Genomic DNA, 112536 nt, shown 5'->3' with positions numbered 1-112536 from the left:
TGCCCCACACCGCGCTGCACCTGCGGCCGATCCGCGAGGCGGACACCGCGCTCGACTACCCGGCTGTGATGGGCTCCCAGAAGCGGTTGTGGGAGATCTTCGGTCCGGCCTGGGCATGGCCGAACGAGACGATGACCTATGAAGAGGACCGCATCGACCTGTTGCGCCACGAGAAGGAGATAGCCGCGCACCAGTCCTTCAACTACGCGCTGCTGGACGAGGAAGAGACAGCGGTCCTCGGCTGCGTCTACATCGATCCGCCCGAGCGCACCGGCTCCGACGGCGAGATCTCCTGGTGGGTGGTGGACGACCTCGTCGGCAGCGAGGCGGAGCGCGCGCTCGACGCGCTCGTGCCCGAGTGGATCGCCGCCGACTGGCCCTTCCGGAAGCCCCGCTGTCTGGGCCGGGACATCACCTGGCAGGAGTGGCTGTCGCTGCCGCCCGCCACTTGACCAACCGATGCTTCAACGCGGCCCGGACCGGCCGGGAAACGCCTCCAGGGAGGCCGGTCCGGGAACCGGACAGCGGCGCACGGGGGCGCGTCACTGCCCGGCCCCGGCCCCGCCCCTGACGCTGGCCCTGACGCCGACCAGGCGGGTGGGAGAGCGGGTGTGGGTGGTCAGGAGTTGGACGACTGTTGTGCCAGGCGTCGATGCAACTCCTTGATGGCGGGCACGAGTTCGTCGACGGGGCCCTCCACCTCGACCGAGGGAGCGACCTCCTGGATGGTCAGGCTGCGCACGGGTGCCTGGGGGCGGCCCCATTCGGCGAGCCACCCGGACAACTGGACCGAAGACGCCACGTACACGATGCGGCCGAGACCGACCCAGGCGTGCGCGGCCGAGCACATCGGACAGTGCTCACCCGAGGTGTAGACGGTGGCGGCGGCGCGCTCCTGAGGCGAGAGGTTCCCGGCTGCCCAGCGGGCGAGTTCGAACTCGGGGTGGCGGGTGGCGTCGCCGTCCGCCACCCGGTTGCGGTCCTCGGCGCGGACGGTTCCGTCACCGTCCACGAGCACCGAGCCGAAAGGCTCGTCCCCGGCCTCCAGTGCCTCGGCGGCCAGCTCGACGCACCGGCGCAAATGGTCCAGCTCACGTGTGTCCATCAAAGCCCTCCCGGCGCTCGACGCTGATATGCGCACGCCATGCTCACACAGCCCCCGGGGCGAGGCCCGCACCCATGTTGCACTCGGCGGGTCTGCGGCTGAGCGACGGGCCACCGGGCGGCAGTTGCGGCACGATCGTCGGCACGACAGCGCCGCTGGGCCCAGAAGTCGGTCAGGGCGGGGTCGTTGCAGGAGATGACCTGGTTGAGCTGTGTGCGGGTCGAGTACTGAACGGGACGGGGCGGATGTCAGGCACTGTGGTGGCAGGGTCTGACTTCCCGTCATTAACCGGCAGTATGAACGTTATTGAGTGCGGACATCAGGTGGAAAAGGCCCCGGCGGTGGCCTCCGACTCGTCCACGGTCGTGGCGGCACGAGCTGGGGTCCTCGGGCCGCGGGCGAGGATGTAGACGAACAGGGCACCCATGGCAGCGTCACTGCCCACATGGCCCGCTGCCAGCCGTCGACGGCCCGTGCGGGCCCCGGGTGTCAGGCGGTGATGGTGGTGCCGCCCTGTGCTGCGGCGAGGGCCGCGTCGGTGTCAGCGGTGGCCAGGTGGGCGTTGATGTGGGCGCCGGCCAGGGCGCCTGCCGCGGCGGAAGCGCCGACCTTGGCGGTCAGGTCGGTGGCGTTGCCGGCCACCCACACGCCCGGCACCTCGGTGGTGCCGGCCTCGCCGGAGGCGAAGCGGCGGCCCATGTTGTCGGGCATGTCCTCCATCGGCAGCTTCAGCCCGTCCAGGCCCTCGGTACGGGCCTGCATCCTGGTGACGACCGCGAGGATGCGGCGGGCCGCGAACGTGCCGTCGGTCAGACGCACTCCGGCGATGCCGCCGTCCTCGCTCTTCACGGCCTCCCGCACCGGGATGTCGACGATGCGGACGGCGCGGGCGGCGAAGCGCGCGCGGGTGTCCTCGTCCAGCTCGGTTCCGCGGGTGAAGTAGACCAGGTCGTCGGTCAGTTGGCGGAACAGCGCCGCTTGGTGCACCGAGGCGGGACCGGTGGCAAGGACACCGATGGGCTCGTCGCGCACCTCCCAGCCGTGGCAGTACGGGCAGTGCACCACGCTGCGCCCCCAGTGCTCGGCGAGGCCGGGCACGTCGGGCAGCACGTCCCGCAACCCGGTGGACACCAGTACGCGACGCGCCGTCAGGGTGCGGCCGTCGGCCAGGGTGATCGTGAAACGCGGATCGACCCCGCCGCCGGGTGCGGCAGGCTCGGCGGAGACCACCTCGCCGAAGACGACCCGCCCGCCGTAGCGGCGCACCTGTTCCCGGCCTCGCTCGAGCAGCTCGGCGGGCGGGGTGCCGTCCAGCACGATGAAGCCGTGCATGGCCTCTGCGGGCGCGTTGCGGGGTGTGCCGCTGTCGACCACGACGACCGAGCGGCGGGAGCGGGCGAGTATCAGCGCACCGTTCAGCCCCGCGGCACCGCCGCCGATGACCACGGCGTCCACAGTCGTCCGGGGCAGTGCGTCGGTCGCGTATGCAGATGCCGTCACAGTCATGTCCTCGCACCCTTTCGCTCAGGCGTGACCCCACCTTTCCGGGTCACCACATGGGCGAACGTAATCCTTGCTTGCATCACAGGCATACGATGTTGCCTATGACGCAAAATGATGGCGAGCTGGACAGCCTCGTACGCAAACGCATCCGCGCCCTGCGCGTGGCACAGGGCTGGTCCCTGGAGGAACTGGCCACCCGTGCCAACGTCAGCCAGTCCACGCTCTCCCGCATCGAGAACGGCCAGCGCCGCCTCGCTCTGGACCAGCTGGTCACTCTCGCCCGCGTGCTCGACACGTCTTTGGACCAGCTCGTGGAGACCGCGTCCGACGACGTCATCATCAGCCCGAGGATCGACGCCGCCCACGGCCTGATGCGTTGGCCCGTCAAAGGCGACCCGGGAATAAGCGTCATGCGTCAGCGGATGACCGAACCGCCCCCGGACAACCCCTCACGCATGCGCGCACACCCAGGCCGGGAATGGCTCGTCGTGCTGTCCGGCACCGCGACCCTCATGCTGGGCCATCGCCGCTTCCGGATCGAGACCAACCAGGCCGCGGAGTTCCCCACCATGCTCCCGCACGCCATCGGCGCGGAAGGCGGCCCCTGCGAGATCCTGGGCATCTTCGACCGTGACGCCCGCCGCGGTCACCAGCGCGACGGCGACAGCGACGGCAGCAGCGACAGGGGCGGTGGCAGCGGCGGCAAAGGCGTGGGCGGCGACTGCGGACCTGGTGGCCCCTACCCCTGACCTCGCGCCGCGGCAGGAGATTCGCTGCACCTTCATCAGCGACGTGGGCGACTCCGGCAGTCAGACGGACCCCCACGACCTGGACGCGGAAGTCCCCATCGGTCCCCTGCCGTGAGGGTGTGCCAGTCATGGCGGCCGGAGCATCCGGTGGATGTGCAGAAGGCCGCGCCACCAGTGCATTTGCGGGCCCGTGAGGCGCCGGGCCCGGGTTCGGAACCGAGACCGGTGGCTTCTCAAGATGACGTGTGGCGGATCCGGAGTAGCGTTTATGAGAGAGCCGCAACCCGGAGCGCGCCACATTGGCGAAGTCTTCTCGCGGTGGGCAGCGCGACTGCTGCTGCGGGGCTCGCGTGTGGAGCCGGACACGGTCGGCACGGCCGATGGATGGCCGAGGCGCGTTTCTCAATTTCCAAAGCGGTGTCATATGGACCGCGCGCCCTGTGCGTCTGGCGTGCGCGGCCATCCACCTCGCGCTCGGGTGCGCGAGGCATGGAAGGGAGAAGGTCTCATGCGGGCACTTCGCGTGAAGCGTATCTTCGCCGTGACTGCCACTAGCGTTCTGATGGCCGGTGGCGCCGCGATCGGCGCGGCCGGGACGGCGTCAGCGAACACGGGCAGCCACTCGAACCACGGCTCCGGCTACAGCGATTGCTACAACCGCGGCTGGGGCTGGGGCTGGCACAACGACGGCTGCCGCTACAACGGCCACCACCGACACGGTGGCTACAACCGCGGCTACTACAACTACAACGACTACGGTCGCGGCTACGGCGGCTACGGCGGCTACGGCGGCTACGGCGGCTACGGCGGCTACGGCGGCTACGGCGGCTACGGCGACTACGGCTACGGCGGCTACGGCGGCTACGGCGACGGCGGCTACGGCGGCTACGGCTACTAAGGCGGACGGTGACTGTCTGCCTGCCTGAGAGCGCAGTGTGCGGGCCCGGCCAGCGCCGGGGCCGCACACTGCGTTACTCCCAAATTCGCCCACGCAGCGTGGGTGAGGCATCCGCGCGCGAGGCTAGCGTGCCGCCTTCTCCCACGGTCTGACCCCGAGCTTTCCGGTGGTTCCGAGGTCGAGGTGCGGGGTCACGGTCACGGGGTCGGCACCGGCCTTCGCCCTGACCCGCACATGGGGAACGTTCACTGCCGTACCGGCCTCGGTCGTGTTGCGCCATACGAGGCCGGCGGTCGCCGACTCGCCGGGCTTGAGTGTGACGGGCCGTGGCGGCTCGTCGGGCCCGGCGCCGGTGGTGATGTCACCGCTGCCGTCGAGGATCTCGATGCCGTCCACGGGGTCGAGGTCGTCGTCAAGAAGTTCCAGTAGCGGATAGCCGTCGACGGTGTAGTCGCGTTTGCCGCAGTTGTCGAGATGCAGGCCCACGACGCGCAGTCCCATGGCCGCGTCGCCCTTGTCGGCGCTGACCCGGATGCCGGAAGCGGGGCACGAGCCCGGCTCGGCCGGCGCCTCACCTGCGGGGACCGTGGTCACTTCGAGGACCTTGGCCTGCGTCACCCGCGGGGCGGCGGGCGGCAGTTCTCCGGCCCGGACCGTGCCCCGCACGGTCTTCCCCGGGCGGACGTCGCGCACCGTCGTGGTCTGGTTGGTCACGGCTCCGCCGTCACTGCTCGTGAAGGTGAACACGACTGAGTAAGTCAGGCTCTTGGTGCCGTTGTTGGTGACCTCGTAGGTTGCGAGTACCCCCGAGTCCGCGGCGAGGCTGTCGGCGGAGACGGACGTGCTGCGCGTGGGCGAGGGGGAGACTGACGGGAGCGTCAGCGACGTGATGCGTACGCCGTTCTTGCCCGGGTCGTCGACCTGCGTGCGGGGCGGCGGATCGGCCGCGCCGGCGCCGGTGTCACCGGGGCCGGCGCGCTCCGTCCCGCAGGCCGTGAGGAGCAGGGCGGTGGCGGCCACAACAGGCAGAAGGGAAGCGGGTCTTCGCATCTGATCACCTCAGCAGGGCGTGGGCCATGCGCGTGTGACGGAGGCCATAATTCCGGTCACGAAAGTGCTACAACGGCGCTCCTGCATAAGCATCGTTCTATGGCGTTGCGTGCCGCCGTTCAGCCGGTGACGGGGCGGTGCGCCCGCCGCGGGATGCAGAAGAGCGCCAGGGCAGCGGCCGTCAGGTACCCGGCAGCGCCCACGGCCATGCTGGTCCGCAGCCCGGTGGTGAAGTTGCCTGCGGCCGCCAGCAGGGAGCCTCCCAGCGCGACGCCTGCGGCACTGCCGATCTGACGGGTGGTGTTGAACAGGGCGGAGGCGGTGCCGGAGTACTCGTCCGGGGCAGCTGCCATCACGGTGGTGGTCGCCCCGGTGAGGGCGAAGGACGTGCCGAAGCCCGCCGCCATCATCGGCGCCACGAGCAACGCGTAGTCCGGGTCCGAGCCGGCCGCGGCCCAGCCGGCCAGCCCCGCCGCACCAACGAGCAAGCCGGTGACCACGAGTGGGCGGTGCCCGGTGCGGCGTGCGAGTCGCCCGGACAGGACAGAGGCGAACATCGTCATGGCCACCGCGGGGAAGAGGGCGAACCCGGTGCGCAGTGCGGTCAGGCCGCGCTGATGCTGGAAGTACAGGCTGGCGGTGAAGATCATGCCGTAGAAGGCGAAGTTGAACAGCAGGCCGATGGCCGCTCCGCCGCTCATCGGGCGGGAGCGCAGCAGTCGCAAGGGGAGCACGGGGGTGCGGGCCAGGTGCTCGCGCAGGACGAACGCGGCGGCTGTCAGCAGACACAGGCCGGCCCCGGCCAGAATCAGCGGGTCCGACCAGCCACGTCGTCCGGCCTCGTTCAGCACGGCGGTCAGCAGGGCCACCGTCGCGATGATCGCGCACTGGGCCGGCCAGTCGACGGGGCGGCCCGTGCCCCGGGCCGAAGCGGGCACGCGCCGCAGCGTGAGCAGCAGGCAGACGCATCCGACGGGCAGGTTGATGAAGAACACCCAGCGCCAGCCCACGGTCGTGACCAGGAGGCCGCCCAGGAGGGGGCCGGCAGAGGCGGCGATACCTGCCATGGAACCCCACAGACCGAAGGCCCGGGAGCGCTCGGCGGGTGAGGGGTACGCCTGTTGGAGGAGAGCGAGGGAGGCGGGCACGATCAGTGCCGCGCCGAGTCCTTCCACCAGCCGGGCGGCGATCAGGGTCCCGCTGCTCCGGGCCAGTCCGCAGCCGACCGACGCGGCGGTGAACACCACCACACCGGTGCAGAAGATCCGGCGGTTGCCCAGTCGGTCTCCCAGCGCGCCGCCGGTAAGCAGCAGGCCGGCGAAGATCAGGGTGTAGCTGTTGGTGATCCACTGGATCCCGGTCAGCGAGGCCGACAGTTCCCGCCCCATCACCGGGACGGCGACGTTGATGACGGTCACGTCCAGGATGACCATGAAGTAGCCCGCACAGACCGCGAGCAGCGGGGCCAGGGACCGGCCCGAAGCCGCAGACCTGTCCGCACCACAGGCCTTGGGACCACCGGCACGCACCATGGCAACACGTTAGTTCAGGAACACGCCTCCCTCGGGAGCCCGTCGCCGTGTCAAGCTCTCATACTGAACCGCGCCCCGCATCGGACCACGACCGCACCCGTCGCGGCGCACGGATGGACCGCCGGCCGAGTGGCGATCACCAACGGCGACCTCGACGCAGCCGCCACCGCGGCTCGCCATCACGTACGCGCTTCCCGGGGGCGGACGCTCAGCGGGTTCTTTGACTGAGGACCGCGGTGTACGTCTTTTGGCGGTTTGTCGGCGTCGGCACACTGCTTGAGAGTGAACGTTAACGTTACCAATGGCTAGGCGTATCCCCGCGTCGCAGGCCCGGGCCGCGGATCGCTGCAGCGTGCTTCCTTGCAGCTGAACTCTTGCGGACGACCTGGTTAAGGTCGTTCGATCTTGGCTCTGACAGACGAATTCTGACTAGTCTCCTTCTCGTGGCTGCGGCCGTGGGCGCGCTCCATGCCTGTGCGCCCGGGCACGGCAAGTCGCTGGCCGCCGGGTATCTCGTGGGTGGCCGGGGCCGGCCCCGCGACGCGATGTGGCTCGGTGGGGTCGTCGCTGTGATGCACACGTTCTCGGTGGCGGTCCTGGCGGTCCTGGCGGTCCTGGCGGTCGGCTGGTGGCTGATGGCGAAACGCACACCGGACGTCGCGGCGCTCACGGGATGGCTGCAACTGGTCGCGGCGCTGGTGGTGATGGGAGTCGGTGTGCGTCTGCTGTACACGCATCGACGCCACCGCAGGCAGGTCGATGCGCATGCACAGGCGCATCACCAAGGCGGGCACAGCGGCGGCCGTGATCACGGGCACGGGCACGGCGGTGGCCATGAGCACGGGCACAGTCGTCACCACATCCCCGACGCACCGTCCCTGCTCACGTGGCGGGGGATCGTCCTGCTCGGCGCGGCCGGCGGTCTACTGCCCTCTGCCTCCGCGTTCCTCGTCCTGCTGGCAGGGCTTCTCACCGGCAAGGTGGCTGTCGCCCTTGCGATGGTGACCGCGTTCGGCGTCGGTATGGCCGTGACGCTCACCGGCGTCGGAGTGCTTGTGCTGCGCAGTCGTGACGCCCTGCTCGACCGCCTCCTCCGCTCACGGGCCCTGCGCACCTGGACCCTGACGGTTCCGGTGTTCGCGGCATCGGCAGTGGTGGTCGGCGGCACGGTGGCGTCCGCACTGGCAGCGGGCCAACTCCTGTTCCCCTGAGTCACGTTCATAGTGCCCCGTCCGGCTTGCACCGGGCGGGGCGCCCTCTTGCACGGCGGTTCCGCCGAGGATTCGCAGCCTGGCTGTCGCCGCGAGGATCGCCGACTTCTCTGGCGCAGGAGCACGGGGGGAGGGTGCTGCCGGTTCGGGCACCGCGCCGGGGGCGGTGGACAGGCACTGCTCGGGGTCGTCAGTGGCGGCGGGTCATCGCGGACCTTCCTCGGGTTTCCATCCCCAGGCGGTGAGCATGCCGGCTGACAGAGCGGCGCATTGGTCGGAGTCCAGGTACCGCACTGCCGCGTCGACGGCCGCGTCATCGACCAGGCCGGTGCCGAGCATCGCCGCCCTGCTGCGTACCCAAGTGTCCGCCCAGAAGCGGCTGATGGGGCTGCCCGGCAGCAGCGGCGGAACATGGATCTCGGCGGCTACGGACCCGAACCCCGCCCCGCGCAGCAGCTGCGGGTACGCCGGAACCCGCGATACATCGGTCCCGATGGTCGCCCGCAGTCCCTGCCACATCGCCCGCATCAGCGTGGTGTACGGCGTGTCGGGCGTCCGGTCACTCGTCAGATCGACGGCGTCGCTGAGCACCAGCACACCGCCGGGCTCGACGAGTTCGGCCAATGCCGTGATCAAACGGTCGTGCTCGGGTAGGTGCATCAACACGAAGCGCGCGTGGACGAGCCGGAACCGGCCGGGGGCGAAGTCCGGGGCGGTGATGTCGGCTTCCAGCAAGTCGAGCCCGGGCACGGGCCGTGCGCTGAGAAAACGTACGTCGCGGTCCACGGCAAGCACACTTGCCACCCCGGCCTCGTCCAGCAGCCGGCGGGATACCGTGCCCGTGCCTGCACCCACGTCGAGGCAGCGCCACCCCGGGCCGACCCCGAGTGCCCGCAGGCGCGCCATGGTGATGTCGTCGTAGGCGAGGGCGCCGAAGTCGATGCGCTCGCCCTCGCCCGCCTGTTCGGGACGGAAGACGGCCTCGCCGTAGCGACTGCCGCCCGGCACGCCTTCGCGCGGAGTGGCGCTCACGTCGCGGTCTTGGGTGAGATGCCGAGGGTGCGGTCTTTGATACGTTCCAGTGCCCGGTCGGCGAGGGACTGGAACGGCGGGTCGTCGAACAGTTTCATGGCCGGGCCTCTTCGTCGATGGGGCGGCAGTGCCGGGCGACCCTTCCCGAGGTCGCCGCCCCACCGATCCTCCACCGACGGCCCCCACGGCGGCCGAGGCGCGCCGGACTGCCTGAGCCAACCGGTCCAAGGGACGCTGAACAGAGTCCATCGTGATGCGGCCCTGTGCGAGAAGTTCCGTGCCGTGGTCGACGACATGGGTGGAGATCATCTCCATGTCCAGACCCGCATCGAGAGCGATACGTGCCGCGTCCGCGCCGTCCTCCGCGCAGCCGTGGGCGATGAGTTCCGTGACCCCGGTGTAGTCGCTGACCACGAAGCCGTCGAAGCCCCACTCGGTCTTCAGGACGTCGTTCATGGTGTGGAAAGTGATGTCGTACTCTGCCAAGTCTGCGGCGCAGTGGAGGCGTTGAGGTCGGCGGCCTTCTTGTGGTAGATCGCCCCCGCCTCGTTGTTCGCGAGCTTGTCCACACCGTACGAGTCGAGGATCTGCATCTCGCAACGCTCCTGGAGACAGACCCCGCTGTTGCCCCGGTCCTGCCCGGTCACGTCGTCGGGCAGCTTCGGCACCTGGAACTCGACAGGCAGCTTGAAGTCCTGGGAGTCCTGGAAGTCTGGAAGTGCAGCTTCACGAGCAGGTCGGGCCGGCGCCTGTCGAGCGCGTCGAGATTCGCATGACCGGTGTCAGCCTGCGCGGGCGCTCACCTGCGAGGGTGGGCCCGGCCCCAGTGCGCTCCTCAAGGTGGTGAAGACCTTGCGGCGCGCCAGGGCAGGTGGGGCGTTCGGGGCTGCCTGATCCGGAGCTACACGCCGGTGGTGCCGTCGATGCGTTCCCGAAGCAGGTCGGCGTGGCCGTTGTGGCGGGCGTACTCCTCGATCATGTGGACATAGATCCAGCGGAGGCTGACGGGCTGCTCCATGAAGCAGCCGGTGTCGGTCAGAGCACGCTCGGCGCAGAGCTCGCGGGATCGGGCCGTCTCCGTGTGCCAGGTGGCGAGGGCGTCCCCCAGGGTTGCGCCCTCAGCCAGCGCGAAGCCCCCGTCGGGGGCAGACGGGTCGGCCTTCGGATCGTAGATGGGCGGGGCCTGTTCCCCGGCGAACACTCGGCGGAACCAGTTCCGCTCCACCTCCGCCATGTGCTGGACCAGGCCGATCAAGGTGAAGCCGGACGGTGGCACCGGCGCGACAGCGGCCTGCTCATCGTCCAGGCCCTCACACTTCATCGCCAGCGTGGTGCGGTGAAAGTCGAGCCAGCTCTCGAGCGTGATGCGCTCGTCGGCGTTCAGGGGCGGCATGGGGCGTTCGATGGCGCTCATCGGTCGATTATCGCCCGCAGTTGGTACTGGTGGCCCACCACCCTCGTCCGCTACGGCACCCCGGGGGAGTCGTGACGTCCACTCCGGCGACGTCGCCGCGGATGCCTCCCGCTGCCCGAGGATCGGCCTCGAAGGCTGGACGGCATGCGGAGGGTCTCGTAGGACGCGTTCCGGATCGCTGCCCCGGCAGACCCGGCTGTCAGCCGACACCCTGGCAACGACCAGGAGTGGTCGTGCAGTTGGACCCCGGGCTGGGGCTCACGGGCTCGGGGACGCCCATGCGACGGCAGCCGGCACATCATCCGCCGTCGTGTGCTCTCCGAGTGACGCAACGGTGACGGACCACAGCCCACACCCCTTCGAGGTGGGGCGCGTCACCATTACTGTCGCCGATCGGCCGGACGTAGCTTCCCTGTAACTCCTGGGACACGTAACGCTGTCCGGTGCCGGGCGGCCAGGGCCGGGGGTTGTCCGTCTCCCCATCCCTCGCGATCACCTGGTGGCACGATGCATCCTGCTTCCCCCCACTCCTCGCGGCGCCCCTTCCGACGCGTGCCGCGGCCTGCCGACCGCGGACGGCGGTCGCGCTCCGGTTCTGCGGTCGCGCTGGTGCTGTCCGTGGTCGCCCTGATCCTCGGGCTGCTGTCCCCGGCGCCGGCGCAAGCCGCGTCCCTGCAGGAGGTGACGGGCTTCGGCTCCAACCCCGGCAGTCTGCAGATGTTCCGCTATGTCCCCGACGGGCTGCCGTCCGGGCGCCCGCTGGTGGTCGCCATGCACGGCTGCACCCAGTCGGCCTCGGCGTTCGACGGCGAGACCGGCTGGACCAAGTGGGCCGATACCTGGGGCTTCGCGCTGGTGCTGCCCCAGCAGAAGAGCGCCAACAACGCCAACTCGTGCTTCAACTGGTTCCAGTCGTCCGACTTCTCGCGCGGCCAGGGCGAGGCCTTGTCCATCAAGCAGATGGTCGACAAGATGGCGGCCGACTACGGCACCGATCCCTCACGTGTCTACGTCACCGGCCTGTCCGCGGGCGGGGCGATGACCGCGGTCATGGCGGCCTCCTACCCGGACGTCTTCTCTGGCGCGGCGGTGGCCGCCGGCCTGCCCTTCGACTGCGCCCGCTCCGTCACCGAGGGCCTGAGCTGCATGAACCCCGGCAGTAACCTCACCCCGCAGCAGTGGGGCGACAAGGTACGCGCGGCCGATCCCGGCTACAGCGGCCCCTACCCGACCGTGGCGGTGTGGCAGGGCTCCCAGGACACCACTGTCGCGCCGATGAACATGACCGAGCTCGTGGAGCAGTGGACCAACGTCCACGGCACCGACGCCACGGCCGACGTCAGCGACACCGTGCAGGGCTACCCGCACAAGGTCTACCAGGACACCGCGGGCCGCGCCGTCGTCGAGTCGTACAGCATCACGGGCATGTCCCACGGCCAGGCCGTCGATCCCGGCACCGGGGCCACCCAGTGCGGCACGGCGAGCCAGTACCTGCCGGACATGAACATCTGTGCCTCGTACTGGATCGGACACTCCTGGGGACTCGACGCCACCGACGGCGGCGGCTCCCTGCCCGCCCCGGCCGGGCTCACCGTCACCGCCACCACCGACACCTCGGCGTCTTTGTCCTGGACCGCCGTCGACGGTGCGGCCTCCTACCGCGTCTACCGCGGCGGCACCCAGGTCGGCTCGCCTTCCTCGACCTCGTTCACCGACACCGGGCTCGCCCCCGGCACGACGTACAGCTACACCGTGGCCGCCGTGGACGGCTCCGGGGCCGTAGGCGCGTCCTCCACCGGGGCGCAGGCGACCACGACCGGTGCCACCCACCAGTGCTACACCGACAACAACTACAACCAGGTTGCCGCCGGACGCGCCCACCAGAGCCTCGGCTACGTCTATGCCAACGGCTCCAACCAGAACATGGGCCTGTACAACCTCTACGTCACCCACACCCTGGAGGAAACCTCGCCCGGCAGCTTCGTGATCGCCGACTCCGGCTGCCCGTCCTGACGGACCCACGGCGCGGCGGCGGCTTCGCCTTCACCCGGTGAAGCCGCCGCCGCACGTCAAGGCCTGCTCCGTGATGGGGGCGAACTCGGGTGTGCACAGCAAGTGCAGGGCTCCTGCCGCCTGCTCGCGGCCGAGTCGGCCGGTCTCGACTCCAGCGTCACCAGCCCCGCGTTCAGTTGAACGGGTATGTCCCGGACATCCGGTCCTGGGCGTCTCGTCCAGGGTGTCTGAAGAGCTTCGGTGTGTGACGTGACAAGAGTCGCACCGATGTGGGCGAGGAGTGAAGGGCCGATGCCCGAAAGGCCGTTGAACCAGGGCTTTACCGTCCAGTAACCCGCCTGTGGGCGAGTTTCGCGCCCCATGGACAGAGATCCACTGCGTGCTAGCGTCCCGGTCGCCGGGGGGCCGACACACGACAGTGAGAGGAAACCCGTGGGTCACATGCACCACATGGCCGGAGGCTGGGCGACGCCGGTCCTGTCGTATGCCATGGCCGTCGTCGGGTCCGCGCTGGGACTGCGCTGCACCGTGCGCGCCCTGACAGCCAGGGGACGGTCCAAAAGGAACTGGCTGGTCAGCGCTTCGATCGCGATCGGTGCCGGAATCTGGACCATGCACTTCATCGCGATGCTCGGCTACACCGTCGACGGCACCGCGATCCGCTACGACATCCCGCTCACCCTGCTGAGCCTCCTCGTCGCCATCGCCGTAGTCGGCGCCGGAGTCTTCATCGCCGGATACGGCAAGTCCCGCGTGCGCTCCATCCTGTTCGGTGGCGTCGGCACCGGACTCGGGGTGGCCGCGATGCACTACATCGGCATGGCAGCCGTAGAGCTCAACGGCACGATCTCGTACGACCCGGCTGTCGTCACGGCCTCCGTCGTCATCGCGATCGCGGCGGCGTCCGCGGCGCTGTGGGCCGCGCTCTCCGTGCGGGGACCAGCCGTCGCCGCCCTCGCCGCCCTCGTGATGGGGCTCGCGGTGAGCAGCATGCACTACACCGGTATGGCCGCGGTCACCGTGGACGTGCATGCCGGCGATGCACCGCTGCCGGGCGCGAGCGCCACCGCGTTCATCCTGCCGCTCGCCGTGGTCCTCGGTTCCTTCCTCTTCCTCACCTGCGCCTTCGTGGCTCTGTCCCCGACGGCGCGGGAGCGCGCCGAGGGCGAGGCCGCGGCCCGACCGCTGCACGAGGTCGAGCTTCCGGTCGCCTGATCCGGACTCCCTGAGCGGCCTCCGCCATCTCCGCGGCACCTTTCCCGCCACGCGCGTACCCCGCCGCCGTTTCCCGGGCCGAACGCCACTTCGCGCGCCCTCAACACTCCTGCACCGCCAAGGAGATCCCTGGTCATGTCCGCACGCTTTCCGCTGCCCGAACGGTGGCGCCCCAAGTCGATCCGAGCGAAGGTCGTCACCCTTCTGACGGTGCCGGTCCTCTCGCTGATGGCCCTGTGGGGGCACGCTGCAGTCACCACCGCGTCACAGGTCTCGTCCACCGAGCAGTTGCGGCAGGTCAACTCGGCCCTGGTGCAGCCGGTCACGGACTTCACCACCACGGTTCAGGACGAGCGTGCCGCCGCCCTGAAGTACCGGGCCGATCCCGGCGCGTCCGCCCGCCGCGACTTCGACGCCGCCCAGTCCCGCACGGACAAGGCCGTCACGGCCCTGCGCGCGGGCATCCGCTCCAGCAGCACCGATCTCGCGGCCCTCGACGCCCGGCTGCCCGACCGGATCACTGCGCTGCTCAAGAGCGCGGGGTCCCTCCCCAAGCAGCGCGAGACACCTCACGACTCCGCCGCCGTGTTGTTCTCCGGCTACGGCACCGCCGTCGACCGGGCCTTTGCGGTGCGCGCCGCACTGGCGGGCGCCGACCGCCCCGACCGCGCCTCCGACACCCGCACCGTCCTCGAACTGGCCCGTGCCCGCGAGGCGTTGAGCCGCCAGGACGCCGTGCTCGGTGCCGCGCAGGCGAGCGGCACGATGTCCGCCGCCCAGTACCGGGCGTTCATCGGCGACGTCGCCCAGCAGCGCGGGCTCACCAAGGCCGCGGTGCCCGACCTGCGGGCCGAGGGTGCCGCCCGGTACCGCACCGTTCTCGCGTCCCGCAACGCCACCGAACTCGCCACCGCTCAGGACGCCGTCCTCGACGCCGGTGAGGAAGGGGCCGTGTCCGCCGTGCCGGCAGGGGACTGGCACTCCGTCGCGGGACACACCCTGGCCGGACTTGCCGCGGCAGAGCGGGGCGCCGTCGACACGGGCGCCGACGCGCAGCCGTACTCCCTTGCGACCCTGGGAAGCTCGGGCCTCGCTGTGGTCCTCGGTCTGCTCGGTGTGGTCCTCTCGCTGCTGCTTTCCGTACGCATCGGGCGCGGCCTGGTCGACGATCTCACCGGACTGCGGAACTCCGCTCTGGAGCTCGCCGCCACCAGGCTGCCGGCCGCGATCCGCCGCATCCACAGCGGCGACGACCTCGACCTCGACGCCGAGGCCCCGCTGGCCCGAACCCCCATCCGGGACGAGATCGGCCAGGTCGGCGCCGCGCTGACCACCGTGCAGCGGGCCGCCCTGCGCGCCGTCGCGGGCCGCGCCGCCGTCCTCACCGGAGTCTCCGGCGTCTACGTCAGCCTCGCCCGCCGCAGCCAGGTGCTGCTCCACCGCCAACTGGAGCTCCTCGACGCGATGGAACGCCGTACCGAGAACCCCTCGGACCTGGAGGACCTGTTCCGTCTGGACCACTTGACGACCAGGATGCGCCGCCACGCCGAGTCCCTGCTCATCCTGTCCGGCTCCGCGCCCGGCCGTGCCTGGCGCAACCCGGTCCCGCTGATCGACGCCGTACGCGCAGGCATCGCGGAGACCGCCGACATCGACCGCGTCCAGCTGCACGACATCCCCGATCTGAGTCTGGCCGGCACCGCCGTCGCCGACCTGATCCACCTGATCGCCGAACTCGCGGAGAACGCCGCGGCCTTCTCGCCGCCGCACACCCCCGTGGTGGTGCGCGGGGAGGAGGTCGGGGCGGGTGCCGTCCTGGAGATCGAGGACCGCGGTCTCGGCATGGGCGACGAGGCGCTCGCCGCGGCCAACGAGAAGATCCGGGCCACGGACATCGACCTCCTCGACTCGCGTCGGCTCGGCCTGTTCGTGGTCAACCGCCTCGCCGAGCGCCAGCAGGTGGACGTCACCCTGCGCCGCTCGGTCTACGGCGGCGTCACCGCCGTCGTCTTCCTTCCGCAACAGCTCCTGGAGGCACCGCACCCGGGCCTGCGGCCCCTGCCCCCGCCGGAGCCGCGAGCATTGGCGGCCGCTCACGCACCGGCCCCGCCTCCGGTCACCGTTCCCAGACCAGCACAGCAGCGCCCCGAACAGGACGCGATCCCCCTGCCGGAGCGTGAAACCGAGCCGCCGCTCGCTCACCCTGAGCCCCGCCAAGTCCCCACTCATGCCCGCCACGCGGCCCGCCGGCCGACGCCGTCCTCGCCCGCCCCCACCGCGGAAGCCACCTCGAGCCACGACTCCGAGTCCGAAGACGGTCTGCCACGCCGGGTGCGCCAGGCCAGCCTCGCCCCCGAACTGCGCGGTGACGAGGACGCGAGCACTGCTTCACCGCCGGCCCAGGACCCGGCCGTCCGATCCCCGGAGGCAGCGCGCGCCACGATGGCGTCCCTGCGCTCCGGCCGGCGCCGCGCGTCCGCGGCTCACGGCGAGCCGGGCACACCGTCCGGCCCCGGAAGCCCGTCCGGCGCCCCGCATGCCGCGCCCCACCCTCACACCGCGACCGAAGAAGGACTCCGAAACCGATGACCCCGACCTTCACCGTCACGAACCTGGGTGACAACCCCGACGACCACGGCACGGGCGGCGCGGGCGGTATCGACTGGCTCCTCGACGACCTGGTCGACCGTGTCGCGGAAGTCCGGTACGTGGTCATGCTTTCCACCGACGGCCTGTGCGTCGGCGCCTCCCGCGGCCTGGGGCGTGACGAGTCCGAGCGCTTCGCCGCCATCTCCTCCGGGTTCCACTCCCTCGCCAAGGGCGCGGGCCGCCACTTCGACGCGGGCGGCGTCGTCCAGACGATGGTCGAGCTGCACGGCGGGTTTCTCTTCGTGGTCGCCGCAGGTGACGGGTCCTGCATCGCAGTGTTCACCGACGGGCACGCCGATATCGGCCTCGTGGCGTACGAGATGGCCCTGCTGGTCGAGCGCGTGCGTGAGCACCTCGCGGTACCCGTGAGGACGGACGGCGCCCCGACGCCGGACGGCGGCACGTCGTGACCGACCAACCACCCGGCCCCCGGCCGCGGACCGACGCCCCGGACCGCCGGGACCCCGACCCCTGGGCCGACCGCTACGACGAGGAGGCCGGCCCTCTGGTCCGCCTCTACGCCATGACCGCCGGCCGCGCGCGTACGGACAACGGCGCGGAACGCGTCGATCTGATGGCGATCGTCCGCTCCACGGACGCCACCCCGCGCGGCCCGATCCCGCCCGAGCAGCGCAGCCTGCTGGCGCAATGCGCCCAAGGGCCGTGCCCGGTGGCGGACTTGGCGTCGGACTCGGGCCTGCCGCTCGGTGTCGTACGCGTCCTGCTCGGCGACCTCACCGCCCAGGGGCTGATCCGCATCACCCCGCCCGAGTACACCGCCGCCAGGAAAGAACCTCCCTCCCCCCACCTCCTGCGAGAAGTGATCAATGGCCTCCGTGCACTCTGACCGCGCCGCGCACTCGGCGCCCGCCGACTTCACCGCTCTCAAGCTCCTGATCGCCGGCGGCTTCGGCGTGGGGAAGACCACGCTGGTGGAGTCGGTCAGTGAGATCCGCCCGCTGCGCACCGAGGAACCCCTCACCGAGGCCTCACGCCCGGTGGACAGCCTGGAGGGCGTGGCCACGAAGTCCACGACGACGGTCGCCATGGACTTCGGCCGCATCACCCTGCGCGACACCCTGGCCCTCTACCTCTTCGGCACCCCCGGCCAGGACCGCTTCTGGTTCGTCTGGGACGAGTTGGCCACGGGCTGCCTCGGCGCGGTCGTCCTCGCCGACACCCGGCGCCTCGCGGACTGCTTCCCCGCCATCGACTACTTCGAGAGCCGCGACATTCCCTTCATCGTCGCCGTGAACTGCTTCGACGGCATACGCACGCACAGCCAAGGAGCGGTGGCGCGCGCCCTCGACCTGACCGCCGACACCCCGGTGATGCTGTGCGACGTACGCGACCGGGAGTCCGGCAAGGACGTCCTGATCTCCCTGGTCGAGCACGTCCTGGCCCTGGAGGAGACCACCAACTGACCACCCGCACAAGGTACTTGTCCACGTGCGCCGCATATCCCGAGGAGCGACTGCCGCACGGCTAGGCGTGGCCGAGGCCCGCGAGAGCATCGTCCTGGTTCTTCCAGCTCAGCACATTCCACTCTTCCGGCGACGCCGACGGGACTGACTGCGTCGGCCCTGGTCGTCGACACGTCGGCGGGTTCTGGATCACGGCAGCGACCGACCTTTCGGGTACCGGACGAAGAGGACGCCCTGGACCTCGCCGTCCGGTGCGCTGTAGAAGTGCGGGCCGTCGGCCGGCCAGTGGGCGTGGCCGCCGGGCCCGGCTGTCTGCGGCGCGTCCGGCAGGCCGACTACCGCCGTTCCGGAGAGCACCATCAGGCTCTCCGTGGTGTGCGGGACATGCGCGGCCGACTCCTGGGTCGCGCCCTCGGCGATGGTGACGCGGAAGACGTCGGTGGCCGCGGCCTCGTCCTCGTACCGCTCCAGGAGAACCGCGGTGACGGCGCTGCCGGAGACTCCGCCCGCGCCCGCCGCGACGCCGGGGGCCGGATCGTCGAGGACGGCACTGAGCGGGCGGCCGAGCGCGGTGGTCAGGGCGTAGAGCGTTTCCAGGGTGGGGTTGCGCTGGCCCGTCTCGAGTTCCGAGAGCGTGCCCTTGCCGACGCCCGAGCGGCGCGAGAGCTCCGACAGGGACAGACCGTCGTCCTGCCGCAGCCGTTTAAGCCTGCGCCCCACCTCGTAGTTCAGACCCATCCGCCCGGTTCCGTCCGTTTCTGCGCCGGCAGGCGCTTTGACGTGCTGCCACCTGCGTCCTTAGTGTTCCATAAACAGAACGCTCTGTTCGCGGACGCTTGGAATTGCCCCGCCCCCTCCGGAAGTGATGCCCCCATGTCCCCGCTCGCCCGCATACGCGCCATCGCTCCGCCCTCGGCCGTGGCGGCTGGGCTCATCGCGGTCACCGTCGGCGTGACCAGTGCCGCCGCCATCGTGTTCACCGCGGCGCGGGCCGCGGGGGCGGACGCGCGGGAGGTCTCTTCATGGATGCTTGCACTCGGCGTGGGGATCGCCGTGACCTGCGCGGGTCTGTCGCTGCGGTACAAGGCCCCGATCGTCACCTCCTGGTCGACGCCCGGAGCCGCGCTCCTCGCCACGAGCCTGAGCGGGGTGTCCATGGAGAAGGCCGTGGGTGCGTTCGTGTTCAGCGCCGTGCTGATCATGGTGAGCGGTCTGACGGGGTGGTTCGCACGGATCATGGACCGGATCCCGGTGCCGATGGCGTCGGCGCTGCTCGGCGGTGTGCTGCTCGAGTTCGGGACGGGGCTCTTTTCCCAGATGGGCGGCAGTTTCACCATCGCGTTCCCAATGTTCGTGCTGTATCTCTTCGCGAGTCGGCTGCTGCCCCGCTACGCGGTCCTCATCGCGCTCGGCGGCGGAGTCGTCGCCTCCGTCCTCACCGGGGGCTGGCATGTTGAACGCGTCCGACTGTCGCTCGCGCAGCCGGTGTTCACGGCTCCCGAGTTCGACTGGAAGGTGCTGGTCAGCGTCGGCGTGCCGCTGTTCGTCGTCACCATGGCCTCGCAGAATCTGCCGGGCGTCGCCGTGCTGCGCGGGTCCGGCTACGAAGTGCCTGTTTCGCCCGTCCTGACGTGGACGGGCGCCGTGCAGGCGGTGCTCGCGCCGTTCGGAGCGTTCGGCATGAACCTGGCGGCGATGACCGCCGCGATCTGCACCGGCGACGGGGCCCACCCCGACCGGCAGCGGCGCTATCTCGCGGCTGTGTGGGCGGGCGTCTTCTATCTCTGCGTCGGCCTGCTCGGCGCGACCGTCGCCTCGCTGCTCACCGCGATGCCGCACGCGTTCGTCCTGGCCGTCGCCGGGGTCGGCATGCTCGCCACGATCGAGGCGGCCCTGGCCAGTGCCCTGTCGGACCCCAAGTCCAGGGAGGCGGCCGTCGTCACCTTCCTCGCCACGGCCTCCGGTGTGACGCTGCTCGGTATCGGGTCCGCGTTCTGGGGGCTGCTCGCGGGCGTACTCACCAGCGTCATCACGTCGTTGGGACGGCGGCGCCGGGCCCCCGCACCCGAGCCCGCCCCGCGGCCGGTCACGGCAGCCTCGCGCACACCTGAGCGAACCTCCGTGTGAACACCGACCACGCCGAGACCGCCGCGCCCTCGTCGGCCACGGCCTCGGCGTGCAGCCGGTCCCTGTCGAAACCCTGCTGGGCCAGCCGCTCCCGGTCCCAACCGGCGATGCGCCCGGCCTCCGCCTCCGGGTGAAACTGCACACCCCAGGCACGTGCCCCGACCCGGAACGCTTGGTGGGGACAGGCCGCGCTGGACGCCAACCAGGAAGCACCCGGCGGGAGTTCGGTGATCGCGTCGACGTGCCGCTCGATCGCGGGAACCGTCGCGCCGAGCCCGTAGAACAGCGGATCGTCGGAGGCTTCGGGGCGAAGCCGGATCTGAGTGCTGCCGAACTCGGGCTGCCCGTGACGCGCCCGTACCCTGCCGCCCGCGACCTGAGTGATCAACTGGCCGCCGAGGCAGATACCGAGGACGGGAGTGCCGTCGTCCAGCGCCTGCGTGACGAGGCGGCGGGTGGCCGGGAGCCAGGGCGCGCGCTCGTCGTCGTCCGGCAGGAAGCCGCCGCCGAGCACGAGGAGAGGCCTTCCGTCGAGTTTCTGGGGCAGGGCCTCACCCTCGTAGGGGCGCAGCACTTCGAGGCCGATTCCCGCCTCGCGCAGCCACGCCCCGACCCGGCCGGGACCGCCGCTCCTGGTGTTCTGAATGACCACGGCGGCCGGCGGGCCCGGTGCGTGCGTGGGCGTCATCGCCTCAGCTCCCTGCTCGGCCTTTGCGTTCGCTGCAGTGGTGGTCTCCACGCTGATCCACGCAGCAGATCATTCTCCGGGAAGGTCGCACAAGACGGCATTCCCGCCAAGGCGTCCGACAGCCCGGACCGGCGGATCACGACCGACGGCTTCTCCTGCCGCACACAGGTACGCGACCTCGCCGGCCTCGACAGCCGCCACCTGGTGCAGATCCTCGCGGAGGCCCTCCGGCGGTGATGGTGCCGACCGGTCTGCTCGCACCGGGCGTTGGCAGGGGCACATGAGTGAGCTCGGGAGCGGCGTCCGCGCTGACGGTGCCGGAAGTCGGGCATGAGCGTCTGTGATGGGCGCATGTGTCACTACTGCGGTTGCCGTGAGATCCCGCTGATCAAGGAGTTCATTGCCGAGCATGAGAAGGTCACCGACGCCGCGGGGGATGCGGTGCGGGCTCTGGAACGTGGTGACACGGCGGCCGCGCGGGAGCTGACCGAGGTGATGTCACGGGAGCTGGCCACGCACTGACAGGGCGAGGAGAACGGCCTGTTCGCGGTGATGCGGGACGATCCGGAGTACACGGACTACATTGACGCGCTGGTCGCCGAGCACCGTGAGCTCGCCGCCCTGCTGCCCGCCCTCGATCTCACGGACCCCACCGACGCAGGCCGGTTCAAGGCGGCGGCCGACGAACTGCACCACCACATCGCCAAGGAGGAGGACGGCCTCTTCCCGGCGTCGCTGACCGCGCTGTCCGGCGACGAGTGGGACGTGTCGATGGCGGCATGGCGCGCCGCGCATCCGCAGGAGAGCGAGTCGTAGACGCAGCGCTTGGAGGCCGATCGGTACGTGGCCCACTCCCGGCCGTCCGATGCCAGGACGTGGCTCATGCGTTGGCGGCCCCGAACCGCGCGGGGCGACGCAACGACGCCTATGGCTTCCTGCCCATCTCACCCCACGCGGTCGAAGGTTCCTCTGGTGGGGCTGGCGGACGGCGAATTGGGTTGCACGCGCGGCGTCGCGCGACGCGACTCGCAGTATCGGCTCTTGACGCTCCCCTCCCTGAAGGGTGGGGATTCTTACGGCTCGCGCCGTGAGATTTCCTGTTTCATCGCCGACTGCCCGCCCGGAGAGCTCCGTTGAGGTCTTACACCAGCTCCGCAGGCTGTAACCGCCCGCCCGGCGGCCAGAAGGTTCTTCGCTGCGTTCACGTCCCGGTCATGGGTCATGCCGCACTCACACGTCCACGCGCGGACGCTGAGCGGCATCTCGTCAGCCAAGGTGCCGCAGGAGGAGCACAGTTTCGAGGAGGGGAACCACCGGTCGACGGCGATCACCTCACGCCCGTACCAGGCGGCCTTGTACTCCAGCATGCTCCGGAACTGAGACCACGCCGCATCCGAGATGGCGCGGGCCAGTTTCCGGTTCTTGACCATGTTGCGCACGGTCAGGTCCTCGATCACGAGCGTTTGGTTTTCACGCACGAGCCGAGTGGTGATCTTGTGCAGGGTGTCGCGTCGGCGGTCCGCGATCCGGGCATGGATCTTGGCCACTTTATGCCGGGCCTTGGTCCGGTTCGCCGAGTCTTTGGCCTTCTTCGCCAGCCTGCGCTGAGCTTTCGCAAGTGCGACCCGGTCGCGGCGCTCGTGCCTCGGGTTGGCGATCTTCTCGCCCGTCGAGAAGGTCAGGAGGTGGTCGAGACCGGCATCGATGCCGATGGCGGCATCCGTGGTGGGCAAATGCTTGATGCTGGGGTCGTCGCACAACAGGGAGACAAACCAGCGTCCGGCCGCGTCCTGCGACACGGTCACCGTGGAAGGACTCGCACCGTCCGGCAGCGGTCTCGACCACACGATGCGCAGGGACTCGCTCATCTTCGCCAGTCTCAGCTCACCGTCCCTGAAACGGAACGCCGAGGCGGTGTACTCGGCGGACTTCCGCGACTTCTTCCGGCTCTTGAAGCGCGGGTATCTGGCCCGCTTGCCGAAGAAGTTCGTGAACGCCACTTGCAGGTGCCGCAAGGCCTGCTGGAGCGGGACCGACGACACCTCGTTCAGATACGCCAGTTCCTCGGTCTGCTTCCACGCCGTCAGCATCGCGGAGCTCTGGTTGTAGTTGACCCGCTCCTGCCTCGCCCACGCTTCGGTTCGAGCGGCAAGCGCCAAGTTGTAGACCTTCCGCACACATCCGAACGTGCGCGACAGCTCCGCTGCCTGCGCATCCGTCGGATAGAAGCGGTACTTGAACGCCCGCCTCACCTGGCTCGTGGTCACGCTCACAAATTAGCGTCGCCACACGTGACGTTCAAACCCGTGGGTCAGAGCACTGCGATCCGCCCTGGCAGCGCATCACAGCCCACTGCCCTGCCCCGCAGGAGTCCGAATCCTCTCCACCCTGAAGGGCGGAGTATCCACGGAGGTATCCGATGACCGCAATCAACGCCTCCCTGCCGCCGGCTCCCTCCGCTCGACGCGGGCGAGTTCAGCAGCAGCCCAACCGATCGCGGAGGCCGATTCTCCTGCGGTCGTGAGCGCCGCGCTGGTCGCGGGACTCCTTGCCGGTTATGGCATCGCCATGCCGGTGGGAGCTGTCGCGACATATCTGGTGGCCCTCACAGCGCGGACGGCATTGAAGATCGGCGCTTGTGCCGCACTCGGGGTTGCCACCGCAGACGGCCTGTACGCCCTGATCGCCGAGGTCCGGGGGTTCGGCACTTGCACGCACAATCCAGCCGGTGCTGGTGCCCTTGCGCTGGGTATCGGCCTTGGTGCTCGTCGCGCTGGCGGCCCGAAGCGGTGTCGCGGCTGCGAGGAAGTACCGCAGACGTCACGCGCCCTCCTCGGCGGACGAGGGGGTACCAGTCAGCGCAGCCCGCGCCTATCTGGGGCTCTGCGGGATCACGATGATGAACCCACTGACGGTGATCTACTTCGTGGCGCTGGTACTGGGCGGCCAAGCCGCATCGGCGCCGACCCGCCTGGAGCAGGCCGCCTTCGTCCTTGCCGCCTTCGCCGCGTCCGCCAGCTGGCAACTGCTCCTCGCCGGTGGGGGTGCACTGCTCGGCCGAGCCCTGACGGGCGCTCGCGGGCAGCTTGTCACCGCCCTGGCGTCAAGCCTCCTGACTACGGTTCTCGCATTCCGCCTCTTGGCCTCATCGACCTGATACAGAGTCAAGAGCCAGCCTGACCATGGTGTTCACGAGGCCGACGGGACGGGCCCCGCGGATCGTCCGGGCCGGGAATCCGCAGTTGCCAAGAACGGCGGCAGGCAGCTGGTCCGGCGGCTCGGCTTCCTTCCAGCGGCCGGCCATGGACCGCCCCGACGGCGGCGGCTGCGGGGGATCGAGGCACCCTGGCGGTGGCGCAGGGAAGAACGTGACGATCGAGATGCTGGCGGTCGCCTGAAGCGCGACGATGCCGATCACCCCAGGGGCGCCGCAGAGGCTGACGTCCGTCCCGCAGGCCGCTGGGAGATCCGCTGGGGCCAACGGCGCGCTCCGCCGTACGCGGTGCGCCGCCGGTTCGCGGGAAGCTTGTCAGTCCCGGCGCACGGCAGGGGGCAAAGACAAAGGCAAGGAGAGTTCTCTCCTTGCCACTCTCAACTTATAGCGCGTTGGGGGGCTTGCCGCAAGGCCCGGGTCATGGCGCACAATCGTCGGCCGACGCCACAACCTGCGGAGATGGGGCACGACGTGCGTGTGTTGGTGTCGACGTACGGGGGCGCGGTGACGTCGAACCAGTGGCGGGACCGGCAGTGCGGTTGCGCGTGCCCGGCGCGGAGGTGCGGGGGTGCGTGCTGCCCGACTGGGTGGAAAGGCCCGGCCGACTCGTCGGAGGAAACGCAAGCGGGGATGAGGACGTGCGCGACAAGAAGTTCGACAGAGTGGGAGGTGCCGGTGATTCGACCGGCCACCGCAGTGCAACGCAGCACGGCTGCCTCGGAGGTAACGCAGTGATTGAGCAGTACGTGTTGGATCTTCAAGACATTGACGAGACGCAGGTCGCGGTCGTCGGCGGCAAGGGCGCTCACCTGGGCGGGCTGTCGCGGATCGAAGGCATCCGCGTGCCGGGTGGCTTCTGCGTGACGACGGAGGCCTTCCGGCGGGTCATCGAGGAAGCACCGTCGATCGACGATCAGCTCGACCGGTTGTCGCGCCTGAACCCCGACGACCGGGAGGCGATCCGCACGCTCAGCGCCCAGATTCGCCGGACCATCGAAGGGATCGCCATCCTGGGCGATCTCGCGGCGGCGATCACGCACGCGCTCGCCCGGCTCGGCGAGCAGACCGCCTACGCCGTCCGATCCAGCGCGACGGCAGAGGACCTGCCGACGGCCTCCTTCGCCGGCCAGCAGGACACGTACCTGAACGTCGTGGGGCCGACGGCGATCCTCCAGCACGTCAGCCGGTGCTGGGCCTCGCTGTTCACCGAGCGGGCCGTGACCTACCGCCAGCGCAACGGCATCGACCACCGTACGGTCCACATGGCCGTGGTCGTGCAGCAGATGGTCATCCCGCATGCGTCCGGCATCCTGTTCACGGCCGACCCCGTCACGGGCAACCGGAAGGTCGCCACCGTGGACTCCGGCTTCGGCCTCGGCGAGGCCCTGGTCTCCGGCCTGGTGAACCCGGACGTCTTCAAGGTGCGGGACGGCGAAGTCGTGAACAAGACGATCGCCGCCAAACAGCGTGCCATTCACGCCCTGCCGGCCGGCGGGACGCAGGAAGTGGCCATCGCACCGCAGCTGCAGGGGCAGCCGGCGCTGACGGATGCGCAGGCCGTACGGCTCGTGCAGCTCGGGCGGCGGATCGAAGCGCACTTCGGCCGTCCGCAGGACATCGAATGGTGCCTGGTCGATGGTGGATTCCAGATCGTGCAGAGCCGGCCGATCACGACGCTGTTCCCCATCCCCGAGAGCGGAGACCAGGAGAACCACGTCTACGTCTCCGTCGGACACGGGCAGATGATGACCGACCCCATGAAGCCCCTGGGGTTCTCCATGTGGCAGCTGACGGCGATGGTGCCGATGCACGAGGCCGGCGGGAGGCTGTTCGTCGACGTCACCCGGCGCCTGGCCTCACCCGCGAGCCGCGCCGGCCTCCTGGAGGCCATGGGGAAGGGTGATCCGCTGATCAGGCACGCTCTGGAGACCGTCCTCGACCGCGACGGTTTCGTCCCGTCCCTCCCGGACGCGGGCCCCGGCGGGCCGCCGGCCGGCGGTGCGTCCGCCCCGATCGACACCGATCCGGCCGTCGTCGCCGAGCTCATCGAGCGCAGCCGGGCGTCCATCGCCGGCCTGGAGCGCGACATCCGGACGAAGACCGGACCAGCACTCTTCGACTTCCTGCTGGAGGCCTTCGAGGAGCACAAGCGAGTGCTCAGCGATCCGCTGAGCATCAAGGCGATCAAGGCGGGGATGGAGGCCACCTGGTGGCTCAACGACAAGTTGCAGGAGTGGCTCGGCGAGAAGAACGTCGCTGACACGCTGACGCTGTCCGCCCCCGACAACATCACGTCGGAGATGGGACTTGCGCTGCTCGACGTCGCGGACGTGATCCGCCCGAAGTCGGAGGTGGTGGCGTTCCTGCAGGGCGTCGACGGCGATGACTTCCTGGACGAACTGGCGAAGCTCGCGGGCGGGACCGAGGCGCGCGACGCGATCGAGGCCTACCTCGACCGGTACGGCATGCGCTGCGTCGGCGAGATCGACATCACGAGGCCACGTTGGCGCGAGCGCCCCAGCACACTGGTGCCCGTGATCCTCGACAACGTCAGGAACTTCGAGCCGGGCGCCGCCGAGCGGCGCTTCGAGCAAGGGCGGCAGAAGGCGCAGAAGAAGGAACAGGACGTGCTGACGTGCCTGCGGGCCCTGCCGGACGGGGACCGGAAAGCCGACGAGGTCAAGGGGATGATCGACCGGGTCAGAACCTTCATCGGGTACCGGGAGTACCCCAAATACGGCATCATCAGCCGCTACTTCGTCTACAAGCAGGCCCTGCTGGCGGAGGCCGAGCGACTGGTGCAGGCCGACGTGCTTCCTGAGAAGGAGGACGCCTTCTACCTCACCTTCCAGGAACTCCACGACGCCGCGCGCTCACACCAGATGGACGACCAGCTCATCCAGCGGCGCAAGGAGGCGTTCAGGTCGTACCACGCGCTCACACCGCCCCGGGTGCTCACCTCGGACGGCGAGGCACTCACCGGGGCGTACCGGCGTGACGACGTGCCGGCCGGCGCCCTGATCGGCGTTCCGGTTTCCGCCGGGACCATCGAGGGGCGCGCCCGCGTCATCCTCGACATGGCGGAGGCCGATCTCGAAGCGGGCGACATCCTGGTCACGGCCTTCACGGACCCCAGCTGGTCGCCGCTGTTCGTCGGCATCGCGGGCCTGGTGACGGAGGTGGGCGGCCTGATGACCCATGGCGCGGTGATCGCCCGGGAGTACGGCCTGCCGGCCGTCGTGGGCGTGGAGCACGCCACCCGGCTCATCCGGGACGGGCAGCGGATCCGCGTGCACGGAACCGACGGGTACGTCGAGATCCTGTCCTGACGGGCGATCACTTACCGGACAGCGCCCCTGGTGAAAGCCCGAGGCTGAACCGCGCCGGAGCCTCGGCCGCTTCAGGTGGTCGAGGAGGTCAGCCGCCCCGCTTGAGGCGTACGACGACGGGGGCGCCGAAGGGGTCACCGGATTGGTTGACCTGGACGTGTCCGGCACCGAGCCATTCGCCGGTGCCGGGCACCCGATGGATCTCCTCGAGCCACAGGGACTGGTTCGATCCTTTGCGGGCGCCGGTCGACAGGGGGAGGCGGTGGCGCTCGATCTTCACGCATGCGCCGTCGTCGGTGAGGTACCAATTGCCGTCCAGGAAAAGGCCCTTGTCGTCCTGAGCGACCGGCGTGCGCAGAGCGCAACCGCCCGGCGCGGGCTCCTGCTCGACCCACGTGGAGCCGTCCCAGCGCAGCCGGAGGAACTGGTCCGCGGGTTCGTTGTCGACCTCGCCGTGGTTGAAGCTGTTGATGCCGTACGCGCGGATCTCACCACTGTCGAGGGCGAAGACCTGGCTGAGGACAGCACTGGGTTCCGGCGGGACGGGGTCCTTGAAGTGGGCCTGTGGGGTGTCCACCGGTTTCCAGGACGTACCGTCCCAGTGCATCGAGGCGGGCTGGCTGTAGCCCTCGCCGGTGCCCAGTTCGGTGCCTGGCCCCGTTGAGCGGCTGCCGACCGCCCAGACATCGGCCGGTCCAACGATCGCCAGGTCGGAGGTTCCGTAAGGCAGTCGGGTCGTGGTCCAGCGGGTGCCGTTCCAGTGCTGGGCGGTCTGCTTGGCGGCGTCGAGGGTCCAGATGTCGTCCGGGCCTGTGGCCTCGAAGTCACCGGCACTGCCTGGCGGGGGGTTCGGCACCGGCGACCAGCGGCTGCCGTCCCACTGTGCCCAGCGGTTCACGGCAGAGGCATCTTCAGCGGTCTGCGGCCGCAGCCACAATGTCTTCTCACCGACCTCTTCGAGGGCGGGCGGGTAGAGGCTGGTGCCGAGGGCTTCGGGCAGGGACTCGCGCTTCCAGTGCGTACCGTCGTAGTGCAGCAGGTGGGCATTGGACTCACCGTTGTTCTCGGTCGCGACCGCCCACACGTCGTCCTTGGCCAGGGCGGCAACATCGGTGATCTTTCCGCTGAAGTCCGCGATGTGCTCGAACTCCCAGGTGAGAGAGCCTGCTGAGGCCTTCGGCGGGACGTCTTTGCCACTGGAGTCGGCCGTGCCGCCGGAGCCCGTGGCGCATCCCCCAGCCGTAAGGAGAACGGTCAGCACGGCGACGGTCACCCTGCCCGTGCCCCTGCCCTCGCCTCCGCGCCTGACGCCTGGCGCTCCGCGCATATCGCACCCCTCCTCGCTGCTCCCCGGAGCGGCTCTTCAGCAGGGGTCCTCCGACGCCGCGCTCGCATCTCCTCGCCGAGCCAGGACTTCTCGTGGCCGGCCCGCCACCGGATGACGCGGGAGTCCGCTTCTCCCTCGTCCGTCACGTGGGCGAGACCCACTTCTCATGCGGCCAGAGTAATGCCCCATTCCGCGTGGCCGCGTCTGTCGGAGGCGGCTACGGTTCTGCGCGTGAGTGTGGGAACTGCAGAGACCCGGCTGGTAGTGGTGCGAGGGAACTCGGCGTCCGGCAAGTCGTCGGTGGCGGCCGGGATCCGGAACCGCTTCGGGCGGGGCCTGGCCCTGGTGGGGCAGGACAACCTACGTCGGATCGTGCTGCGCGAGCGGGACGTGCCCGGCGGCGCCAACATCGGCCTGATCGACACGGTCGCCCGCTACGCGCTCGATGCCGGTTACCACGTGGTGGTCGAGGGAATCCTGTACGCCGACCGCTACGGCGACATGGTCGCCGGCCTGGTCGGTGCCCATCGTGGTGTCTCCCGCTGTTACTACCTCGATGTCTCTCTCGAGGAGACGCTGGTTCGGCACCGGTCGAAAGCCGATCGCGAGTACCTGGCCCAGGTCACTGAGCGGCACCTGCGCGACTGGTACCGGGAGCGGGACTTGCTCCCCGGCGGCTTGGAGTCGGTGATCGGTACCGACAGCCAGCTCGATGCCACGGTCGAGCGCATCATGAACGAGACCGGCCTCGCGCACCTGTCTGCCTTGGACAGATAGCAGATAGCTGCGCCTACGGCTTGCCGTACCTGTGGTGCCGCCCTCTGTAACGCCTGCACCAGCACTATGATCGTCGCGGATCAGCCCCCATCTGCAGGAGGCCATGATGTCCCACCCCTCCGTCCTCGCCGCGCTGACGTCCGCGTTGCGCAGTGGTTCGATCGAGGTCGTCGACCTCACGGCGCCGTTGTCGTCCTCCACGCCGGTGCTCCAACTGCCCGCCCAGTTCGGTCAGACCGCGGTCTTCGAACTGGAGGAGATCAGCCGCTACGACGACCGGGGACCTGCCTGGTACTGGAACAACTTCCGCAGCGGCGAGCACACCGGCACGCACTTCGACGCACCCAATCACTGGATCACCGGGCGGGGACTCGCCGACGTGGCATCCGTGCCCGCGCATCAACTGATCGCCCCGGCAGCCGTGTTGGACTTCTCCGCCGAGGCGGCCGCGAACCCCGATTTCCTGGTCGAGGTCGACCACGTGAAGGCATGGGAAGCGCAGTACGGGCCACTGCCCGACGGGGGCTGGCTACTGCTGCGCACAGGATGGGACGACCGCTCGCACGCTCAGCAGGAGTTCCTCAACGCCGATGAGAAGGGCCCGCACACTCCTGGGCTTTCGGCGGAGTGTGCCCGCTGGGTTGCCGAGGACTCGCCCGTGATCGGCCTCGGGGTCGAGACGGTGGGCACCGACGCCGGTCAGGCTCCGGGCTTCGATCCGGCCTTCCCGTGCCATTCCTTCCTGATGGGCAGCGGCAAGTACGGCCTGACGCAGCTTCAGAACCTCGCCGCGCTGCCGCCGACCGGCGCCGTCGTCCTGGCCGGACCGCTGCCCATCGTCACCGGATCCGGCGCCCCCGCCCGCGTGCTCGCGCTGGTGGAGGGTGCATGAAGGTCGCAGAAGCGGTCGGCCGGGCCCTTGCGGCGGCCGGCGTCGATCACGTCTTCGGTGTGGTCGGTTCGGGGAACTTCCATCTGACCAACGCCTTGGTCGCGGCCGGCGCCCGGTTTGTCGCGGCCCGCCATGAAGGCGGGGCGGCGACGATGGCCGATGCCTATGCCCGCATGAGCGGCAAGGTGGCGGCGCTGTCGGTGCACCAGGGGTGCGGGCTGACCAATGCGCTGACCGGTATCGGCGAGGCGGCCAAGAGCCGCACCCCGCTGCTCGTCCTCGCGGCGGAGACCACTGAGACCACCTCGAACTTCTACGTCGACCAGGACGCGCTGGCGCACTCGGTGGGCGCGGTCAGCACGCGCGTGACCTCGGCCGAGGACGCGGTCGAGCAGGCATGCGGCGCCGTGCGCCGGGCCTTGCACGAGCGCCGTACGGTGCTGCTCAATCTCCCGCTGGAGATCCAGGCCCTGGACGCCCCCGAAGGCACACCCGTCTCCCCGCCGCCCGAACGGCCCCCGGTCGAGCCCGAGTCGGACGCCGTCGCCGAACTGGTGCAGACCCTGGAACGTGCGGAGCGCCCCGTCTTCGTTGCCGGCCGGGGCGCGCGCACGCCCCACGGGCGCGACGCCCTGACAGCGCTGGCCGAGCGGCACGGCGCGCTCCTGGCCACCTCTGCCGTCGCCCGCGGGCTGTTCCACGACAACCCGTGGTCGATCGACGTGTCCGGCGGCTTCTCCTCGCCCCTGACCGCGGAACTGGTACGGGGCGCGGATGTGATCGTGGGCTGGGGCTGCGCCCTGAACATGTGGACGATGCGGCAGGGCCGGCTGATCGGCCCGGAGACCACCGTCGTCCAGGTCGACGACGACCCCGCCGCCCTCGGCAGGCACCGCACCGTCCACCTCGGCGTCACCGGAGATGTCGAACGCACCGCACGGCGCGCCCTCGAGTCGAGCGGAGGGCAGCGACCTGGCTACCGCAGCCCCACCATCAGAGAGGCCATCGCCGCACGCGTGCGCTGGCGGGACGTGTCCTACGTGGACGAGAGCAGCCAGGAGCGCATCGACCCACGCACCCTGAGCATCGCGCTGGACGACCTGCTGCCCGCCGAGCGCGTGATCGGAGTGGACTCCGGGAACTTCATGGGCTACCCCTCCATGTTCCTGTCCGTGCCCGACCACAACAGCCTGTGCTTCACTCAGGCCTTCCAATCCATCGGCCTGGGCCTTTCGACGGCCATCGGAGCGGCGCTGGCCCGGCCCGACCGGCTGCCCGTCGCCGCCCTCGGGGACGGCGGCGCGCTGATGAGCGCCGTAGAACTGGACACAGTCCGCCGCCTGGGCCTGCCGATGGTGGTCGTCGTCTACAACGACGACGCCTATGGGGCCGAGGTCCACCACTTCCGCCCCGGCGAATTCCCCCTGGACACGGTCGTGTTCCCGCCCACAGACATCGCCGCCATCGCCCGGGGCTACGGCTTCGAAGCGGTCACCGTCCGCACCCTCGCCGACCTCGAACCCGTCCGGGACTGGGCCGCCGGGCCCCGCTCCGCACCCCTGCTCATCGATGCCAAGGTCACCGCCGAGCACGGGTCCTGGTGGCTGGAGGAGGCCTTCAAGGGCCACTGACAGACGGCGAGAATCCCCGTCGCTCGGCGCCTACCGGCAGTCGACCGGTCATCGAAAGGCCCGTCTCCGTCTTCGCCTACGTCTCCTGATGAAGCGCGCCTCCATGCGCTCGGCCGGAGCGACCGCTGCCGCACGCATCGCCGACGACCGTGCCGTCGAGACCGGCCACCGAGTCCTGGGCACCCTGCTTGCCGAGGGCGAGGCCGGGAGCCCTTTCCCTGGAAGTCCCTATCCCCGCAAGTGGATTCCGAAGTGGTGACTGTCTGCCCCTGATGCCGGGCCACGACACCAGCGCCACTCCCTTCCGTCACAACGGTGAGGAGTTCGGCATCGTGCTCTCGGGGGTGAAGGACGTGTATCTCGACGGCGTCCGTCACCGGCTCGAGGCGGGCGACTCCATCACCTACTCCTGCAGCACACCTCACTGGTACGTCAACCCCGGTGACGAGCCCGCCACTTCGATCTGGGTGATCACTCCGCCCAGCTGGTAGGCACGGGCCTCGCCCGGCCCCGTCCCCTCCCCAACGCCCGGCCGCAGGACCGGGTGCCGGTACCGCACGGCCTCGATCCGTGCGCCTTCCCCATGAGGTGCCCCGCTATGGCATCACTCATCGGCAGAACCCCTGTCGCCGCCGGAAACCCCTCCCTCTCCCACCGTCGCGCTCTGCTGGCTCTCGGCGGCGGCAACGCCGTCGAGTGGTACGACTGGATGGTCTACGGGTTCCTTGTCGGTGACGCGCAGACCACCCACATCCAGGGTGGCCATCCGGTGCAGTGCCTGGAGTTCCTGGTTGTCGAGGGAGGACAGCACGCTTCGGGCCTCTGTGCCGCCGGCCGGAGGGGGAGCGGCAGACGCGGAGGGAGCCGGAGCGACGAGGGTGGCGAGCGTGGTGACCACGGACGGCGCGAAAAGGCGTCTGGGGCGGGGGACTTGAGTCATCTTCCTTGCTCCAATCCGGGCCGTGAGGGCAGCCGCCGCGGCTTCCGGGGGCGAGCTGTGAACACCGCACGAGCATGGGTGAACGGCGGAGCGACGAGAAAGGGAACCCGGTGGCGAGATCACGACGTGGCGACAACACGACACCCGCCGTTGACCCGCCGGCGCCGGCGCCGGCGCGGGCGCGGGCGAGTGCGCCGAGACGTGTCGGCGCCGGCGCGGCCGCATCCGCGTCGGCGCCGGATCCTTCGTATCGGGCGTGGGCAGCGGCACCAGAGACCATCAGTGAAAGCCGGTGCTGACCGGCCACTTGTGAAGGGCTCGGAACCGCACAGTTCCGGGCCCCCACAAGTGGCCGGTCAGCCCGGTTCCTCGTTCACTCCCCGTCGGCGAGCCAGGCGCGGGCGGCGCCCAGCAGGGCCCGTACGCCCAGTTCGATCGTCGGGTCCTGCAGCGGCGCGTACAGCGGCGAGTGGTTCATGGGGAGCTTCGCCGGGAGGCCGCGCGTGGCGAGGACCTCGGGGTCGAGGCCCTCGAACGCGGCCGGGTCGGCGCCGCCGAAGTGCCAGAACACCGACGGTGCGCCCAGCTCGGTGCCGAACAGGCCAAAGTCCTCGCTGCCGTTGATCGGCTGCGGCAGCGTCAGCACGGCATGCTCGCCGAGCACGTCACGCAGCCCTTCGATCGTGGTCGCGGTGGCGTCCGCGGTGTTCACGGTGAGCGGGAAGGCGTTCAGCGGGGTGATCTCCGGCTCCTTGGGCGCACCCGACGCCGCGGCCTCGGCCTGCACGATCCGGCACACCGCGGCGAGGACCTTCTCGCGGACGACGGGGTCCACGGAGCGGATGTTGAGCTTCAGCTCCGCCTCGTCCGGGATGATGTTCTCCTTCGTGCCGGCGTGGATCGAGCCCACCGTCACGACGGCCGTCTGCGAGGCGCCGACCTCGCGCGAGACGACCGTCTGAAGGCGCAGCACCACCGCCGCGGCCATCACCACCGGGTCCACCGTCGACTCGGGCGACGAGCCGTGCCCGCCGCGGCCGAACAGGCGCACCCGGTAGCTGTCGGACGCCGCCATGAGCGGCCCGGGGCGAGTCACCGCGACCCCCGTCGGGAACGGGCCCACGTGCTGGCCGAGACAGATGTCGGGCTTCGGGAAGCGCTCCGCGAAGCCGTCGTCGAGCATGTTCCGCGCGCCTTCGGCAGTTTCCTCGGCGGGCTGGAACACGGCGAGGACGGTGCCGCGCCAGGCGCCTCGGTGCTGCGCGAGCAGCGCGGTCACCCCGAGCAGGCAGGTGACGTGCATGTCGTGGCCGCAGGCGTGCATCGTCGGTACATCGTTGCCGTCGCGGTCGATGGCGCGGTCCACGGACGCGTACGGCAGGCCCGTCGCCTCCAGGACCGGCAGGCCGTCCATGTCGGCACGCAGCAGCACGGTCGGCCCGTCGCCGTTGCGCAGCACGCCGACGACACCGGTGCCTCCGACGCCCTCGGTGACCTCCCAGCCGGGCTGCGCGCGCAGCCGGGCGGCGGCGACGGCGGCCGTGCGGGTCTCCTGGAGCGAGAGCTCGGGGTGGGTGTGCAGGTCGCGATACAGCTCACGCAGGCCGGGCAGCAGCGCGTCGAGACCGTCGGTGAGGGCGGTGGGGGCAGGGGTGGTCATGCCTTCTCGCTTTCTACGGGGCGGGGGGTGGGGACGGCGTCGGCGGGCTCGGGCAGCCGCAGCGAACGGCGGAAGGAGTCGGTGTCCTGAGGGGTGACGACGGCGACGACGCCGGCCAGGACGGCGCCGAGCACCAGGAAGCCGAAGGCGGCGCCGAAGCCCATCCGGTCCGCGAGCAGGCCCATCGCGGTGGGCGCGATCACGCCGGCGAACTGGCCGCCGAAGGTGATCAACCCGGCACCGGCGCCGGTGAGTTCGGGAGGCAGGCTGCGCAGCGGCACCGCGTAGACCGGCATGTACGACAGGGACGCGGAGGCGGTGGCCACGGTCATCCACAGGATGAAGGCGACCGTGCTCGACGCCGTCGCCATCAGGATCAGGGCGACGGCAGCCACACTCATCGACGGCACCACGATCTTGCGCTGGTGCCCCTGGAGCCGGTCCGCGAGCCGCCCGCCGACGATCATGGCTCCGGCCGCCGCGGCCGCCGGGATGACGGCGAGCGCTCCGGCCGAGGTCAACGAGATGCCCCGCTCCTGGCTCAGGTACGACGGCACCCATGTGTTCAGGCCCCACACGATGATGTCGTAGCCGAAGAACATCGCGGCGAAGCCCCACATGGCGGGGGAGCGCAGCACGATGCGGGCGCCGCCGGCCACGGCCGGGGCGGAGCGCTCGGCGTCCCGTGCGAGCGGCTCGGGCAGCCACAGCCGGACCGCCGCGTACACGAACACCCCGACACCGGCGACCGTGAAGAACGCCGAGCGCCAGCCGAAGTGCGTGATCAGCGGGGCGGCGATCAGCGGCGCCGCGACCGCGCCGATCGCGTTCGCGGACTGCACGACGCCGTTGGCGCCCATTCGCTGCCCCGGGGTGGTCCGCTCGGTGATCGCCTTCATCGAGGCGCCGGGGAAGATCCCCTCCGCTGCCCCGAACAGGAACCGCACCACCAGCAGGATCGCGAACGACCCGGCGAACCCGGTCAGCGCCGTGAACGCCGACCAGATCAGCAGCGCCCAGCAGGTCACCCGCCGGGCGCCGAACCGGTCGGCGAGCATCCCGCCGGGAATCTGGCAGGCCGCGTACGCGAGGAAGAACGCCGAGACGGCGAGGCCCTGCTCCGCGCGGCTGAGGTCGAACTCCTCGCCGATCGAGGGGAGCGCGAGATTGATGACGAGCCGGTCGACGTAGTCGATCAGCCAGGCGCAGAAGAGCAGCGCGACGGTGATCCGCGCGCCTCGATCGAGGCGCTCCCTGCTGCGGGCCGGGGACGGTGGAGCCACGGGCACTCCTTCTAGAGTGGGCGTGTGATGGTGGTGGTGCGGCTCGGAAGTGGGGACAGATTCCGGCCGCCGTACGGAATGGGGGCCGAATTGCAGGAAAACGGCAGAGGGCAGGTTCTGGATCCGGATTCCGCCGAGCCCCTGGATGTGATCGAGACTGTCGGGGGCCTTGGGGAGATCCAGACCTTCGAGGAGACCGACCTCGCGCTCGTCGACGCCCTGCAGACAGATCCGCGCGCCCCTTGGTCCCGGATCGGCCCGGCCGTAGGCGTCGACGCCACCACCGCGGCCCGCCGCTGGGCACGCCTGGAGCGTGCGGGCCTGGCCTGGGTGACGGCATACGCCGGGCCCGCCACCGCGACCGTCGGCTACGTGGAGGTCACCTGCCGGCCGCGGCGCCTCGCCGAGCTGAGCGAGCGGCTCACCGCCCTGCCGTGGGTGGCCAGCGTCGAACACGTCGTCGGCGACTTCGACCTGTTCCTGACTGTCGTCGCCCCTGACCTGTCCGCGCTCGGCCGCCGCATCGGCACCGACCTCGGGCCGCTGCCGGGCGTGCGCGCCACCCGCACCCGGCTCGGCGTGCGGATCTACCAGGAGGGCAGTGGCTGGAAGGTGCGGGCCCTGGAACCGGCGGGTCGCGCCCGGCTCGCCGCGCCGCGCCCGGCCGGCAGGCCCGGCGGTGGCCCGTTCGCGCACGTGCCACGCGGAGACGTCGACCGCCGCCTCCTGGAGGCTCTCGGTGCCGACGGCCGCGTCGGCTGGGCCGAACTCGCCGCGCGCACCGGCCTGAGCGAGTCCACGGTGCGCCGCCGGATCAGCCGAGAGCTGCGCGACCGCGACATCCTGGTGCGCTGCGACCTCGCCCAGCAGACGGCCGGATGGCCGGGCATCGCCACGTACCGGGCGGTCGTGCCCCACGGTGAGCTCGACGCCACCGGCGGCGCGTTGGCGCGGCTGCCGCAGATCCGGCTGTGCGCCTCCGTGACCGGCTCGTGCAACCTGCTCTTCTCGGTGTGGCTCCGCGACCTCGACGGGATCACGGCCCTGGAGTCACTGCTCGACGAGCGGTTCCCCCGTCTGACCGTCCAGGACCGCACTGTCACACTGCGCACCGCCAAGCGCATGGGCCGCCTCTTGGGCGAGGATGGGCGCGCTGTGGGGCACGTGGCACTGGGGTTCTAGGGCACCACCCGTACGCACCAGTTCCGGCCTCACCGAAGCAGCCTGAAGGTTCGGTGGCGACTTGGCGACGTGGCGAGAAGCTGCCACCAGTTATTGCTGCGCCGGGCCCGTCCGGCTCGGTAGACCCGCGGAACACATACACCCCGGAAGGACACCTGCATGTCCCGTCACTCGCGGTGGGCGCGTCCGTCAGCAAGGACACCTGGTGGGCCGAATACGGCTCGCGGGTGACGGCACGTCAGCCCCTGTTCCCGTTCTCGGCGCGCGGTCCGCGCGAGGACGGCGGCATGAAGCCGGAGGTCGTCGCCCCGGGTGCCGCAGTGTCGTCCATACCGACCTGGATGCCGGGCGAGGGCGTACCGGAGGCGGGCTACGAACTGCCCCCCCGGGTACGGCATGTTCAACGGTACGTCGATGACGTCGCCACAGGCCACGGGCGTCGTTGCGCTGCTCCTGTCGGCCGCGTCCGCCACCGGCACGAAGGTGACGCCCGCCGCACTGCGTACCGCCCTGATGAGCTCGGCGACGTTCCTCGACGACCAGCCCGCCTATGCGCAAGGCGCGGGCCTCGTCTCCGTACCGGCGGCGTGGAAGCTGCTCGCGAAGCACGTCGACCCGACCGCGTACACCGTGCGGGCCCCGGTCTGTGGTGCGCTCGCCGGGATGCTCGCCACCCCGAAGTCCGGCACCGGCGTGTACAACCGATGCGCCGCGGGCGACGGCGGCCAGGTTCACCGACCGCAGCAAGAACTACGACGTCCGGCTGACCCGCACCGGCTCCGGCAGTGCCCTCACGCTGCTGTCATGGGTGGGCAACGACGGCACCTTCAGCGCCCCGCACACCGTGGCGCTCACCAAGGGCAAGGAGACCACGGTCACCGTGGGGGCGCGGGCCCGTTCGACGGGCGCGCACTCTGCGCTGCTGCGCGTCGACGACCCGCTGACGCCCGGCGTCGACAAGCTCGTCCCGGTCACCGTCGTGGCGGCCGCCGACCCGGCGAAGCCGTCGTACGCGGTCTCGGCGAAGGGGGCGGTGGACCGTAACCAGACGCGGTCGGTGTTCGTGACGGTGCCCGAGGGCGCCGCGGCGCTCAAGGTCGACCTGAGCGGCGTCGTGGGGGACAGCCAGACCCGCTTCCTCGCCGTCGACCCGCAGGGCATGCCCGTGGACGACAGTGCGGTCAGCCGCTGCTACACGCACTTCTCCGACACCGCGGACTGAGCCCCCGACTCGCGTGCGTACGAGCAACCGATGCCCGGCGTCTGGGAGTTCGAGGTGGAGTCGCGGCGCACGTCGCCGGTCCAGGAGAACCCGTACCGGCTGACCGCCACCGTGCTGGGGGCCACGCTCGACCCCGCGTCGTCGGTGATCGACGAGGCCGCCGTGCACGCGCCCGCCGAGAAGGCGTTGACGGCCGTCAACCGGTTCGCGCCGGTGACCGCCCACGCCACGGGTGGCCCTCTGGGCGCCCTGTCGCAGGCCCACCCGACCGTCACCGACCAGTCGATGACGGGCAAGCAGATCACGGTGCCGCGCGACGCGACCCGTCTCGAGGTGTCACTTGGCAACGCCTCTGACCCGGACGCCGACCTCGACCTGTACCTGATCGCCCAGTCCGGCGCACTGATCGCCTCCTCCACCAACGGCGGCTTCCGTGAATCGCTGACCCTGAAGGACCCGAAGCCGGGCTACTACCTTCTGTTCATCGCGGGCACCGATGTGCCGTCCGGCTCCACCGCGTTCGACATCCAGGCCACGATATTCTCGAAGTCGCTGGGCACGGTGACGGTGGACGACGAGAAGCCGGTGAAGCTGTACTCCGGCCAGTCGGTGAAGGTCGCAGGGCGGCTCGTCGCGGAGACCGCGCCGCCCTCGGGCACCCGTCTCGTCGGCCGGTTCTCGCTGGCGAGCGACGCCGGTTCGACGCTGGGCGGCGCGGACGTGCTGCTCGGCAAGGTCACCCAGCCGACGCTCGACGTCACGGCGTCGTTCGGCCCCGCGGTCGCGTTCGGCATGGACGACCAGGGCCGGATCGCGGGCTCCCAGCAGGTGTCCGGCGCCACCCGGCCGATGCGCTGGGACGCCGAGCACGGCATCACCCTCCTCGACAACACCGGCCTGCGCAACGGCTACGTCCTCGGGCAGAGTGCCTCGGGGACGTGGGGCACCGGCCAGGTGACCCGGACGGAGGGCGGCACCCGCGCCGGTGTCTGGGACACGGACGGCAAGCTCACCACGCTGCCGCTGCCCGACTGGGAGGCGTACAGCTACGACCGCGCGTTCGCCGTCAACGACGCGGGCACGGTCGTCGGCAACGCCACCGGGTACATCAAGAACCCGGCGACCGGCGGCAACCTGGAAGTCAACGACGCCTTCACCTGGTCCGCGAAGGACGGTTTCCGCAAGCTGCCCCACCTGACCGACTCCCGCACGCTGACCGAGCCGATCGCCATCAACGACGCCGGTGTCGTCGTCGGACACTCCTCCAAGGACGGCAGGCGCCGCGCCGTCAAGTGGAGCGCGGACGGAACGATCAGCGACCTGGGCACGCTGCCCGGCATGGTCGACAGCACGGCCGAGTCGGTCAACGCCTCCGGTGAGGTCGTCGGCACCAGCGGCGACGACGCGTTCGTCCTGAAGCCGGGCGGCACCATGACGCGCCTGCCCGACTTCGGGTTCAGCGCCAAGGCGCTGAAGGTGAACGACGACGGCTGGATCGTCGGAAACGCCGAACTCCAGCCCGACGTCACCACGGCCGTGGTGTGGGACCCGCAGGGCCGGATGTACGACCTCGGCGCGATGGTGGACCGCACCCACTGGGTGCCCACCGAGGGCAACGCCGTCAACGATCGCGGTGAGGTGGCGTTCTACGCGACCGACACCACGGCGCAGGGCTCGACGAAGATCGTGGTGGCGAAGCTGCCCGCCGTCTGATCACGGACGTACGCGACCGCGACCGACAGCGGCCCCCCTCCGGCGATCGTGCCGGAGAGGCGGGCCGTTCGTCGTTCGCGGGCAGCCGCTGAACGTCCGAGCACCGCTGGGTTTCCGATGCGGACGGATTCATCGGGATTCCTCCGTGGATAGTCCGCTCTTCAGGGTGGAGAGGAAACGGACTCCTGCGGAGCAGGGCAGCGAGCGGGTATTCGCCCTCTGGGCGGATACCCGTCCCACGCGCCGTCCGCGACTTGTATGCTCGACCCTGCCCGGCTGGCGACAACCAAGCTGGCCGGGTCTACCGCCGGGCTGGCGGGATGTCAGGTCTGTGGAGCTTGCGTAAGACTGCTGGGCGTACCAACGTCCCTCGCCGTTCATTCGGGGCAGCGGCTGTCGATGAAGCAGAAAGTTCACTCCGCGAGGAATGAATCCCCCTGCTTCAGCTGGGGGAGATGTCAAGAGAGGACGTGGGACCAGAAGCGGGCCTTGTAGAATTTCGCGCCGGTCCGGACCGAATCGGACCGGCCGGAGAAGCCGACCGTGTCGTTCCACCAGGTCGCCGCGCTCGGGGCGTCGACCCAGAATTCCGTTCCGTCGGGGAGCCTGCTGAAGGACTTCGTGAAGTACCAGTCGTACAGCCTGGCCGGAGAGGCGAAGGTCCAGGTAGCGGCGGCGCTGTTGAAAGTGAGACGGGTCTTCCATATCCCGTGGTCGGGATTACCGGCGTCTCCGCCCACGGTGTACAGGATGTCGGGGGAGGCGTAGTCCGGCTGCAGGTCGTGCCCTGTGCCGCTGAAGGCCAGCGTCGCCACCTTCGAGAGACCGGTGATGATGCCGCTGCTGATCGTCACCAGGCGGTAGGCCCGCAGCTCGTTGTCGCCGATGGCCAACAGGCATTCGTTGGAGTCGTCCCAGAGCACGCCGTGGGCACCGGGGAAGCCAGTGCTGATGCTGTCGGCGAACGAGGTCGGTGGCAGGCCGCCGTGTGTGCTGGGTACGAAGAGGTTGATGCCGCCGCCATTCTCGTAACTGTCGCCGGTGGCCCTCTGCTTGGCAGAGGCGGTGACGATCGCACCGTGTCCGTCGATCCGCTCCACCGAGTGAGGATTGCCCGGTACGACCGCCGTCCAGACGACTGCCTGGTCGCTCTCGCGGACCATGGCGGCGCGTCCACCCGTACTCGCGGTGCCGTTCGCGCAGCACACCAGGACATCGTCCCAGTTGGCCGTGAGCCGGCGCTTGGCGTCGGCGAGATATTTCCAGGAGTCCGTGCTGGGCGCGCTCCAGTGCCACTCGGGGGAGGTGTTCCAGTCGGTCGTGCTGTTGCTGAAGCGCTGGATCTGATTGGCGGCCTGTTCGACGACCACGATCAGATAGTCCGTAGCGGCGGCCGCTGACCGCACGTCGGCCGCGCCGGCTGCCGCCGCCACTCCGGTGGTCACCACTGCCCGCAGCAGCGATCTCCGCTTCAAGTGCCACCCCCTTTATCCGCCCCTAGAAAGAAGCGATCATCCTCGCACGGTGCATTCGGAGGCAACAGGCCGCGTTCGTACGGCATTTGGGCACGAGGTTGCAGCGGGGACGCTTTCCCTCGCAGGGGCAGGGGCAGGGGCAGGGGCAGGGGCAGGGGCAGGGGCAGCGGCAGCGGCAGCGGCAGCGGCAGGGGCAGGTACAGCTACAGGTACAGGTACAGGTACAGCCAATCAAGACACCGCCTCACCCCACTCCATCTAGTATCAGCGCGTGATTCCTGGGGGAAGGCTGGCAAGTGTCAGTGAGGAGTTGGCGGGGCGGCTGTTGCAGCTGCGTGATGCAACCGGACGGAGTCTGCGCGAGCTCGCCCGCGACGTCCACGTCAGCAGTTCCTCGCTGCCGCGCTACTTCTCCGAACAGGCCGTTCCGCCTTGGCCGACGGTGGCGCTCTGCAAGGCAGCCGGTCATGACCCCAGGACACTGCGCGAGGTGTGGGAACGGGCCAAGGACGGGCCCCGGACCAGCACGGCTGCCCCGGCGCCGGCGCGCAATGACCTGCCGCACGACACCACCGCTTTCACCGGGTGCGGGGCGGAGTTGGACGCTCTGCTCGGCGCCGCGCGGAGCTCTTCGGTGGTGGCGATCGATGGCATCGGCGGGGTGGGCAAGTCGGCGTTGGCCGTACACGCCGAGCATCGGCTGACCGTCGACTTTATCGCCGACCGGCTCGGCTGCTGACCATCCGCTCTCTCATTCCCAGTCAAAGGAGCACACGACCATGGCCGACAGCGGCTTCTCCAAGGCAGGGCTGCACAGGGTGCACGACGTGCTGGCCCGGCATGTCGACTCAGGGAAGATTCCCGGGGTCGTCGCCCTCTTCAGCAAGGGCGACGAGACACATGTCGAAACGATCGGGACGATGCGTCACGACGGCGGCGCACCGATGCGCCGCGACACGATCTTCCGGATGGCCTCGACGTCCAAGCCGGTCTCGATCGCGGCGGCGATGGTCCTGCTCGACGAGTGCAGGCTGCGCCTCGACGACCCGGTGGAGCGCTGGCTGCCGGAACTGGCCGACCGCCAGGTGCTGAAACGGCTCGACGGCCCGCTGGACGAGACCGTGCCGGCGCGGCGGCCGATCACCGTGCGGGACGTGCTGACCTCCACGTTCGGGCTCGGCATGGATATGACGGTGATCGGCACTCCGATCATGAACGCGGTCTTCGAGCAGGGGATCACCCCCAACATGCCGACGCCGATGCCCGAGCAGGACGAGTGGATGCGCCGTCTCGGCACGCTTCCGCTGATGCACCAGCCCGGAGAGCGCTGGCAGTACCAGATCAGCAGCGACCTGGTCGGCGTCCTCGTCTCCAGGGTCACAGGCCAGTCGTTCGAGTCGTTCCTGCGCGAGCGGATCTTCGAGCCGCTGGGCATGAAGGACACCGGTTTCCATGTGCCCGGGGACCAGCTCGACCGGCTGCCGCCCCTGTACGCCCCCGACCCGGGGACCGGAGAGTTCCAGGTCTGGGACGAGGCTGCGACGGGGCGCCACAGCACGCCTCCGGCGTTCCAGGGCGGCGGCGGTGGACTGAACTCCACCGCCGACGACTACCACGCCTACTTCCGGATGCTGCTGAACCACGGGATGCACGAGGGCGAGCGGATCCTGTCCCGGCCCGCCGTCGAGCTGATGACCACCAACCGGCTCTCTCCCGAACAGCAGGCCACCCGACACGAGTTGGCCGTCAACAACGTCCATGTGTCCTTCGGCCAAGGGCAGCACGGCGGCTGGGGCTTCGGGATGGCGGTGCGTACCTATCGCGGTGACTTCGCGCCCGTCGGCCAGTTCGGCTGGGACGGCGGAAGCGGCGCCTCGACCTACGCCGACCCGGTCAACCGGCTCACCGGGATCCTGCTCACCCAGGTCGGAGCGTCCGTCCCGGACCCGGTGCATCTCATGCTCGACTTCTGGACCGTGCTCTACCAGGCGATAGACGACTGACGCCGAACCCACCCGTCCACGGCGCCGACCAGGGCCTGTCCGGCGCATCTTGCCGGACAGGCCCTGGTCTTGAGGAGGGCTCAGCGCTTGAGCGTGAAGGTGAAGTCGTCGGAGAGCTTGCTGTTGAGCCGGATTGCCGAGACAACACTCCCCTCCGCGATCAGTCTCCCGACCTCGGCCCGCGAAAGACCGCAACCTTCAGCGATCAGTCGCATCGGCCGGACAGGGATCCGCGCCGCAAAGCGGACCGAGACGTCGATCACCTCGCGGTCCAGGTGATCCGATCCGCCGGTGTCGAGGCGCCAGGCGTTGTCCCAGTCGAGAGCGATGCGATTACGGCGCTGCACGACCGGATCCTGGAGCAACTCGGCTGCCAGGCCAGGGTCGTTGTCGTGCAGCCGGTCGAGCAGTTCAGGTCGTACGGAACGCACATTCATCCGCTCCAGGACCGTGAGCTTTGCCGTTGCCCCGCAAGCGGTACAGAGCACGAGGAGCCAGGCGTCGAGGAGCTTGTGGTTGGCGTTGACGCGGAATTTGCCGTTTGCCCGGAAGCGCTGGGACGCGCACGTGTGGCAACGGCGGAGAACGAGCGGCAAGCAGGTGGGCATGACAACCCAATTATTGAGCACAGAAGTACACCGGTTTCAGTGAGAAGTCCGCAGCAAAAAGCAGCGCGGCGCAACAAGCGCGACGCGCGACGAATCAGCACTCGGGAGGTCTCACACGGTGTACAACGGGCCGTCCTTGCCTCGGCGACTTGGTCCGGCAGCACGGTAATGGCGCACAGCGGCGCCGTTCCACTGATTTACGAGAGCCTCTCCGCCAGGTTCTGTCCGGCGGAACATGGACCGAGTCAGAGCCCGAGCGCGGCGACGGTGACGATGCCCTGGAGGACGTAGGCCCGCTCGGGGCACCTCGTGGTCCAGAGCTTGTCCGAACGACGAAAGGCGGTGATCACGCCATGAAGGCAGTGCGGTTCGACGAGTACGGCGAGATCGATGTGCTGAGGGTGGAGGAGGTGGAGCGGCCGACGCCCGGCCCCGGGCAGGTGCTGGTCGAGGTCCGCGCGGCCGGGATCCAGCCCGGCGAGGTGATGATCCGCAAGGGCGCGCGGCACGAACGCTGGCCGGCTGCGTTCCCCACGGGGCAGGGCAGCGACCTGGCCGGCGTCGTGGTGGAGGTCGGAGCGCAGGTGCGCGGCTTCACGGTGGGCGATGAGGTCCTGGGCTTCACGCACGACAGAGCGAGCCACGCGGAGTTCGTCGTGGTCGACGACGTGAACGTGGTCTCCCGTCCCAAGGGGCTGTCCTGGGACGTGGCAGGGTCGTTGTACGTGGCCGGCACGACCGCCTACGCCACCGTTTTCGCGGTGGACCCCCGTCCGGCCGACACGGTCGTGGTGTCCGGTGCGGCGGGCGGCGTCGGGTCGCTCGCCGTGCAACTCGCGCGGCGGCGCGGCGCCACGGTGATCGGGGTGGCGAGCGAGCGGAACCATGCCTGGCTGAAGGACCGTGGTGTCGTCCCGGTCGAGTACGGGGAAGGCGCGGCCGAGCGGATCCGGCAGGCCGCCGGCGGGAGCGTCGACGCGTTCATCGACACGTTCGGCGACGGCTACGTGGAGCTGGCAGTGGAGTTGGGCGTGCGGCCCGAGCGGATCAACACGATCCGTGATTGGCAGGCTGCGGCCAGGGTCGGTGCGCGGACCTACGGAGAAGGCTCGGCGGCGTGCGCGGTCGTGCTCGGCGAGCTGGCCCGGCTTGCAGCGTGCGGGGAGTTGGAGGTACGGATCGCGGGTACCTACCCGCTGGAACGGGTGCGAGACGCGTTCCGCGAGCTGGAACGTGGGCACACCCACGGAAAGATCGTGCTCCGTCCATAGCCCCGGCTGCCGAGGCGGCCATCGAGCAGGCACCCCCAAAGTATCAACGCGGTGTCCCCGCCGGCGATCAGACGACTCCTCGTCAAGTGGCGGCCGGCGGGGAAAGCCGCGCAGGTCACAACCGCAGCAAGCGCCAGGAACAGCGAGAAGCTGCTGCTGGATTCGTCCGCCGTGCGATCACGTGAGTACGACCTTGCCTTCCGCGACCGGGCCACGCGGAAGGCATAGCCTCCGCCGCCGGTAGAACCTGCGACTCGGCCTTGAGCGGAGTCTCTGCGCGACGCGAGCTCGGCGCCGGCAGCGGCCGTACCTGAGGTAGCCCGGATAGTCCGTCGCTGAGACGCGCTTGTCGAGGCAGATCCGCACGGTCACGGTTCCGCCGCGTGCGTACACCAGCTCGGCGAAGGTGAATCCTTCGCCGGCACCGCATGCCGCGGTGAGGCTGGGCCGGCGCGCCGGCGGTGGGGAGGCGGCGCCGGAACTGGTCTGTCACGCCGCTTGCTGACTTGGGTAGCGTTCGGCCGGTGGAACTGGGACCGAACACAGATGACTGGCTGGCAGATACGCGGACGTCCTATGACACCGTGGCTGCGAGTTACGCAGAGCTGACACGGCACCTCTTGGACGAAACGCCTGAAGAACGCGCGGTCTTGGCCCTGTTTGCCGAGCTGGTGCTTGCACAGGGCGGCGGGCCGGTCGTGGACGTGGGGTGCGGGACGGGCAGGATCACGGGCCACCTGCGGAAGCTGGACCTGGACGCGTTCGGCATCGATCTGTCACCGGAAATGATCGATGTGGCACGTCGTGATCAGCCCGGTGTGCGTTTCGATATCGGCTCGATGACGGACCTCACCTTGGCTGATGCCTCGGTGACCGGCCTGGTCGCCTGGTACTCGCTGATCCACATTCCTGACGGCGCGATCAGCTCGGTTCTCACGCACTTCCGTCGAGTGCTTCGGCCCGGTGGGCCGCTCCTGCTCAGCTTCCATGTCGGCGACGCGTCGAAGTTGAAGACCGAAGGTTATGGCGGGCACCCGATGAAGGTCCATGTCCATCGCCGGCAGCATGACCAGATGATCGAATGGCTCAACGAAGCCGGCTTCGCCGTCGAGACGCACAAGACTCTCACCTCCGCCGAGAGCAAGCTGGGAGGGATCATCCTCGCGCGCCGTCAGCCCTGAGCCGCTCCGCCGCCGCCTCGACGACGACGTCTGCAGGGTCGAACGGCCCGTCGTCGTACGGCCGCTTGCCGGTTCCGTGGGTGGGGCCGTTCATGAGGACGAGGTGGCCGGCGTTGAGCCCTTGGGATCAGTCCGTGTGACGTCAACGCAGTTGTGTCTCGATCTCGCCGGCCGCCTCGTGGAGAACCAGCGACCCACATGAGATGGGCGAACAAGGCGAGAGGCCTGAACCGAGTCGGGGCATGCCGTCACCTGGCGATGGCCGAACGTCTGATCCGGTGCAGGGAAGCCGGCGCATTAACCCGCACAGCCCCGGGAGGTCGGTGTGCGGGCTCGGGTGATGCTCGCGGGACCGGGTCGGTGCACCGGACGTGAAGGACCCGCCGTGGTCGCCGCGATGGCGCAGTGGGCGCTGTCGGCCCGCCGTTCAGGGTGGCAGCAGCAGAGGGCGCTGTCCCCGATGTCTCGCCTTCTCCGGGGCCCGGATCGCATGAGAGGGCCGACTCACCGCAGCCATGGCTGAACCTCAACAACGAGGTCCGGAGCGATGCCTGTCGATCTTGGTCCCGCCGGTTCGCATCCGTCCATGCGTTCGATGCGGATCGGGAGGTCGCAGGGCGCCGGGACGTGAGTGAGCGGGCGAGGCAGGGCTGATCGACGGAACATGGGGGAGCGGGAAGGCAGAGTGCGCCGAGTAGACGGGAGTGCCGCAGGTGGGTGGCGGGCGCGAGCACGGCAATTCCGAGGAGTACGACGTCGAGATGCGCCAGGTCGCGACTCTCAACCGTTTGGCGGGCCCGACCATCGGCGGATCCGGCAAGGTGTCTGAGCGGATCCGCCACCGCGGAGCCGACCTGCTCGTGACGGGGCACGCCCTGGCCCGGGCCGCATCCCTCGGGGAGGCGCTCACCCTGATCTCCCAGCTGGCCGACGCCAGCCTGCCGCTGTGCGGTCAGGCGGTGTTCCGGTCGGACAGCGAGGTCCTGAAGTGCGTGGGCCACGTCGGCTTCCGCGACGGCGAGGACGACGCGCTCCGACTGCCTCTCGGCACGATTCACCCGGCCACGCAGGTGGCCCGGACCGGGCGCCCCGTCTTCCTGGCCTCCCCACAGGAGTATCGCGATCGCTTCCCGTCCGCCTGGCAGCTCGGCGGACAGAAGAGGTACGAGGCCTGGGCGTTCCTGCCCCTGACGACGTACAGCCAGCTCACCGGCGTGTGGATGGCGGCCTTCGACGCCCCGGTACAGATGGCCGACGGTTTGGGCCCCTTGCTGGTGACCATGGCCCGCTTGCTCAGCCAGAGCATCGAGCAGTCGTACGACGGCCAGGCGGACCGCGCGCTCTCCCAGGGGCTGCGCAGCAGCATGAGCCGGATCGCCCCTGGTCTCGACGGCCTCACCGTCGCCGCCCGGTACGTGCCCACCGGCGGGGGGCTCATGGTCGGCGGTGACTGGTTCGACAGCATTCTTCTGCCCAGCGGGCGCCTCGGTGTGGTGATCGGGGATGTCCAGGGCCACGATGTGCGGGCCGCCGGGCTCATGTCACAGCTGCGCACCGCCATCCACGCCTACGCCGCCGAGGGCCACGGCCCGGACGCCGTCCTGGTCCGCGCGTCCCGCTTCCTGACGTCACTGGACGAAGGCCGCTTCGCCACCTGCATCTATCTGGAGGCCGACCCCGCCACCGGCATCCTGCGCATCGCCCGGGCCGGTCACCCGCATCCCGTACTGCGCCTGCCGGACGGCACCTGTCTGCTCAAGCACGTGCGGGGCGGCCTGCCCCTCGGTCTCGACCTCGGGGAGGTCGACTACCCGGTCAGCGTCCTCTCCCTGCGCGAGAACGAGATCCTCATGCTCTGCACCGACGGTCTCATCGAGTCCGGCGGTCACGACATGTACTCCGGCTGGCTCCGTGTGCGCAATGCGCTGACTCCGGGCGGTCCTGAAGACCTCGACGGCCTGGCGGACCGGCTTCTGAACGCTGTCGTGTCCCCGTCCCCCTCACAGGCGGGCGACCAGCCCGGCGCCTCCTTCACGGAGGACGACATCGCGATGCTGCTCCTGCGCCGAGATCCGTCGGATGTGCATGCGAATCGGACCGGGCGGCACCTGCGCTTCACCCTCGAACAGGATCAGGCCCAGGGACTGGCCGACGCGCGGATCGAATTCCAGGGCCTGCTCCACGACTGGGCGCGGCCCGAGCAGGTCGACACGGTCCTCCTGCTCGTCTCCGAACTCCTCGGGAACGTACTGATCCACACCGATCATGCCGCTGTACTTCGGGCCGAAATCAGCGGCGCCGCCCAAGGCCGGCGACGACTGCGCGTGGAGGTCACCGACCGCAGCGACGAGGTCCCGCACCGGCGCGCCCCCGGCGAACTCTCCTCCTCCGGTCGCGGCCTCGTCCTCCTCGACCTGTTGGCTCACCGGTGGAACATCCGCCCCGAACCGGAGGGGAAGACGGTCTGGTTCGAAATCGATGAGGAGGGCCCGGAAGAGCCCTGACCCGCGGCCGGCCGAGCAGTTGCTTTACAAGGAAGCGGGGATCGTGGGGACCTTGGCGCGGCCGACAGAGGTTTTCAGGCGGTGCACGACGGGCGACGAGTGGACGACACGTGCCTGGTTGGCTCCGCCTGCGGAGGGCGGGTGCTACGACAGGCTCCATGAACGAAAGTGAAGGGCGGCCATTCGGCCAACCCGAGGCGGACCTTGTATCGAAGGGCAGGATGCTCGCTCTCACCGACGGCGTGGTGGCCATCGCCATGACGTTGCTCGTGCTGGACATCAAGCTGCCCGAAGGGCTTCACGGGGCGGAGCTGCGCCAGGCACTGGAGGAAGTTCAGTCCCAGGCGGGCGCCTTCCTGCTGAGTGCGGTGGTGATCGCCCTGTTCTGGCGGGCCCACCACGCGGCGCTGCGGAACGCGGGGCCGATCGACCCGTACCTGTTCTGGCTCAACGTGACATTCCTGCTGCTGTTGTCGTCGATTCCCTTTCCCACCAAGGTTCTTGAGGACTACGGCGACCAGTTCCTCGGTCCGGGTTTGTACGGGGCCGTCATCGGCACGGCCGCACTGGTGCTCTATGCGATGGAACTGCCCACCAGCCGCTCCGCGGGCGCGACCTGGCGCCGCGTCCCACTCCCCGCTCAGGCCGTCGTGTTTCTGCTCTCGGTGGGGATCGCACGAGTCTCGCCCGCCGTTGCGATCTACAGCTGGGCCGCCGCCGTGCCTCTCTCCATGGTGGCCGCCCGGATCGCGGCACGGGGTCGCTGACCGGATGTTCCAGTCGGGGGAACGAGCTGTGTCGTGCCGGGAGGCGCAGGCGACGGGCCATACGGTCAGCTGGCATGACGCACGCATCGCAGGACGCATCCCACCTGAGCCGGCGCACCGCGCTCGCCGGTCTCGTCGGTGGGACCGGAGTCGCGCTGGCTGCCGGTTGCACCTCCTCGAACAGAACCTCCGCACAAGGGGTCGCACCCAGGCCCACCGCGTCGGCCACCGGCTCGTCGACGGGTGCCACGCCCGGAGTGATGACGCTCTTCCGGGACCCGGCGTTCAACTTCAATGGCCTCTGGGCCCTCGGCGGGGCCGGGTTCGGCGGCAGCGAGGTGGGCGAGGTGCTCACCGCCGTGAACACGATCAACAAGGCCGGCCTCTCCGCGCAGACGTACGTCGAGACCTTCAAGAAGCTCGGCGACCAGCTGATGGGGGCGCCCGAGGGCAGCACGCCCGACCGGCAGACCAGGCGCCTGCGCGCTCTGCGGGCGGCGCAGTACTACGCCCAGGCTCTGTTCTTCGTCCTCGGCTCCGACACCCCCGAGAGCGAGGAGCAGCTGTACAGGGCCGGGCGCGGCGCCTGGGACAAGTTCTGTGAGCTGTGCGACCCAGCGCCGGTGACAGCGGACATCCCCTACGGGAAGACCCCGCTGCCGGTGTGGTTCTTCCGCCCTGACGACTCCGGCCAGCAGCGCCCGACCGTGATCCTCACGAACGGCAGCGATGGACAGAACGTCGACATGTGGGCCTACGGCGTTTCGGCCGCCCTGGAGCGTGACTGGAACGCCCTCGTGTACGACGGGCCGGGCCAGGGGCAATTGCTCTTTGTGGACCGGGTGGTCTTCACACCGCGTTGGGAGACGGTGGTCACGCCGCTCGTCGACTGGCTGGTCGCCCGTTCAGACGTGGACGCCGACCGGATCGCCCTGACCGGGCTGAGCATGGCGGGCAACCTGGCGCCCCGGGCCGCGGCCTTCGAGAAGCGCATCGCTGCCCTGGTGGCGATGCCCGGATGCCTGGAACCCTGGCTGGGCTTCCCTCCGGAGATTCGGAAGATCCTCACCCCGAACAAGGCGCAGACCAACAACATCTGGAACAAAGAGGTCGTCCCCGAGCTGCCTGCGGCCGCCGCCGCGACGATGGAGAAGCGCATCGAGCCTTTCTCCATCCCGGCGATGCTCGCGGCCCGCGAGGGCAAGGTCTTCACGGACTTCTACACCCCCGCCAAAAGCATCGAGTCGCTGACCATCACGAGCATGGTTGGCCGCATCACGATGCCCACCCTGGTCCTTGACTACGAGGACGAGCAGTTCTATCCCGGACAGCCGCGTGCGATGTTCGACAAGCTGGCGTCCCCCAAGGACTACGTGAAGCTCACGGTGGCCACCGGCGCGCAGCTGCACTGTTCCCCGATGGCCCCACAACAACACTGCGACGTCGTCTTCGACTGGCTGCAGGAGACGTTGCCGGGACGCTGATGGCCAGGTCCGGCCGCGCGTCGGGGCGTGCGCGCACGGGCACGCGCACGCCCACGATGTCCGTTCTGGTCGTTGCTGCGCGTGCGTCGTGCCTGGCGCGTCAGGCCGTCCTCCAAGGCCGTGCGAGTGGATGATCGGGGGGAGAGTGGCAGGGATGCCTGGGCGGGGTGGGGTTGAGGCCGCTCCCTGACCGTTGCAGCGACTGCAAGGAGGTTGCCGCATCGGTGGTGCTGCGACTTGGGATCACCAGCCCTGACAGCCGGGATTGCCACCGGGCCGTGATGAGCGCCGAGAGGAAGAGGACATGACCGCCTCGTACGAAACCATCAGCACCAGGTTGGACGGCAACGTCCTGTCCGCCACCTTCAACGCCCCGCCGATCAACCTCATCGGTCCAGAGCTCGTGCGCGATCTGGTCGAACTGATCGAGGAGCTCTCCCGACCGGCGACTGCACGCGTGGTGGTCTTCGACAGTGCGGATCCCGACTTCTTCTTCCCGCACGTGGACCTGACCAAAGTGCCCGAATACACCGCTGAAGCCGCGAAAGCCGGCGGTCCGGGCGACGCCTCCCTGGGGATGCTCTTCCGCAGGCTCAGCGAGATCCCGGCCGTCACCATTGCCAAGGTGCGCGGCCGGGCACGGGGAGCGGGCAGCGAGTTCCTCCTCGCCTGCGACATGCGCTTCGCCTCACGGGAGAACGCTGTCCTGTGCCAGCCCGAAGTCGGCATCGGCACCCCGCCCGGCGCGGGAGCGATCCAGCACCTGACCCGTCTGCTGGGCCGGGGCCGAGCGCTCGAAGCCGTACTCACGTCGGCCGACTTCGATGCCGAACTCGCCGAACGCTACGGATGGATCAACCGCGCGGTGCCCGACGCCGAGCTGGACGAGTTCGTAGCCGGCATGGCCGCGCGAATGGGAAACTTCCCGCGGGATGCGCTGATTGCCGCCAAATCGGCCGTCAACGCCATCAGCCTGGCAACTCCCGCCGATGTACGCGCAGATGCTGCCTTGTTCCAGCAGCTTGTTCGGGCTAACGCAACACAGCAACGCACGGCAGAGCTTTTCAAGCAGGGCTTCCAGACCCGTGGCCGTACCGAAATCGACCTCGCGGACGCGCTGGGCGACTTGAAGGCCGTCGACTGACGCAGATGACGGAACCAGGCATCCGACCCGTGGCCCGCATGTACCCCGATCCGGGGCTACGGCGGTGACCAGCCAGTGAAGCGCCGCGTAATCGCGGCATGCTCACGCGTCGAACCCGGCCTGTTCACCCAGGCCCGACTGTGGCGCCCCCGCGGACGTGCCGCCCTCACTCCAAGGCCCGCCCGTTGATTCCCCCGTCGCGGGTGGGTTGGCGAGGTGACCTACCTACGGGCCTGCTTGATCTTGATGTGCCCGGACCATGGATGCCCGACGACTGTCCCCACCGGATCTGACGGGTCCACCGGCCCGTTCGCCTTGTTCGCGATGTGCGCAGTGTTCGTGCTCGCGGGATCGATCCGCACCGCCCACCATGCCACCGGTTGGGGCCGAGATCGGGTGGGTTACGGGTCTGGACCAGTGGGCGGTGGCCCCGTTGAGGTGTGCAATGGTGGCGGGAACCGCTGTCCTGGCCGTCGGCGGTATACCCCAAAGGTGTGCGGCGCACTGTTGGTGCGGCCGTGAGAGTGCGTCTTTCCAGTCGGTGGGTCGGCCCTGCGTGAGTGTCAGTCGCGTGTGCCAGGCTCCGGGTATGGAGATGACGCTGCAACTGACGATCGACTGCACCGACGTACAGAGGCTGGTGGTGTTCTGGAGCGAGGCTCTGGGATACGTACCCGAACCTGCACCTGGCGGCCATGCCACCTGGCGAGAGTATTGGGCAGCTACGGGGGTGCCCGAGGAGGAGTTGCCTGTCGGTGCGGGCGATACCCCGGAGTCGATCGTCGATCCCGCAGGACGAGGGCCGCGGTTGTGGTTCCAGCAGGTCCCGGAACTCAAGTCCGGCAAGAACCGGCTACACCTCGATCTGAAGGTCGGCGGCGGGCGCGACGTCCCGTTGGCGATCCGCACGCAGCGAGTCACCACCACAGTGGAGAGGCTGATCGACGCCGGTGCCAGCGTGCTTCGGACCGCGGACGAGCCGGACATGGGGCACTACGCCGTCGTGCTGCAGGACCCGGAAGGCAACGAGTTCTGCGTTGTCTAGGAGCGGAGGGGGAGGTACGCGGGTCAACTCCACCATGAGGGCTGACGTGTTCAACCCGTTGCCCGTAGCGGCATTTTATGACCGCTGAGAGTGGTCGATACGGTCGATTTCATGGAATGGAACTTTCGGACGGCCGAGAATCTCTTGGCTGCTTTGCGTGCTGGTGAAGTGACTTCGGAGGAACTGACCGACGAGGCGATCGCTCGTATCGAGCGGGATGACAAGGGGCTCAGCGCGGTCTGTGTGCCGGATTTCGACCGTGCGCGGGCGGCCGCACGCGGTGCCGACCAGGCGCGCGCTCGCGGTGAGGACCGACGTTGCTCGGTCTTCCGGTGACAGTCAACGAGTCCTTCAACATCGCCGGGCTGCCCACGACTTGGGGCATGCCGCCATACCGATGTTCGAGGACCGCACCCCGCTGCATCTGGCCGAAACTGCTCGAGCAGGAGATCGGCGGCTTCCAGGCACTGAAGTAGCCGTAGTAGAGAGCAATCACTGAGAGATCGCCTGTGCGGCGGCGCTCCCGTGCGGCGGGACGGCGTACTTCCCGTGGGTCCATGGGCGTCAACATCGCCCTCCGGCCGGCAAGCAGACCACCGGCTGGGTGATCGTCGACGTGCCAAGGGACGCGAAGATCGCCGCCGTGACGTATCAGATGGACGCGACCGGGGTCGACAAGGAGCGCACGGGCACCTGGAACCTCAACTAGGACTTGTCCGGCCCGTCACGCCCGTAGGCAGATGGTGATGGCGGCTGCCGTTGCGGTGCCGAGGAAGAACGTGGCCGCGCTTTTCGATGCGGGTGACGGCTGCGCGTGGTGTGTCAAGCAGTTGACCGCCCGCTCGACGGTGTTGCATTACCTGTACCGCTCCTCGTCGAAGCCGGGTGGCCGTCCGCCGTGTGAGCCTTTGTGCAGTCGGGCGGCCTGGCTGTCGGCCTTCTCCGGGATGGGTGCCGAATGCCGCGGCGTCGCAGGTACTCGCGGAGAAGGGGCGTTGCTGTAGTCATTTCCGAGCTCGTCGGCGAGCGAGGCCGGCGCGGTCGGTGGGGCCTGTGGGTTGTGCTGAGCGGAGGTCGCAGCGTCGAGGGCGGCCCGCAGCTTCTCGAATTCGGTGGGAGGAGAGCTGGGGAGCCTCCGTCGAAGAACTCAACAGGTGGTCGAGGCGGCGACGCAGTTCTTGAGTAAGGGGGCGGTATCGAGTGCGCCTCACGGACCGTTTCGAGGATGACGGTACGTCCAGGAGCAGGCTGCGCCCACGTATCAGCGCCCGCACTGTTGCGGCTTATGATCGCCCCACCGAACAGGGTGCGGATATGGGCTCTCCAGTGCGCGGCGATAAACCGTTCGCCGGTCCGGGCCGGACGCGTCATGATCAGCACTCGTGACTACGCCGAAGCAGTTCCTGGTTCGGGCCGCCGCCCGCAACAACGCCGAGTGGTGCGCGGCGATGGGCCGATCGCATGGCTCGGCCGGCGAGTTCGGACCCCAGGCATGGTCCGCTCCGGCTCGCACGCCGCTCTACTACCCCGACGCGGTGACGCTGGTGCCGAGTGCTGACCGGGCCGCGCTGGTGGCCCGGATCGACACCGTGACAGCGGGCGCCTCCGTCAAGGACAGTTTCGCCGACCTCGACTTGACGGAGGCCGGCTTTGAGGTGCTGTTCGAGGCGCAGTGGATACACCGCCCGGCGAGTGCGCCCGCCCTCGCCCCGGATCTTGACTGGTACGTGGTGGGCTCGCCGGACAGGCTGCGCGCGTGGGCCCTCGCCTGGGACGACGGAGAGGGCAACGCGGATCTCTTCCGGCCTGAACTGCTCGACGACCCAGCTGTGTTCGTGCTCGCCGGGCAGTCCGCCAGCGGCCGAGTGGTCGCCGGGGCGGTGGCCAGCCGCAGCGGCCACGTGGTCGGAATCTCCAATGTCTTCGCGCTGGACGGCGGCCCTGACAGGGCCTGGCGGGTCGTGCTGGGCGCGGTGCATCGGCTCTTCCCCACCCTCCCAGTCGTCGGCTACGAGCAGGGCGACGACCTGGTGGCCGCCATCAGCCATGGTTTCGAGCCCGTGGGCCCGCTGCGGATCTGGCTGCACGCCTCCCAGACAGCTTGACTCTGACGCCGCTGGAGGCTTGACGATCGCTCCGTAAGCGACACGTGGATTCTTTTCGGAGGCGCAAGGCATGCGAGGCAAGGGCATCCACTACGACACCGGCACCTTTCCCAACGGCGATACCTCCCGCCCGCTCTTCGACGCCGATGCCGTCGCGCGGGACATGCAGGTCATGGCCGAGGACCTGCACTGCACCGCGATCCGCATCACGGGTGGCGACCCGGACCGGATCGAGACCACCGCGCGGCATGCGGCGGCTGTCGGGCTGGAGGTCTGGTTCTCGCCGTTTCCCTGCGAGATGACCGACGAACAGATGCTGCCGTACTTCGCCGACTGTGCAGAGCGAGCCGAACGACTGCGTCACGACGGCGCCGAGGTCGTCCTCGTGACCGGCTGCGAACTGAGCCTGTTCGCCCGCGGATACCTGCCCGGCGACACCTTCAACGAACGCATCCCGGTCCTGGTCGGCCCCGACCGCGAAGCCGCACTCCGGGCCATCCCCCAGAAGGTCAACGCCTTCCTCGGTGACGTGGTCCGCACCGTCCGCCCCCTCTTCGCAGGCCCGGTCAGCTACGCCTCGTGCCCTTTGGACGGCGTGGACTGGAGCCCCTTCGGCATCATCGGTCTGGATGCCTTCCGGGGCCTTCGCAACGCCGCCACCTACCGCGACGACCTGCGCAAGGAATTCGCCCACGGCAAGCCGGTCGCCATCATGGAGGTCGGCTGCTGCACCTTGCGTGGGGCGGGCGACTACGGCGGCTCGGGCTGGTACATGGCCATGGAGCCGGACGGCGTCACCCTCAAGCGGGACCTGGTGCGCGACGAGAACGAGCAGGTCCACTACATCGACGACCTCATGCCCATCTTCGAGGAGGAAGGCGTCGACTCCGTCTTCTGGTTCAGCTTCGCCGGCTACGGCACCCCCACCGACTGTCCGGACCGGACCCCGACCTCGCTTCCTACGGCATCGTCAAGATCGTCGACGAGCACAGCGACTACCCAGCGGACGCGCGTACCTACCCGGACATGCCCTGGGAACCCAAGGAGGCCTTCCACGCCCTGGCCAACCGCTACCAGGCCCTCAAGCAGCAAGGAGCCTCTGACCAGCAGTAACAGCTGCTGCTGGGATGCATTCGCAGTGCACCGGCCCTCAGACCGGTGGTGAAGTGAATCCTGCGATAGCGACGTGGAGCGTCGCGGTGACGTGCCTGCGGAGCAGGCGGAGATCGAGGGCATGGAGTTGGCCGACGCCCAAGCCGGCCGGGGCGGGTGGCAAGGACGCCGGCCCGCCGAAGACCTTCGCAGCCGGCGCGTGATCTTGCTCCGTCTCCTGATCGGTTTCGCCCGCGCTGGGAGCAGCAGACCGCGGTCTCAAGACTGTGTCTCTAGTAGGGCACCGTGGTGCACCAGGTCTCGGCCCAGGCAGAGGCTCCGTACTTGTTGGCCGCGCGTACCGAAAGGCAGATCTCGTCACCGGAGTACGGCCCAGTGATCGTGTAGTTGGTGTTGCCGGTCGAATGGATGGTGTCGACGTTCTTCTCGGTGTACTGGCTTCCCTGGTTTGTGTAGTGGATGTCGTAGCGGGTCGCTCGGGAGATCGCCGGCCAGCTCACAAGGACCGGCATGGAGCATGCGCCGACGCAGGAATTCGTGTATTTGACGCTGTAGCTCTTCAAAGCGGGCGGCGGGGAGCCGGTGGACGAGCCGCCGGCGTCGGACGAACCTCCGCCGCCCGAGGCCGAAGATCCGGACCCGCTACTGGTGGCGCCGCTGTCGGAGCCGCCGTTTGTGTCGGAGCCGCCGGCGCCGCTGGATGACGTCGAACTCCCGGTGCTCTCCTTGGGTTTCGCCGCGCTCTTCTCGCCCTCGTTGCCCTGCTTCTCCTTGCTGTCTTTCTCATCCTTGCCGTCCCCCTTCCTGGAAGGTGAACTGCCCGCTTTGCTCGGCGACTTGCTCGCATCAGGATTGGCGCTTGCGCTGTTCTGAGGCGAGTTGGCATGTGTTCCGTCCCCGCCACCCCAAAAGGGCTGGAGCAGGGTGACCGCGCCGCCGCCGACGGTGATGACGGCGATGAGGGGCAGGACGATCAGCGTGCGTCGCCGACGGGCAGGCCGCCGTTCGGGTTTCGGCGTCGTGGAACCACCCGCCGCGGGGACGGCTTCCGGCGGTCCGGGCTGCGGCCGCGGCCCGACGGTCGATCGGTCCACGGGCTCCGCCCGGTGAGGCGCCGCCTCGGCGTCGAGCAGCCGCGCGGACTGCTGTGCGAGGTGCGCGACGACGTCGGCCGGCAGCAGGGTGTTCTTGGATGCGACCGCCTTGACCAGTTCCGGGTCCGCCAACAGCGTGTCCACGTCCGGCCGTTGCCCGGCGTCCTTTCTCAGGCACTGCGAGATGAGCGCCCGCAGCGCGGGGTCGTCGACCCCGTCCAGGTCGGGCTCGTCCTGCACGATCTGGAACATGACCGCGTGCTGATTGCTCGCCTCGTGCCCGAAAGGCAGCCGCCCCGTGGCCGCGTACATGAGCACGCTCCCCAGGGTGAACACATCGCTCTTCGGCCCCACGCTCTGCGCCTGGATCTGCTCCGGCGACATGAATCCGGGCGAGCCCACGGCCATCCCTGTACTGGTCAGCGGCGCCTCTGCGGATGTCTCCAGGGCCCGCGCGATGCCGGAGTCGATGACCTTTGTCCCGTCCACGGTCAGCATCACGTTGGACGGCTTCAGATCGCGGTGCACGATCCCCACGTCATGGATGTCCTTCAGGGCGCGCAGTAGCCCGTCCGCGACGGCGCGCACGGACGCGGTGGGCAACGGTCCGTGCCGGCGCACGACCTGGTCGAGGGAGAGCCCGGGAACATACCCGGTGGCGACCCACGGCGGATCGTCGTCGGGACCGGAGTCCAGGACGGGAGCGGTGTGGCGCTCCCCGACGCGCCCCGCCGCGTCGATCTCCCGCCGGAACCGTGCGCGAAACCGCTCGTCGGACACGTGCTCTTCGTGCACCACTTTCACGGCGACGGTGCGCCCGCTCTCGGAACGGGCAAGGTGTTGAGCGACTGCGGCGAACCCCTGGCCGCCCGGCAGCCAACGACGAGCCCCCGCCCTTCCGCGCTGGAAGGACGGGGGGCGGGGGGCGTTCGCCGGTCGCGATCTCCGACCAGGACGGTGCGACGCAGGTCAACCGGTGTCCACCCGACGGGGCCGGGGCGGTGCTGCGGGTGATGGGCGATCTGCATCCGCGCGGTCCACGCGCCATGTGGTCCACGTGCCGTGTCACGGGCCGGTGGCGCCAGGCGTTTGCGTGCCTGCCCCGGATTGCGTCATCCGCCCGCGGCGTCGTCGGTCTCCCAGCGCAGCAGGTCGCCCGGCTGGCACTTGAGTACCTCGCACAGTGCCGCGAGTGTCGGGAAGCGCACCGCCTTGGCGCGGCCGTTCTTGAGTACCGCCAGGTTGGCGGGCGTGATCCCTACGCGGTCCGCGAGCTCGCCCACGGACATCTTCCGCCTGGCCAGCATCACGTCGATGTCGACGGCGATCGGCATCAGATGACCTCGTCCAGCTCGGCCTGCATCTGCGTGGCTTCGACGTCGCGCGCGACGGCCTGGGCGAGGAGCATTCGCAGCACGAGGACGATGAGCGCGACTCCCAGGATGGCCAGGCCGATCCCGCCCATGATGACGGTGACGCCCGGGTCGTCCCGCTGGCCCGGCGCGTTGACGGCCGTGACCGCGAACCACATGAGGGCAACCGCCACGATCGCGCCGATCACACCGTTCACGTACCGGAAGGCGGCGTGGGAGAACACGGTCCCGCGTCGCACCATCGCCACCAGCCGCCACACACAGACCAGGGCCACCTGGACCGACCCCATGCCCAGGATCGTGATCACCCGCAGCGCGGTCAGCGGCATCGACCCGTCCTCCGGGTCGCTCCCGGTGACCAACACCCACACCATCCCCGCCTGTACGAACACGGTGCCGGCCAGCACCACCGCGAGCACCGCGCGCACTGTCAGCTTCCCCATGACCCACCCTTCGATCGAGTTACGATGGGAATCTATCGATTTTCGATAGCTGAAGCAAGGGGTGGGACGGAGGGTGGGCGGCGGCTTCCCACCGTGGCGGACGACGGTCGGTGGTCGTCTCCGCCTCCGGGCCCTGTGCCCGACGACCGCGGTCAGAGGTCCGACTGCCTCGCGTGGCGGTGTGTACGGGCTTCGGACACTGTGGAGGTAGGGGCATCGGAAGGGTGAACGCGATGGACAGGGTGCCGAGGATCGTGGTGGGCGTCGACGGTTCGCCCTCTTCGCAGGCCGCGCTGCGCTGGGCCGTCCGGTACGCGGGCCTCGTGGGCGGGAAGGTGGAGGCGGTCTCGGCGTGGGAGGTGCCCGGTATGGCGTCGTGGTCGGCCCCGGCGGTGGACACCGACTTCGACGAGGCCCAGGCCGAGCGGGGTCTGGTCGAGGAGGTCCGTGCCGTCCTCGGTGAGGAGGGCAGCTCGCTGGTACACGAACGGCTGGTGCGTGGTAACGCGGCGGAAGTGCTGGTGGATTCGGCCGAGGGAGCCGAGATGCTGGTCGTGGGCAGCCGCGGCCACGGAGGCTTCCACAGGGCCCTGCTCGGTTCGGTGAGTCAGCAGGTGGCCCACCACGCTCCGTGCCCGGTGACGATCATCCGGACGGACGCGCCTGCCGAGTGACCTCCCGCCCAGGCATGCGAAGCCGGGTGAGCGCCGGGGTCGGCGTGCTTGCGAGCCCGCAGGCACGACGCCGGTTGCTTGGTACCCGATCCGGAGTCGGCACGCCGGCAATAGCGGGCCATGCCGCGGTGACGTCGGCCGGGTCGACGGAAAGGAACGCCCGCCTTGGGAGAGCGCCGAATGCGGGCGCTGTCCCGGAGGCGATCTCGACGGGGATGGCGGTGCGCGCTGGTCGGGATGGGGCCGTGGAGGCCGCAGTGGCGACAGAAACCGTGCCGGACCGGGCCGGGCACCCGGCACGGACCCGACCGGCCGGGGAGGGGGGACCGTCCGGCCCATGCGCACCGCATACCCGACGGGCCAGCCTGAGGGTGACCCGTACTGGACGAGACAGGAACAGAGGGGCGACGTCATGAAGGCACTCGTCTTCCACGGCCCGGGACAGACCGCCTGGCAGGACGTTCCGGATCCAGGCATCAAGGACGCCGCCGACGCGGTGGTCCGTGTCGATGCCGTCACCATCTGCGGCACCGACCTGCACATCATCAAGGGTGACGTGCCTGAGGTGACCCCCGGCCGTGTCCTGGGCCACGAGGCGGTAGGCACGGTCGTCGAGACCGGCGGCGACGTCCGCAGCGTACGGCCCGGCGACCGGGTCCTGATCTCCTGCATCACCTCTTGCGGCCGCTGCCGGTTCTGCCGCGAAGGCCACTACGGCCAGTGCCGCGGAGGCGGGGGCTGGGTCCTGGGCCACACCATCGACGGCACCCAGGCCGAATACGTCAACGTGCCCTTCGCGGACCTGTCCGTGCATCCGCTGCCCAGCGCCGTCGACAGCTACGACGCCGTACTGCTCGCCGACATCTTCCCCACCTCCTACGAGGTGGGCGTGCTGAACGGCAAGGTCCAGCCCGGCGACACGGTCGTCGTGGTCGGCGCCGGCCCCATCGGCCTGGCCGCCATCGCCACCGCGCAGCTCTACAGCCCAGGCCGGATCATCGCCGTCGACCGCGCCGAATCCCGCCTGGCCGCCGCCCGCGCGCTCGGCGCGGACGCCACGGCGAGCGCGGACGAGGAGCCGGATCAGCTGGTCGAGGACCTTACCGACGGGCTCGGAGCCGACGTGGTCATGGAGGCCGTCGGTGTGCCCGAAGCCTTCGAGATGTGCACGCGCATGGTCCGCCCCGGTGGCCATGTCGCCAACATCGGAGTCCACGGCAAGCCGGCGACCCTCCACCTCGAAGACCTCTGGATGAAGGACGTCACCCTCACCACCGGGCTCGTCGACACCTACTCGACGCCCATGCTGCTGAAAATGATGGCCGCCGGACGGCTCCCCGCCGCTTCGCTGGTCACCCACCGCTTCGAACTCGGGCAGATGGAGGAGGCCTACGAAGTCTTCTCCCGAGCCGCCGAGACCGGAGCCCTCAAGGTGGTGTTGGGCGGCCCCCAGCACAACGCCGTCACCGTGCAAACCCCGGGGAAGTGAACATCATGCCCAGCACAACACCCAAGCCCGCCAAGCAGGCCGGAATCACGGACCTGGGCCGGCGCATCGCCGCCAGACGAGAAGCGCTCGGACTTACCCGGGAGCAAGTGGGCAACCGCAGTGGAGCGGACGCCTCGTACATCGCCTACCTGGAAGAGCGGTCCGCCAACCCTGGAATCGGCTCGCTCGTCCGCCTCGCCGACGCGCTCGAGACCACCATTGCCGAACTGGCCGGCGCCACGGCCGACCAACCGCCCGGCAGGGGCAGCGCAGAGCGGGACTCCGAACTGGTCACGCTCAGCCCGGAAGAGTGCCGTCGGCTGCTGTCGACGCATGGCATCGGACGCGTCGCGGTCTTCACTCCCGAGGGCCCCGCGGTCGTCCCGGTCAACTACGTCGTGGCCGGTGATGACATCGCCTTCCGGACCTCCGGTGAAGCGCTGCTGATCCGGGCGGCGGGTACGGAGGTGGCCTTCGAGGTCGATCACATCGACGACGCGATGAAGCAGGGCTGGAGTGTCCTGGCGGTCGGTGAACTCACGGGCGTCACCGACGGTGAGAGCATCCGGCGATTGGAGACCACCGCGCGCTCCCTGCCCTGGGCGGGTGGGAACCGCACGCACTGGATGTCGGTCACGCCCGTCCGCGTCAGCGGCCGCCGCGTGGTGCACCGGTGAATCCGGTTCGCGCCGTTGTCTTCGACACCGACGGAGTGCTGCTCGATTCCGCTGTGCTGCACGCGAGCGCGTGGAAGACCGCCTTCGACGGCTGCCTTGACGCGTGGGCAGCCGGCGGCACCGAGCTGCGCCCCTTCGACGCGGATCGTGAGTACCGGGAGCTGGTCGACGGGAAGCCCCGCTACGACGGGGCCCTGGCCTTCCTGAGCGCCCGGGGGATAGGTCTGCCGCCAGGTGCGCGCGGGAACGCGCCGGGATGCGGCACGGTCTGGGCGGTCGCCGCGCGCAAGGAGCAGATCTTCTGCGAGACCCTCACCTCCCGGGCTGTCGAGGCGTTCGCCGATGTCAGCCCTGCCCTTGGCGAGTTGAAGGCGCGCGGCGCGCGTTGCGCGGCCGTGTCCGCGTCCCGGCACGCACGCGCACTGCTGGAGTCCGCCGACCTGGTGGGTCTCTTCGACGCGCTGGTCGACGGTGAGGACGCGGCGCGTCTCGGCCTGGCCGGCAAGCCCGACCCCGCGCTCTTTCTCGAAGCGGCTGCGCAACTGGGTACTGTCCCCGAGGACACGGCGGTCGTGGAGGATGCGATCGCCGGAGTCGGGGCGGGAAGGCGGGGCGGTTTCGGCCTGGTCGTCGGCATCGACCGGTCGCCCGACGCGCACATGGCCGACTCCCTGCGCTCGGGAGGGGCGGATCTTGTGCTGTCCGACCTCGGCGCGCTGCCCGCCGTAGTCCGCGGACACCGGCCATGACCACCTCGTGGGCATGGGAGTTCAGCAGGTACGACCCCAAGACCGAACGGGTCGTCGAGAGCCTGTGCACCCTCGGCAACGGACGGTTCGCCACGCGGGGATCGGCACCCGAGACCGTTCCCGACGCGGTCCACGCCCCGGGAACCTACCTCGCAGGCTGTTACAACCAACTCGTCTCGACCGTGGAAGGCACCCGGATCACCAACGAGGACATGGTCAGGCTGCCCGACTGGACGGCATTGCGCTATCGCTGTCTGCCGGAGGGCGGATCCCCGGGCGAGTGGCTGACCCCCGACGACGCCACCCTGCGCCACTACAGGGTCTCCCTCGACCTACGCCGCGGCACCCATACGCGCCGCATGCTCTTCCAGGACGCGCACGGGCGTCGGCTGGGTGTCACACACACGCGACTCGTCCACATGGGCGACCCGTACCTGGCCGCACAGCGGACGGAGTTCCGCGCCTACGGATGGCGCGGCACCCTCGTCGTCGAATCGGTCCTCGACGGAGACATCGCGAATACCGGTGTTGAACGCTATCGCGATCTTGGCGGCCGTCATCTGACCGGCCATCAGGCCGGTGTCGAGCCGGAAGGAGTCGCGTGGCTGGGCTGTGCGACGACCTCGTCCCGGATCCGGATCGGAGTCGCGGTACGCGTCTCCTCGCGGCCCGTCCGCCGCGTGGCGGTGTCCTGCACCCGCACGGCCGCCGTCCAGACACTCAGGCTGCCGATCTCCCGGGAAAGGCCCGTCGTGGTGGTGAAGACCGCTGCCCTGCGGACATCGCTGGACCGGCCCGTGGCAGATCCCCTGCGCGCGGCCGTCGACCATGCCTCGCGAGCACCGCGTTTCCCCGCACTGCTCACCACCCATCAGGCTGTGTGGGAACGGCTGTGGGCCGAGGGTGAGTTGGAGGTTCCCGGGGAGACGGGGCACATCCTGCGCCTGCACGCGTTCCATGTCCTCCAGACGCTGTCCCCGCTCACCACCGAGCTCGACGTGGGCGTGCCCGCCCGGGGACTGCACGGGGAGGCCTATCGGGGGCACATTTTCTGGGACGAGCTCTTCGTCCTGCCCTATGTCACCCTGCACTTCCCGGAGGTCGCGCGCTCCCTGCTCATGTATCGCCACCGCCGACTGCCGGCGGCCCGCGACACTGCGCTTCGGGCCGGTTTCGCAGGCGCCATGTTCCCCTGGCAGAGCGGGAGTTCGGGCCGCGAGGAATCACAGACGCTGCACCTCAACCCCCGATCCGGCAGATGGCTGCCCGACCACTCGCATCTGCAGCGCCACGTCGGATCGGCCATCGCCTGGAACGTCTGGCGCTACGGCCGAACCACGGGCGACACCGGATTCACGCACGGGCCCGGCGCCGAACTCCTGCTGCACATCGCCCGCTACTGGGCCAGTGCCGCCGCCTACGACCCCGACCTGCGGCGCTACCGGATCCGGGGCGTCCTGGGCCCTGACGAGTACCACGACGCCTACCCGGACGCCACCACACCCGGGATCGACGACAACGCCTACACCAACGTCACCGCCGCCTGGGTGCTCGCCCGCGCCCTCGACCTGTACGAGGAGCTGCCGCCCGCCCGCCGCGGTGAGCTGATCACGGAGTTGGGCCTCGGCCGTGCGGATCTCGACCGGTGGCGGGAGATTTCACGCCGGATGTACGTGCCCTTCCACAACGGAGTCATCAGCCAGTTCGACGGATACGGGGACCTGGCCGAACTCGCCTGGGACGCCTACCGGGCCCGCTATCACGACATCCGCCGCCTGGACCGCATCCTCGAAGCCGAGGCCGACACGGTCAATGCCTACCAGGCCTCCAAACAGGCCGACACCCTCATGCTCGGCTACCTCTTCCGACCTGCCGAGCTGTACGAGATCTTCGCCCGGCTCGGTTATCCCCTCGACGACGACACCTGGCGTGCGACCGTCTCCTACTACCTCGCACGGACCAGCCACGGCTCGACTCTCAGCAGTCTCGTGCACGGCTGGGTCCTCGCCCGGCAGAGGGGCGCCGACGCCTGGCCGCTCTGCCAGGAGGCCCTGCTGAGCGATGTCACCGACATCCAGGGCGGCACGACCGGCGAAGGCATCCATCTGGGCGCCATGGGCGGCACCCTTGACCTGGTCGAGCGTGTCGTCGTCGGACTGGAGGCGTGCGAGGACGGACTCCGCATTGACCCCGTACCGCTTGGCGAAGTACCCCGCTCGACCTTCACTTTCTGCTACCGGGGACATCGGGGTGTCCGCGTCCGATTCCTGCCGGGCCGGTTCGGGATCAGCGTGCCCGCTGCGCCGCACGGACCCCCTGTCGACCTCGTACTGCCGGGCGGCCGAACGGCGAGAGTGGCCCCGGGAAAGGAGCGCTGGTTCAGGCTGCCTGCGGGCCAGGCGTAGTGACCCGCAGTACACAGAGTGGCCGGGCCCCCGGGATGCGAAGTATCCCTCAGCCTTTGTGGGCTCCGACCGCGGCGACGGAGTAGCCTCAGTACATCCGCCGTCAGGGTCTTCAGCCGCTCGGAGCGTCCCGAAGACCAAGCAGACCGGTCGGGCCCTGACAGGTACGGCCCATTCGGCCCCTGCCGCCGGCCCCCTCGGCACTGCGGCGCACCCCTCCGTTGCGTGATGGTGGAAGCCGGACGCCGCTCATGGCACCGCTTGCCCGACGAGGTGACGACGATGCAGCGCATTCGCATCCAGCCCCGACCGAAGCAGCCACACAGGCCTGCTCCGCCGGACCTGCGCACACCGCCCGGCCGCCCGCTGCCCTACTGACCCTGAGAGAATCCGCGCCCCACGGAGGACGTATCAGCCCGGGAGGCACCCCATGTCACGCACGCTGGAATGGAAGCTGCGGTTGTACCTGTTCGAGGAGGACAGCGAGACGAAAGCACGGCTGGAACTCGACACCGGCATCGCCAAGTTCACCGGTCACGGTCTCGCCCGTTGCGCGGCGTCCGACACGGACGTCCCGGAGATCGGCGACGAACTCGCCGCGAGCCGGGCGTTGACCGACCTCGCCGCGCAGATGCAACAGATGGCGAACGGCGACCTGGAAGCCGTCGCGCCGCTCACCGGCCGCGCCCCCGGCACACCTCGGTCCGGCTGGCTTGACATGTCTGCCTTATGAGCGCGGCCACCGTCCGCGTGCGCTTGCCTACCGCCCACGCGACGCAGGGTTCCAGCGCGAGCACGAGGTCCTGGATCTGAGGTCTGGCCCCAGGGCGGAACAGCGCCTGGGATGCGGCACGGACCGTTCATTGCGATGCCCTATTGTCTGCGCGGACCGCCGGACACGGACCCGCGGCCGCAGCCGGCAAGGAGCGACGACGTTGAGCGGCACACCCCCACATGCTTCCGGAGTGCCGGACGAACTCGAGCGTCGCCTCGGGATGTCGGACGCGGTGCTGATCGGTCTGGGGTCGATGATCGGCGCCGGGATCTTCGCCTCCCTGGCACCGGCCGCCCGCTCCGCCGGTTCCGGCCTGTTGATCGGTCTGACCCTCGCCGCCGCTGTCGCGTACTGCAACGCGACGTCCTCCGCGCGGCTGGCCGCCCTCTACCCGGCCTCGGGCGGCACCTACGTCTACGGCCGCGAGCGGCTCGGGGAGTTCTGGGGCTACCTGGCCGGCTGGGCGTTCGTGGTCGGCAAGACCGCCTCCTGCGCGGCCATGGCCCTGACCGTCGGCGCCTACATCTGGCCCGGTCAGGCCCATGCGGTCGCCGCCGCGGCCGCGGTGGCGCTCACGGTGGTCAACTACGCCGGTGTTCAGAGGTCCGCCTTGTTGACGCGGGTCATCGTGGCGCTCGTGCTCGCGGTGCTCACCGCCGTCGTGGTCGCTTCCGTCACCTCGGGAAGCGTGGACGTGGCTCGCCTGGGTGTCGGCTCGGACGCTACGTTCGGCGGTGTGCTCCAGGCGGCGGGGCTGCTGTTCTTCGCGTTCGCCGGCTACGCGCGTATCGCCACGCTCGGCGAGGAGGTCCGCGATCCGGCCCGTACGATTCCGCGCGCCATCCCCGTCGCCCTGGGCATCACCCTCATCGTCTACACGGCGGTTGCCGTGTCCGTGCTGCTGGTGCTCGGTCCGTTCGGACTGGCCGCTTCTGCGGCGCCGTTGACAGAGGCGGCCGACGCGGCGGGCTCCGACTGGCTCGTCCCTGTCGTGCGGGTAGGCGCGGCACTGGCCGCGCTCGGTTCCCTGCTCGCCCTGATCCTCGGCGTCTCCCGCACCACCCTTGCCATGGCCCGCGACCGTCACCTGCCGCACTGGCTCGCCGCGGTGCACCCGAAGTTCAAGGTCCCCCACCGGGCCGAACTCCTCGTCGGAGCAGTTGTCGCCACATTGGCCGCCACCGCGGACGTTCGCGGCGCGATCGGCTTCTCCTCCTTCGGCGTCCTTGTCTACTACGCCGTCGCCAACGCCTCCGCCTTCACCCTCACGCCCGCCGAAGGACGTCCCGCCAGGACCATCCCCGTCCTGGGCTTGGTCGGATGCCTCGTCCTGGCCTTCGCCCTCCCGTTGAACTCCGTCATCACCGGAGCCTGCGTACTCGCCGTGGGCGGCACCGCCTACGGAATCCGCCGCGCCCACGCCCACAGGAGATGACCGGCGCGCCCGGGACCGGACCGATGAGTTCATCGTCGCCTGACCTCGGGACGCAGGATTCACACGACCGTGAGCACGTCCTGCGCGGGTCGCCGGGGCGTCGCCGGGCCCTGGGGGCCGTAGCCGAGGCGGATGACCATGTGGACGTGGCCCATCGTGTCGCTCGGGTCGCGGACCGCCCAGCGCAGTTCGGGCCACTCCAGGGGCTGGGAGGTCATCGAGGTGACGAGGCCGTCCAGGGTGGCCTGGAGCAGGATGCGCTGCAGGGCCTGGCCGGCCTTCATCCAGTCCGTCGGGGTGTCGCCCGAGGTGCCGAGCAGGGCGATGTGCGGATGCTTCTCGAAGACAGCGGAGTCGCGAGCCATGACGGGGCGCCATGAGCCGAAGTCTCTTACGGGGGCACTCATTCCGGACTGGCGGGGACCGAAGGCGTATGCGGGGATGCCTTCCGTGGCCGGGCCTTCACCCGGCGCGCCGGTACGGGTCCAGGCGACGGTCTCCTCGCGCACCGCGGGATTTGATCCCTCTCGGTTCTCGGAGTCGTGGACGAGATCGAGAACGGCCTCGGTGTGCCAGGCATCCGGCAGCATCAGCTTGCACTCTTCGAGGAGGGCGGCGGCTCGCAGGCCGTCCAGGATCGGGGCCGGGATCTCCTCGTCCGTGAAGGGGAAGCGGCTGGTATGCCGGCGGCGCAGGGCAGGGTGGAACAGCGCGAGTTGAGCCTCGAGGGCCGCGGTCGGTTCCCGGAGGTGTACCTCGGCCAGGAACCAAGGGTCGTGCGGATCGGGCAGGAGGCGGACGACCGGCTCCCGTCCCGCTCGGACGGCCGCCACCCGCAGATTGAACAGGGAGGCGGCGCAGCCCAGATGGAGCGCCCGGTGGTTCGGGTCGGTGTGCGGCATGGTGCGCGTGGAGTCGCCGTACAGCTCGACCGTGCCGCTGCTCGGCCGGCAGACGAACCTCCAGGGCTGGGCGTTGTGCATGGAGGGCGCGGTGACGGCGTCCTCGATCAGCGATGCGACGGCTACCGTTTCGAGGGGCTGTGCGGACATGGCCGGGTCCTGTCTGTACGTGCCTCAGTCGTGGGCGATGACGGCGACCGGGGCGGCGGAGTGGTGCAGCACGGCGTGTGTGATCGCGCCGATGTGGGTGCCGATTGCGGCGGCTTCGCGGATGCGCCGGCCGACGACGACCAGGGCGGCGTCGGAGGAGGCGTCGAGTATCTGGATGGCGGCCTGGCCCATGGGGTGGGTCGGGTTCACCTCCACCGAGGGGTACTTGTCGCGCCAGGGGCTCGGCATCTCGTCCATGACGGTGGCGATACCGTGCCTGATCTGCTCCTGGATACCGGGGGTGAGTATCCGTGCCTGGCTGTAGACCGGCGTCGCGGACCATCCGTACACCACACGCAGGGTGCAGGACCGGCGCGACGCCTCGTCGAAGACGAACGCGAGGAGCTTGTCGCAGCGCTGGTAGATGTCCACGCCGACCACGACGGGCCCGTCGGCGAGGTCGGTGTCGGCGGACCGTACGAGAACGACGGGCTGCTGGGTGCCGGCGATGGTGGCGGCGGCGACCGAGCCGACGAGGTAGCCGGCGATGGTGCCAAGGCCCCGAGAGCCGAGCACGAGCATGTCGGAGGTGTCGGCGGCACCGCACAGCGTCTCGGAGGGGAAGCCTCGCAGGCTCTGGGTGGTGATCTCAAGGTCCGGGTGGAGGCGGCGCAGGTCCTGGGTGGCGTCACGCAGGAGTGCCTCGTCCCAGCGGTGGGTGATCTCGGTGCTCGGGACTTGCTGCGGCGGGCGTTGTTCCAGCCGCTCGTCGACGTGAACGAGGTTCAGGGCAATACCCCTGAGCTCTGCCTCCCGGGCGGCCCAGCGGGCGGCGGTGGCGCTCTCACGGGAGCCGTCCAGGCCGGCGGTGATGTGGGTCGTCGCCATGATGGTCATCTCCTCGGCGGAGGTGCGGTGATCTCAGCGTCCGCCCGGTGGCGTGTTCCGGGGAGGGGCCAGGAGGGCCTCTCGCGGGGCCGACCGGCCCTGACGGTGTCCTGCGCTGGGTGTGCGCAGGTCGGCTTTGTCATGGGTCTCCCCACGTGCCGTCGTCGACCCCGCATCCGAGGTGTTGAGCGACGGACACCACCCCGTCCGGCAGAGCCGGTCGATCTCTCACCGCTTCCTGGTATTCGGCTCCCGGCGACGGTTCCGGCGGACGGGCGGGCGCAGCGCCCTCACAAGCCACCGTGTGCCGCGCGTGTGTCGCACTTCGAGGCCGATCGGTCCGCTCCAAGGGCCGACCGGACCCGCCTGACTCACAGCCGACGGGCGCCGGACCGTACGCGGGACCTTTGGCCGCCGGACGGACCCGTGCGGCCCCCTCCCCGCCGATAGCCCTGATGCCAACGTGAGAACCGAACCGAACCGATCACCGATGTCACCGATGTCATCGAAGAAATCGCAGGCGAGTACGAGCGCGCAGCCTGACCGCCGTCGCCGAGCAGGTGCGCCACGAGTTCCCGGAGATGAAGATGGAGGCGGATGCGGCGAAGAGCCGTCCGCGTCCGGGGTGCTGGTCAAGGCGTCGCACCGCGCCGACCTTCTGGCCATGGGCGGGTGACGCTCGCCCGCCTACATCGGCCGCATGCTGGGGCGGGCAACGCACGGCCTCGTGCACCACGCGGAGTGCCCGGTCCTGTTCATCCCGCGGAACGACACCGAGCACGGGAGCGAGTCATGACGAACACCGCCGCAGGCCGAGAGATCCTCGTCGGCATCGACCCGGCGAGGGACTGCCACATGCTGCTGGCCTGGGCAGCCGACGAAGCCCACCGCCGCAGGCTTCCACTCCGACTCCTCGTGGCAGTCCCCGCACAGCTCGACAGCCAGCACGTCGACGCCACCACACAAATGATGGCGCAGCGGCGAGAGGGAACGCGGGCCCTGGAGGTGGCCGCCTCCTGGGTGCGCGAGCGCCATGCCGACGTCGACGTGGCCACGGACGTGCTCGACGGCCGCCCCGCCCAGATCTTGATCCGGCTGTCGGGCCGGGCACGGATGATCGTGCTCGGATCGCGGCACTTGAGCCGCACGGAGGAGTTCCTCAGTGCGGGCTCCCTCGTGGTGCCGGTATCGGCGCAGGCTCGCTGCCCGGTCGTGGTGGTGGGCGACGCCGAGCACGTGACGCAGGAACCCCTGTACCTCGTCGTGGGCGTCGACGGCAGTGAGCCCTCGAAGGCGGCCCTGGCCCTGGCTTTCGAGGAGGCCAGTCTGCGCGGCGCCGCCCTGCGAGCCTTGTGGGTGTGGCAGCCGCCCGTCCTCTCCCTGAAGGACGAGCCGTCGCTCGTGCAGACCCAGCGGAGCCTGCTGTCCGAAGCCGTGGCCGGCTGGGCGGAGAAGTACCCGAACGTGCCGCTCACACACGAAGTGCCGGTCGGACACCCGGTCGAGGAGCTGGCCCGAGCTGCCGAGCGCGCCCTGGCCGTGGTTGTGGGCCGCAGGGGCAACGGCGGCTACCTGGGGATGCGGCTGGGATCGGTGGTGCACGGACTGCTGCACCGTGCACAATGCCCGGTCGTCACGGTGCCCGTCAGATGAAGTCGCCGTGGCCACCGCCGCGGATCAGGCACCCGCTCCCTGGGGCAGCCTGCCGGGCTGACCGGGGCGGAGGCGGCCCGCCTGCTGACGCAGTACGGCCCCAACGCTACGGCGTTTTCTGTCCATAACTCCTGCGTGAACGCCCACCGTCGTGTTGAGGACGATCACCAGGGCGATGACGACAGCATCCGCATGGTCGCGGATCGCGAGCGTCAGCAGCCCCTTCCTTCCATTGGCAGTCTTCGCCTCGGCCCTGCTCGCGCTCGCCGCGCTCCGTATCGGAGACCGAGCGCCTTGGGCCGGGAGGGGATCGGTCTTGCCGCACCCTCCGCTCTGGCCGGATGCGGCGCGGCGTGTTTCTGGACCCCGGGTTCTACAAGGAGGCAGGGACATCGGGGACCAGAACCACCTGCGTCGGGAATCCCGCGTCCGTTGCCTGCCGGGTGGCCGTGTCCGACCGGAACAGGCTGGAGCCGGACGCTACCGTGAAAGGTGCGGGCTGGCTCCGCAACCCGCAGGGTGGCCGGAGGTACTGATGGGCGGGGATGGTCCGGACGCTGCGGGCGCGCAGGTTCCGAGACTGCGGATGGACGAGTTGCTCGACGAGCTCCAGGTCCGCATGGACGAGGTCCGCGGCACGCGGGACCGGCTGAACGGGCTGCTCGAAGCGGTCATGTCAGTGGGTCGGGAACTCGACCTGCCGCAGGTGCTGCGCGGCATCCTCGAGGCGGCCACAATCCTCGTGGACGCGGGGTACGGGGCGCTCGGTGTGATCGGTGACGACAAGAAACTCGCGGAGTTCCTCACCGTGGGCATCAGCGACGAGCTGCGCGCGCAGATCGGGGAACTGCCCTCGGGGCACGGCATCCTGGGGGAGCTGATCCGCCACCCCGAACCGCTGCGGCTGTCGGAGTTGTCCGAGCATCCCGCTTCGTACGGGTTCCCGCCCAATCACCCTCCGATGCACAGCTTCCTGGGGGTACCCATCCGGGTCCGGGAGGAAGTATTCGGCAACCTCTATATGACCGAGAAGAGAGGTGGGGCGGACTTCGACGCCGAGGACGAGGCCGTCCTGGCGACCCTGGCCGTTGCGGCCGGCATCGCCATCGAGAATGCCCGCCTCTTCGAAGAGGTCAGCCTCAGAGAGCGCTGGCTGGCCGCCAGTACGGACTTCACCAGCGCGCTGCTCTCGGGCTCCGCCGAGTCCCAGGTTCTCGAAGGAATGCTGGAGCGGTCCCGTGACATCACCGGAGCCGACGTGGGCGTTTTCTATCTGGTCGGCCAGAACGGCGAACTGCGGGACTCCTTGGCGCTGGGAGAGGGAGCCGACGCACACCGAGGCATCGTCCTCCCCATCAGCGCGGGCACCCTCGCCGCGGCGGCGCTCGCCGAGGACGGGCTGGTCACGGTGCCGGACGTCGAGTCCGACGAGCGGGCGGAACACGCCGAGTGCTGGACCGGCTTCGGACCGGCTGTCGCGATCGCCGTCAGCACCAAGGAGAAACTGAGTGGCGTCCTGATGCTGGCCCGTCGCCGGGGCCGTCCGCCGTTCGCGGCCGCTGAGGTCGCCGCCCTGCCGGCCTTCACGGGACAGGCGGCCCTCGCACTGGAACTGGCCGACCGGCGGCGCGACGCGGAACAGATGAGTCTGCTCGAAGACCATGACCGGATCGCCCGCGACCTGCACGATCTGGCGATCCAGCGCCTCTTCGCCACGGGTATGACCCTGCAGAGCGCCCAGCGCTTCGTCGAGCACCCGCAGGCGGCCGAGCGACTGGCGCGGGCGATCGACGACCTCGACGCCACCATCAAGATCATCCGCTCGACGATCTTCGGCCTGCGTGAGCATGATGTGCCAGGGGTGGCACCGAAGCTGAGGCTGCGAGCCGTACAGGCCATGGACGAGGCGGGTGCGGCGCTCGGATTCGCCCCGGCCTTGCGTATGGAGGGCCTCATCGACACGGAGGTGTCGCCCGGCGTGGCCGACGAAGTTCTCGCCGTGATCGGGGAGGCCCTGGCCAATGTGGCCCGCCACGCCCGTGCCACCTCCGTCGAAGTGGCGATCGCAGCCGCGGACGGCGTACTGACCGTGTCGGTCAGTGATGACGGTATCGGCATCCCCGAGGGTGGCAGGCGCAGCGGGCTGCGCAACCTCGCCGAACGCGCCGAGCGGCTCGGCGGCGCGCTGTCGATCGCGGCGCGAGATCAGGGGAACAGGGGCACCAGGCTGGAGTGGAGGGTTCCGCTCACCGGGACCGCGGATTGAGCCTGGCGATCATCCGGCCCGTGGACTGAGCCGGACGGCCGCGCGGTCTTCAGTGCTCGCCCTTGCCGCGTTCGCGTACCTCTGCCGCGATGACGGCCGCCTGGACGCGCCGCTCAACGCCGAGCTTGCCCAGCAGCCGGGAGATGTGGTTCTTGACTGTCTTCTCGGACAGGTAGAGCTCTTTCGCGATCTGCCGGTTGGTGAGCCCGTCGCCGACGAGTTCCAGCACCGAGCGCTCCCGCTCGGTGAGCCCCTCCAGTCGTGCGTCTTCCGGCGGCTTCACGGTCTGCGGATCCCGCAAGGAGCGGATCAGCCTGGCCGTTGTCGCCGGGTCGAGCATCGACTGGCCCGAGGCGACCGTCCGAACCGCCGACACCAGGTCGGAGCCCTTGATCTGCTTGAGGACGTACCCGGCGGCGCCAGCCATGATCGCGTCAAGCAGGGCCTCCTCGTCGTCGAATGACGTCAGCATCAGGCAGGCCAGCTCCGGCATGCGCGAGCGAAGCTCCCGGCAGACGCTGATGCCGTCGCTGTCGGGCAGCCGTACATCGAGCACGGCCACATGGGGGCGGAGTGCGGGGCCGCGGGTCAGCGCCTGCTCGGCGGTGGACGCCTCGCCGACCACCTCGATGTCGGGCTCGGCGCCCAGGAGGTCGTGCAGACCCCGGCGTACAACCTCGTGGTCGTCCAGGAGGAAGACCCGGATGGGCGTCTCGGCGGAGGTGCTCGCTGGCCTCGCTGCGTCGGACATGTGCGCCCCTGTGCTCGGTCCGCTCTTGCCTAATCCCATATGAATTGTCTCAGGAGTAGGGACAAGAGCACCCGGCAGCGGGCCGTGTGCCAGGCCGCCGAGCCGACAGAACCCTCATGCAGCGCCGGACGGACGTCCCCCATAACCTCGACCGCTCGGAGAGCCCGCGCCGGCAGGGCACCAGTGTCAGGTCCCGGAGCGGTCCTTGAGGGGTGACGACGCCGTCCAACACGGTGAACTCGGCAGGGGTGGGCAGCGCACCTCGCCGAGGGCGATCGCGATGTGCGACATGACGTCACTGACGGTGTGTGAGGTGCGGGCGTGATCGGCTCCGGGCCGCATCGGGTCGGGCAGTGGCAGCTCAGACCACGCTGCCGCTGCCGTACGGGGCGTAAAGGTCGAGGAGTCGAACGCGCGTCGCCTGGAGTCGGTGGGCGAGCACCTGGCTCACCCAGTGCCCGACGACGAAGCCGAACGCGGGATCGGCGTCCATCAGCATCCGCACGGTCAGTGCGTCGAACTCGTGTGTTCGTACAGGCGTCGTTGCTTTTGCCCCCATATGCCAGCGGTACGGCTTGAACATCCATGACCAACCGACCAGTTCGCCGCGGCCCAGGTCCTCGATGACGGCCGGCTGCCTGCCGGGCACGTGCAAGTCCATGGCGACAGCGCCGGACCGGATGATCCAGAACCTGTCTGCGTGCCCGCCCTCGCTGAAGAGGCGTGCTCCTTCCCGGAAGCTGACGTCGCGGGCGTGTTCCATCAGCCGGGAGCGGTACTCCGGGGGCAGGGCGGTGATCCGGGTGGGAAATGGTGTGCGCATGGGTGCCTTCGTTCACTTCCGCTTTCAGTCTGCGGCGTTGCCAGGACCGTCCCGCATGGGCCGACCGGCCCCGCTCGTAGCCCGACCGGCCCATGACTGCCGGGGTGGCTGGGGGCGACAGTGGCAGACACCGGGACTCCGCCGTCGGACACCCCGGCCGGCAGTGAAGACGAGTCCCGACGCTGCCTGACAGCCCTGACCACGAACCAAGCCGACGGCAACGGGCGCGAGGGGCCGAACAGAAGGGCCGGATGATGGAACTCAAGGCCACAGGACAATCCGCAGGCCATGACCACGTCACCCAGCAGGGTCGGCGCGTGCGGTACTTGGACCGCGATGAGGCTCTTCGGCTGCTCGCCACCGTATCGATGGGACGTCTGGTCTTCACCGAGCGTGCCCTGCCGGCCGTACGCCCGGTGACCCACTTGGTGGTGGGCGAGGACATCGTGGTGCGACTCGACGACAGATCAACCCTCACCTCCCTGGTGACCGATCCCGGCACGCCCGGCGTCGTCGTCGCCTACGAAGCCGACGTCATCGATCCCGAGTCGCACCTCGGATGGAGCGTGGTCGTCACGGGGTTCGCCTACGTGGTGGCCGATGCCGAGGAGGGCCATGGCTACGCAGAACGGCTGCGCCCTTGGGCGGGGGAATCGACGAACAGTGCCGTGCGCATCCGGCCTGGCGTCGTCAACGGCTTCCGCCTTGAGGCGGTGTCTCCTGAGGCGGTGCCTCGGAGTGAACGGGAGTAGGGGGCTCACGGGCCGAGACGGCGTGTGCGTGTGCGTGGGCGACGCCGGCGCGTGAGGCTGCTGAGCCGGGAGGTTCAGGGGGCAGGAGGCGGCTGGGGTCAGCGACCACGTTGCTGACGGCGAGCGCCTGAGATGTCACTTCCGACACCGGGCGGCCGAGTCGACGCAGGCCGGCACGTACAACGGGTGTTCCGCCCTGGGACGGTCCCGTCGTTCCTCGACCACATCTGGACGCTCGGAATCGGCGAACTCTCCCAGGCCTCATGACCGTTGGTGTCGACGATGTCGTTGTAGAGGCGAACGTGACGGAAGCTCTGACCCGCAGCACGTCGCGGGCCCCGGCCCCGGGGAACCCCACCTACTGCCCGGTCTCGACCTACTGCGCGGTCTCGCGCGCAAGGTCGAACTGCACGTCGACGATGCCCTCGACGGACCGCACCAGGCGCGCGGCTATGGGGACCAGGCTGGTGTCGTGGATGCGGCCTGTCAGGGTGGCCACTCCGTCATGGACCTCCACTTGAATGGCAGAGGCCGGCGGCGGGAAGAGGTGGGACACAATCTCGTGCCGGACCTCCTCGGCGATCTTGTCGTCCCCACGCAGGAAGACCTTGAGCAGGTCGGCACGGCTGACGACACCCGCCAGCAGACCCACCTCGTCCACCACGGGCAGCCTCTTGACCCCCTCTTGCGCCATGGTGCGCGAAGCCTCGGCGAGCGTGGCGTCGGCGCGGATCGTCACGGCGGGGGAGGACATGAGGTCCCCGGCGCTCAGGGCGTCGGCCTTCGCCACGTCGACCGGCTGACGCAGTTGGAGGTAGGCGGCGTCAGGGGCGTCGCGGAGTTCCTCTTTGGTCAGGAGGTCGGCTTCGGAGACCACGCCGACCACTTGCCCCTCGCCCTCGATCACAGGGAGAGCACTGATCTGCCACTCCTGCATCAGCTGGACGATGTCCTTGAAGGGGGCCCGTCGGCCGACGGCGGCGACCGTGTGGGTCATGACATCGCTGACGATGTGCGGGGTGCCATACATGATGACTCCGTAGGTGTGCGTCGGTCCTGCCACTTCCAGCCTGCGCCGGTGAAGGCGGGGTGGCCAGGGGACACCTGGCCCTACGGGCGGGCCGTACGGCTATTGGCTGCCCGACACGGGCGGGCGGGCAGCGGGTCGGCGATGGACCCTCAAGAGGCCGCAGCCTGAAAGGGTCCGAGACGGCACCCGAGCTCTGGAAGAGGCGATGAACGGCATTCCGACCCTCGTGAACGACGTGATGACGCACCGGGCCGTCGCAGTGCGGACGGGCGCCGCCTTCAAGGACATCGTCACGGCGACGCGCGAGTGGCGGGTCAGCGCTCTTCCGGTACTGGACGACGCGGGACATGTCGTCGGCGTCGTCTCCGAAGTCGACCTGCTGCCCAAGGAGGAGTACCGCGCGGGAGATGTGGGCCGCTACGGGCAGCGGCAGGATCTCCGCTCGCTCCCGCCGCCCGCGTCATGGCGTGCAACAGGGGCGAACGGCTGCCGGTGGTCGACAGCGACGGGACGCTGAAGGGCACCGTCAGCTGCTGCGATCTGCTGAAGATCTTCCTGCGGGAAGACGAGGTCATCGCCGCGGAGGTCCGGCACGATGTCGTCGCACGGCTCTACGGCACACATACCGAAACCTTCCGGGTCGAGCTGGACGACGGTGTCGTCACGCTCGCGGGCCAAGTCCACGAAACCGCTCTGATCCCACTCGCCGCGTGCCTCGCACGGACCGTGCCGGGCGTGGCGGACGTGCGATGCGCGCTCGTCGGTACGCCCAGTCACCCGGACCTCGACCCCGACCTCCCGGACCCCGGCCGACCCGTCACCTGAGGCCGGTCTCTACACGACAGAGGCGGCTATCGCCCTCAGTTGCGGCGACGTCACGGCCCGCCTCCACGGCAGTCACTGGAACGCACAGCACGGGCGCGCGGCCATGACGAGATGAGAATTCACCAGCTGTTGATCACCAAGTGCATCAGTCGCTGCGCACCAACCTCCGCGGCCGCTTGCCGAACAGCCTTACCCTCCGTCGCCTGGAGTGAGTCGGCAGTCCAGGCCGACGATGCCCTCGACGCCCCGCACCAGGCGCGCGGCGAGCGGAATCCGGGTCGCGTCCTGCACCCGCCCGGTCAGGGTCGCGACGCCATCGACCACCGTGATGTGCACGGGCTCCACAGGAGCCGGGAACAGGACATCGAGGACGTCCCGACGTATCTCGTCGGCAAGGTCGTTGTCCGGGCGCAGGAACACTTTGAGCAGGTCGCCTCGGCTGACCACGCCTTCGAGCACGCCCTCGGCGTTCACCACGGGCAGCCGCTTGACGTGCCGGAGCGCCATGACGCGTGCCGCCTCGGCGAGCGTGGCGTCGGCGTGGACGGTGACGGCCGGAGTGCTCATCAGCTCCTCGGCGCACACTGCCCCGGCCTTGGCCATGTCGGCCAGACGGTGCAGCTGGGTGACCCGGTCCGGATCGATGTCCCGGAACCCCTCCTTGGGCAGCAGATCTGCCTCGGACACGACTCCGATCACCCGGCCGTCGCCCTCCAGCACGGGAACGGCACTGACCTTCCATCGTTCCATGCGTTCGACGAGGTCCTTGAACAGAGCCTTGCGGCCCACAGCGACCACGGCGCGCGTCATCACGTCACTCACAATGTGGGGGCTGGTGTCCATGTTCTCCTCCTTGAATGCCGACGTGGGGCCACGTGGTCATGTCAGACCACCACCGCCGTGCGGGGCGTAGAGGTCCATCAGCACGATGCGCGACGCGTGCAGCCGATCGGTGACCACGAGCCCGACCCAGACCGCGATGGCCAAGCCGAACGCGGGGGCCTCCGCGCACATCGCACGCACCGCCTCGCCGTCCAAGTCCCAGCTTCGCACCGGGCTCGTCACCTCGGAGCCCAGGTGCCGGATGCACGGCGGGGAGGGCCGCGTTCATGGTGGTGACGGTAGTCATCGCACCGGGCTCCCTTCACCGCTCCTGTTCCCAGCGTGGGTGCGCCGGGCACTCGGCACCACGGGCCACACGGGTCCGACCGGGGGTCCTTTCGGCTCCGGTGCACATCCACGGCTCGTCGAGGAGAAGCCGGAGTTGTCGGGCCGCTGGGCGGGGACCGGGGGTTCGTGGAACGGTCACCGTGACCGCTCCACGAACGCTTCGCATTCTTCGCAGCTCGGATGCCATAGCTTGACCTGCAGTTTCGGAGTTCAGTAACAGGCTCCGACAGATGGCCGCAGCACGGTGATCAAGCGCGGAGCAGGTCGCTGACCTGTGCGCCACCGAGGGGCGTTGTCGCGGTAAGAGGCGGCGGATTGGCTGAGCCACCGGGGCGGCTGTCCGCAAGACTGCGATCACGTATGCCCGCACGTCGCGCGCGGACGCCGACTGCGCGCCTGTACGTGCAGAGTGGCCGACGCGTTGGTGGCCGAGGTTAGCGACGGCACCGCCGGTTTCGACATCCGCGCGACCACGTCCCAGAGCGACGTCACCGCTCGCAGCCTTTGTCGTTGCCGAGTCAGGGCGGGTGTGAGTGGGCTCCAGTGGGAGTCACACCCGGAGATGGTCATGTGTCGCGTCGAGAGATATGTCGACCTCCACGTCGACCTCGACCTCGACCTCGGCCCCGCCTCCGCGGGTGGCTGGACGACGCAACATGGCCGGCCGTTTCGCGGCACCGGCCATGTTCGAGGGAGGGAGCGGCGGATCTGTCCGGGCTGTCGCGGTTACTGCGCGTCCGACTTCACGCGTGTGTACATCACGGAACGCTGCTGCCTGTGGCGCCGGATACGGCCCTTGGCAACGAGAGCCTCCAGGGTGTTGCGGACCACCTGCGGGGTCGGAGTCCGGTCCGGGTGCTTCTCCAGTAGTTCGTCGCGGAGTTCCTTCGCAAGACGGGGCTTGTCGGACGCTGCGAGCAGCTCCGTCAGGAGTTCACCGAGCAGGGGCTGGCGCTGTTTCCCCTGGGTGCCCGCCTTGCCGATGCTCTTGGCCGACCGCGTCGCGGCAGGGCGACGGGCCTTGCCGGCAGTAGCGGTCGCGGGTTTGCCGGAGGAGCGCCCGCGCGTGAACGTGGCTTCTTCCTGGGGCTGTTCGGGCAGCGGTGGTGCCTCCGTGAGGTCGTTTAGCCGCTCCGTGAGGCTCAGGATGTCGGTCAGGAGCGCTTCCTCCTGCTTCAACATTTTGAGCTTGTCGAACAGTTCCTTTTGCCGCCGACGGTTCTCCTTCAAGTCCGATGCCGCCTGCTCGACGTACCGCAACCGGAGCGTCTCGGCTGAGTGGCTGGGCACAACCGGTTCACTCTCCCTTGGGATGAAATGGGTGGCACACATGGTACCCAGGGCGGTGACGGTCACTGAAGCCTGCGAGAAGCTGCCTCCCCCGCTGGTCTGGGGCCTCTCTTCCGAACACATTCGTGTGTGGCAAGAGATGTCGACGCCGGCTCGGCGCCTATGTGTCTGTCTCTGGTTGCCGTGCGCTGACCTGCGCACTGACGGCTCTTCACCGTCGCGCGCCACCTGATCATCGGCTGAGTCCGCAATCCGCACGTGGCCAGGTGAGTGGCGGGCGCCCTGCACGAGGATCCGCCGTCTCGGCACCATGGCATCGACAGGGCCGAGGATTTCCTCGTCACCGGCTCGCTGCTGCCCGGACTGTCGCCGGAGCATCGTGCGGCCGTGGTCCGCATCTATCCGCGACCGGACTATCTACGAGACTGTCGGCATCCTCGGAGTGCTGACAGGTACGGTCAAGTCCCGTCGGCACGGCGCGATCCGTTGACTGCGCGCTGCCTCGGGCGCGACGCATGTGGATCGCCCGAGAATTGTGGGGAGTTGGCCGGGGCGTTGCATATTCATCAGTCACCGGTCAACATGGTGACGTGAACCATGCATTCCCTTGTGGGACGCTCCCACTTGACTTCGTCGGCACTCTGCGTGCGCGCCGCAATGCCGCACCGGCAGAGAAGCTTGCCACGCCCGACCTGCTCGACGACTGGTTTGTCGAGTCCAAGATGCTCGATGCCCCACCGGACGCGGACGAGGTCGATCTGGAGACCGCGATCGACCTGCGTGAGGTGATCTACTCGCTGGTGGCGGCGCGCCTCGCGGCCGAGTCCCTGCCCGCCGCCGATGTCGCCGAGCTGAACCGGCACGCCGCGGGCCTGCCCGTGAAGGCGCAGCTCAGGTCGGACGGAGTGGTGCACACGGGGTCCGTCTCCCAGGGCCTCGCGGCCCTCGCGCGGGAGACGGTCGAGATTCTCGGCGGCGACGTAGGCGCGCTGCTACGGGAGTGCGCCCGCCCCGAGTGCACCCAGGTCTACCTCGACCGTTCGCGAGGCCACCGGCGCGAGTGGTGCGCCATGAGGACCTGCGGCAACCGAGTCAAGGCCGCCGCCTACCGGGCGCGCCAGAGCGGCGCCACGGTCTGACAGGCGACTGCCCGGCCGGGCTCACGTGAAGGCGGCCGCCGAGTCGCGGTGCCTCAGGCGGTTCGCTCGCGCAGCCGGTGCGGGTGCGCCGGGTAGACGCCGAGGACGCGGACCTCGGAGGAGAAGAAGCGCAGCTCCTGCAGGGCGAGCGCGACACCGGGCTCGTCGGGGTGTCCCTCGACTTCGACGTAGAAGCAACTGGGGTTGAGACCGGCGCCCATCTGGTAGCTCTCGATCTTGGTCAGGTTCACCGCGTTGCTGGCGAAGCCGCCAAGGGCCTTGTAGAGGGCGCTGGGGATGTTCCGTACGGCGAAGAACAGGCTCGTCATCGTCGGCTCGCCCGTGACTGGGGCGAAGACCGCGTCGCGGGAGAGGATGACGAAGCGCGTGGTGTTGTCCGGGTCGTCCTCGACTCCCGCCTGCAGTACTTCCAGACCGTAGTGTCGTGCCGCGGCGGGCGGGGCGAGCGCCGCGTGCCGGACATCGCCCAGCTCCGCCACCTCACGCGCCGCGCCCGCCGTGTCGTCGGTGACGAGCGTGCGCCAGCCGCCCGTGCGCAGCACCTTCCGGCACTGGCCGAGCGCGTGCACATGACTGCGGACGCACTCGACCTGGTCGAGCGAGGCTCCGGGGACGCCCACGAGGTCGAAGTGGATGGCGAGGAAGTACTCGGCGATGACGAAGAGTCCCGATTCCGGCAGCAGATGGTGCACGTCGGCGACGCGTCCGGCGGCCGAGTTGTCCACGGGGATCACCGCCACGTCGGCGGCGCCGAGCGTCACCGCGTCCAGAGCCTGCTCGAAGTTCGTGCAGGGAAGCTCGACGCATCCGGGGAACAGGTTCTGGGCACCGGTCGCCGAGTTGGATGCGTATTCGCCCTGGTATGCGACTCTCGTCACGGGATGTCACCTTCGGTGGGAGAGCTGGCGCCGTCGGTCAGCAGGAGATCCACCGTAGACCGAACGTGGTGAAGCGCCGCGAAGCTGTCCACGACGAGAGACTCGAGAGGGCGTGCCGGTCCTCGTCCGTCGAGGGAGACAGGCCCGCGTGCTCGCATGCGGCCCTCGCGACGCGGTGCACCAGAGCGGCGGCCCGCCGGCAGCAGGCCCACCATGCGGCACCGCTGCTCGCGGGCGGCTCGGCGGGGCCCGGGACGGTGCCGGGCGGACCTGGGTCGAACGGTATGGCCAGGTCTACCGGTTCGGTCGACTCGGTGGGCAGCGTGATCTCGGGACATGGTGAAGTAGTTGGTCGAGGCGATGCGGTCGGCGGTTCGACGGTCAGCTCGGTGGTGAGGGCGTGCAGCGCGGTCGTGCTTCCGCCGGGCCCCAGGCCACGGCGCCTGGGCCGCGAGGTCCCGCAGTTGGGCGGTGGGCAGGTGGTCCCACAGAGCTTCGGTCATCGGCGCGGGCTTTCTGCGAGTGGGTTCGCCCGCGGCGGATGCTCCGGGGCCGTCCGCGCACGGACCGGCCACTGGCTCCCTTCAGAAGTGGTCCACGTCGACGACGGCCTGGGCGAACGCCGTCGGTGCCTCCTGCGGCAGGTTGTGTCCGACGGCCAGCGTGCGGTGCTCGTACTTCCCGGTGAACATGGTGCGGTACCCCGCTCCGTCGCCGGGTGCGGTGAACGGGTCGTACTGGGCGTCGATGGTAATGGTGGGCACCGCGATGGTGGGCGCCTGAGCCAGCCTGGCCTCGTAGCTGTCGTAGCGCCGCTCGCCCTCGGCCAGGTAGAGACGCCAGCGGTAGTTGTGGATGACGATCGCGGCGTAATCGGGGTTCTCGAAGGCGGCTTCGGTGCGCTCGAAGGTGACGTCGTCGAAGTTCCACGTCGGCGAGACGGTCTGCCACACCAGCTTGGTCAGGTCATGGCGGAGGTCTTGCCGCTCCATGGCCTTCTTGCCGCGCTCGGTGGCGAAGTAGTACTGGTACCACCAGGTGTGCTCGGCGGCCGGCGCGATCGGTTCCAGCTGCGCCTCGCGGTTGGTGATGAGGTAGCCGCTCACCGATACCAGGGCCTTGACCCGCTCGGGCCACAGGGCCGCGAGGATGTCGCCGGTCCGCGAGCCCCAGTCGAAGCCGGCGACCACGGCCTTGTCGATCTTGAGGGCGTCCATCAGCGCGATGATGTCCAGGGCGATCGCCGACTGCTGTGCGTTGCGGAACGTGCGGGAGGAAAGGAAGCGCGTCGTGCCGTGGCCCCGTAGGTACGGGACGATCACTCGGTAGCCCTGGTCGGCCAGAAGCGGAGCGACGTCGACGTAGCTGTGGATGTCGTAGGGCCAGCCATGCAGACAGATGACGGCCGGCCCGTGGGCGGGTCCGAGCTCGGCGTAGCCGACGTTCAGCAAACCCGCCTTGATCTGCTTGAGCGAGGGGAAGGAGGTGTGTGTGCCCGGGGTCAGGGGCGCCACGACGGGAACCCTGCCGCCGTGGTTCGGGGTGCTGGTGGAGGCGTGGGAAACCCCCTGCAGGCCGGCCAGGGAGACCGCGGCCGCTCCGGTGCCCAGGCCCATGGCCTTGTTGAAGGTACGCCTGTCGATCATGTGAAACCTTCCGTGCGCTCCGGGGGGATATGTGTCCATGCCGTTCGCGACGGCCAACATGTGAGCTGACTGTTACAGGTCGCGCGTCACCGGTCAAGCAGGTGATGGGCCGAACGGGAATTCAGGCCGTCACTCCTCTTCGCCCGCCTCGCGCGCCTCAGTGGCCTGGCGGCCGTAGCCGGCGCGGAGGGCTTCGGGGTGGCGATGGATCTGGTGCCTGGCCTGCCGATACTCCTCGACCCGCCGGGCGTGCCGGACCGCTGTTCGAGCCCTTGCCGCACATATGCCAGTCAGAGGTGGCGCGGAACTGAAGTAACCGTCTTGACAGGTTACGAAGGAGGGTGCAGGCTGGTTGTCGTCCAGGCAGCACGTCAGGGCATGATCGACGACTGATGAGATGGAGACGGTCCATGAGCAATACAGTCGCGATGGACACCGACACCGCCACGGCCGCACGGCACGCGCGGTACGGCAAGCTCCCTGCGCGAATCCGCTTCGAGGACATGACCGAGGAGGTTGAGGCCGAGGTGAACGTCGGGGCGAACGCCGCGTACGACCCTGAACGCTCGTGGAACTACTACTCGTGCCTGGCCTTGGACCTGGGGCTCTAGGTCAGCAGGAGGGTGAGATCGTGAATCCGTAGCCCGGCCGGTTCGTACGCCGAGGTGGCAAACTGGTGCTCGCCACGCGCGGAATTCGGTGCTGCATCCCCTACCTACGGGGGCACTCGCCCTCGCCCAGGAGCCGTTGGCGCCGTCCGTCGAGATGGGCTACTGGTACTTCTTCTGCTTCCTCACCGAGCGCGGGCAAATGGGGCTGACGCGCAACAGGGAGGACCTGGCTCGTGTCGTCTGGCAGCGGAACTCGCCCGAATGGCACGTCACTGACGCGGAGTTCGCGCAGGCCGCGCAGCTGTGACCCAACACCGACTACGTCGACGTCGTGATCCACGGCTACCGTCACCGCTTGGGTGAGGCCCCCGGGGCAGTCCCCTATGCGGAGCTGGAGCGGCGGCGGTTGCTGGACCAGCCGAAGAGCAGCGCTCCCACCGTCACGCTGGACGGAAAGGCCGACGGCGTCACGCCGTGGACAGACGGAAGTGGCTACGCCCCGCACTACCTGGGGTCCTGGGCGCACCACGTGGTTCCCGGCGCGGGCCGCAAACTTCCCCATGAGCGTCCCGAGGCGTCATTGCCGCGGTCCTGGAGATCCATGGCATGAGCTGATCCGATCCGATCCGATCCGATCCGATCCGATCTGATCTGATCCACGACCGGCGCCGGTCTCAGATGCCGAGCCCTATACGTTCGCGGCGCTCGAAGGACATCTGACGCCGGACGAGGTTGGTACGGCGGTGATGTCTCTGGCCGCTTGCGATGACGTTGATCCCACAGATGACCGTCCGCCGCGCCCTGACGACCCGCTCGGGGGCTTCCTCCATGGGCTCCTGACCATGGACCCACTGTTTGCGGCGGGCGGGCCGCAGGTGACGGTGTGGGGATGCTGAGCGTCATGGCCGCCACCCAGCAAAGTTCGCCCGCGGCCCGGCGGACCATCTCGCCCGGCAGTGCCGCTCTGAGTGGTGTTCGTGGAACGTCGCCGGGCGGGTGCGAAGGCTGGCTACGGGCTGCCTCGTGGCGGTTGGGTTTCTGATTGAGCAGTACGGCCATTTCCTGCATCAAAACCTTCGCGCGTGCCGCCGTCCGGGTGGTGAGGTGGCACGGTGACCAATCACGAGGAAGCGGCGGCTGTGCGACCGTTGACACTGGCTTGGGTGAACAGGCAACTGGAGGTCGGCGAGCGAATCGTCAGAACTGAGGCGCGGCGCGGCGGCATCACTGCCGAAATGCGGCGGCTGACCATCGGCACGCGGAACGCCGGCACGCGCGATCTGGTGCTGCGGACCTTCGTCAACGTGGAGCACGCCGAGGACTGGTTGAACAGGGAGGCCGGCGCCCTGACCCTGCTCCCGGGGACCGGGGTGCCGGCTCCTGGACTGGTCGCGGCTGATCCGACCGCCGCGCATTGCGAGTATCCATCGTTCCTGATGACACATCTGGCGGGCCGGACGGTCCTCGACGATGAGGGATTGGAGACGCGGGTCCCTCGGCTGGCCCGTCAACTCGTGGCGATCCACGCGTTGCGACCTGCCGAGCGACCCCGGGAGTATGTGGCATTGACGACCGCCGACACCGTCGTGACTCCGAACGGCGCCGACGCGGCGGCATGGGCCGCGGCGATCGACGTGATCCGCAGGCCCGCGCCGACGTATGAAGGGCGATTCCTGCACCGGGATTTCCACCCCGGCAACGTGCTGTTCGACGTGCCGCCCTCAAAGCCTGCAAGTGCCCGGATCACCGGCGTCGTCGACTGGGCGGCCACCTCCTGGGGCCCGGCGGATCTCGATGTGGCGCACTGCTCCACCAATCTCGCTCTGCTGCACGGTCCGGCGTGGGGCCAGCGGTTCGCTGAGGTGTATGAGGAGGCCGGCGGGGTACTGGCCGCGGCCGCGAGCGAGCGGCTGTACTGGCGGGTGCGGGACGGGCTGGCGTTCTCACAAGAAGTGCAAATGGTGTCGCAGCCATGGCGGGAGGCAGGGAGGACAGAGCTGACGACGCGAGCCGTGGAGGAGCGGCTGGATGCCTATGTCACCACCCTGATGAACGCGTTGGGCTGAGCAGTGGCGGTCCGGGGCGCGGCCCCGGCCTGGGTCCGCACCCCTTCCGGGACCCGGACGACGCCGTCGAGGACGACGAAGGCTGACGGCTGACACACCACCCCTTCCGGCGGCGCCCCACGCCTCGTACCGTTGCACCTCGGTGAACCCCAGCTTCGCCGCGAGGCGCATCGATCGGTGGTTGGCGGTCTGGGCGCAGAGCACCACCGGCTCGCCGGGTCGCGCGTCGGCGAACCAGCCGAGCGCCGCCGTGCACGCCTCGGAGGCGTAGCCGCGTCCCCATGCCTGCGGCAGGAGCAGGTAGCCGAGTTCGGCCTCCCCTGCATCGGGACGGACGCGGCTCCGGCGCTCCGGATCGCGCCGGAGCTCGCATCCGAGTCCGTATCAGCACAACCCTGGGCGCCCTCCGGATGTCCCACAGGTGAACTCCGCACCTCTCGGACCCCTTGGAGCCCACATGCGCACACGGATACGGACGTACGCCACAGCAGCCACCATCGTTGCTGCGGCCACTGCCGGGCTGACCCTTCCGGCCTCGGCCTCCGTTCCCGCGCGGACCGACGGCGACTTCAACGGCGACGGGTACGCGGACCTCGCCGTCGGCGTACCCGATGGCACGGTCAGCGGAAAGGCGAGAGCCGGCTACGTCAACATCGTCTGGGGCGGGCCGAAGGGAATCGGCGCTCACGGCAGCATCCGCATCAGCCAGGCCACCCCCGAGGTCCCCGGGACACCGGAGACGGGCGACCGCTTCGGGGGCTCCGTGGCCTTGGTGGACACGAGCGGCGACGGCATCGCGGAACTCCTCGTCGGCGCGCCCGGCGAGGACGTCACCGGCCGCGGCACGGACGCGGGCTCGGTCACCGCGGTGGGCGGGGCCAGCGGCGGTCCGGGCCCGGGTTCCGTCGTCCTCAACGGCCCCTCGGCGTCGGCGGCGTTCGGCCTGGCAGTCGCCGCGGCCGACCTGACCGGCGACGGCAACAAGGAGATCGTGATCGGCGGCAAGGACAAGGTCGTCGCTCGTGTCGCCCAGGGCGAAGACAGTATGGTCACCACGGTCGTCGCCGCCCCCATGGGCGGCCACGCCCCCATCCTCGCCACCGGCGACTTCACCGAGGACGGCACGGCGGACCTCGCGGTCGGGTACTGGACGAAGACCCCGTTCACCCAGTCCCACGTGCGCCTGTGGGCCTGGGACGCGACCGAGCAGGCCATGGCCAACACCTGGAACACCGACAACGCCGGCGTCTCCGCCCTCGCCGCGGGCGACTTCGACGGCGACGGCCACGACGACCTGGCCCTCGGTGAGTGCCGTGAGATCGCCGACGAGAACATCGACGACCCGTGCGGCCCCGAGGAGCTGGCCAAGGGCGGTGGCATCCACGTCCACTACGGGAACGCAACGCCCGGCAGCTTCGGGTTCCGTCAGCAGACCCTCAACCAGGACACGGTCGGCGTGGCGGGTGTCGCGGAGGACGGTGACCACTTCGGCGCCTCCCTTGCCGTCGCCGACATCGACCACGACGGCCGCGACGATCTGATCGCCGGCGCCCCCGGCGAGGCGATCGGCAGCCGCTCGGGCGCGGGCGCCGCTACCCTCCTGTTCGGCGGCCCGACCGGCCTCCTCGACGCGGGCGGCGAAGGCCACTCCGTCGGGTTCCAGCAGGACACCCCGCACGTACCGGGCGTCGCTGAAGCCGCAGACGCGTTCGGTGCCGCCGTCGCCACCGGCGACTACGACCACGACGGCAGGGCGGACGTGGCGGTCGGATCTCCGGGCGAGAACGCCGCCTCGGGCGGCGTGTGGCTGCTGCCCCGTGCGAGCGCCAACGGCTCCTCCGCCTTCACGCCCGCCAAGTTGGGCCTGCCCTCCCCGTCGAGCGCGCTCGCGTACGGCAGGTACCTCAGCGGCCAGTGACAGAGCTGTTCTCAGAGCCGGCCCCTGGGGCTCGTCCCCGGGGCCGGGACTGCGTGTGGCTCGCAGGTTCTGCCGGTGATGGACTCACCAGAGGCAGTGTCTGCAGCGCGGTGTCGCCGTAGATCGGTGCGCGCCGCCTGTGGTTCACAGGTCGCCGTGGCGCAGGCGCTCGTCGTCGAAGCGCCGCATGTCGACGGTGGTGTGGTGTTGTACTGACTCGACCCACGCGGCCATGAGGCCTCCGAATTCGACCAACCTCTGTCCTCGACGAGCGCGCCCATCACGAGCGTGTACGTCGCGGGGAAGAACAGCGTTTCCAGTTGGCCGTCGCGGTCAACCAAGTTGACGATTGCCCAGGGGTTGCCCTGCTTGGTCATCTTGCGCTGCGTGCTGGTGATGAGTCCGGCGAGCCGTACGACGCCTTCGGTGCGTCCGGAGGCGATCAGTTCGGAGATCGCGGTGTCCCGGTGGGCGGCCAGGATGGGTGTACGACTGTGTGGCGGCGCGGTGTACGTCGAGGGCAGCAGGGCCAGACCGTCAAGGCCGCCGACGGTTCGGTGGACCCGGCCGCGAGTATCACGCACGGCCCTGACAGCGTGGCGGCCAGTGTTGGGTCCGTCCTGATGAGCCCCCTCGCGGTGGTGAGGGCGCCGGCACGGAAAGATGCGGAGTGGCAGACGTGTCGGCGCGTCATGAAGGAGCCGGTCGGGCCTGCGGGGAAGATCTGGTCATGGTCGACGCGATGAAAGCAGTTCTCGAGGGCGGTCCTGACGATCTTCCTGAGCGGATCGTCTCCGTCTCCACGCCCGGGCTCGACATCAAAGTTCCCTTGCGCGGGGGGTACGAGCACTTCAAGGTCACGACACGTCAGGAGGAGACCTCGCAGGGCCTGTTGCCCGTGTACGAGTGGTGGGAGCGCACGGAACTGCCTGGGTAGGGTTTACGCACGCAGCGTGCGGTCCGAGTGCGGCGGGTGCCGACCACAACTCACAACCGACGCGACATGAGTTCCCCTGCCACTGGCTTCGAGTTGTGCATGTGGTGGGCGGTCCTCTGCGAGGTCAGGCGCCCGTGTGGTGCACGATCTGAGTGGGGACGACCGTCCTGCGCGGCGGCTGCCGTGGCGTGGCCGACTTCTCGTCGATGCGGTCCAGCAGCAGCCGGGCGGCGCGGCGCCCTACTTCGTCGGCGTCATAGGCGACGACGGTGACCGGCACGTCCAGCAGGTCTGCCATCTCGAAGTCGTCGAACGCGGCAAGCGCGGTGCCGCTGCGCAGGCCCCGCACGGCACGGTAAGCGCCGAGGGTGATGCGGTTGTTCGTGCAGAACAGTGCTGTCGGCGCGTCCGTGCGGTCGAGGAGTCGTGCGCCGCGGCCTCGGCCCCGGGGATGTCGTACGCGCCCCTGCTGATCCATTCCTCGCGGGGCGTCAGCCCGGCCTCCTCGTGGGCCGCCCAGTAGCCCCGGTAGCGCTCCGTGCCGGTGAACAGGGCGGGTGGATTGCCGACGAAGCCGATGAAGCGGTGGCCGTCGGCGATCAGCCGGGCGGTGGCCGCGTGAGCGCCGCCGAAGTCGTCGACGAGGACAGTGTCGGCCTCGATGCCGACGGGCGGGCGGCCCGCGAGGACGACCGGGGCGGCCCGGGCCGTCATCCTAGGTCCGGCGGACGGACGTCACGGACTGCCGACGTCACGAATCGTCGATGTCACGGTCGGCCGTCGCGCCCACCACGCGGCGCTCAGGAGGGGCGCGTCCTAGGGGCGCAGCGCCGTACGCACCGTCAGGCGCCGGGCCGAAGACGTATCGGGCCCCTCGGCGAGACCGATGCGCAGCGGCACCTCGATCAGGTGCCAGGACGCGGCGATCGAGCCGCCCCCGACGAGCGCCGTGGCCTCGAAGCGGTCGATCCATGGGGCGAGCGTCTCGCCGAGAGCGCGGAAGGCGTGGTCGAGGACCACGCGCGCGCAACCGGTCTCCGCCGCGAGCCAGCTCCGCGATGGTGCGCACATCGGGTACGACATCCGGGTCGTCGAGCGCGGCACGGGCCTACGCGGCACGGATGCCCCGGCGCGAGCGGTGTCCTCCAACGGGCGGCCCAGTACGTGAGCAGGTGGGCGCTGCCGTCCTACGGGACGAGAGCTCCTTCGTTGACGGGCTCGCCGTGGTCGATGAACGCGGAGCCGATGCCGCTGCCGAGAGTGACGCACAGGGCGCGCTCGTGCCCGGCCGCGGCTCCGGCGGCGTACTCACCGATACCGAAGGCATCCGCGTCGTGGGGGAACCGCAGCGCGCCCGGCTCGAGGGTCAGGCGGTGTTGCAGTTCGGCGCGGAGGTCGACCCCCTAAACGACTCGAACTTGCCGACGCCCTGGAGCAGGCCGATCCCCGTCTCGTAGTCGAAGGGCCCCGGCACGGCCACGCCCCACGGCGCTGCGGCCGGGGCGGCCAGGCGGGCGGCCGTCGCGGCGACCGCGCCGAGGATCTCGTCGACGCCGCCCTGCGCGGGCAGCGGCGCCCTGACCTGCTCATGGACCATGCCCCCGTCGAGGTCGACGAGCGCAGCGGTGACGTGCGTGCCACCGATCTCCAGGACGGGCGTCACCATGCGATCACCCCCTGGCGGGCCGCCTCGCCGAGGCCGAGGTGGTGCGGGGCGCGGGCGTGGAGCGTGGCCTGGAACGCGTGGTAAAGGTCGGGCTTGCCGCGCGTGGCGGTCGCTCCTGTCACGCCCGGACCGGCGTCACCGTTCCATCGACCGGCACGGACCTGGGGTCATTTGGCCGGCGCCGCGTTACAGGGCTCACACGCGGCCCGACTGGTCGGGACTGAGTTCCGCGTCCGAGTCTGATGTCGACGGCTTTTCGGTGGTGGCGAAGCGGCTGTTGTGGCGGCCCCAAAGGAAATAGATGGCCAGACCGGCGGCCATCCAGGCCAGGTACCGGGCCCACGTGATCGTCGGAAGGCTGAGGATCAGCACCACGCGCGTGGTCGGTGACCACGATCCGTTCACCCGCGCGCAGCGGCAGGGAGGACAGCACGGCTGTGACGCCCGCGCTGGCGTTGGGGACCAGCGCCGTCGCCTCTTGTGGTGCGTGCAGCCAGTCGGCGATGGCGCACCGGGCCTGCGCCACACGTGCAGGCAGGTGGCGGAACCACGCGACCGGGTCGCGCCCGGCCTCCTCGCGCAGCGCCTGCTGCCACGCCCCGGTCGCCGACGGCACCGCACCGAAGGACCCGTGGTTGAGGTGGCGTACCGCTGGATCGAGTGACCAGTCGTCCAGTGCTGGGAGGCCGTCCGGCCGGAGAACCGGATCGGGTGCGAGGGCACGGAGGTCGGCTTGAGGCAAAACGAGGCTCCCTCAAAGTTGTCCGATGAGTTCATGGGGCAGTGGGAACGTAGCAGTACAGATACGCGCGACGGAATGGATGTGGCGCAGAGTCATACGATGACTTTGGAACGATAGGCTGCGCGACGCAGGGAAACGGGGGAGCGGATGACTGCCAAACAGGATGTAGTGGCCCAACTCCGGGCGCTCATCGCCTCAGGCGAGCTGACGCCCGGCCAGAAGCTGCCCGCGGAGCCCGCGCTCTGCGATCAGCTCGGAGCCTCCCGCGGCTCACTGCGCGAGGCCGTCCGCGAGCTCGAGGCGCTCGGCGTGCTCCAGGCCCGGCACGGCTCCGGCACCTATGTCTCCCAATTGCGCCCGGCCGAGATGATGCGAGGCTTCGCCGCCACTGTGGACCTGGTCCCGCTGGACGGCCTCCTCGAACTCGTCGAGATCCGCCGCGTCCTGGAGTCCCACGCGGCCGGGCAGGCCGCAGCGCGTGCCACTGCCGAACTCGACGCCGAGCTGTCCGAGTTGCTCGCAGCCATGGAGCGCGAGACCGACCACACCGCACTGAGCGACCTGGACGCCCGCTTCCACCAGCGGATCTGCGAAGCGGGCGGAAACGAGTCGCTGGCCGCACTGGTCGAGGTGTTCCGCTCGCGCGGCAGCCATTACGACATCTACTCGATCGAGGAGGTCCGCCGGGACAGCGACAAGGGCCACCGGGCCATCGCGGCGGCGATCACGGCACGCGACCCCATGGCCGCCGCGCTCGCCGCGGGGGCGCACATCACCCACACCCAGGACTGGTTGCGCCGCTTCCGCCCCCGGCCGCACTGACCCTCACCGAACGGCCGGCACCCGCAGCTGCGGTCAGATAGGGCGCACCGTCCGGAGCGCCCGCCCTGCGGCGATTGCGCGCACCGGCCCGGTATGCCGCGATCACGAGGAGAGGCGCTCAAGTTCGCCGAACACTCCGTGTGGGCACCGAAGTTCGAGCCACACATCGAGACCGGCCCGCCAGGGCCTGCCTGGCGGTAGCGTGGTCGGCATGACTGCTGAAGAGGAGCCGGCCGACGCTGAGTTACTGGTCGGCGGCATGGTGAACGCGGGAGCAGTCTTTCGCCGGGGTGCTCTGGTGGAACGCCCAGCGCCGCGGGCCGCTCGTGCCTTGCACGTTCATCTCCTCGCGCTGAAAGAGCACGGCTTTGACGGCGCCCCGACGCCGGTCCGTCTCACCGCGGACGGCCGCGAGCAGTTGACCTTCATCCCCGGCGATGTCGCACTGCCGCCGTTTCCGCGCTGGGTGATGGCAGAGACGGCGCTGAGATCGGTGGGAAGCCTGCTGCGACGCCTGCACGACGCCAGCGAGGCCATCCCGATCGGCATCGGTGACGGGTGGGCCCGGGACCTGGCCGACCCGGCGGGAGGAACGATGCTGTGCCACAACGACGTCTGCCCGGAGAACGTCGTCTTCCGCGACGGCCGCGCGTTTGCCCTGATCGATTTCGACATGGCGGCCCCGGGACGCCCTCTGTGGGACGTCGCCATGACTGCCCGCTACTGGGTTCCCATGCTCGATCCCGCATCTGCCGCCGCCATCTACCCGGAGGGCTTGGACGCCCCCGCTCGGCTGCGGATCCTCGCCGACAGCTACGGCCTCTCCTCACAGGAACGCGCCGAACTCCCCGGCGTCATCGAACAGGCCACCCAGACCTGCCGGGACTTCGTAGCCGACCGCGTAGCCGACGGTGACGCGAACTACGCCCGGGCGCTGACCGATCGTGGCGGCTGGGAACGCTGGGACCGCATGCAGGCCTGGCAGGCCGCGCACCGCGAGACGTTCTCGAACGCCCTGCTGCACTGACCAGCTGAGACTGTCAAAGGCAGGCTCAGCAGTATGGGCACTGCCCGAGTCCACTCTCCGGTTGCGTGTGCCAGTCGGGAATGTGCTCAACCTGCGCCGGCCCCGGGCGGCATCGGTACTACTGGCGCTGAGTCATGTGCTCGAGGGTTTGTTCCGCGCTGTCGGGTGCGAAGGCGCCGTCGATGCCCTCGGCTGCTCCTTCGGCGGCTTCGATCGAGCGGGGCCGGAGGGTGCTCTCGTAGGCGGTGATGGCCTTGTCGATGGTGGGGTGCTCGATGAGGGCGCGGGCGAGGTCGGCGCCGTCGCGCATGGCGAGGTTGGCGCCCATGCCGGAGAACGGGGACATCAGGTGGGCTGCGTCTCCCAGGAGGGTGACGCCGGGGGTGTGGTGCCAGGTGTGCGGGACGGGCAGGGCGTACAGCGGCCGGTTGGTGTACCCGGTATCGGTGTTGGTGATGAAACCGAGCAGGTCGTTGCTCCAGCCGGTGAACTCGTCGAGCAGTGCCTCACGTACGGCGTCGTTGTCGTTCAAGTCGAGGCCCCGCTGCTGGTGCCAGTCCTCGTCGGTGCGCATGCCGGCGTAGATGCGGATGCGGCCGCCGCTGCTGCGCTGGGCGACGAAGCCTTGGTTGTTGGCGAGGGCCATCATCGTTCCTTCGCCGGTGAGGGCGGCGAGCCCGGGGTGGCGGTGGTCGGCGTCGTCGAGGCCGGTTTCCACGAAGGTGACGCCGGTGTAGCGGGGTATCGCGTCGGAGAGCAGCGGGCGGATCTTGGACCAGGCGCCGTCGGCGCCGACGACGAGATCGGCGTCGTCAGTGGTGCCGTCTGCGAAGTGCAGACGATGGGTGCCCTCGCCGAGCGGTTCGGCGTGGGTGAGTTTGTGGCCCCAGCGAACGCTGTCGGGTGTGAGGGAGTCCAGGAGGAGGTCGCGTAGTTGGCCTCGGTCGATCTCGGGGTTGCCTTCGGCCGGGTCCGCCCGCGGTGGGGTGGCGTCGAACAGGGTGCGGCCGTCGCGGCTGACCAGGCGCATCTGCTGGCCCTCGGGGCGGGCCAGAGCGAGAAACTGTCCCCACAAGTCGGCTTCGTGCAGGGCGTGTTGGCCGGTGTCGGTGTGCATGTCAAGGGTGCCGCCCTGGTCGCGGTCGGTGCGGGACGCGTCGGTGTCGTGGACGGTTACGGGGATGCCGTGCCTCTGGAGGATGCGGGCACTGGTCAGGCCGCCGGGCCCGGCTCCGATGATCGCGATGCGGGGGACGGGTGTGTTCATGAGGGCGCCTTCTCTCGGTTCTCTGTGGGCGGGCGTTGCGCTGGGAACGGTGAGGGCTGGGCGCCGGTGGGGCTGCTTTCGGGCATGGCGCCAGCGCCTCTATCGGGGATCACAGGGCTGGGGGAGGTGGATGTCGCCGGGGCGTCGCCTCACCGGTCTGCGCAACCACAAAAACACACTCACCAAGAAAGTGCAACGACACAACTTTTTACGTCGTCTGTTTTTCTGTACGATGCCGGCATGACCGCACCCGTCGGACGCCGCGAGCGCAAGAAGGCGGCCACGCGCCAGGCGCTGGCCGACACCGCCCTGAACCTGTTCCTGGAGCACGGCTACGACCACGTCACCATCCGCGACATCGCGGAGGCCGTGGACGTGTCGACGACCACGCTGCTCAAGTACTTCGCCACAAAGGAAGCACTCGTCTTCGATGAGGACACCGAGCAGGAGGCCGCCCTCGTCAGCGCCGTCCGCGACCGGCCGGAAGGCCAGAGCATCCCCCAGGCGCTGTGCGCCCACATCAAGCACGTCCGCATCAGCGCCGACGACTCGGACGCGCGGTTCGCCGCCTTCGTCCGACTCGTCAACACCACGCCCGCCCTGGGTGAGTACGCACACCGCATGTGGATGCGCCACGAGGACGCCCTCGCCTGCGCCATCGCCGAGGCCACCGGCAGCCGACCTGACGACTACCGGTGCGCTGCCCTCGCCCACTTCGCCCTGGAGAGCTCGGCCTTCGCCCAGCGCGCCGACGACCCCGAACGTGCTGTGGACACTGCCTTCGCACTCCTCGAACACGGCTGGGGTGTCGCGTAGCGGATCGCGCGGCGTATGAAGTCAACGCCTTCGCACAGCTGCGGCCGCCGGCTCGACGACGTCTCCTGCCGTGAGGGGGGGCGTGACGGAACTGCCGGCACCCAGGGGGAGTTGGGGCGCGCCGGCGTAGAGGTTGCGCCGGCGCTTCGACGTACTCGATGCAGCTGGTGCTTCGGCGAGTCGGCGGGGGTGGGCCGCGCCGGGGGTTGTTATTGCGCGGCGCGGCGCTGGACCACGACGCGTTCTTCGCCCAGGTCGAGCTGCGCTCGCACCGTGTGGGATCCGATGAAGCCGAGCTGCCCCCGGTGCCGCGGATCATTGCTTGCCCTTTCCGGTCCCGTCGTTGTCTTCGTAATCACGCCGAGGCGTGTGTCCTGGCCGAGGCGGTGATGAATTCGTCGACGAAGCGCAGACGCAGCGGGACGCGGGCATCAGCCAGTTCGACTACGTGGTGATGTCCGCGCTGTCGATGGCGCCGGAGCGCACTCTGCGTATGAGCGAGGTCGCCCAGTACGCCGGCAGCACGCTCTCCCGGCTGTCCAACGTGGTCAGCCGGCTGGAGAAGCGCGGTTGGGTACGCCGCCACCCCGACCCTTCCGACGGCCGTTCCACCCTGGCCTCCCTCACCGACGACGGCAGGGACAAGGCTGTGGCGGCGGCCCCTGGCCACATCGACGCGGTGCGCCGTCTGATCTTCGACCCGCTGACCAAGGCGCAGCAGCGCCGGCTCGGCGCCGTGTCCCAGCGCATCCTCGGCGCGCTGCAGGCCCCGTGTCCCACCGACTGGCCATCACCTGGTGCCGCCCCCGCGGCCGACCGGGACTGATCGGGCTGCACATCGCTTGTGTCCACCATTGCCATCGTCGGAGCCGGCCCCGATCTGGGCCTTTCGATCGCCAAGGTCTTCGGAGGGCATGGCTTCGACGTCGCTTTGATCTCACGCAGCAAGGTCAAGCTCGATGCCCTGGTCGCCGAGCTCGCGGGGGCCGGGATCACCGCTGAAGGATTTCCTGCCGACGTCGCCGACTCCGCCCAGCTCGCCAGTGCGCTGGGGGGCGCGATCGCGCGCTTCGGCCGGATCGATGTCCTGGAGTTCTCCCCGCACGCGGGCCTGGCGATGACATCGCCCAAGGACGTGACCATCGACAACCTGCGTCCGCAGATCGACAGCCTCCTCTACGGCGCGGTCGCCGCCGTGCAGGCGGTGCTGCCCGGGATGCTCGAAGCCGGGGCCGGCACCCTGCTGTTCACCACCGGTGGCGGCGCGATCAACCCGTATCCGATGCTCGCCGACGCCAACATCGCCCAGGCGGGGCAGCGCAACTGGGCGATCAACCTGCACAACTCCCTTGCCGACGAAGGCATTTACGCGGCCAACGTGGCCATCAATCTCATGATCGGCACTCAGGCCCCGGAAGGTGTCCCCTTCCGCGCGCCCGACGAGATCGCCCTCGACTACTGGAACCTCCACACCGTCCGTGAGCAGGCCGAACACTTCATCGGCGCCTGACCACACCGACCACGGGCGGCCGCCAGGCCACACCGCCATCGAGCCGGCGGCCGCCCGCCCCTTTCCCCGGAGCATCATGAAGACCATCCTCATCGCCGGCGGCAACAGCGGCATCGGCCGCCAGGCCGCCCGCGATCTCCTCGCCGACGGCCACCGCGTCGTCCTCATGGGACGTGACCAGCGCAAGGGCGAGGCCGCCCTGGCCTCCTTCGGGAACCAGGCCGACCGGGCGTCCTTCGTCGCCGCGAACCTGTCCACCCACGCCGGTGTCCGCGATGCCGCCCGTCGCATGCTCGACCAGCAGGACGGGATCGATGCCCTCGTGCACTCCACCGGAGTGCTCACTCTCCAGGAGATCCGCACGGCCGACGGACTGCACCCCTTCTTCGCCGTGAACTACCTCAGTCGCTACCACCTCACCCAGCTGCTCCTGCCCGTGCTGCGCCAAGCCGAGCGACCGGTCGTGGTCATGATGACCGCCGCGATCCCGCCGACCGACGACACCGACTTCGCCCGCTTCCCGGAGTTCACCGCCTTCGACCTCGGCCGCGACCGCAAGGCGGTCCAGCTCGGCAATCACCACTACGCCGCTCACCTCACCTCACCTGACCGACACCGAACCCGGCCTCGCCGCCGCCGTGGTGAACGCGGGTGCCGCCAAGACCGACATCATGCGCATCGCGCCCTGGTACATGAGAGCCGGCACCAAGATCCTCGGGCTTCTCATCTTCGACTCTGTCGAGACCTCCGCACACAACGTCGTGGAAGCAGTCCGGCGCGACGACTGGCAGACGCCCGGTCTACTGGGGCAAGCCCGGCCGTTTCGAGCAGCGCACGCCGATCGTGCTCGACACCGAGATCACCCGGCGCCTCATGGACGTCTCCCGGACCCTCACCGGCGCCTGACATCCGAGCCGCAGTGTTGCCGCCGGCAGCTCGACCTGCCTGGGCGGCGGCACTTCCTGTCCCGTGGTTGTGACGCCCGAAAACGCTTCCCGGGCAGGGCAATTGGGCCGGCAGTTCTGGGCCTCGGCGAGGGGCGCGGCCGCGCCCCTCGCGGTTATGGCCCATGGAGGTCAGGGATTGACGAGGACCTTGAGGCTCTTGCGGTCGGCCATGTCCTGGTATCCGGCGGGGACACCGTCGAGGTTGGTGGTGGCGTCGAAGACCTTGCCGGGTTCGATGGTGCCGTTGAGGATGTCGGGCATCAGTTCCTCGATGTAGGCACGGACGGGTGCGGGGCCGCCCGCCAGGCGCAGGTTGTGGCGGAAGAGGCTGCCGAAGCCGATCGGTGCCTCCTCGTACTGGGGGACGCCGACGCGGCTGATGACGCCGCCGGGGCGGACGACGCCGAGGGCCTGCTGGTAGGCGGGCATGTTGCCGACGGCTTCGAGGACCACGTGGGTGCCGTGTCCTCCGGTGAGTTCGCGTACCTGCTCGATGCCTTCCTCGCCGCGCGCGGAGACGACGTCGGTCGCGCCGAACTCGTGGCCGAGGTCGGTGCGCCCCTGGTGGCGGCCCATGAGAACGATCTGTTCGGCGCCCAGGCGCTTGGCCGAAAGGACCGCCATGAGACCGACGGCGCCGTCGCCAATCACGGTGACGCGGGTGCGCTCGTTGACCTGGCCGGCCACGGCGGCGTGGTAGCCGGTGCCGAGCACGTCGGAGAGCGTCAGCAGGGAAGGGATGAGGGCGGAGTCGGCGGCGACGGGGAGTTTGACGAGGGTGCCGTCGGCGAGCGGGACGCGGACGGCTTCGGCCTGGCCGCCCTCTTCGGCCTCGCCGTCCCAGAAGTTGGCCTGCGCGTGGGAGCAGGAGGTGTGCAGGCCTTCGCGGCAGAACGCGCAGGTGTTGTCGGAGATGGCGAAGGGAGCGACGACCAGGTCGCCGCGCTTGACGGTGGTGACCTCGGAGCCGGTGTCCTCGACGATGCCGATGAACTCGTGCCCCATCCGTGCGGGACCGTCGGCGCGGGTCATGGAGCCGTACGGCCACAGGTCGCTTCCGCAGATGCAGGACGCGGTGATACGCACCAGGGCGTCGGTGGGGTGCTTGATGACGGAGTCAGGGACGTTCTCGATCCGGACGTCTCCGGCTTCGTACATGAGGGTTGCGCGCATCAGGAGTTCTCCGATGGGGTTGGTGCTTATTTCGGTGGTGGTAGTTCTGCGTGCCGGCGGAGGGAAAGGGCGTGTGAGCCGGTTCAAGCCTTCACGCCCTTCGCGATGCCGGCATGTTCGTTGACCTAGACGGCCGGTGCTGTGGAGCGGCGGCGCTGGGTGAGAGCGAGGGCGATCGTGGGGATCAAGGTCAGGGCCGCGACGGTGGTGCCGACCGCGGCGGGTGCGACGGGGCCCAAGGTGGAGCCCAGGGCCAGTCCGGCGATCCACGTGCCGACGGCGGTGCCGAGGTTGAACGCCGAGACGCTGAGCGCGGAGCCCAGAGCAGGCGCCTTGCCCGCGAAGCGGACGGACATGGAGATCAGCACCGGGTTGGCGCCGAGTCCGAAGAAGCCCAGCAGGGCGACGAGAACGACGGTGATCACGGCGTAGCCGGAGAGCAGGGAGATCGCGAGGAGCAGGAGTGCGGCGGCCGCGGCCGCGACGATGGTCACGGTGTGCGGACGGACATCTCCGAGGCGGCCGCCGACGATCGATCCGGCCAGCGCGCCGATGCCGAAGCCGACCAGGACGAGCGGCACCAGTGCGGACGCGATTCCGGCCCGGTCGGTCAGCAGCGGAGAGATGTAGGAGTAGGCCGCCAGGACGCCGCCGGTCGTGGTGGCGCAGGCAGCCAGCGCCAGCCACAGGCGGCCCGAGCGCAGGGCGGTCAGCTCGGAGCGGATCGACACCCGCTGCTGAGTGGGGCCGTCGTGCGGGACGGTGCGGGCGATGAGTCCCGCGGCCGCCACCGCGAGGACCGCGAGCGCCCAGAACGGTCCCCGCCAGCCCATGACCTGCCCGGCGAACGCGCCGACCGGCACGCCGATCACGTTGGCCAGCATGGCTCCGGCGCCCACGAGGCCGATGGCTCGGGAGCTCGCGGCGGGCCCGGCGATGCGTGCGGCGGCCACATTGGCCACCGCCCAGAACGCTCCGGTGGCGATCGCGGTAAGGAATCGGGCCGCCAGCAGCAGCGTGAAATCGGAGCCGAGGGCGACGATGACGTGTCCGACGGCGAAGACACCCAGGGCGAGCATGAGGGTCAGCCGCGTGGGCAGCCGCCGTGTCAGCATCGACATCAGCGGTGCGCCGACGATCATGCCGACCGCGAAAACGGTGATCATGAGGCCGGTCTGCGCGACGCTGACCTGCAGGTCGCCCGCGATCTCCGGCAGCAGGCCCGCCACCACGAATTCGGTCGTACCCATCAGGAACGTGCCCAGCGCCAGCACGTAGACGACGAGCGGAAGCCGGGTGGGCGCCTGCTCGCGGTCTTCCGTACGCGCGTCGGTGGGGGCGTCGAGGACTGCTCCTCGCGAACTCATACGTCATCTCCATCGGGGGTCGTGATCGAGGTATGCGTCCCAGGGAACCGGCTGCCCCGCGCCTGGAGAAGGTCGGGTTTATAGGGGGGACAAGCTCAACCTCCCTATACGGAGGCCAGTGGCTACCGTGGATGGCGTGGACCAGCGACCCGACGACCGCGCCGACAACCGCACCCAGATCCGGGACTTCCTCGCCAGCCGGCGCGCGAAGATCACCCCGGAGCAGGTCGGGCTGCCCACCAGTGGCCGCCGCCGCGTGCCAGGGCTGCGGCGCGAGGAAGTCGCGGTCCTCGCCGGTGTGAGCACCGAGTGGTACACGCGGCTGGAGAAGGGCCACATCAGCGGCGTGTCCGAAGACGTCGTCGAGGCGGTAGCCCAGGCGCTCCAGCTCGACGAGGACGAGCGCACCTACCTGTTCGACCTGGCCCGCGCGGCCCGACCCGCCCGCCGTACGCCGTCCCGACGCAAGGATGTCGCAGTCCCGCCCCGCATCCAGTGGCTGCTGGATTCCATGACGATGTCATCGGCCTTCGTGCGTAACGGCCGCCAGGACGTCATCGCCCACAACGCGCTGGCCCGCGCCCTGCACGCGCCGGTTTTCGACAGCGACACCACCGACAAACACGGCCGCCCGAACATCGCCCGCTACATCTTCCTCGACGCGGGCGCCCAGGACTTCTTCGTCGACTGGGAGGCGGCTGCCGTCGCGACCGCCGGGCTGCTGCGCGCGGAGGCCGGGCGCGAGCCCCATGACAAGGCTCTGCGCGAGCTCATCGGGGAACTGTCCACGCTCAGTCCCGAGTTCCGCAGCCATTGGGCCGCGCACGACGTGCGTATCCGCCACGACGGCATCAAGCGGCTGTGGCATCCCGAGGTCGGCGAGTTGGAGCTGGTTTATCAGTCCCTGGACCTGCCGATGACGAACCGGGCGGTGCACGACCTGACCCTTTACACCGCCGAACCCGGCACCACCTCCGAAGACCGTCTCAAACTCCTCGCCAGCCTCGCGGCCACCCAGCCCCATGCGGCACAGCCCACCGAGGGGCCTCGCTGAGTCGTGGGCCGGTAGCAGGGGGTTGCCGTGACCCCGGGGTCACGGCCGCCCGGGTTTCACGCTGTGTACGCGGACACCCGTAGAGTGTCGTCGCCGCGCGCGTCTGGGAGGCTTGACCACCCTCCACAGACCGTGGGTCGCGTGCTCCTTTCCCTTGTGCGGGCCGGAATCCCGCCCTTGTGTGACAGCAGGCGACCATTGAAGTGCGAGGCTTGTTGGAAACACGCAACGAAAGGTGCATGCGATGACTGACGTCGAACAGAGGGCGTTGCTGGCGGGCGGCTGCTTCTGGGGCATGCAGGAACTGATCCGGTCGCTCCCCGGGGTGCTCGACACCCGGGTCGGCTACAGCGGCGACGACATGCCCAATCCGACGTATCGGAGCCACGGAAACCACGCCGAGTCGATCGAGATCTCCTTCGACCCCGCGGTCACCCACTACCGCACGATCCTGGAGTACTTCTTCCAGATCCACGACCCGACCACGAAGAACCGCCAGGGCAACGACATCGGCGCCAGCTACCGTTCCGCCATCTTCTACCTCGATGACAAGCAGCGGCAGGTCGCGCAGGACACCATCGCCGATGTCGAGGCGTCCGGTCTCTGGCCGGGGCCGGTCGTGACAGAGGTCGTACCGGCAGGCGCGTTCTGGGAGGCCGAACCCGAGCACCAGGACTACCTGCGGCGCTACCCCGACGGCTACACCTGCCACTTTCCCCGTGCCGGCTGGCGACTGCCGAAGCGCGCGGAAGCCTGATCGCGGAGAGGCGGCGGGGCTGCAGTGCCGGCCTCGCCGCCTTACGTACTCTGGGCTCGGCAGTGAGCTGCGGTTCCCTCAGTGCTTCGACGGACCAGACCTTCACGGATCAGGCGCCGAACCGGACCCGGAACAGCCGGCATCGTCGGACTAGGCGAGGAGCCGTTCGGCCAGGAGCAGGACGCCGATCACGATCATCGCGGCGCCTGAGCAGCGGGACACGGCTGTGGCCACGGCCGGGCGCGTCCGCAGAACTCTGCGCGCGGTGGCGCCCACGCCCACATACACCACGGCGCAGTTGGCTGTGTGCACCAGGCCCAGCACGGCGATCTGAGCTGCGAACGGCATGCCCGCGCCACGAGCGACGAACTGTGGCAGGAGAGCCAGGAACAGCAGCAGTGCCTTCGGGTTGAGCCCGCTGATGCCTGCGCCCTTGGCCGCCCGCCCCATCCATGAGCCGGTGTACTCATCCTCGGTCGCCTGCGGCGTCGACGGGGAGGTCACGGTGGTGATCCCGAGCCAGACCAGGTAGACCGCCCCGACGGCCGTCAGCGCCGTCAGTACCAGCGGCGAGCGCGACACGAGCGCGGCCACCCCGGCCGCGACGACGACGGTCAGCACCACATATCCGGCCAACAGCCCGCCCACGGCCGGCACGATCGTCCGGTGGCGAAGTCCGGCCGAGATCGCGTAGGCCCAGTCCGCACCTGGGACGAGTACCAGTAGCAGCGACACCAGCCAGAACGCCGTGACACCGGCCATCGCCATGTTCCCACCTCACTCACCGCAGCCGGGTCGCATGAGGCCCGGCTTCCTGAGGCGAAGGCTAGGCGGGATTCCCCGGAAGGTGCTTCCAACCTTTTCTCCGTGGACGCCATCCCGTGGAAGAATCTTCCCCATGGATGACGTGGATCGGAAAATCCTTGCCGAGCTGCAGCAGGATGGCCGTCTGACCCTCACCGAACTCGCCGAGCGGGTCCGCCTGAGCGTGTCTCCCTGCCATCGCCGCCTCCGCGCCCTGGAACGCTCCGGCGCGATCGCCGGTTACCACGCCCGGCTCGACGCCGCCGCTCTCGGCCTGACCTTCGAGTCACTGGTCTTCGTCACCATGCGCTACGAGGACCGTGAAACCGTCGCGGCGTTCGAGAAGGCCGTCGCCGAGATCCCGAATGTCCTCCAGGCCCAGCGTCTCTTCGGAGACCCCGACTTCCTCCTGCGCGTCGTGACTCGCGACCTGGAGGCGTTTCGACAGCTCTACGACGAACGTCTCGCCACCCTGCCCGGTGTCCAGCGCCTCAGCTCCACCCTTGTCATGGCGAGCATCGTCGAAGCGCGCCCCTTGCCTCTGTGATCACTGAGGCAGCAGAAAGGGGCCATGGCGGGCGCCCGCTCGCCGGCCGGATCACTCCATCAAGCCGGCGGCGATGGTGGCCCCGAGTTCCCAGCAGGCCTCGACGTCGGCCTTGCTCGGCTCGCCGGTGAGGGTCACGGTCTCGGCCGCGCGCCGCCAGCCGAGACCCGTCGTGATCGAGTCGATGCCCCGTACCGCGCCGGTGACGTCGTTCCCGCCGTGTACGTAGTAGCCGAAGGGCCGGCCACGCGTCGTGTCCAGGCAGGGGTAGTAGACCTGGTCGAAGAAGTGCTTGAGGGCGCCGGACATATAGCCGAGGTTCGCCGGTGTACCGACCAGATATCCGTCGGCGGCGAGCACATCCGACGCCGTGGCCGAGAGTGCGGCTCTTCGCACGACCTGTACGTTCTCGATCTCGGGCGCTGTCGCACCGGAGACGACGGCCTCGAACAGCGCCTGGCAGTTGGGCGACGGCGTGTGATGGACGATCAGCAAGGTGGCCACACCCCGAACCATGCCGGGCTGCGGCCCCCGGCTGCAACCGACACCCCCGCAGGTGGGCGCGGCGGGGCTCACTCGAAGGCCCCTGCCTGCATGCGGAGCAGGTACTGACAGCTCGGCGGCCTTCGGATAGGGCTGACCCGCCGCGGGGGCGTCCTTCCGGGCGCGCACCGCGTCGTTGAACACGACCCACGCGCACCCGAACGCCCGGCCCAACGCGAGGCGTTGACCCGGTTCCGGGTACAACCTGAAGGCGGCATTGAGACCATCGTGATCCCCGATCCGGGCCCTGGCGAGGCGCGCGTCCCCAACTCCCACATAGGCATGCCGATGTGCACCCGCCGGTCCGCGTCGCGGGCGAGGAAGCCGTACGAGACCAGCTCGGCGACGAGCCGCCAGGCCGTGGCTATGTGCAGCCCCGCGCGCCGTGAGATCTCTGAGACGGTGAGGGATCGGCAGGTCAAGATCCCTGTGTTACTTCGCTTGTGGCAGCACACCGCGGGCCCTCCACGAGGCGAGAGGGCACGGTGCAGGACGCGTCACGCGTCAGGAATCTGTGCGGAAGCAGCCCGAGGCAAGCCGCGGTGCGTGCCTGCCTCGGAAAGGAGTGTCCTCAGAGCGCGCGGACCTGTTCGGCCTGCATGCCCGTCGGCATCCGTCACGTGGGGGCCCGGAAGGGAGTACGGTTGCGGCACCGAGCGCACCTCGCACGCCGTCATCCGTTGCGGCGTCGCCCTCGGGCAACGGCACGGGACGGCGTCATCGGATCCGGCCGGAAATGAGCCGCATCGTGCCTCCTGGCTCGTACTGTCACGCCGTATTCCGGATCCGCTCCCGCGCAGCGCGGTAGTGCAAGTCCCGGCTTCCTGGATGCCCCGAGGCATTCCTGTCATCTCGCGCACGGCCCTGGACCGATCAGCACAGCTCTGAACCGATCAAGAGGATGCGGGACACATGTATTCACAGGACTCGATTTCCGGCCGCCGCCGCGGCCGTCCCGAACCGACCGCGGAGACGCTGGCCGGACTGACCTGCCTCATCTGCGGCACCGACTACCGCAACGCACCCGGCCCGGAGGCAGTGGTGGTCTCCCACCGCGACGACAAGCAGCTCCTCGCCTGCCACGGGACATGCGCGCGCATGGCGAGCGGATCGGTCAACGGCGTGGACGAAACGCCCCTCCCGCTGGCCGAGCGGGTCCGCAGACACCAGGCCGGCGGCTCCTGACCGGATATCGGGCAGCCACACCCAGCACGCCGCAAGCAAAGCGAACGAAATGATGAGGACGCGTATGAGCCTGATGAGTCTCGGAGTACTCGCCTCCTCGCGCAAGGAGAACGAGTTCCGCCTGCCATTGCACCCCGCTCACCTCGACCGGATCGCCCCGGACATACGCGAGAGGATCTTCCTCGAACAGGGCTACGGCCACCGGTTCGGCGTCGCTGACGACACGCTCGAACCGCTCGTGGCGGGCTTGCGCTCCCGCGAGCAACTCATCGCCGAGTGCGACGTGTTGCTGATGCCCAAACCCATGCACGACGACGTCGCCGCGCTGCGTGAGGGCCAAGTGCTGTGGGGATGGCCGCACTGCGTGCAGGACGAGAAGCTGACCCAGCTCGCCATCGACCGACGCCTGACCCTCATCGCCTGGGAGGCCATGAACCACTGGACCTCCACGGGCACCTTCAGCGTCCATGTGTTCCACAAGAACAACGAGCTCGCCGGCTACTGCTCGGTGCTGCACGCCCTGCAACTCGGCGGGCTGACCGGCAGCTACGGACGGCGTCTGCGCGCGGTGGTCATCAGCTTCGGCGCGACCGCGCGCGGAGCGGTCACGGGCCTGGGCGCCATGGGGGTTTCCGACGTCACGGTGCTCACGCAGCGCGCCGCCGCAGCGGTGGCCTCGCCCATGCCCTCGGTCGTGATGGGCCACTTCGCGCAGCAGGAGGACGATCCGTCGCGCCTGCGGGCCATCACACCGACCGGAGCCGTTCCGCTCGCGGAGTACCTCGCCGGGTTCGACATCATCGTCAACTGCGTCCTGCAGGACACCGATGCGCCGCTGACGTTCGTCACCGAGGAGGAACTCGCCCTGTTCCGGCCGGGGACTTTCTTCATCGACGTCGCTTGCGACGAGGGCATGGGCTTCGAATGGGCCAGGCCGACCACCTTCGGCGAGCCCATGCCCGCGGTGGGATCGGGCTGCCACTACTACGCGGTGGATCACAGCCCGTCCCACCTGTGGAACTCCGCCACCTGGGAAATCAGCGAGGCGCTCCTTCCCTACCTGCGCAAGGTCATAAGCGGCCCCACGGCATGGGGCACCGACGTCACGCTCAGAAAGGCCATCGAGATCCGCGACGGCGTCGTCCAGAACCCGAAGATCCTCTCCTTCCAGAACCGGTCAGCCGCCTACCCTCACGCTCCCGAGGCCCCTGCGCCCGCCCCCACTCCGGTGCTGCCCTCCGCCACGCAGTCGGCCTGACCCATCCCGCGAACGGGCGTGTCACGTCCCCTGCCGGGGTGTCACTGACCGGTCATCCCTCAGCCCCGCGAAGAGCTTCTGTGCCGATTGGTCGAAGCTCTTCGCGGCGCTGCTCTTGGACGCGGCGAACCCGGTTCGGGGATGGGTACGTCAATCTGCCCGCCCGGGGGACACGGGCCGTGCTGCACGGTTGAGTGCGATGCCCCGGTTGGAGATCGCCCGGCCCTCATGGTCGAGGCTGAGCTCGCCGACGAACGTCCCGCGCCGACGGAGCGTGCGGTGCTCGGGGCGTGGCATGTGGCCCTGCTGAACGAGTACATCAAGCGGGAGACCACGCACGCGGGTCGCTCGTTCGATGACGTCGCGCAGGCGCTGATGCAACTCCTGCTCGATGGTGAGGAGTCGACGGTCAGGCGGCTGCTGCGAGCGCGCCGGTCCTGAGGCAGTGGAGTCGGTGAGGTTTCCTCCGGCGCCGTGCGGTCGCCGGAACGACCGCCGCTGAACGATCGGGCTAGAACTACGGATCAGACGTGCCGGCCCCGACATGCCCGCTCGGGCGGCGGCCAGCCAGTCCGCTCTCACGCGCGGGCGTCCCGTCCGATGTGCGGTGGACCACCAACACAGCCGCGTCGTCGTTGAGCTCATCGGAGGCATAGGCCAGCAGGTCGGCCCCGAGGTGGTCGATCAGGGTGCGCGGGGCTGCGGTTGCGATGGGCCGGATGCGATCGGCGAGGGGCTAACAACTGCTGCGGGATGCATAGTCGGATCTCAACGAACGTCTTCTTTTCTCTGACGTTTGGGGTGCTTGTCCCGCCAGGCATCCAGGGCTTTTGCCTCCCAAGGAGGGTTCGTCCGATCTTCTTGGGTTTGGGAAAGTCCGGGCTTTGGCGGTGGAGGTGGTAGAGGGTGCGCCAGGCGATTTCCAGCCGCTCGCAGGCTTCACCGCTGGTGATCCATCCGTTGATCTGTTCCATGATGCGTAGTGCATAGTCAATGACTGGCTGGTGAGGGGGTGTTCAGGGTGAAGAAGTTCCAGGCGCAGCCGGGCTTTGTGGTGCAGGCGTTCCGTTTCGCCCTGGACCCGAATGTGACTGAGGAATCCGCGCTGCGGTCGCACTGCGGGGCTGCTCGGGGCGCGTACAACTGGGCTGTCGGCTGGGTGACGGCCTCGTGGTGGCAGCGGAAGGCGGAAGTCTCGTACGGGGTCGCCGAGGAGGAGCTGACGCCGTGGCGGCCGTGGTCGCTGCCCGCGCTGCGTAAGGAGTTCAACCAGGTCAAGCGCATTGATCCGCGCTATGCCCACTGGTGGCAGGAGAACTCCAAGGAGGCGTACAGCACCGGCCTGGCCAACGCGGCTGCCGCGTTCGACAACTACACGAAGTCGAAGAACGGCCGCCGCAAGGGTGCCCGCATGGGTACGCCACGTTTCAAGTCCAAGCGCAAGGCCCGTCTTGCGTGCCGGTTCACCACCGGTAGCATCCGCGTGGCCGACGAGGGGCACGTGACGCTGCCGGTGCTCGGAACCATCCGCACCCATGAGTCCACCGTCAAGCTTGTGGCCCGCGTGCAGAGCGGAATGGCACGCATCCTGTCCGCGACGGTGCGGCATGAGCGGGGCCGCTGGTTCGTGTCCTTCCAGATGGAGGTCAAGCGGGAGATCACCCGCGTGGCCCGTCCTGGTGTCGCAGTCGGTATCGACCTCGGGGTGAAGGTGCTTGCGGTGATGGCCGACAGTGCCGGACAGATCGGTTACGTCGACAACCCCAAGCACTACGAGGGCGAACAAAAGCGGCTGCGGCGTCTGTCCCGTCGTGTGTCGCGCCGCCAAGGGCCGGCCGTGCACGACCGGGCCACCGGCAAGACCATCCGCCGGGAACCGTCGAAACGATGGGTCAAGGCGAACGCCGAACGCAACCGCGTGCACCACCGCGTGGCGAACCTGCGCGAAGACGCCCTGCACAAGCTCACCACCGCCGTGCGTGCCGAGTACGGCACCGTCGTGGTCGAAGACCTCAACGTCGCCGGCATGCTCCGCAACCGCCGTCTGGCACGGAAGATCGCCGATGCCGGATTCGCAGAGATCCGCCGTCAGCTCACCTACAAAGGCCGGCGCAACGCCTGCCCCACGGTCGTCGCCTCGCGCTGGTACCCGTCCTCGAAAACCTGCTCGTCGTGCAAGACAGTGAAAGCCAAACTGCCCCTGCACGTGCGAGTGTTCTCCTGCGACGCGTGCGGCCTGGTCATCGACCGGGACGAGAACGCTGCCCGTAACCTCGCCGACCTCGCATCGGCCGGCACAACCGGTACCGGAGTGGCCGGAGACCGGGGCACGCCCAGCGTGCCGAAACCGCGTGGAGCCGACCAGAAGACCCGCGCCGGCCGGGCCAGCCGCAAAGCTGACCCGGTGTGGGCAGGTGGCGCAAACCCGCCCCACAGGCGGAAGGAACCGCGAGACCTTCAACAGGACACCACCGCCCAGCTCGGGCTGTGGTGACACCGTTAAGGACCATCTGTGCGTAAACGCACGGATTGCTGAGATCTGACTATGACCTCAGCAACGGGTAGAAGACACCGTCGCGATCGTGGGCTTCACTCACGCCGTCCGTGTACAGCAGCAGACTGTCTCCGGCGCGGAATGGGACGACGTCGACGTGATATCCGTCGTCGAGCAGCCCCGAGAGATTGAAGGGCGGAGACGCAGCGGTGGCTTCCAGTTCCCGGACGGTGCCGCCGCTCAGCAGCAGCGGTGGCGGATGCCCGCAGGTGAGGAGGCGAAGGACGGCGGCGTCCTCGGGGACCTCCGCGAGCAGACCGGTGGCGAAGCGTTCCTCGACCTCGCCGCTCTGGGCGGAGTAGCGCTGGATGCTCTTCTCGAGGCGGCCGGCCAGGGTGGGCAGATCGGGTGCGTCGTGGACCGCTTCGCGAAAGGCGCTCATCATGACGGACGCCGCCTCCACCGCGGGCAGGCCCTTGCCGCGTACATCGCCGATCATCAGCCGGATTCCGTACGGGGTGCGCTGCGCCTCGTAGAAGTCCCCGCCGATGCGGGCCTGCGCGGCGGCAGCAAGGTACATGGCAGCCATACGCGTGGGTCCCAGGCGGGCCGGCATCGGCCGCACCAGCGCGCGCTGCGCGGCTTCGGCGACGGAACGGACGTCGGCCATGGTGCGCTCCCCCACTTGGCGCACATGGCTGGCGTACATGGCCACCACCGTGACCAGGACGATCATGCCCATCGTCAGCCATGCCCTCGGCATGCCCAGGGAATGCTTGTCGGCGGTCAGTGCGATGTCCGTGGCAAGGGCAGCCGCCCCGATCGCCCCGGTGCCGGCAGGGCTCCAGCTCGCGGCAGCCAGGGCCGGTGGACCCACCAGGAAACGATTGAACGGCCAGCTTTCCGGGGTGAAAAGGTCCACGATCACGGCTGCGGGAATCAGTGCAAGCGACGCCAGGCGCACCACGGCGAAGCCGAGACCGGCAGCAGGACGGCGGACCGCCCGCTCGGTCGTCCACCGGGTGCGATGCGGGTGTCGACGGCTCACGGCGTCCTGGCGATCTTTTCGGTCTCAGGCTGTGGCATTGCGGCTTGCCGCCATCGTGCCCCGTGGGTCATATGCCGGATGGCCCGGACAACGCCGCCACACCGCACTCGCCCCGGGCCGGCCCGGCAGGCCTCCGCCTTCGTTCACCGACCGGCGCGGGTTGTGGGAGAGAACCTGGTCAGCGACCACACGATGAGGAGATCAAGGGCCATCACGATGATGGACCAAGCGGGGTAGTACGGAATGAACATGAATTGGGTGATCAGGCTGATCGCTGCCACGGCGATGCCGACCCCACGCCCCCAGGTCGTGCCGGCCGCAACCCCTAGGCCGGCGACGACGAGGGCCACGCCGATCACAAGATGAAGCCAGCCCCACGCGGTCAGATCGAACCGGTAGGCGTACCGAGACGAGGCGAACACGGTGTCATTTGCGATGCCGGATGCGCCGAGCAGAATGCTCAGCGGCCCGCTCACCAACAGGGTCACCACGGCGAACAGGGTCGGTCCGGTGATCACTTCGCTGCTGTCGGGGCTCTCCGGTCCTCTCGGACCCTTGTTGGGCATTGCTGCCATGCCGTGGCCTTTCTGTCCGGCGCGGCGACTGAGGGACACCGCCCGTGCGAGGCCAGCCGCGCTCCCGTGCCACCATCTTCACCTCAGTCTTGCGGCGTCGCGACTGCAATCCGCGATGCGCGGACCCCGGGCTCCTACCGCAGGTGCTCGGCCTCGGGCGGAAGCCGGAGCGGCCAACGCAGGCGTCTCGGACTCTTCGACCTTGGCGAGTAGGTGGCGGACCGTGGCGACGGAGGTGCCTGTCTTGGTTCTTGCCGACGTGTCGCGTGGTGATGACGCGGTCCCGGGTGGTCTCCGGGTGCGGACGGCGTCGCGCATTCAGCAGTTCGGGCGGTGGGCGCCATGCGCTGGCGCCCAGTCCTGTGGCAGGGACGCGTCGGTGGGGTCAGGCTGGGGGCAGGGGCCGAGTCAATCATGGGAGGCGCCGTGGGCAACCTGGTCGTCGTGGGGGTGGATGGTTCGCCGTCCGGCCTCGCAGCGGTGGAGGTGGCGGCTAGAGAAGCGCGATGGCGGCGTGCCGGGCTTCGAGTCGTGTATGCCCTCTGGCCAGTGATCACGCCCGGGCCGGGGCCGACGGCCGCTGCGCCCTTCGGCCCGCCCGAGGGGGTGTTGCCGGACGAGGTCGAGAGCGCGCTGACCGATGCGCTGCATCGTGCCGCCAGCGTGGCACCTCAGGTGGAGATCACCCATGACGCGGTGGCCGGCGAGGCGCTGACGGTGCTGGAGGCTCAGTCGCGTGATGCGGATCTGGTGGTCATCGGATCCCGGGGCAGGGGAGGCTTCGTCGGGATGCTGCTGGGATCGACGGCGGTCTACCTGACTGCCCACGGCCACTGTCCGGTGATGGTGGTGCGCGGGGAACCGGACGCCTCCGGGCCGATCGTGCTGGGCGTCGACGGGGCGCGGGCCGGCGAGGAAGCGGTCGATTTCGCGTTCGCCGAGGCCGCGCTGAGGGGTGCTGAGATCGTCGCCCTGCACGCATGGACGCCGGACAACGTGCCCCTGCCGCTGGCTCCGCCGCAGTTGGTGGACGTGCCCCAGGCGGGCGCGGTCGCCGAGAGCGAGGAACGTCTGTTGGCCCGGGCGCTCGCGGGTCGTCAGGAGAAGTATCCGCAGGTCTCGGTCAAGCATGAACTGGTGCTCGGCGTGACCCACGAGGCGCTGATCGAGGCGAGCAGGACCGCCCAGCTCGTGGTCGTCGGGGCCAGGGGGCGGGGTGGCTTCACCGGGTTGCTCCTGGGATCGGTCAGCCAGGCACTGCTGCAACAGGCTCACTGCCCTGTCACCGTCGTCCGCGGCAAGGAGTGAGGCGGTATCCCTCTCCTCGCACCTGTGATGAGGGTGGTCGAGAGGCCGCGGCTGCGGACGGCGCGGGGGCGGTGTCGTACGGGGTGCGGGCGTGGACGGCGAGTGCGGAGCAGGCGCGGTAGACGGTGAACGCTGCGCGGGTGCAGTCGGGTTGGGGCTGTGGGAGGTCGAGGCTGTTGAGCTCGGTTTGAGCGCCCGTAACGGATCATTCCTCTCCGGGCATGCGACGCGGGCGCCACGGACGTGTCTTCTCCGGCTCCGAACTCGGCGGCGACGACGCCCGGTTGCGGTGCTGAGAGGTGCCGGGCGAACTGGC

General features: G+C 69.5%; 107 protein-coding genes and 12 pseudogenes (1 of these 119 running past the window's edge). 69 read left to right on the top strand and 50 right to left on the bottom strand.

Features of this window, described 5'->3' with window-relative positions:
- Positions 1 to 452, top strand: the 3' portion of a protein-coding gene (locus tag OG456_RS48800; RefSeq protein ID WP_266571537.1) for a GNAT family N-acetyltransferase. The gene continues 46 nt to the left of window position 1, outside the view; the window shows 452 of its 498 coding nt (coding positions 47-498); its start codon lies off the left edge, out of view; its stop codon occupies positions 450 to 452.
- 167 nt (positions 453 to 619) lie between these two features.
- Here the strand turns inward: OG456_RS48800 and OG456_RS48795 are convergent, their stop codons facing one another.
- Positions 620 to 1105 carry a nucleoside deaminase gene (locus tag OG456_RS48795; protein WP_266571536.1) on the bottom strand — a complete coding sequence of 162 codons (486 nt, stop codon included), beginning with the start codon at positions 1103 to 1105 and terminating at the stop codon, positions 620 to 622.
- 489 nt (positions 1106 to 1594) lie between these two features.
- Positions 1595 to 2611 (bottom strand): NAD(P)/FAD-dependent oxidoreductase, encoded by a 1017-nt coding sequence (locus tag OG456_RS48790; protein WP_266571535.1) that lies wholly within the window; start codon positions 2609 to 2611, stop codon positions 1595 to 1597.
- Between the two features lie 98 nt (positions 2612 to 2709).
- Between OG456_RS48790 and OG456_RS48785 the strand changes: the two genes are divergently transcribed.
- Together OG456_RS48785 and OG456_RS48780 are read left to right on the top strand one after the other, a co-directional pair.
- A complete protein-coding gene (locus tag OG456_RS48785; protein WP_266571534.1) occupies positions 2710 to 3357 on the top strand; it encodes a helix-turn-helix domain-containing protein in 648 nt (215 codons plus the stop codon).
- 541 nt (positions 3358 to 3898) lie between these two features.
- Positions 3899 to 4255, top strand: a complete 357-nt coding sequence (locus OG456_RS48780) for a hypothetical protein (RefSeq protein ID WP_266571533.1) — start codon at positions 3899 to 3901, stop codon at positions 4253 to 4255.
- 123 nt (positions 4256 to 4378) lie between these two features.
- Here the strand turns inward: OG456_RS48780 and OG456_RS48775 are convergent, their stop codons facing one another.
- Both OG456_RS48775 and OG456_RS48770 read right to left on the bottom strand, forming a co-directional pair.
- Entirely contained in the window at positions 4379 to 5305 is a 927-nt protein-coding gene (locus OG456_RS48775; RefSeq protein WP_266571532.1) for a DUF4232 domain-containing protein, read from the bottom strand.
- Positions 5306 to 5424: 119 nt separating this feature from the next.
- Positions 5425 to 6837: an MFS transporter gene (locus OG456_RS48770; protein ID WP_266571531.1), complete on the bottom strand. Its 1413-nt coding sequence runs from the start codon at positions 6835 to 6837 to the stop codon at positions 5425 to 5427.
- Between the two features lie 443 nt (positions 6838 to 7280).
- On the opposite strand from OG456_RS48770, the gene OG456_RS48765 reads away from it, so the two are divergent.
- Entirely contained in the window at positions 7281 to 8048 is a 768-nt protein-coding gene (locus OG456_RS48765) for a hypothetical protein (RefSeq protein ID WP_266571530.1), read from the top strand.
- A 204-nt stretch (positions 8049 to 8252) separates the two neighbouring features.
- Here OG456_RS48765 and OG456_RS48760 read toward each other — a convergent pair whose 3' ends face one another.
- The 4 genes and pseudogenes from OG456_RS48760 to OG456_RS48750 all read right to left on the bottom strand — a co-directional run bounded on the left by OG456_RS48760 (position 8253) and on the right by OG456_RS48750 (position 10494).
- Complete coding sequence (locus OG456_RS48760; protein ID WP_266571803.1) at positions 8253 to 9080, bottom strand: class I SAM-dependent methyltransferase; 828 nt, start codon at positions 9078 to 9080, stop codon at positions 8253 to 8255.
- 273 nt (positions 9081 to 9353) lie between these two features.
- Positions 9354 to 9536, bottom strand: a pseudogene (locus tag OG456_RS50755) (glycoside hydrolase family 3 N-terminal domain-containing protein); the annotation flags it as partial.
- Positions 9537 to 9542: 6 nt separating this feature from the next.
- A pseudogene (locus OG456_RS50750) lies at positions 9543 to 9778 on the bottom strand (family 16 glycoside hydrolase); the annotation flags it as partial.
- Positions 9779 to 9981: 203 nt separating this feature from the next.
- Positions 9982 to 10494 carry a DinB family protein gene (locus OG456_RS48750; protein ID WP_266571529.1) on the bottom strand — a complete coding sequence of 171 codons (513 nt, stop codon included), beginning with the start codon at positions 10492 to 10494 and terminating at the stop codon, positions 9982 to 9984.
- 606 nt (positions 10495 to 11100) lie between these two features.
- Between OG456_RS48750 and OG456_RS48745 the strand changes: the two genes are divergently transcribed.
- From OG456_RS48745 to OG456_RS48720, 6 genes are all read left to right on the top strand, one after another.
- Positions 11101 to 12507 carry a PHB depolymerase family esterase gene (locus OG456_RS48745; RefSeq protein ID WP_266571802.1) on the top strand — a complete coding sequence of 469 codons (1407 nt, stop codon included), beginning with the start codon at positions 11101 to 11103 and terminating at the stop codon, positions 12505 to 12507.
- 432 nt (positions 12508 to 12939) lie between these two features.
- On the top strand, positions 12940 to 13722 hold the full coding sequence (locus OG456_RS48740; protein WP_266571528.1) for an MHYT domain-containing protein: 783 nt from the start codon (positions 12940 to 12942) through the stop codon (positions 13720 to 13722).
- Between the two features lie 135 nt (positions 13723 to 13857).
- On the top strand, positions 13858 to 16311 hold the full coding sequence (locus OG456_RS48735; protein ID WP_266571527.1) for a nitrate- and nitrite sensing domain-containing protein: 2454 nt from the start codon (positions 13858 to 13860) through the stop codon (positions 16309 to 16311).
- On the top strand, positions 16308 to 16781 hold the full coding sequence (locus OG456_RS48730) for a roadblock/LC7 domain-containing protein (protein WP_266571526.1): 474 nt from the start codon (positions 16308 to 16310) through the stop codon (positions 16779 to 16781). Before OG456_RS48735 ends, OG456_RS48730 begins: the two co-directional genes overlap by 4 nt.
- The gene (locus OG456_RS48725; RefSeq protein ID WP_266571525.1) at positions 16778 to 17218 is read left to right on the top strand and encodes a DUF742 domain-containing protein; all 441 of its coding nucleotides are present in this window, start codon (positions 16778 to 16780) and stop codon (positions 17216 to 17218) included. Before OG456_RS48730 ends, OG456_RS48725 begins: the two co-directional genes overlap by 4 nt.
- On the top strand, positions 17199 to 17795 hold the full coding sequence (locus OG456_RS48720; RefSeq protein WP_266571524.1) for an ATP/GTP-binding protein: 597 nt from the start codon (positions 17199 to 17201) through the stop codon (positions 17793 to 17795). The genes OG456_RS48725 and OG456_RS48720 overlap by 20 nt, the downstream gene beginning before the upstream one ends.
- Before the next feature lie 189 nt (positions 17796 to 17984).
- On the opposite strand, the gene OG456_RS48715 is transcribed toward OG456_RS48720, so the two are convergent.
- Complete coding sequence (locus tag OG456_RS48715; protein WP_266571523.1) at positions 17985 to 18533, bottom strand: helix-turn-helix domain-containing protein; 549 nt, start codon at positions 18531 to 18533, stop codon at positions 17985 to 17987.
- A 135-nt stretch (positions 18534 to 18668) separates the two neighbouring features.
- Between OG456_RS48715 and OG456_RS48710 the strand changes: the two genes are divergently transcribed.
- Positions 18669 to 19922, top strand: a complete 1254-nt coding sequence (locus OG456_RS48710) for a benzoate/H(+) symporter BenE family transporter (protein WP_266571521.1) — start codon at positions 18669 to 18671, stop codon at positions 19920 to 19922.
- Here OG456_RS48710 and OG456_RS48705 read toward each other — a convergent pair.
- The gene (locus tag OG456_RS48705; protein ID WP_266571520.1) at positions 19882 to 20610 is read right to left on the bottom strand and encodes a type 1 glutamine amidotransferase; all 729 of its coding nucleotides are present in this window, start codon (positions 20608 to 20610) and stop codon (positions 19882 to 19884) included. The two genes, OG456_RS48710 and OG456_RS48705, sit on opposite strands and share 41 nt — an antisense overlap.
- Before the next feature lie 330 nt (positions 20611 to 20940).
- Between OG456_RS48705 and OG456_RS48700 the strand changes: the two genes are divergently transcribed.
- Both OG456_RS48700 and OG456_RS48695 read left to right on the top strand, forming a co-directional pair.
- Entirely contained in the window at positions 20941 to 21132 is a 192-nt protein-coding gene (locus OG456_RS48700) for a hypothetical protein (protein ID WP_266571519.1), read from the top strand.
- A gap of 15 nt (positions 21133 to 21147) precedes the next feature.
- Positions 21148 to 21426, top strand: a pseudogene (locus OG456_RS48695) (hemerythrin domain-containing protein); the annotation flags it as partial.
- 257 nt (positions 21427 to 21683) lie between these two features.
- Here the strand turns inward: OG456_RS48695 and OG456_RS48690 are convergent.
- The gene (locus OG456_RS48690) at positions 21684 to 22877 is read right to left on the bottom strand and encodes an RNA-guided endonuclease TnpB family protein (protein ID WP_266571518.1); all 1194 of its coding nucleotides are present in this window, start codon (positions 22875 to 22877) and stop codon (positions 21684 to 21686) included.
- 253 nt (positions 22878 to 23130) lie between these two features.
- Here OG456_RS48690 and OG456_RS48685 point away from each other — a divergent pair.
- Positions 23131 to 23767, top strand: a pseudogene (locus tag OG456_RS48685) (LysE family transporter).
- A gap of 788 nt (positions 23768 to 24555) precedes the next feature.
- Entirely contained in the window at positions 24556 to 27153 is a 2598-nt protein-coding gene (gene rph, locus OG456_RS48680) for a rifamycin-inactivating phosphotransferase (protein WP_266571517.1), read from the top strand.
- Positions 27154 to 27241: 88 nt separating this feature from the next.
- Here the strand turns inward: rph and OG456_RS48675 are convergent, their stop codons facing one another.
- The gene (locus OG456_RS48675) at positions 27242 to 28480 is read right to left on the bottom strand and encodes a hypothetical protein (protein WP_266571516.1); all 1239 of its coding nucleotides are present in this window, start codon (positions 28478 to 28480) and stop codon (positions 27242 to 27244) included.
- Positions 28481 to 28542: 62 nt separating this feature from the next.
- Positions 28543 to 28644 (bottom strand): annotated as a pseudogene (locus OG456_RS48670) (RNA-binding protein); the annotation flags it as partial.
- Between the two features lie 16 nt (positions 28645 to 28660).
- On the opposite strand from OG456_RS48670, the gene OG456_RS48665 reads away from it, so the two are divergent.
- From OG456_RS48665 to OG456_RS48645, 5 genes are all read left to right on the top strand, one after another.
- The gene (locus tag OG456_RS48665; protein ID WP_266571515.1) at positions 28661 to 29257 is read left to right on the top strand and encodes an AAA family ATPase; all 597 of its coding nucleotides are present in this window, start codon (positions 28661 to 28663) and stop codon (positions 29255 to 29257) included.
- A 106-nt stretch (positions 29258 to 29363) separates the two neighbouring features.
- A complete protein-coding gene (locus OG456_RS48660) occupies positions 29364 to 30149 on the top strand; it encodes a cyclase family protein (RefSeq protein ID WP_266571800.1) in 786 nt (261 codons plus the stop codon).
- The gene (locus OG456_RS48655) at positions 30146 to 31780 is read left to right on the top strand and encodes a thiamine pyrophosphate-binding protein (RefSeq protein ID WP_266571513.1); all 1635 of its coding nucleotides are present in this window, start codon (positions 30146 to 30148) and stop codon (positions 31778 to 31780) included. The genes OG456_RS48660 and OG456_RS48655 overlap by 4 nt, the downstream gene beginning before the upstream one ends.
- Before the next feature lie 88 nt (positions 31781 to 31868).
- The gene (locus OG456_RS48650; RefSeq protein WP_266571512.1) at positions 31869 to 32039 is read left to right on the top strand and encodes a hypothetical protein; all 171 of its coding nucleotides are present in this window, start codon (positions 31869 to 31871) and stop codon (positions 32037 to 32039) included.
- 13 nt (positions 32040 to 32052) lie between these two features.
- Complete coding sequence (locus OG456_RS48645) at positions 32053 to 32271, top strand: cupin domain-containing protein (RefSeq protein ID WP_266571511.1); 219 nt, start codon at positions 32053 to 32055, stop codon at positions 32269 to 32271.
- 113 nt (positions 32272 to 32384) lie between these two features.
- On the opposite strand, the gene OG456_RS48640 is transcribed toward OG456_RS48645, so the two are convergent.
- From OG456_RS48640 to OG456_RS48630, 3 genes are all read right to left on the bottom strand, one after another.
- A complete protein-coding gene (locus OG456_RS48640; RefSeq protein WP_266571510.1) occupies positions 32385 to 32720 on the bottom strand; it encodes a hypothetical protein in 336 nt (111 codons plus the stop codon).
- 373 nt (positions 32721 to 33093) lie between these two features.
- On the bottom strand, positions 33094 to 34380 hold the full coding sequence (locus OG456_RS48635) for an amidohydrolase (RefSeq protein ID WP_266571509.1): 1287 nt from the start codon (positions 34378 to 34380) through the stop codon (positions 33094 to 33096).
- Positions 34377 to 35663 (bottom strand): MFS transporter, encoded by a 1287-nt coding sequence (locus tag OG456_RS48630; protein ID WP_266571508.1) that lies wholly within the window; start codon positions 35661 to 35663, stop codon positions 34377 to 34379. Before OG456_RS48630 ends, OG456_RS48635 begins: the two co-directional genes overlap by 4 nt.
- 147 nt (positions 35664 to 35810) lie before the next feature.
- Here OG456_RS48630 and OG456_RS48625 point away from each other — a divergent pair, with 147 nt between their 5' ends.
- The 4 genes and pseudogenes from OG456_RS48625 (at position 35811) to OG456_RS48615 (ending at position 39780) form a co-directional block, all read left to right on the top strand.
- Positions 35811 to 36845 (top strand): Lrp/AsnC family transcriptional regulator, encoded by a 1035-nt coding sequence (locus OG456_RS48625; RefSeq protein WP_266571507.1) that lies wholly within the window; start codon positions 35811 to 35813, stop codon positions 36843 to 36845.
- A gap of 312 nt (positions 36846 to 37157) precedes the next feature.
- Positions 37158 to 37400, top strand: a pseudogene (locus OG456_RS51020) (S8 family serine peptidase); the annotation flags it as partial.
- A 253-nt stretch (positions 37401 to 37653) separates the two neighbouring features.
- Complete coding sequence (locus OG456_RS48620; protein ID WP_266571506.1) at positions 37654 to 38067, top strand: hypothetical protein; 414 nt, start codon at positions 37654 to 37656, stop codon at positions 38065 to 38067.
- 30 nt (positions 38068 to 38097) lie between these two features.
- A complete protein-coding gene (locus tag OG456_RS48615) occupies positions 38098 to 39780 on the top strand; it encodes a pre-peptidase C-terminal domain-containing protein (RefSeq protein WP_266571505.1) in 1683 nt (560 codons plus the stop codon).
- Between the two features lie 458 nt (positions 39781 to 40238).
- On the opposite strand, the gene OG456_RS48610 is transcribed toward OG456_RS48615, so the two are convergent.
- Complete coding sequence (locus OG456_RS48610) at positions 40239 to 41255, bottom strand: DUF6528 family protein (protein ID WP_266571504.1); 1017 nt, start codon at positions 41253 to 41255, stop codon at positions 40239 to 40241.
- A 271-nt stretch (positions 41256 to 41526) separates the two neighbouring features.
- On the opposite strand from OG456_RS48610, the gene OG456_RS48605 reads away from it, so the two are divergent.
- Together OG456_RS48605 and OG456_RS48600 are read left to right on the top strand one after the other, a co-directional pair.
- The gene (locus OG456_RS48605; protein WP_266571502.1) at positions 41527 to 41994 is read left to right on the top strand and encodes a helix-turn-helix transcriptional regulator; all 468 of its coding nucleotides are present in this window, start codon (positions 41527 to 41529) and stop codon (positions 41992 to 41994) included.
- A 40-nt stretch (positions 41995 to 42034) separates the two neighbouring features.
- Positions 42035 to 43258: a serine hydrolase gene (locus OG456_RS48600; RefSeq protein ID WP_266571501.1), complete on the top strand. Its 1224-nt coding sequence runs from the start codon at positions 42035 to 42037 to the stop codon at positions 43256 to 43258.
- An 80-nt stretch (positions 43259 to 43338) separates the two neighbouring features.
- Here the strand turns inward: OG456_RS48600 and OG456_RS48595 are convergent, their stop codons facing one another.
- The gene (locus OG456_RS48595) at positions 43339 to 43866 is read right to left on the bottom strand and encodes a DUF1062 domain-containing protein (protein ID WP_266571500.1); all 528 of its coding nucleotides are present in this window, start codon (positions 43864 to 43866) and stop codon (positions 43339 to 43341) included.
- Between the two features lie 353 nt (positions 43867 to 44219).
- On the opposite strand from OG456_RS48595, the gene OG456_RS48590 reads away from it, so the two are divergent.
- The 8 genes and pseudogenes from OG456_RS48590 to OG456_RS48555 all read left to right on the top strand — a co-directional run.
- The gene (locus OG456_RS48590; RefSeq protein ID WP_266571499.1) at positions 44220 to 45137 is read left to right on the top strand and encodes an NADP-dependent oxidoreductase; all 918 of its coding nucleotides are present in this window, start codon (positions 44220 to 44222) and stop codon (positions 45135 to 45137) included.
- A gap of 524 nt (positions 45138 to 45661) precedes the next feature.
- A complete protein-coding gene (locus OG456_RS48585) occupies positions 45662 to 46318 on the top strand; it encodes a class I SAM-dependent methyltransferase (protein WP_266571498.1) in 657 nt (218 codons plus the stop codon).
- A 704-nt stretch (positions 46319 to 47022) separates the two neighbouring features.
- The gene (locus OG456_RS48580) at positions 47023 to 48822 is read left to right on the top strand and encodes an ATP-binding SpoIIE family protein phosphatase (protein ID WP_266571497.1); all 1800 of its coding nucleotides are present in this window, start codon (positions 47023 to 47025) and stop codon (positions 48820 to 48822) included.
- Positions 48823 to 48980: 158 nt separating this feature from the next.
- Complete coding sequence (locus tag OG456_RS48575; RefSeq protein WP_323136483.1) at positions 48981 to 49589, top strand: TMEM175 family protein; 609 nt, start codon at positions 48981 to 48983, stop codon at positions 49587 to 49589.
- Positions 49590 to 49663: 74 nt separating this feature from the next.
- Positions 49664 to 51073 (top strand): S9 family peptidase, encoded by a 1410-nt coding sequence (locus tag OG456_RS48570; protein ID WP_266571495.1) that lies wholly within the window; start codon positions 49664 to 49666, stop codon positions 51071 to 51073.
- A gap of 304 nt (positions 51074 to 51377) precedes the next feature.
- A complete protein-coding gene (locus OG456_RS48565) occupies positions 51378 to 52217 on the top strand; it encodes an enoyl-CoA hydratase/isomerase family protein (protein ID WP_266571494.1) in 840 nt (279 codons plus the stop codon).
- A 589-nt stretch (positions 52218 to 52806) separates the two neighbouring features.
- Positions 52807 to 53262 (top strand): VOC family protein, encoded by a 456-nt coding sequence (locus tag OG456_RS48560; protein ID WP_266571493.1) that lies wholly within the window; start codon positions 52807 to 52809, stop codon positions 53260 to 53262.
- A 111-nt stretch (positions 53263 to 53373) separates the two neighbouring features.
- A pseudogene (locus OG456_RS48555) lies at positions 53374 to 53660 on the top strand (amidase family protein); the annotation flags it as partial.
- Positions 53661 to 54121: 461 nt separating this feature from the next.
- Here OG456_RS48555 and OG456_RS48550 read toward each other — a convergent pair.
- Positions 54122 to 54211: pseudogene (locus OG456_RS48550) on the bottom strand (IS5/IS1182 family transposase); the annotation flags it as partial.
- Between the two features lie 433 nt (positions 54212 to 54644).
- Here OG456_RS48550 and OG456_RS48545 point away from each other — a divergent pair.
- Both OG456_RS48545 and OG456_RS48540 read left to right on the top strand, forming a co-directional pair.
- Positions 54645 to 55367, top strand: coding sequence for a hypothetical protein (locus tag OG456_RS48545; protein ID WP_266571492.1), 723 nt, complete (start codon positions 54645 to 54647; stop codon positions 55365 to 55367).
- A 70-nt stretch (positions 55368 to 55437) separates the two neighbouring features.
- Entirely contained in the window at positions 55438 to 56532 is a 1095-nt protein-coding gene (locus OG456_RS48540) for a hypothetical protein (RefSeq protein WP_266571491.1), read from the top strand.
- A 220-nt stretch (positions 56533 to 56752) separates the two neighbouring features.
- Here the strand turns inward: OG456_RS48540 and OG456_RS48535 are convergent, their stop codons facing one another.
- The 3 genes from OG456_RS48535 to OG456_RS48525 form a co-directional block, all read right to left on the bottom strand.
- Positions 56753 to 58450 carry a protein kinase gene (locus tag OG456_RS48535; RefSeq protein ID WP_266571799.1) on the bottom strand — a complete coding sequence of 566 codons (1698 nt, stop codon included), beginning with the start codon at positions 58448 to 58450 and terminating at the stop codon, positions 56753 to 56755.
- Between the two features lie 236 nt (positions 58451 to 58686).
- Positions 58687 to 58908 carry a helix-turn-helix transcriptional regulator gene (locus OG456_RS48530; RefSeq protein WP_266571490.1) on the bottom strand — a complete coding sequence of 74 codons (222 nt, stop codon included), beginning with the start codon at positions 58906 to 58908 and terminating at the stop codon, positions 58687 to 58689.
- Entirely contained in the window at positions 58908 to 59390 is a 483-nt protein-coding gene (locus OG456_RS48525) for a DUF2975 domain-containing protein (protein ID WP_266571489.1), read from the bottom strand. The genes OG456_RS48530 and OG456_RS48525 overlap by 1 nt, the downstream gene beginning before the upstream one ends.
- Before the next feature lie 233 nt (positions 59391 to 59623).
- Between OG456_RS48525 and OG456_RS48520 the strand changes: the two genes are divergently transcribed.
- The 7 genes from OG456_RS48520 (at position 59624) to OG456_RS48490 (ending at position 67594) form a co-directional block, all read left to right on the top strand.
- Complete coding sequence (locus OG456_RS48520; RefSeq protein WP_266571488.1) at positions 59624 to 60064, top strand: universal stress protein; 441 nt, start codon at positions 59624 to 59626, stop codon at positions 60062 to 60064.
- A 412-nt stretch (positions 60065 to 60476) separates the two neighbouring features.
- Positions 60477 to 61553: a zinc-dependent alcohol dehydrogenase family protein gene (locus OG456_RS48515; RefSeq protein ID WP_266571798.1), complete on the top strand. Its 1077-nt coding sequence runs from the start codon at positions 60477 to 60479 to the stop codon at positions 61551 to 61553.
- A 5-nt stretch (positions 61554 to 61558) separates the two neighbouring features.
- Positions 61559 to 62230, top strand: coding sequence for a pyridoxamine 5'-phosphate oxidase family protein (locus tag OG456_RS48510; protein ID WP_266571486.1), 672 nt, complete (start codon positions 61559 to 61561; stop codon positions 62228 to 62230).
- Entirely contained in the window at positions 62227 to 62979 is a 753-nt protein-coding gene (locus OG456_RS48505; protein WP_266571485.1) for an HAD family phosphatase, read from the top strand. The genes OG456_RS48510 and OG456_RS48505 overlap by 4 nt, the downstream gene beginning before the upstream one ends.
- Positions 62976 to 65384: a glycoside hydrolase family 65 protein gene (locus OG456_RS48500; protein WP_266571484.1), complete on the top strand. Its 2409-nt coding sequence runs from the start codon at positions 62976 to 62978 to the stop codon at positions 65382 to 65384. Before OG456_RS48505 ends, OG456_RS48500 begins: the two co-directional genes overlap by 4 nt.
- Before the next feature lie 430 nt (positions 65385 to 65814).
- Complete coding sequence (locus OG456_RS48495) at positions 65815 to 66117, top strand: dsRBD fold-containing protein (protein ID WP_266571483.1); 303 nt, start codon at positions 65815 to 65817, stop codon at positions 66115 to 66117.
- A gap of 262 nt (positions 66118 to 66379) precedes the next feature.
- Positions 66380 to 67594 carry an APC family permease gene (locus OG456_RS48490; protein ID WP_266571797.1) on the top strand — a complete coding sequence of 405 codons (1215 nt, stop codon included), beginning with the start codon at positions 66380 to 66382 and terminating at the stop codon, positions 67592 to 67594.
- Between the two features lie 59 nt (positions 67595 to 67653).
- Here the strand turns inward: OG456_RS48490 and OG456_RS48485 are convergent, their stop codons facing one another.
- On the bottom strand, positions 67654 to 68646 hold the full coding sequence (locus OG456_RS48485) for a nitroreductase (RefSeq protein WP_266571482.1): 993 nt from the start codon (positions 68644 to 68646) through the stop codon (positions 67654 to 67656).
- Between the two features lie 24 nt (positions 68647 to 68670).
- Complete coding sequence (locus OG456_RS48480; protein WP_266571481.1) at positions 68671 to 69534, bottom strand: universal stress protein; 864 nt, start codon at positions 69532 to 69534, stop codon at positions 68671 to 68673.
- A gap of 792 nt (positions 69535 to 70326) precedes the next feature.
- Between OG456_RS48480 and OG456_RS48475 the strand changes: the two genes are divergently transcribed.
- The gene (locus OG456_RS48475) at positions 70327 to 71187 is read left to right on the top strand and encodes a universal stress protein (RefSeq protein WP_266571480.1); all 861 of its coding nucleotides are present in this window, start codon (positions 70327 to 70329) and stop codon (positions 71185 to 71187) included.
- A 535-nt stretch (positions 71188 to 71722) separates the two neighbouring features.
- On the top strand, positions 71723 to 73453 hold the full coding sequence (locus OG456_RS48470) for a GAF domain-containing protein (protein WP_266571479.1): 1731 nt from the start codon (positions 71723 to 71725) through the stop codon (positions 73451 to 73453).
- 49 nt (positions 73454 to 73502) lie between these two features.
- Here the strand turns inward: OG456_RS48470 and OG456_RS48465 are convergent, their stop codons facing one another.
- Together OG456_RS48465 and OG456_RS48460 are read right to left on the bottom strand one after the other, a co-directional pair.
- Positions 73503 to 74204, bottom strand: a complete 702-nt coding sequence (locus OG456_RS48465; RefSeq protein WP_266571478.1) for a response regulator transcription factor — start codon at positions 74202 to 74204, stop codon at positions 73503 to 73505.
- A gap of 361 nt (positions 74205 to 74565) precedes the next feature.
- Positions 74566 to 75027, bottom strand: a complete 462-nt coding sequence (locus OG456_RS48460; protein WP_266571477.1) for a cyclic nucleotide-binding domain-containing protein — start codon at positions 75025 to 75027, stop codon at positions 74566 to 74568.
- Positions 75028 to 75344: 317 nt separating this feature from the next.
- On the opposite strand from OG456_RS48460, the gene OG456_RS48455 reads away from it, so the two are divergent.
- Positions 75345 to 75779: a pyridoxamine 5'-phosphate oxidase family protein gene (locus OG456_RS48455; RefSeq protein WP_323136482.1), complete on the top strand. Its 435-nt coding sequence runs from the start codon at positions 75345 to 75347 to the stop codon at positions 75777 to 75779.
- A 376-nt stretch (positions 75780 to 76155) separates the two neighbouring features.
- Here OG456_RS48455 and OG456_RS48450 read toward each other — a convergent pair whose 3' ends face one another.
- Positions 76156 to 76809, bottom strand: coding sequence for a CBS domain-containing protein (locus OG456_RS48450; RefSeq protein ID WP_266571476.1), 654 nt, complete (start codon positions 76807 to 76809; stop codon positions 76156 to 76158).
- A 205-nt stretch (positions 76810 to 77014) separates the two neighbouring features.
- Between OG456_RS48450 and OG456_RS50745 the strand changes: the two genes are divergently transcribed.
- Positions 77015 to 77326 carry a CBS domain-containing protein gene (locus OG456_RS50745; protein WP_323136481.1) on the top strand — a complete coding sequence of 104 codons (312 nt, stop codon included), beginning with the start codon at positions 77015 to 77017 and terminating at the stop codon, positions 77324 to 77326.
- Positions 77302 to 77634, top strand: coding sequence for a BON domain-containing protein (locus OG456_RS50740; protein WP_323136480.1), 333 nt, complete (start codon positions 77302 to 77304; stop codon positions 77632 to 77634). The genes OG456_RS50745 and OG456_RS50740 overlap by 25 nt, the downstream gene beginning before the upstream one ends.
- Before the next feature lie 189 nt (positions 77635 to 77823).
- Here the strand turns inward: OG456_RS50740 and OG456_RS48440 are convergent, their stop codons facing one another.
- The 3 genes from OG456_RS48440 to OG456_RS48430 all read right to left on the bottom strand — a co-directional run bounded on the left by OG456_RS48440 (position 77824) and on the right by OG456_RS48430 (position 80094).
- Positions 77824 to 78477, bottom strand: coding sequence for a CBS domain-containing protein (locus OG456_RS48440; RefSeq protein ID WP_266571475.1), 654 nt, complete (start codon positions 78475 to 78477; stop codon positions 77824 to 77826).
- Positions 78478 to 78513: 36 nt separating this feature from the next.
- On the bottom strand, positions 78514 to 78687 hold the full coding sequence (locus OG456_RS48435) for a hypothetical protein (RefSeq protein WP_323136479.1): 174 nt from the start codon (positions 78685 to 78687) through the stop codon (positions 78514 to 78516).
- Positions 78688 to 79530: 843 nt separating this feature from the next.
- Positions 79531 to 80094, bottom strand: coding sequence for a hypothetical protein (locus OG456_RS48430; protein ID WP_266571474.1), 564 nt, complete (start codon positions 80092 to 80094; stop codon positions 79531 to 79533).
- Between the two features lie 590 nt (positions 80095 to 80684).
- Between OG456_RS48430 and OG456_RS48425 the strand changes: the two genes are divergently transcribed.
- Positions 80685 to 81233, top strand: a complete 549-nt coding sequence (locus tag OG456_RS48425) for an ABATE domain-containing protein (protein WP_266571473.1) — start codon at positions 80685 to 80687, stop codon at positions 81231 to 81233.
- A 53-nt stretch (positions 81234 to 81286) separates the two neighbouring features.
- On the opposite strand, the gene OG456_RS48420 is transcribed toward OG456_RS48425, so the two are convergent.
- The gene (locus OG456_RS48420) at positions 81287 to 82132 is read right to left on the bottom strand and encodes a prephenate dehydratase (RefSeq protein ID WP_266571472.1); all 846 of its coding nucleotides are present in this window, start codon (positions 82130 to 82132) and stop codon (positions 81287 to 81289) included.
- A 584-nt stretch (positions 82133 to 82716) separates the two neighbouring features.
- Positions 82717 to 83778 carry an alpha/beta fold hydrolase gene (locus tag OG456_RS48415; protein WP_266571471.1) on the bottom strand — a complete coding sequence of 354 codons (1062 nt, stop codon included), beginning with the start codon at positions 83776 to 83778 and terminating at the stop codon, positions 82717 to 82719.
- Positions 83779 to 84188: 410 nt separating this feature from the next.
- Here OG456_RS48415 and OG456_RS48410 point away from each other — a divergent pair, with 410 nt between their 5' ends.
- From OG456_RS48410 to OG456_RS48400, 3 genes are all read left to right on the top strand, one after another.
- On the top strand, positions 84189 to 84389 hold the full coding sequence (locus OG456_RS48410; RefSeq protein ID WP_266571470.1) for a hypothetical protein: 201 nt from the start codon (positions 84189 to 84191) through the stop codon (positions 84387 to 84389).
- Positions 84390 to 84477: 88 nt separating this feature from the next.
- Positions 84478 to 84696: a hypothetical protein gene (locus tag OG456_RS48405; RefSeq protein WP_266571469.1), complete on the top strand. Its 219-nt coding sequence runs from the start codon at positions 84478 to 84480 to the stop codon at positions 84694 to 84696.
- A gap of 48 nt (positions 84697 to 84744) precedes the next feature.
- Positions 84745 to 84999: a hypothetical protein gene (locus tag OG456_RS48400; protein ID WP_266571468.1), complete on the top strand. Its 255-nt coding sequence runs from the start codon at positions 84745 to 84747 to the stop codon at positions 84997 to 84999.
- Between the two features lie 64 nt (positions 85000 to 85063).
- On the opposite strand, the gene OG456_RS48395 is transcribed toward OG456_RS48400, so the two are convergent.
- Positions 85064 to 85219: a hypothetical protein gene (locus tag OG456_RS48395; protein WP_266571467.1), complete on the bottom strand. Its 156-nt coding sequence runs from the start codon at positions 85217 to 85219 to the stop codon at positions 85064 to 85066.
- Positions 85220 to 85501: 282 nt separating this feature from the next.
- Between OG456_RS48395 and OG456_RS48390 the strand changes: the two genes are divergently transcribed.
- A complete protein-coding gene (locus OG456_RS48390; RefSeq protein ID WP_266571466.1) occupies positions 85502 to 86455 on the top strand; it encodes a phosphotransferase family protein in 954 nt (317 codons plus the stop codon).
- Positions 86456 to 86566: 111 nt separating this feature from the next.
- On the opposite strand, the pseudogene OG456_RS48385 reads toward OG456_RS48390, so the two are convergent.
- Positions 86567 to 86818, bottom strand: a pseudogene (locus OG456_RS48385) (GNAT family N-acetyltransferase); the annotation flags it as partial.
- A gap of 94 nt (positions 86819 to 86912) precedes the next feature.
- On the opposite strand from OG456_RS48385, the gene OG456_RS48380 reads away from it, so the two are divergent.
- On the top strand, positions 86913 to 88373 hold the full coding sequence (locus OG456_RS48380; protein WP_266571465.1) for an FG-GAP repeat protein: 1461 nt from the start codon (positions 86913 to 86915) through the stop codon (positions 88371 to 88373).
- A gap of 742 nt (positions 88374 to 89115) precedes the next feature.
- A complete protein-coding gene (locus OG456_RS48370) occupies positions 89116 to 89310 on the top strand; it encodes a DUF5988 family protein (RefSeq protein ID WP_266571464.1) in 195 nt (64 codons plus the stop codon).
- Positions 89311 to 89434: 124 nt separating this feature from the next.
- On the opposite strand, the gene OG456_RS48365 is transcribed toward OG456_RS48370, so the two are convergent.
- From OG456_RS48365 to OG456_RS48335, 7 genes and pseudogenes are all read right to left on the bottom strand, one after another.
- On the bottom strand, positions 89435 to 89788 hold the full coding sequence (locus OG456_RS48365; RefSeq protein ID WP_266571463.1) for a substrate-binding domain-containing protein: 354 nt from the start codon (positions 89786 to 89788) through the stop codon (positions 89435 to 89437).
- A gap of 8 nt (positions 89789 to 89796) precedes the next feature.
- Positions 89797 to 90024, bottom strand: a pseudogene (locus OG456_RS48360) (LacI family transcriptional regulator); the annotation flags it as partial.
- 102 nt (positions 90025 to 90126) lie between these two features.
- Positions 90127 to 90414: a hypothetical protein gene (locus OG456_RS48355; RefSeq protein WP_266571462.1), complete on the bottom strand. Its 288-nt coding sequence runs from the start codon at positions 90412 to 90414 to the stop codon at positions 90127 to 90129.
- A gap of 83 nt (positions 90415 to 90497) precedes the next feature.
- The gene (locus tag OG456_RS48350) at positions 90498 to 90659 is read right to left on the bottom strand and encodes an ROK family protein (protein ID WP_266571795.1); all 162 of its coding nucleotides are present in this window, start codon (positions 90657 to 90659) and stop codon (positions 90498 to 90500) included.
- Between the two features lie 17 nt (positions 90660 to 90676).
- Positions 90677 to 90976, bottom strand: coding sequence for a hypothetical protein (locus OG456_RS48345; protein WP_266571461.1), 300 nt, complete (start codon positions 90974 to 90976; stop codon positions 90677 to 90679).
- Complete coding sequence (locus OG456_RS48340) at positions 90970 to 91098, bottom strand: hypothetical protein (RefSeq protein WP_266571460.1); 129 nt, start codon at positions 91096 to 91098, stop codon at positions 90970 to 90972. Before OG456_RS48340 ends, OG456_RS48345 begins: the two co-directional genes overlap by 7 nt.
- Before the next feature lie 73 nt (positions 91099 to 91171).
- Positions 91172 to 91351 (bottom strand): amino acid permease C-terminal domain-containing protein, encoded by a 180-nt coding sequence (locus tag OG456_RS48335; RefSeq protein ID WP_266571459.1) that lies wholly within the window; start codon positions 91349 to 91351, stop codon positions 91172 to 91174.
- A gap of 514 nt (positions 91352 to 91865) precedes the next feature.
- Between OG456_RS48335 and OG456_RS48330 the strand changes: the two genes are divergently transcribed.
- Together OG456_RS48330 and OG456_RS48325 are read left to right on the top strand one after the other, a co-directional pair.
- Positions 91866 to 92540, top strand: a complete 675-nt coding sequence (locus tag OG456_RS48330) for a FadR/GntR family transcriptional regulator (protein WP_266571458.1) — start codon at positions 91866 to 91868, stop codon at positions 92538 to 92540.
- Between the two features lie 211 nt (positions 92541 to 92751).
- A complete protein-coding gene (locus tag OG456_RS48325; RefSeq protein ID WP_266571457.1) occupies positions 92752 to 93567 on the top strand; it encodes a phosphotransferase in 816 nt (271 codons plus the stop codon).
- A gap of 118 nt (positions 93568 to 93685) precedes the next feature.
- Here the strand turns inward: OG456_RS48325 and OG456_RS48320 are convergent, their stop codons facing one another.
- The gene (locus OG456_RS48320) at positions 93686 to 94834 is read right to left on the bottom strand and encodes an NAD(P)/FAD-dependent oxidoreductase (RefSeq protein WP_266571456.1); all 1149 of its coding nucleotides are present in this window, start codon (positions 94832 to 94834) and stop codon (positions 93686 to 93688) included.
- Positions 94835 to 95074: 240 nt separating this feature from the next.
- Between OG456_RS48320 and OG456_RS48315 the strand changes: the two genes are divergently transcribed.
- From OG456_RS48315 to OG456_RS51015, 4 genes are all read left to right on the top strand, one after another.
- Complete coding sequence (locus OG456_RS48315) at positions 95075 to 95650, top strand: TetR/AcrR family transcriptional regulator (protein ID WP_266571455.1); 576 nt, start codon at positions 95075 to 95077, stop codon at positions 95648 to 95650.
- A gap of 367 nt (positions 95651 to 96017) precedes the next feature.
- Positions 96018 to 96476: a MarR family winged helix-turn-helix transcriptional regulator gene (locus OG456_RS48310; RefSeq protein WP_266571454.1), complete on the top strand. Its 459-nt coding sequence runs from the start codon at positions 96018 to 96020 to the stop codon at positions 96474 to 96476.
- A gap of 18 nt (positions 96477 to 96494) precedes the next feature.
- Positions 96495 to 97160 (top strand): SDR family oxidoreductase, encoded by a 666-nt coding sequence (locus OG456_RS48305; RefSeq protein WP_266571453.1) that lies wholly within the window; start codon positions 96495 to 96497, stop codon positions 97158 to 97160.
- 76 nt (positions 97161 to 97236) lie between these two features.
- On the top strand, positions 97237 to 98139 hold the full coding sequence (locus OG456_RS51015) for an SDR family NAD(P)-dependent oxidoreductase (protein WP_353963581.1): 903 nt from the start codon (positions 97237 to 97239) through the stop codon (positions 98137 to 98139).
- Positions 98140 to 98236: 97 nt separating this feature from the next.
- On the opposite strand, the gene OG456_RS48295 is transcribed toward OG456_RS51015, so the two are convergent.
- Together OG456_RS48295 and OG456_RS48290 are read right to left on the bottom strand one after the other, a co-directional pair.
- Positions 98237 to 99280: an alcohol dehydrogenase catalytic domain-containing protein gene (locus tag OG456_RS48295; protein WP_266571451.1), complete on the bottom strand. Its 1044-nt coding sequence runs from the start codon at positions 99278 to 99280 to the stop codon at positions 98237 to 98239.
- A gap of 125 nt (positions 99281 to 99405) precedes the next feature.
- Positions 99406 to 100647 carry an MFS transporter gene (locus OG456_RS48290; RefSeq protein WP_266571450.1) on the bottom strand — a complete coding sequence of 414 codons (1242 nt, stop codon included), beginning with the start codon at positions 100645 to 100647 and terminating at the stop codon, positions 99406 to 99408.
- A gap of 136 nt (positions 100648 to 100783) precedes the next feature.
- On the opposite strand from OG456_RS48290, the gene OG456_RS48285 reads away from it, so the two are divergent.
- Both OG456_RS48285 and msrA read left to right on the top strand, forming a co-directional pair.
- Positions 100784 to 101701, top strand: a complete 918-nt coding sequence (locus tag OG456_RS48285) for a helix-turn-helix transcriptional regulator (protein ID WP_266571449.1) — start codon at positions 100784 to 100786, stop codon at positions 101699 to 101701.
- Between the two features lie 244 nt (positions 101702 to 101945).
- Complete coding sequence (gene msrA / locus OG456_RS48280; protein WP_266571448.1) at positions 101946 to 102458, top strand: peptide-methionine (S)-S-oxide reductase MsrA; 513 nt, start codon at positions 101946 to 101948, stop codon at positions 102456 to 102458.
- Positions 102459 to 102608: 150 nt separating this feature from the next.
- On the opposite strand, the gene OG456_RS48275 is transcribed toward msrA, so the two are convergent.
- The gene (locus OG456_RS48275) at positions 102609 to 103226 is read right to left on the bottom strand and encodes a LysE family translocator (RefSeq protein WP_266571447.1); all 618 of its coding nucleotides are present in this window, start codon (positions 103224 to 103226) and stop codon (positions 102609 to 102611) included.
- Positions 103227 to 103356: 130 nt separating this feature from the next.
- On the opposite strand from OG456_RS48275, the gene OG456_RS48270 reads away from it, so the two are divergent.
- A complete protein-coding gene (locus tag OG456_RS48270) occupies positions 103357 to 103809 on the top strand; it encodes an Lrp/AsnC family transcriptional regulator (RefSeq protein WP_266571446.1) in 453 nt (150 codons plus the stop codon).
- Between the two features lie 51 nt (positions 103810 to 103860).
- Here OG456_RS48270 and OG456_RS48265 read toward each other — a convergent pair whose 3' ends face one another.
- From OG456_RS48265 to OG456_RS48255, 3 genes and pseudogenes are all read right to left on the bottom strand, one after another.
- Complete coding sequence (locus OG456_RS48265; RefSeq protein ID WP_266571794.1) at positions 103861 to 104313, bottom strand: flavodoxin family protein; 453 nt, start codon at positions 104311 to 104313, stop codon at positions 103861 to 103863.
- A 105-nt stretch (positions 104314 to 104418) separates the two neighbouring features.
- Positions 104419 to 104592 (bottom strand): annotated as a pseudogene (locus OG456_RS48260) (helix-turn-helix domain-containing protein); the annotation flags it as partial.
- A gap of 80 nt (positions 104593 to 104672) precedes the next feature.
- Positions 104673 to 104807: pseudogene (locus OG456_RS48255) on the bottom strand (helix-turn-helix domain-containing protein); the annotation flags it as partial.
- A 457-nt stretch (positions 104808 to 105264) separates the two neighbouring features.
- Here OG456_RS48255 and OG456_RS48250 point away from each other — a divergent pair.
- The 4 genes from OG456_RS48250 (at position 105265) to tnpB (ending at position 109289) form a co-directional block, all read left to right on the top strand.
- Positions 105265 to 105537 carry a hypothetical protein gene (locus tag OG456_RS48250; RefSeq protein ID WP_266571445.1) on the top strand — a complete coding sequence of 91 codons (273 nt, stop codon included), beginning with the start codon at positions 105265 to 105267 and terminating at the stop codon, positions 105535 to 105537.
- Between the two features lie 64 nt (positions 105538 to 105601).
- Positions 105602 to 106795 (top strand): N(5)-(carboxyethyl)ornithine synthase, encoded by a 1194-nt coding sequence (locus OG456_RS48245; RefSeq protein WP_266571444.1) that lies wholly within the window; start codon positions 105602 to 105604, stop codon positions 106793 to 106795.
- A 228-nt stretch (positions 106796 to 107023) separates the two neighbouring features.
- Positions 107024 to 107236 carry a hypothetical protein gene (locus tag OG456_RS48240; RefSeq protein WP_266571443.1) on the top strand — a complete coding sequence of 71 codons (213 nt, stop codon included), beginning with the start codon at positions 107024 to 107026 and terminating at the stop codon, positions 107234 to 107236.
- Between the two features lie 580 nt (positions 107237 to 107816).
- Complete coding sequence (gene tnpB / locus OG456_RS48235) at positions 107817 to 109289, top strand: IS607 family element RNA-guided endonuclease TnpB (RefSeq protein WP_266571442.1); 1473 nt, start codon at positions 107817 to 107819, stop codon at positions 109287 to 109289.
- 49 nt (positions 109290 to 109338) lie between these two features.
- Here tnpB and OG456_RS48230 read toward each other — a convergent pair whose 3' ends face one another.
- The gene (locus OG456_RS48230; RefSeq protein WP_266571441.1) at positions 109339 to 110256 is read right to left on the bottom strand and encodes a PP2C family protein-serine/threonine phosphatase; all 918 of its coding nucleotides are present in this window, start codon (positions 110254 to 110256) and stop codon (positions 109339 to 109341) included.
- 224 nt (positions 110257 to 110480) lie between these two features.
- Entirely contained in the window at positions 110481 to 110912 is a 432-nt protein-coding gene (locus OG456_RS48225; RefSeq protein WP_266571440.1) for a hypothetical protein, read from the bottom strand.
- 426 nt (positions 110913 to 111338) lie between these two features.
- Between OG456_RS48225 and OG456_RS48220 the strand changes: the two genes are divergently transcribed.
- Positions 111339 to 112220 carry a universal stress protein gene (locus OG456_RS48220; RefSeq protein ID WP_266571439.1) on the top strand — a complete coding sequence of 294 codons (882 nt, stop codon included), beginning with the start codon at positions 111339 to 111341 and terminating at the stop codon, positions 112218 to 112220.
- Positions 112221 to 112536: the final 316 nt, after the last annotated feature.

This window comes from Streptomyces sp. NBC_01446 (assembly GCF_026340095.1).
Lineage (GTDB): Bacteria > Actinomycetota > Actinomycetes > Streptomycetales > Streptomycetaceae > Streptomyces > Streptomyces aureus.
The sequence above is the reverse complement of the archived record's forward strand: the minus strand, read 5'-3'. Positions and strand labels throughout refer to the sequence as shown.

Bases quoted from the DNA above. Each gene is read 5' to 3' on its own strand.
- OG456_RS48795 (WP_266571536.1), bottom strand. From the start codon at position 1,105: ATGGACACACGTGAGCTGGACCATTTGCGCCGGTGCGTCGAGCTGGCC.
- OG456_RS48790 (WP_266571535.1), bottom strand. From the start codon at position 2,611: ATGACTGTGACGGCATCTGCATACGCGACCGACGCACTGCCCCGGACG.
- OG456_RS48785 (WP_266571534.1), top strand. From the start codon at position 2,710: ATGACGCAAAATGATGGCGAGCTGGACAGCCTCGTACGCAAACGCATC.
- OG456_RS48775 (WP_266571532.1), bottom strand. From the start codon at position 5,305: ATGCGAAGACCCGCTTCCCTTCTGCCTGTTGTGGCCGCCACCGCCCTG.
- OG456_RS48770 (WP_266571531.1), bottom strand. From the start codon at position 6,837: ATGGTGCGTGCCGGTGGTCCCAAGGCCTGTGGTGCGGACAGGTCTGCG.
- OG456_RS48750 (WP_266571529.1), bottom strand. From the start codon at position 10,494: ATGAGCGCCATCGAACGCCCCATGCCGCCCCTGAACGCCGACGAGCGC.
- OG456_RS48735 (WP_266571527.1), top strand. From the start codon at position 13,858: ATGTCCGCACGCTTTCCGCTGCCCGAACGGTGGCGCCCCAAGTCGATC.
- OG456_RS48730 (WP_266571526.1), top strand. From the start codon at position 16,308: ATGACCCCGACCTTCACCGTCACGAACCTGGGTGACAACCCCGACGAC.
- OG456_RS48720 (WP_266571524.1), top strand. From the start codon at position 17,199: ATGGCCTCCGTGCACTCTGACCGCGCCGCGCACTCGGCGCCCGCCGAC.
- OG456_RS48715 (WP_266571523.1), bottom strand. From the start codon at position 18,533: ATGGGTCTGAACTACGAGGTGGGGCGCAGGCTTAAACGGCTGCGGCAG.
- OG456_RS48710 (WP_266571521.1), top strand. From the start codon at position 18,669: ATGTCCCCGCTCGCCCGCATACGCGCCATCGCTCCGCCCTCGGCCGTG.
- OG456_RS48705 (WP_266571520.1), bottom strand. From the start codon at position 20,610: ATGACGCCCACGCACGCACCGGGCCCGCCGGCCGCCGTGGTCATTCAG.
- OG456_RS48700 (WP_266571519.1), top strand. From the start codon at position 20,941: ATGAGCGTCTGTGATGGGCGCATGTGTCACTACTGCGGTTGCCGTGAG.
- OG456_RS48675 (WP_266571516.1), bottom strand. From the start codon at position 28,480: ATGCGCGGAGCGCCAGGCGTCAGGCGCGGAGGCGAGGGCAGGGGCACG.
- OG456_RS48665 (WP_266571515.1), top strand. From the start codon at position 28,661: ATGCCCCATTCCGCGTGGCCGCGTCTGTCGGAGGCGGCTACGGTTCTG.
- OG456_RS48660 (WP_266571800.1), top strand. From the start codon at position 29,364: ATGTCCCACCCCTCCGTCCTCGCCGCGCTGACGTCCGCGTTGCGCAGT.
- OG456_RS48655 (WP_266571513.1), top strand. From the start codon at position 30,146: ATGAAGGTCGCAGAAGCGGTCGGCCGGGCCCTTGCGGCGGCCGGCGTC.
- OG456_RS48650 (WP_266571512.1), top strand. From the start codon at position 31,869: ATGAAGCGCGCCTCCATGCGCTCGGCCGGAGCGACCGCTGCCGCACGC.
- OG456_RS48645 (WP_266571511.1), top strand. From the start codon at position 32,053: ATGCCGGGCCACGACACCAGCGCCACTCCCTTCCGTCACAACGGTGAG.
- OG456_RS48640 (WP_266571510.1), bottom strand. From the start codon at position 32,720: ATGACTCAAGTCCCCCGCCCCAGACGCCTTTTCGCGCCGTCCGTGGTC.
- OG456_RS48635 (WP_266571509.1), bottom strand. From the start codon at position 34,380: ATGACCACCCCTGCCCCCACCGCCCTCACCGACGGTCTCGACGCGCTG.
- OG456_RS48615 (WP_266571505.1), top strand. From the start codon at position 38,098: ATGCCCGGCGTCTGGGAGTTCGAGGTGGAGTCGCGGCGCACGTCGCCG.
- OG456_RS48600 (WP_266571501.1), top strand. From the start codon at position 42,035: ATGGCCGACAGCGGCTTCTCCAAGGCAGGGCTGCACAGGGTGCACGAC.
- OG456_RS48595 (WP_266571500.1), bottom strand. From the start codon at position 43,866: ATGCCCACCTGCTTGCCGCTCGTTCTCCGCCGTTGCCACACGTGCGCG.
- OG456_RS48590 (WP_266571499.1), top strand. From the start codon at position 44,220: ATGAAGGCAGTGCGGTTCGACGAGTACGGCGAGATCGATGTGCTGAGG.
- OG456_RS48575 (WP_323136483.1), top strand. From the start codon at position 48,981: ATGAACGAAAGTGAAGGGCGGCCATTCGGCCAACCCGAGGCGGACCTT.
- OG456_RS48570 (WP_266571495.1), top strand. From the start codon at position 49,664: ATGACGCACGCATCGCAGGACGCATCCCACCTGAGCCGGCGCACCGCG.
- OG456_RS48565 (WP_266571494.1), top strand. From the start codon at position 51,378: ATGACCGCCTCGTACGAAACCATCAGCACCAGGTTGGACGGCAACGTC.
- OG456_RS48560 (WP_266571493.1), top strand. From the start codon at position 52,807: ATGGAGATGACGCTGCAACTGACGATCGACTGCACCGACGTACAGAGG.
- OG456_RS48540 (WP_266571491.1), top strand. From the start codon at position 55,438: ATGCGAGGCAAGGGCATCCACTACGACACCGGCACCTTTCCCAACGGC.
- OG456_RS48530 (WP_266571490.1), bottom strand. From the start codon at position 58,908: ATGCCGATCGCCGTCGACATCGACGTGATGCTGGCCAGGCGGAAGATG.
- OG456_RS48525 (WP_266571489.1), bottom strand. From the start codon at position 59,390: ATGGGGAAGCTGACAGTGCGCGCGGTGCTCGCGGTGGTGCTGGCCGGC.
- OG456_RS48520 (WP_266571488.1), top strand. From the start codon at position 59,624: ATGGACAGGGTGCCGAGGATCGTGGTGGGCGTCGACGGTTCGCCCTCT.
- OG456_RS48515 (WP_266571798.1), top strand. From the start codon at position 60,477: ATGAAGGCACTCGTCTTCCACGGCCCGGGACAGACCGCCTGGCAGGAC.
- OG456_RS48510 (WP_266571486.1), top strand. From the start codon at position 61,559: ATGCCCAGCACAACACCCAAGCCCGCCAAGCAGGCCGGAATCACGGAC.
- OG456_RS48500 (WP_266571484.1), top strand. From the start codon at position 62,976: ATGACCACCTCGTGGGCATGGGAGTTCAGCAGGTACGACCCCAAGACC.
- OG456_RS48495 (WP_266571483.1), top strand. From the start codon at position 65,815: ATGTCACGCACGCTGGAATGGAAGCTGCGGTTGTACCTGTTCGAGGAG.
- OG456_RS48490 (WP_266571797.1), top strand. From the start codon at position 66,380: ATGTCGGACGCGGTGCTGATCGGTCTGGGGTCGATGATCGGCGCCGGG.
- OG456_RS48485 (WP_266571482.1), bottom strand. From the start codon at position 68,646: ATGTCCGCACAGCCCCTCGAAACGGTAGCCGTCGCATCGCTGATCGAG.
- OG456_RS48480 (WP_266571481.1), bottom strand. From the start codon at position 69,534: ATGGCGACGACCCACATCACCGCCGGCCTGGACGGCTCCCGTGAGAGC.
- OG456_RS48475 (WP_266571480.1), top strand. From the start codon at position 70,327: ATGACGAACACCGCCGCAGGCCGAGAGATCCTCGTCGGCATCGACCCG.
- OG456_RS48470 (WP_266571479.1), top strand. From the start codon at position 71,723: ATGGGCGGGGATGGTCCGGACGCTGCGGGCGCGCAGGTTCCGAGACTG.
- OG456_RS48465 (WP_266571478.1), bottom strand. From the start codon at position 74,204: ATGTCCGACGCAGCGAGGCCAGCGAGCACCTCCGCCGAGACGCCCATC.
- OG456_RS48460 (WP_266571477.1), bottom strand. From the start codon at position 75,027: ATGCGCACACCATTTCCCACCCGGATCACCGCCCTGCCCCCGGAGTAC.
- OG456_RS48450 (WP_266571476.1), bottom strand. From the start codon at position 76,809: ATGTATGGCACCCCGCACATCGTCAGCGATGTCATGACCCACACGGTC.
- OG456_RS50745 (WP_323136481.1), top strand. From the start codon at position 77,015: ATGAACGGCATTCCGACCCTCGTGAACGACGTGATGACGCACCGGGCC.
- OG456_RS48440 (WP_266571475.1), bottom strand. From the start codon at position 78,477: ATGGACACCAGCCCCCACATTGTGAGTGACGTGATGACGCGCGCCGTG.
- OG456_RS48415 (WP_266571471.1), bottom strand. From the start codon at position 83,778: ATGATCGACAGGCGTACCTTCAACAAGGCCATGGGCCTGGGCACCGGA.
- OG456_RS48410 (WP_266571470.1), top strand. From the start codon at position 84,189: ATGAGCAATACAGTCGCGATGGACACCGACACCGCCACGGCCGCACGG.
- OG456_RS48395 (WP_266571467.1), bottom strand. From the start codon at position 85,219: ATGGAGGAAGCCCCCGAGCGGGTCGTCAGGGCGCGGCGGACGGTCATC.
- OG456_RS48380 (WP_266571465.1), top strand. From the start codon at position 86,913: ATGCGCACACGGATACGGACGTACGCCACAGCAGCCACCATCGTTGCT.
- OG456_RS48370 (WP_266571464.1), top strand. From the start codon at position 89,116: ATGAAAGCAGTTCTCGAGGGCGGTCCTGACGATCTTCCTGAGCGGATC.
- OG456_RS48365 (WP_266571463.1), bottom strand. From the start codon at position 89,788: ATGGATCAGCAGGGGCGCGTACGACATCCCCGGGGCCGAGGCCGCGGC.
- OG456_RS48345 (WP_266571461.1), bottom strand. From the start codon at position 90,976: ATGGTGACGCCCGTCCTGGAGATCGGTGGCACGCACGTCACCGCTGCG.
- OG456_RS48330 (WP_266571458.1), top strand. From the start codon at position 91,866: ATGACTGCCAAACAGGATGTAGTGGCCCAACTCCGGGCGCTCATCGCC.
- OG456_RS48325 (WP_266571457.1), top strand. From the start codon at position 92,752: ATGACTGCTGAAGAGGAGCCGGCCGACGCTGAGTTACTGGTCGGCGGC.
- OG456_RS48320 (WP_266571456.1), bottom strand. From the start codon at position 94,834: ATGAACACACCCGTCCCCCGCATCGCGATCATCGGAGCCGGGCCCGGC.
- OG456_RS48315 (WP_266571455.1), top strand. From the start codon at position 95,075: ATGACCGCACCCGTCGGACGCCGCGAGCGCAAGAAGGCGGCCACGCGC.
- OG456_RS51015 (WP_353963581.1), top strand. From the start codon at position 97,237: ATGAAGACCATCCTCATCGCCGGCGGCAACAGCGGCATCGGCCGCCAG.
- OG456_RS48295 (WP_266571451.1), bottom strand. From the start codon at position 99,280: ATGCGCGCAACCCTCATGTACGAAGCCGGAGACGTCCGGATCGAGAAC.
- OG456_RS48290 (WP_266571450.1), bottom strand. From the start codon at position 100,647: ATGAGTTCGCGAGGAGCAGTCCTCGACGCCCCCACCGACGCGCGTACG.
- msrA (WP_266571448.1), top strand. From the start codon at position 101,946: ATGACTGACGTCGAACAGAGGGCGTTGCTGGCGGGCGGCTGCTTCTGG.
- OG456_RS48275 (WP_266571447.1), bottom strand. From the start codon at position 103,226: ATGGCGATGGCCGGTGTCACGGCGTTCTGGCTGGTGTCGCTGCTACTG.
- OG456_RS48270 (WP_266571446.1), top strand. From the start codon at position 103,357: ATGGATGACGTGGATCGGAAAATCCTTGCCGAGCTGCAGCAGGATGGC.
- OG456_RS48250 (WP_266571445.1), top strand. From the start codon at position 105,265: ATGTATTCACAGGACTCGATTTCCGGCCGCCGCCGCGGCCGTCCCGAA.
- OG456_RS48245 (WP_266571444.1), top strand. From the start codon at position 105,602: ATGAGCCTGATGAGTCTCGGAGTACTCGCCTCCTCGCGCAAGGAGAAC.
- OG456_RS48240 (WP_266571443.1), top strand. From the start codon at position 107,024: ATGGTCGAGGCTGAGCTCGCCGACGAACGTCCCGCGCCGACGGAGCGT.
- OG456_RS48225 (WP_266571440.1), bottom strand. From the start codon at position 110,912: ATGGCAGCAATGCCCAACAAGGGTCCGAGAGGACCGGAGAGCCCCGAC.